Source organism: Streptomyces sp. So13.3 (assembly GCF_005860785.2).
GTDB classification, from domain to species: Bacteria; Actinomycetota; Actinomycetes; order Streptomycetales; family Streptomycetaceae; genus Actinacidiphila; species Actinacidiphila fildesensis.
The window spans coordinates 286665-399256 of the sequence record NZ_CP048835.1; the positions used below are offsets into that span (position 1 = coordinate 286665).

102 protein-coding genes and 11 pseudogenes are annotated in these 112592 nt (G+C 69.4%); 56 read left to right on the forward strand and 57 right to left on the reverse strand.

What is annotated here, in order from left to right; all coding sequences use genetic code 11:
• Positions 1 to 359: 359 nt before the first annotated feature.
• Entirely contained in the window at positions 360 to 746 is a 387-nt protein-coding gene (locus C8250_RS01350) for an IclR family transcriptional regulator C-terminal domain-containing protein (protein WP_138351704.1), read from the forward strand.
• 96 nt (positions 747 to 842) lie between these two features.
• Positions 843 to 1391, forward strand: coding sequence for a GNAT family N-acetyltransferase (locus C8250_RS01355; RefSeq protein WP_138351705.1), 549 nt, complete (start codon positions 843 to 845; stop codon positions 1389 to 1391).
• Between the two features lie 108 nt (positions 1392 to 1499).
• Here C8250_RS01355 and C8250_RS01360 read toward each other — a convergent pair.
• The 3 genes and pseudogenes from C8250_RS01360 to C8250_RS01370 all read right to left on the reverse strand — a co-directional run.
• Positions 1500 to 1721: pseudogene (locus C8250_RS01360) on the reverse strand (maleylpyruvate isomerase N-terminal domain-containing protein); the annotation flags it as partial.
• 126 nt (positions 1722 to 1847) lie between these two features.
• Entirely contained in the window at positions 1848 to 2768 is a 921-nt protein-coding gene (locus C8250_RS01365; RefSeq protein WP_138351707.1) for a PhzF family phenazine biosynthesis isomerase, read from the reverse strand.
• Between the two features lie 44 nt (positions 2769 to 2812).
• Positions 2813 to 3385, reverse strand: coding sequence for a carboxymuconolactone decarboxylase family protein (locus tag C8250_RS01370; RefSeq protein ID WP_138351708.1), 573 nt, complete (start codon positions 3383 to 3385; stop codon positions 2813 to 2815).
• A gap of 140 nt (positions 3386 to 3525) precedes the next feature.
• Here C8250_RS01370 and C8250_RS01375 point away from each other — a divergent pair, with 140 nt between their 5' ends.
• Both C8250_RS01375 and C8250_RS01380 read left to right on the forward strand, forming a co-directional pair.
• Positions 3526 to 3870 carry a helix-turn-helix domain-containing protein gene (locus tag C8250_RS01375; protein ID WP_138351867.1) on the forward strand — a complete coding sequence of 115 codons (345 nt, stop codon included), beginning with the start codon at positions 3526 to 3528 and terminating at the stop codon, positions 3868 to 3870.
• Between the two features lie 130 nt (positions 3871 to 4000).
• Positions 4001 to 4483 carry a hypothetical protein gene (locus C8250_RS01380; protein WP_138351709.1) on the forward strand — a complete coding sequence of 161 codons (483 nt, stop codon included), beginning with the start codon at positions 4001 to 4003 and terminating at the stop codon, positions 4481 to 4483.
• A 75-nt stretch (positions 4484 to 4558) separates the two neighbouring features.
• Here C8250_RS01380 and C8250_RS01385 read toward each other — a convergent pair whose 3' ends face one another.
• On the reverse strand, positions 4559 to 5299 hold the full coding sequence (locus C8250_RS01385) for a DUF5701 family protein (protein WP_138351710.1): 741 nt from the start codon (positions 5297 to 5299) through the stop codon (positions 4559 to 4561).
• 126 nt (positions 5300 to 5425) lie between these two features.
• The gene (locus tag C8250_RS01390; RefSeq protein WP_244808936.1) at positions 5426 to 6643 is read right to left on the reverse strand and encodes an RICIN domain-containing protein; all 1218 of its coding nucleotides are present in this window, start codon (positions 6641 to 6643) and stop codon (positions 5426 to 5428) included.
• A 1036-nt stretch (positions 6644 to 7679) separates the two neighbouring features.
• Between C8250_RS01390 and C8250_RS01395 the strand changes: the two genes are divergently transcribed.
• Positions 7680 to 7937 carry a hypothetical protein gene (locus tag C8250_RS01395; RefSeq protein ID WP_138351711.1) on the forward strand — a complete coding sequence of 86 codons (258 nt, stop codon included), beginning with the start codon at positions 7680 to 7682 and terminating at the stop codon, positions 7935 to 7937.
• Between the two features lie 69 nt (positions 7938 to 8006).
• Here the strand turns inward: C8250_RS01395 and C8250_RS01400 are convergent, their stop codons facing one another.
• Entirely contained in the window at positions 8007 to 8945 is a 939-nt protein-coding gene (locus C8250_RS01400; RefSeq protein WP_138351712.1) for a chlorophyllase, read from the reverse strand.
• 179 nt (positions 8946 to 9124) lie between these two features.
• On the opposite strand from C8250_RS01400, the gene C8250_RS01405 reads away from it, so the two are divergent.
• From C8250_RS01405 to C8250_RS01415, 4 genes are all read left to right on the forward strand, one after another.
• Positions 9125 to 9571 (forward strand): MerR family transcriptional regulator, encoded by a 447-nt coding sequence (locus C8250_RS01405; protein WP_138351713.1) that lies wholly within the window; start codon positions 9125 to 9127, stop codon positions 9569 to 9571.
• On the forward strand, positions 9568 to 9780 hold the full coding sequence (locus C8250_RS43210) for a hypothetical protein (RefSeq protein WP_244808937.1): 213 nt from the start codon (positions 9568 to 9570) through the stop codon (positions 9778 to 9780). Before C8250_RS01405 ends, C8250_RS43210 begins: the two co-directional genes overlap by 4 nt.
• An 83-nt stretch (positions 9781 to 9863) precedes the next feature.
• Entirely contained in the window at positions 9864 to 10223 is a 360-nt protein-coding gene (locus C8250_RS43215) for a transposase (protein ID WP_331284061.1), read from the forward strand.
• A gap of 264 nt (positions 10224 to 10487) precedes the next feature.
• Complete coding sequence (locus C8250_RS01415; RefSeq protein WP_138351715.1) at positions 10488 to 10715, forward strand: hypothetical protein; 228 nt, start codon at positions 10488 to 10490, stop codon at positions 10713 to 10715.
• 185 nt (positions 10716 to 10900) lie between these two features.
• Here C8250_RS01415 and C8250_RS01420 read toward each other — a convergent pair whose 3' ends face one another.
• The 5 genes and pseudogenes from C8250_RS01420 to C8250_RS43225 all read right to left on the reverse strand — a co-directional run.
• Complete coding sequence (locus tag C8250_RS01420) at positions 10901 to 11779, reverse strand: aldo/keto reductase (RefSeq protein ID WP_138351716.1); 879 nt, start codon at positions 11777 to 11779, stop codon at positions 10901 to 10903.
• Between the two features lie 46 nt (positions 11780 to 11825).
• Complete coding sequence (locus C8250_RS01425) at positions 11826 to 11966, reverse strand: hypothetical protein (RefSeq protein ID WP_187144686.1); 141 nt, start codon at positions 11964 to 11966, stop codon at positions 11826 to 11828.
• A gap of 48 nt (positions 11967 to 12014) precedes the next feature.
• Positions 12015 to 12986 carry an aldo/keto reductase gene (locus C8250_RS01430; RefSeq protein WP_138351717.1) on the reverse strand — a complete coding sequence of 324 codons (972 nt, stop codon included), beginning with the start codon at positions 12984 to 12986 and terminating at the stop codon, positions 12015 to 12017.
• A 241-nt stretch (positions 12987 to 13227) separates the two neighbouring features.
• Positions 13228 to 13395, reverse strand: a pseudogene (locus tag C8250_RS43220) (IMP dehydrogenase); the annotation flags it as partial.
• Positions 13396 to 13398: 3 nt separating this feature from the next.
• Positions 13399 to 13632: pseudogene (locus tag C8250_RS43225) on the reverse strand (DUF2255 family protein); the annotation flags it as partial.
• Between the two features lie 270 nt (positions 13633 to 13902).
• On the opposite strand from C8250_RS43225, the gene C8250_RS01440 reads away from it, so the two are divergent.
• The 3 genes from C8250_RS01440 (at position 13903) to C8250_RS01450 (ending at position 18247) form a co-directional block, all read left to right on the forward strand.
• Complete coding sequence (locus C8250_RS01440) at positions 13903 to 14802, forward strand: helix-turn-helix transcriptional regulator (protein ID WP_138351719.1); 900 nt, start codon at positions 13903 to 13905, stop codon at positions 14800 to 14802.
• Positions 14803 to 15244: 442 nt separating this feature from the next.
• Positions 15245 to 16291 carry a glucose 1-dehydrogenase gene (locus tag C8250_RS01445; RefSeq protein WP_138351720.1) on the forward strand — a complete coding sequence of 349 codons (1047 nt, stop codon included), beginning with the start codon at positions 15245 to 15247 and terminating at the stop codon, positions 16289 to 16291.
• A 72-nt stretch (positions 16292 to 16363) separates the two neighbouring features.
• Complete coding sequence (locus tag C8250_RS01450; RefSeq protein WP_138351721.1) at positions 16364 to 18247, forward strand: glycoside hydrolase family 15 protein; 1884 nt, start codon at positions 16364 to 16366, stop codon at positions 18245 to 18247.
• A gap of 26 nt (positions 18248 to 18273) precedes the next feature.
• Here the strand turns inward: C8250_RS01450 and C8250_RS01455 are convergent, their stop codons facing one another.
• Positions 18274 to 18945: a GAP family protein gene (locus C8250_RS01455; protein WP_138351722.1), complete on the reverse strand. Its 672-nt coding sequence runs from the start codon at positions 18943 to 18945 to the stop codon at positions 18274 to 18276.
• Positions 18946 to 19112: 167 nt separating this feature from the next.
• Here C8250_RS01455 and C8250_RS01460 point away from each other — a divergent pair, with 167 nt between their 5' ends.
• Complete coding sequence (locus C8250_RS01460) at positions 19113 to 20159, forward strand: DUF2254 family protein (protein WP_274599421.1); 1047 nt, start codon at positions 19113 to 19115, stop codon at positions 20157 to 20159.
• Between the two features lie 30 nt (positions 20160 to 20189).
• Here C8250_RS01460 and C8250_RS01465 read toward each other — a convergent pair whose 3' ends face one another.
• Entirely contained in the window at positions 20190 to 21530 is a 1341-nt protein-coding gene (locus C8250_RS01465; RefSeq protein ID WP_138351869.1) for a diacylglycerol kinase family protein, read from the reverse strand.
• A gap of 329 nt (positions 21531 to 21859) precedes the next feature.
• On the opposite strand from C8250_RS01465, the gene C8250_RS01470 reads away from it, so the two are divergent.
• A complete protein-coding gene (locus C8250_RS01470) occupies positions 21860 to 22528 on the forward strand; it encodes a carbonic anhydrase (RefSeq protein ID WP_138351724.1) in 669 nt (222 codons plus the stop codon).
• Positions 22529 to 22592: 64 nt separating this feature from the next.
• Here the strand turns inward: C8250_RS01470 and C8250_RS01475 are convergent, their stop codons facing one another.
• From C8250_RS01475 to C8250_RS01485, 3 genes are all read right to left on the reverse strand, one after another.
• Positions 22593 to 23465 (reverse strand): hypothetical protein, encoded by an 873-nt coding sequence (locus tag C8250_RS01475; protein ID WP_232485484.1) that lies wholly within the window; start codon positions 23463 to 23465, stop codon positions 22593 to 22595.
• Positions 23466 to 23659: 194 nt separating this feature from the next.
• Positions 23660 to 24226, reverse strand: coding sequence for a TetR/AcrR family transcriptional regulator (locus tag C8250_RS01480; RefSeq protein WP_138351725.1), 567 nt, complete (start codon positions 24224 to 24226; stop codon positions 23660 to 23662).
• Positions 24223 to 24585: a DUF1304 domain-containing protein gene (locus tag C8250_RS01485; protein ID WP_138351871.1), complete on the reverse strand. Its 363-nt coding sequence runs from the start codon at positions 24583 to 24585 to the stop codon at positions 24223 to 24225. The genes C8250_RS01480 and C8250_RS01485 overlap by 4 nt, the downstream gene beginning before the upstream one ends.
• Positions 24586 to 24927: 342 nt before the next feature.
• Here C8250_RS01485 and C8250_RS01490 point away from each other — a divergent pair, with 342 nt between their 5' ends.
• The gene (locus C8250_RS01490) at positions 24928 to 25662 is read left to right on the forward strand and encodes an alpha/beta hydrolase (RefSeq protein WP_138351726.1); all 735 of its coding nucleotides are present in this window, start codon (positions 24928 to 24930) and stop codon (positions 25660 to 25662) included.
• 414 nt (positions 25663 to 26076) lie between these two features.
• Here C8250_RS01490 and C8250_RS01495 read toward each other — a convergent pair whose 3' ends face one another.
• Positions 26077 to 28782, reverse strand: coding sequence for a hypothetical protein (locus tag C8250_RS01495; RefSeq protein ID WP_187144687.1), 2706 nt, complete (start codon positions 28780 to 28782; stop codon positions 26077 to 26079).
• Positions 28783 to 29146: 364 nt separating this feature from the next.
• Between C8250_RS01495 and C8250_RS01500 the strand changes: the two genes are divergently transcribed.
• Complete coding sequence (locus C8250_RS01500; protein ID WP_138351728.1) at positions 29147 to 30112, forward strand: GNAT family N-acetyltransferase; 966 nt, start codon at positions 29147 to 29149, stop codon at positions 30110 to 30112.
• Between the two features lie 55 nt (positions 30113 to 30167).
• Here the strand turns inward: C8250_RS01500 and C8250_RS01505 are convergent, their stop codons facing one another.
• From C8250_RS01505 to C8250_RS01515, 3 genes are all read right to left on the reverse strand, one after another.
• Complete coding sequence (locus C8250_RS01505; protein WP_138351729.1) at positions 30168 to 30521, reverse strand: UBP-type zinc finger domain-containing protein; 354 nt, start codon at positions 30519 to 30521, stop codon at positions 30168 to 30170.
• Between the two features lie 35 nt (positions 30522 to 30556).
• Positions 30557 to 31030, reverse strand: coding sequence for a VOC family protein (locus C8250_RS01510; protein WP_138351730.1), 474 nt, complete (start codon positions 31028 to 31030; stop codon positions 30557 to 30559).
• A gap of 226 nt (positions 31031 to 31256) precedes the next feature.
• Positions 31257 to 32447 carry an enoyl-[acyl-carrier-protein] reductase FabV gene (locus C8250_RS01515; RefSeq protein ID WP_138351731.1) on the reverse strand — a complete coding sequence of 397 codons (1191 nt, stop codon included), beginning with the start codon at positions 32445 to 32447 and terminating at the stop codon, positions 31257 to 31259.
• Positions 32448 to 32786: 339 nt separating this feature from the next.
• Between C8250_RS01515 and C8250_RS01520 the strand changes: the two are divergent.
• A pseudogene (locus C8250_RS01520) lies at positions 32787 to 33071 on the forward strand (DUF2000 domain-containing protein); the annotation flags it as partial.
• A gap of 34 nt (positions 33072 to 33105) precedes the next feature.
• Here the strand turns inward: C8250_RS01520 and C8250_RS01525 are convergent.
• The 7 genes from C8250_RS01525 to C8250_RS01555 all read right to left on the reverse strand — a co-directional run bounded on the left by C8250_RS01525 (position 33106) and on the right by C8250_RS01555 (position 37905).
• A complete protein-coding gene (locus C8250_RS01525) occupies positions 33106 to 33597 on the reverse strand; it encodes a hypothetical protein (protein WP_187144688.1) in 492 nt (163 codons plus the stop codon).
• Positions 33594 to 33953 carry an Ada metal-binding domain-containing protein gene (locus tag C8250_RS01530; RefSeq protein WP_138351733.1) on the reverse strand — a complete coding sequence of 120 codons (360 nt, stop codon included), beginning with the start codon at positions 33951 to 33953 and terminating at the stop codon, positions 33594 to 33596. Before C8250_RS01530 ends, C8250_RS01525 begins: the two co-directional genes overlap by 4 nt.
• A gap of 1 nt (position 33954) precedes the next feature.
• A complete protein-coding gene (locus C8250_RS01535) occupies positions 33955 to 34683 on the reverse strand; it encodes a 2OG-Fe(II) oxygenase (RefSeq protein ID WP_138351734.1) in 729 nt (242 codons plus the stop codon).
• 123 nt (positions 34684 to 34806) lie between these two features.
• On the reverse strand, positions 34807 to 35319 hold the full coding sequence (locus C8250_RS01540) for a methylated-DNA--[protein]-cysteine S-methyltransferase (protein WP_138351735.1): 513 nt from the start codon (positions 35317 to 35319) through the stop codon (positions 34807 to 34809).
• 383 nt (positions 35320 to 35702) lie between these two features.
• Positions 35703 to 36431: a hypothetical protein gene (locus C8250_RS01545; RefSeq protein WP_232485483.1), complete on the reverse strand. Its 729-nt coding sequence runs from the start codon at positions 36429 to 36431 to the stop codon at positions 35703 to 35705.
• Between the two features lie 276 nt (positions 36432 to 36707).
• Complete coding sequence (locus C8250_RS01550; RefSeq protein ID WP_244808938.1) at positions 36708 to 37277, reverse strand: hypothetical protein; 570 nt, start codon at positions 37275 to 37277, stop codon at positions 36708 to 36710.
• A gap of 106 nt (positions 37278 to 37383) precedes the next feature.
• The gene (locus C8250_RS01555) at positions 37384 to 37905 is read right to left on the reverse strand and encodes a hypothetical protein (protein WP_138351737.1); all 522 of its coding nucleotides are present in this window, start codon (positions 37903 to 37905) and stop codon (positions 37384 to 37386) included.
• Positions 37906 to 38337: 432 nt separating this feature from the next.
• Between C8250_RS01555 and C8250_RS01560 the strand changes: the two genes are divergently transcribed.
• Entirely contained in the window at positions 38338 to 38850 is a 513-nt protein-coding gene (locus C8250_RS01560) for a nuclear transport factor 2 family protein (RefSeq protein ID WP_138351738.1), read from the forward strand.
• A 215-nt stretch (positions 38851 to 39065) separates the two neighbouring features.
• Here C8250_RS01560 and C8250_RS01565 read toward each other — a convergent pair whose 3' ends face one another.
• Both C8250_RS01565 and C8250_RS01570 read right to left on the reverse strand, forming a co-directional pair.
• Positions 39066 to 40460 carry an aminotransferase class I/II-fold pyridoxal phosphate-dependent enzyme gene (locus C8250_RS01565; RefSeq protein ID WP_198358003.1) on the reverse strand — a complete coding sequence of 465 codons (1395 nt, stop codon included), beginning with the start codon at positions 40458 to 40460 and terminating at the stop codon, positions 39066 to 39068.
• Between the two features lie 194 nt (positions 40461 to 40654).
• Positions 40655 to 42607: an SMI1/KNR4 family protein gene (locus tag C8250_RS01570; protein ID WP_138351739.1), complete on the reverse strand. Its 1953-nt coding sequence runs from the start codon at positions 42605 to 42607 to the stop codon at positions 40655 to 40657.
• 99 nt (positions 42608 to 42706) lie between these two features.
• On the opposite strand from C8250_RS01570, the gene C8250_RS01575 reads away from it, so the two are divergent.
• Together C8250_RS01575 and C8250_RS01580 are read left to right on the forward strand one after the other, a co-directional pair.
• Positions 42707 to 43675, forward strand: coding sequence for an MFS transporter (locus C8250_RS01575; RefSeq protein ID WP_244808939.1), 969 nt, complete (start codon positions 42707 to 42709; stop codon positions 43673 to 43675).
• Between the two features lie 103 nt (positions 43676 to 43778).
• Positions 43779 to 44315, forward strand: a complete 537-nt coding sequence (locus C8250_RS01580) for a GNAT family N-acetyltransferase (protein ID WP_138351740.1) — start codon at positions 43779 to 43781, stop codon at positions 44313 to 44315.
• Between the two features lie 118 nt (positions 44316 to 44433).
• Here C8250_RS01580 and C8250_RS01585 read toward each other — a convergent pair whose 3' ends face one another.
• Complete coding sequence (locus C8250_RS01585) at positions 44434 to 44793, reverse strand: excisionase (RefSeq protein ID WP_138351741.1); 360 nt, start codon at positions 44791 to 44793, stop codon at positions 44434 to 44436.
• 68 nt (positions 44794 to 44861) lie between these two features.
• Between C8250_RS01585 and C8250_RS01590 the strand changes: the two genes are divergently transcribed.
• The 4 genes and pseudogenes from C8250_RS01590 to C8250_RS01605 all read left to right on the forward strand — a co-directional run bounded on the left by C8250_RS01590 (position 44862) and on the right by C8250_RS01605 (position 47732).
• Positions 44862 to 45830, forward strand: coding sequence for a Clp protease N-terminal domain-containing protein (locus C8250_RS01590; protein WP_138351742.1), 969 nt, complete (start codon positions 44862 to 44864; stop codon positions 45828 to 45830).
• Between the two features lie 77 nt (positions 45831 to 45907).
• Positions 45908 to 46201: pseudogene (locus C8250_RS01595) on the forward strand (FAD-dependent monooxygenase); the annotation flags it as partial.
• A gap of 193 nt (positions 46202 to 46394) precedes the next feature.
• A complete protein-coding gene (locus C8250_RS01600) occupies positions 46395 to 47138 on the forward strand; it encodes an SDR family NAD(P)-dependent oxidoreductase (protein ID WP_138351743.1) in 744 nt (247 codons plus the stop codon).
• A 327-nt stretch (positions 47139 to 47465) separates the two neighbouring features.
• Positions 47466 to 47732 carry a hypothetical protein gene (locus C8250_RS01605; protein WP_138351744.1) on the forward strand — a complete coding sequence of 89 codons (267 nt, stop codon included), beginning with the start codon at positions 47466 to 47468 and terminating at the stop codon, positions 47730 to 47732.
• Positions 47733 to 47884: 152 nt separating this feature from the next.
• On the opposite strand, the gene C8250_RS01610 is transcribed toward C8250_RS01605, so the two are convergent.
• The 3 genes from C8250_RS01610 to C8250_RS01620 all read right to left on the reverse strand — a co-directional run bounded on the left by C8250_RS01610 (position 47885) and on the right by C8250_RS01620 (position 51062).
• Positions 47885 to 48436, reverse strand: coding sequence for a GNAT family N-acetyltransferase (locus C8250_RS01610; protein WP_138351745.1), 552 nt, complete (start codon positions 48434 to 48436; stop codon positions 47885 to 47887).
• A 93-nt stretch (positions 48437 to 48529) separates the two neighbouring features.
• The gene (locus tag C8250_RS01615) at positions 48530 to 50332 is read right to left on the reverse strand and encodes a serine/threonine-protein kinase (RefSeq protein WP_138351746.1); all 1803 of its coding nucleotides are present in this window, start codon (positions 50330 to 50332) and stop codon (positions 48530 to 48532) included.
• Between the two features lie 262 nt (positions 50333 to 50594).
• Positions 50595 to 51062: a GNAT family N-acetyltransferase gene (locus C8250_RS01620; protein ID WP_138351747.1), complete on the reverse strand. Its 468-nt coding sequence runs from the start codon at positions 51060 to 51062 to the stop codon at positions 50595 to 50597.
• Between the two features lie 226 nt (positions 51063 to 51288).
• On the opposite strand from C8250_RS01620, the gene C8250_RS01625 reads away from it, so the two are divergent.
• The 5 genes from C8250_RS01625 to C8250_RS01645 all read left to right on the forward strand — a co-directional run bounded on the left by C8250_RS01625 (position 51289) and on the right by C8250_RS01645 (position 56962).
• Complete coding sequence (locus C8250_RS01625; protein WP_187144689.1) at positions 51289 to 52473, forward strand: low temperature requirement protein A; 1185 nt, start codon at positions 51289 to 51291, stop codon at positions 52471 to 52473.
• Positions 52474 to 52645: 172 nt separating this feature from the next.
• Positions 52646 to 52843 carry a hypothetical protein gene (locus C8250_RS01630; protein WP_138351749.1) on the forward strand — a complete coding sequence of 66 codons (198 nt, stop codon included), beginning with the start codon at positions 52646 to 52648 and terminating at the stop codon, positions 52841 to 52843.
• 129 nt (positions 52844 to 52972) lie between these two features.
• Positions 52973 to 53158: a hypothetical protein gene (locus tag C8250_RS01635; protein WP_138351750.1), complete on the forward strand. Its 186-nt coding sequence runs from the start codon at positions 52973 to 52975 to the stop codon at positions 53156 to 53158.
• A gap of 492 nt (positions 53159 to 53650) precedes the next feature.
• The gene (locus tag C8250_RS01640) at positions 53651 to 54877 is read left to right on the forward strand and encodes a hypothetical protein (protein WP_138351751.1); all 1227 of its coding nucleotides are present in this window, start codon (positions 53651 to 53653) and stop codon (positions 54875 to 54877) included.
• Between the two features lie 6 nt (positions 54878 to 54883).
• Complete coding sequence (locus tag C8250_RS01645) at positions 54884 to 56962, forward strand: tetratricopeptide repeat protein (RefSeq protein ID WP_138351752.1); 2079 nt, start codon at positions 54884 to 54886, stop codon at positions 56960 to 56962.
• Between the two features lie 641 nt (positions 56963 to 57603).
• Here C8250_RS01645 and C8250_RS01655 read toward each other — a convergent pair.
• On the reverse strand, positions 57604 to 58032 hold the full coding sequence (locus tag C8250_RS01655; RefSeq protein ID WP_138351753.1) for a VOC family protein: 429 nt from the start codon (positions 58030 to 58032) through the stop codon (positions 57604 to 57606).
• A gap of 334 nt (positions 58033 to 58366) precedes the next feature.
• Between C8250_RS01655 and C8250_RS01660 the strand changes: the two genes are divergently transcribed.
• Positions 58367 to 59491, forward strand: a complete 1125-nt coding sequence (locus C8250_RS01660; protein ID WP_244808940.1) for an NADH:flavin oxidoreductase — start codon at positions 58367 to 58369, stop codon at positions 59489 to 59491.
• Positions 59492 to 59620: 129 nt separating this feature from the next.
• Here the strand turns inward: C8250_RS01660 and C8250_RS01665 are convergent, their stop codons facing one another.
• Both C8250_RS01665 and C8250_RS01670 read right to left on the reverse strand, forming a co-directional pair.
• Positions 59621 to 60355: a hypothetical protein gene (locus C8250_RS01665; protein ID WP_138351755.1), complete on the reverse strand. Its 735-nt coding sequence runs from the start codon at positions 60353 to 60355 to the stop codon at positions 59621 to 59623.
• A gap of 261 nt (positions 60356 to 60616) precedes the next feature.
• Positions 60617 to 61621: a helix-turn-helix domain-containing protein gene (locus C8250_RS01670; protein WP_138351756.1), complete on the reverse strand. Its 1005-nt coding sequence runs from the start codon at positions 61619 to 61621 to the stop codon at positions 60617 to 60619.
• 97 nt (positions 61622 to 61718) lie between these two features.
• On the opposite strand from C8250_RS01670, the gene C8250_RS01675 reads away from it, so the two are divergent.
• The 3 genes from C8250_RS01675 (at position 61719) to C8250_RS44670 (ending at position 63448) form a co-directional block, all read left to right on the forward strand.
• Positions 61719 to 62552: a dienelactone hydrolase family protein gene (locus C8250_RS01675; RefSeq protein WP_244808941.1), complete on the forward strand. Its 834-nt coding sequence runs from the start codon at positions 61719 to 61721 to the stop codon at positions 62550 to 62552.
• 151 nt (positions 62553 to 62703) lie between these two features.
• On the forward strand, positions 62704 to 62982 hold the full coding sequence (locus tag C8250_RS01680; RefSeq protein WP_138351757.1) for an Atu4866 domain-containing protein: 279 nt from the start codon (positions 62704 to 62706) through the stop codon (positions 62980 to 62982).
• Positions 62983 to 63067: 85 nt separating this feature from the next.
• Complete coding sequence (locus C8250_RS44670; RefSeq protein ID WP_306665001.1) at positions 63068 to 63448, forward strand: hypothetical protein; 381 nt, start codon at positions 63068 to 63070, stop codon at positions 63446 to 63448.
• 72 nt (positions 63449 to 63520) lie between these two features.
• On the opposite strand, the gene C8250_RS44675 is transcribed toward C8250_RS44670, so the two are convergent.
• Entirely contained in the window at positions 63521 to 63883 is a 363-nt protein-coding gene (locus C8250_RS44675; protein ID WP_331284060.1) for a hypothetical protein, read from the reverse strand.
• Positions 63884 to 63933: 50 nt separating this feature from the next.
• Between C8250_RS44675 and C8250_RS44680 the strand changes: the two genes are divergently transcribed.
• The 4 genes from C8250_RS44680 (at position 63934) to C8250_RS01700 (ending at position 67012) form a co-directional block, all read left to right on the forward strand.
• Positions 63934 to 64497 carry an amidohydrolase family protein gene (locus C8250_RS44680; RefSeq protein ID WP_307811519.1) on the forward strand — a complete coding sequence of 188 codons (564 nt, stop codon included), beginning with the start codon at positions 63934 to 63936 and terminating at the stop codon, positions 64495 to 64497.
• A gap of 71 nt (positions 64498 to 64568) precedes the next feature.
• Positions 64569 to 64919 carry a hypothetical protein gene (locus C8250_RS01690; protein WP_187144690.1) on the forward strand — a complete coding sequence of 117 codons (351 nt, stop codon included), beginning with the start codon at positions 64569 to 64571 and terminating at the stop codon, positions 64917 to 64919.
• Between the two features lie 346 nt (positions 64920 to 65265).
• On the forward strand, positions 65266 to 66129 hold the full coding sequence (locus C8250_RS01695; RefSeq protein ID WP_187144691.1) for an SMP-30/gluconolactonase/LRE family protein: 864 nt from the start codon (positions 65266 to 65268) through the stop codon (positions 66127 to 66129).
• A gap of 262 nt (positions 66130 to 66391) precedes the next feature.
• Positions 66392 to 67012, forward strand: coding sequence for an L-threonylcarbamoyladenylate synthase (locus C8250_RS01700; RefSeq protein WP_138351759.1), 621 nt, complete (start codon positions 66392 to 66394; stop codon positions 67010 to 67012).
• Positions 67013 to 67034: 22 nt separating this feature from the next.
• Here the strand turns inward: C8250_RS01700 and C8250_RS01705 are convergent, their stop codons facing one another.
• The 4 genes and pseudogenes from C8250_RS01705 to C8250_RS01720 all read right to left on the reverse strand — a co-directional run bounded on the left by C8250_RS01705 (position 67035) and on the right by C8250_RS01720 (position 72003).
• Positions 67035 to 67958, reverse strand: a complete 924-nt coding sequence (locus C8250_RS01705) for an aldose 1-epimerase family protein (RefSeq protein ID WP_187144692.1) — start codon at positions 67956 to 67958, stop codon at positions 67035 to 67037.
• 37 nt (positions 67959 to 67995) lie between these two features.
• A pseudogene (locus C8250_RS01710) lies at positions 67996 to 69355 on the reverse strand (chloride channel protein).
• A gap of 189 nt (positions 69356 to 69544) precedes the next feature.
• Positions 69545 to 70981, reverse strand: a complete 1437-nt coding sequence (locus tag C8250_RS01715; protein WP_138351761.1) for a DUF2252 domain-containing protein — start codon at positions 70979 to 70981, stop codon at positions 69545 to 69547.
• Between the two features lie 68 nt (positions 70982 to 71049).
• Positions 71050 to 72003 carry a DUF389 domain-containing protein gene (locus C8250_RS01720; RefSeq protein ID WP_138351762.1) on the reverse strand — a complete coding sequence of 318 codons (954 nt, stop codon included), beginning with the start codon at positions 72001 to 72003 and terminating at the stop codon, positions 71050 to 71052.
• A 232-nt stretch (positions 72004 to 72235) separates the two neighbouring features.
• Between C8250_RS01720 and C8250_RS01725 the strand changes: the two are divergent.
• The 4 genes and pseudogenes from C8250_RS01725 (at position 72236) to C8250_RS01740 (ending at position 76259) form a co-directional block, all read left to right on the forward strand.
• A pseudogene (locus C8250_RS01725) lies at positions 72236 to 73770 on the forward strand (glycoside hydrolase family 15 protein).
• Positions 73771 to 73792: 22 nt separating this feature from the next.
• On the forward strand, positions 73793 to 74740 hold the full coding sequence (locus C8250_RS01730; RefSeq protein ID WP_138351763.1) for a cyclase family protein: 948 nt from the start codon (positions 73793 to 73795) through the stop codon (positions 74738 to 74740).
• Positions 74741 to 74798: 58 nt separating this feature from the next.
• Positions 74799 to 75437, forward strand: a pseudogene (locus tag C8250_RS01735) (dehydrogenase); the annotation flags it as partial.
• A gap of 321 nt (positions 75438 to 75758) precedes the next feature.
• Positions 75759 to 76259 (forward strand): gluconokinase, encoded by a 501-nt coding sequence (locus tag C8250_RS01740; RefSeq protein ID WP_138351764.1) that lies wholly within the window; start codon positions 75759 to 75761, stop codon positions 76257 to 76259.
• A gap of 85 nt (positions 76260 to 76344) precedes the next feature.
• On the opposite strand, the gene C8250_RS01745 is transcribed toward C8250_RS01740, so the two are convergent.
• Positions 76345 to 78090, reverse strand: a complete 1746-nt coding sequence (locus C8250_RS01745) for an ABC transporter ATP-binding protein (protein WP_138351765.1) — start codon at positions 78088 to 78090, stop codon at positions 76345 to 76347.
• Positions 78087 to 79808 (reverse strand): ABC transporter ATP-binding protein, encoded by a 1722-nt coding sequence (locus C8250_RS01750; protein WP_138351766.1) that lies wholly within the window; start codon positions 79806 to 79808, stop codon positions 78087 to 78089. The genes C8250_RS01745 and C8250_RS01750 overlap by 4 nt, the downstream gene beginning before the upstream one ends.
• Positions 79809 to 79962: 154 nt before the next feature.
• Here C8250_RS01750 and C8250_RS01755 point away from each other — a divergent pair, with 154 nt between their 5' ends.
• Positions 79963 to 80502: a hypothetical protein gene (locus tag C8250_RS01755; protein ID WP_138351767.1), complete on the forward strand. Its 540-nt coding sequence runs from the start codon at positions 79963 to 79965 to the stop codon at positions 80500 to 80502.
• 89 nt (positions 80503 to 80591) lie between these two features.
• On the opposite strand, the gene nadE is transcribed toward C8250_RS01755, so the two are convergent.
• Complete coding sequence (nadE, locus tag C8250_RS01760; protein ID WP_138351768.1) at positions 80592 to 81431, reverse strand: ammonia-dependent NAD(+) synthetase; 840 nt, start codon at positions 81429 to 81431, stop codon at positions 80592 to 80594.
• Positions 81432 to 81744: 313 nt separating this feature from the next.
• On the opposite strand from nadE, the gene C8250_RS01765 reads away from it, so the two are divergent.
• On the forward strand, positions 81745 to 82050 hold the full coding sequence (locus tag C8250_RS01765) for a hypothetical protein (RefSeq protein WP_138351769.1): 306 nt from the start codon (positions 81745 to 81747) through the stop codon (positions 82048 to 82050).
• Positions 82051 to 82180: 130 nt separating this feature from the next.
• On the opposite strand, the gene C8250_RS01770 is transcribed toward C8250_RS01765, so the two are convergent.
• Together C8250_RS01770 and C8250_RS01775 are read right to left on the reverse strand one after the other, a co-directional pair.
• The gene (locus C8250_RS01770) at positions 82181 to 82804 is read right to left on the reverse strand and encodes a hypothetical protein (protein WP_138351770.1); all 624 of its coding nucleotides are present in this window, start codon (positions 82802 to 82804) and stop codon (positions 82181 to 82183) included.
• A gap of 115 nt (positions 82805 to 82919) precedes the next feature.
• A complete protein-coding gene (locus C8250_RS01775; RefSeq protein ID WP_138351771.1) occupies positions 82920 to 83342 on the reverse strand; it encodes a MarR family transcriptional regulator in 423 nt (140 codons plus the stop codon).
• A 163-nt stretch (positions 83343 to 83505) separates the two neighbouring features.
• Here C8250_RS01775 and eno point away from each other — a divergent pair, with 163 nt between their 5' ends.
• Complete coding sequence (eno, locus tag C8250_RS01780; protein WP_138351772.1) at positions 83506 to 84813, forward strand: phosphopyruvate hydratase; 1308 nt, start codon at positions 83506 to 83508, stop codon at positions 84811 to 84813.
• Positions 84814 to 84951: 138 nt separating this feature from the next.
• Here eno and C8250_RS01785 read toward each other — a convergent pair whose 3' ends face one another.
• A complete protein-coding gene (locus C8250_RS01785) occupies positions 84952 to 85521 on the reverse strand; it encodes a TetR/AcrR family transcriptional regulator (RefSeq protein ID WP_138351773.1) in 570 nt (189 codons plus the stop codon).
• A 138-nt stretch (positions 85522 to 85659) separates the two neighbouring features.
• Positions 85660 to 85953: pseudogene (locus C8250_RS01790) on the reverse strand (amidase family protein); the annotation flags it as partial.
• Positions 85954 to 86016: 63 nt separating this feature from the next.
• Here C8250_RS01790 and C8250_RS01795 point away from each other — a divergent pair.
• Positions 86017 to 86808: an SDR family NAD(P)-dependent oxidoreductase gene (locus C8250_RS01795; RefSeq protein ID WP_138351775.1), complete on the forward strand. Its 792-nt coding sequence runs from the start codon at positions 86017 to 86019 to the stop codon at positions 86806 to 86808.
• A 105-nt stretch (positions 86809 to 86913) separates the two neighbouring features.
• On the forward strand, positions 86914 to 87369 hold the full coding sequence (locus tag C8250_RS01800; protein ID WP_138351776.1) for a DoxX family protein: 456 nt from the start codon (positions 86914 to 86916) through the stop codon (positions 87367 to 87369).
• Between the two features lie 102 nt (positions 87370 to 87471).
• Here the strand turns inward: C8250_RS01800 and C8250_RS01805 are convergent, their stop codons facing one another.
• A complete protein-coding gene (locus tag C8250_RS01805; protein ID WP_187144693.1) occupies positions 87472 to 90258 on the reverse strand; it encodes a protein kinase in 2787 nt (928 codons plus the stop codon).
• A gap of 126 nt (positions 90259 to 90384) precedes the next feature.
• Positions 90385 to 91185: a hypothetical protein gene (locus C8250_RS01810; protein ID WP_138351778.1), complete on the reverse strand. Its 801-nt coding sequence runs from the start codon at positions 91183 to 91185 to the stop codon at positions 90385 to 90387.
• Positions 91186 to 91608: 423 nt separating this feature from the next.
• Here C8250_RS01810 and C8250_RS01815 point away from each other — a divergent pair, with 423 nt between their 5' ends.
• The 3 genes from C8250_RS01815 (at position 91609) to C8250_RS01825 (ending at position 98920) form a co-directional block, all read left to right on the forward strand.
• Positions 91609 to 95298 carry a SpoIIE family protein phosphatase gene (locus C8250_RS01815; RefSeq protein ID WP_187144694.1) on the forward strand — a complete coding sequence of 1230 codons (3690 nt, stop codon included), beginning with the start codon at positions 91609 to 91611 and terminating at the stop codon, positions 95296 to 95298.
• 226 nt (positions 95299 to 95524) lie between these two features.
• Positions 95525 to 96472 (forward strand): FAD-dependent oxidoreductase, encoded by a 948-nt coding sequence (locus C8250_RS01820; protein WP_198358507.1) that lies wholly within the window; start codon positions 95525 to 95527, stop codon positions 96470 to 96472.
• A 273-nt stretch (positions 96473 to 96745) separates the two neighbouring features.
• Entirely contained in the window at positions 96746 to 98920 is a 2175-nt protein-coding gene (locus tag C8250_RS01825; protein ID WP_138351781.1) for a SpoIIE family protein phosphatase, read from the forward strand.
• A 22-nt stretch (positions 98921 to 98942) separates the two neighbouring features.
• Here the strand turns inward: C8250_RS01825 and C8250_RS01830 are convergent, their stop codons facing one another.
• Positions 98943 to 100127: a type III polyketide synthase gene (locus C8250_RS01830; protein WP_138351782.1), complete on the reverse strand. Its 1185-nt coding sequence runs from the start codon at positions 100125 to 100127 to the stop codon at positions 98943 to 98945.
• Between the two features lie 565 nt (positions 100128 to 100692).
• On the opposite strand from C8250_RS01830, the pseudogene C8250_RS01835 reads away from it, so the two are divergent.
• A pseudogene (locus C8250_RS01835) lies at positions 100693 to 101178 on the forward strand (membrane dipeptidase); the annotation flags it as partial.
• Positions 101179 to 101291: 113 nt separating this feature from the next.
• Here the strand turns inward: C8250_RS01835 and C8250_RS01840 are convergent.
• Entirely contained in the window at positions 101292 to 102581 is a 1290-nt protein-coding gene (locus tag C8250_RS01840) for a serine hydrolase domain-containing protein (RefSeq protein ID WP_138351783.1), read from the reverse strand.
• A gap of 241 nt (positions 102582 to 102822) precedes the next feature.
• Here C8250_RS01840 and tdh point away from each other — a divergent pair, with 241 nt between their 5' ends.
• From tdh to bla, 4 genes are all read left to right on the forward strand, one after another.
• Positions 102823 to 103851, forward strand: coding sequence for an L-threonine 3-dehydrogenase (gene tdh, locus C8250_RS01845; RefSeq protein WP_138351784.1), 1029 nt, complete (start codon positions 102823 to 102825; stop codon positions 103849 to 103851).
• Between the two features lie 76 nt (positions 103852 to 103927).
• Positions 103928 to 105136 carry a glycine C-acetyltransferase gene (locus C8250_RS01850; RefSeq protein WP_138351785.1) on the forward strand — a complete coding sequence of 403 codons (1209 nt, stop codon included), beginning with the start codon at positions 103928 to 103930 and terminating at the stop codon, positions 105134 to 105136.
• Between the two features lie 4 nt (positions 105137 to 105140).
• Entirely contained in the window at positions 105141 to 106088 is a 948-nt protein-coding gene (locus C8250_RS01855) for a LysR family transcriptional regulator (protein WP_138351786.1), read from the forward strand.
• A gap of 97 nt (positions 106089 to 106185) precedes the next feature.
• Positions 106186 to 107112, forward strand: coding sequence for a class A beta-lactamase (bla, locus tag C8250_RS01860; RefSeq protein ID WP_138351787.1), 927 nt, complete (start codon positions 106186 to 106188; stop codon positions 107110 to 107112).
• Between the two features lie 43 nt (positions 107113 to 107155).
• Here the strand turns inward: bla and vanX are convergent, their stop codons facing one another.
• The 3 genes from vanX to C8250_RS01875 are packed head-to-tail and all read right to left on the reverse strand — an operon-like array spanning position 107156 to position 109771.
• The gene (vanX, locus tag C8250_RS01865) at positions 107156 to 107764 is read right to left on the reverse strand and encodes a D-Ala-D-Ala dipeptidase VanX (protein ID WP_138351788.1); all 609 of its coding nucleotides are present in this window, start codon (positions 107762 to 107764) and stop codon (positions 107156 to 107158) included.
• Positions 107761 to 108801 (reverse strand): D-alanine--(R)-lactate ligase VanA-Sc, encoded by a 1041-nt coding sequence (vanA-Sc, locus tag C8250_RS01870; protein WP_138351789.1) that lies wholly within the window; start codon positions 108799 to 108801, stop codon positions 107761 to 107763. The genes vanX and vanA-Sc overlap by 4 nt, the downstream gene beginning before the upstream one ends.
• Positions 108794 to 109771, reverse strand: a complete 978-nt coding sequence (locus C8250_RS01875) for a D-isomer specific 2-hydroxyacid dehydrogenase family protein (RefSeq protein ID WP_138351790.1) — start codon at positions 109769 to 109771, stop codon at positions 108794 to 108796. Before C8250_RS01875 ends, vanA-Sc begins: the two co-directional genes overlap by 8 nt.
• 166 nt (positions 109772 to 109937) lie before the next feature.
• Here C8250_RS01875 and C8250_RS43230 point away from each other — a divergent pair.
• Positions 109938 to 110090 (forward strand): annotated as a pseudogene (locus C8250_RS43230) (UDP-N-acetylmuramoyl-tripeptide--D-alanyl-D-alanine ligase); the annotation flags it as partial.
• 11 nt (positions 110091 to 110101) lie between these two features.
• Positions 110102 to 110224, forward strand: coding sequence for a hypothetical protein (locus C8250_RS44410; RefSeq protein ID WP_269287348.1), 123 nt, complete (start codon positions 110102 to 110104; stop codon positions 110222 to 110224).
• A 9-nt stretch (positions 110225 to 110233) separates the two neighbouring features.
• Here C8250_RS44410 and C8250_RS01880 read toward each other — a convergent pair whose 3' ends face one another.
• Both C8250_RS01880 and C8250_RS01885 read right to left on the reverse strand, forming a co-directional pair.
• Positions 110234 to 111343 carry a peptidoglycan bridge formation glycyltransferase FemA/FemB family protein gene (locus tag C8250_RS01880; protein WP_187144696.1) on the reverse strand — a complete coding sequence of 370 codons (1110 nt, stop codon included), beginning with the start codon at positions 111341 to 111343 and terminating at the stop codon, positions 110234 to 110236.
• Positions 111340 to 112515 (reverse strand): endonuclease/exonuclease/phosphatase family protein, encoded by a 1176-nt coding sequence (locus C8250_RS01885; RefSeq protein ID WP_138351792.1) that lies wholly within the window; start codon positions 112513 to 112515, stop codon positions 111340 to 111342. Before C8250_RS01885 ends, C8250_RS01880 begins: the two co-directional genes overlap by 4 nt.
• Positions 112516 to 112592: the final 77 nt, after the last annotated feature.

Genomic DNA, 112592 nt, shown 5'->3' on the forward strand with positions numbered 1-112592 from the left:
CGTGCCGGTCAGCGTCCCCCTGGGCGTTGGCGGGGTACCCCACGAACAGATGTGCTTTCCCAACCATCCCGACGCGACCTCGGCCCTGTATACCGGCGGACTGGTGGAGACCCCGAGCAGCGACATGGAGCTTCAGCTCAACCTGCTGACTGCCTCCCTGCACCGCGCCTTCACCGTCACCGCCAACCTGGATGAGATTGCGGACCTCGTGGTCCGTGGGCTGTTGCCGGACACCGCCGCCTACGCCGACGACGTGACCCTGCTCCTGGTCAGCTTCCCCGCCGCCCCTTGGGCAACGTCGCACGGGAACTGGCGTCCGCCGCCTGGCGGCAGTCGCCGGCACGACAGTGGGGATCAGCGTGCTGTGGGAAGGACAGACCCTCGTCATGCACTGGGCCTCCGGCGGGGACCATGCCCTGGCTCCGCCCCGAAGGGGTACGCCCCTGCTGTGGTTCACCGCGGCGGGAAAGGTCCTTGTGTCCGGAGCACACCCCGCCCTCCCGATCGACCCGCTCCCTGCGGCCTGGCGCCGGGAGGCGGCGGAGATCCGGGACCACGGTGTCGCGTTCGACCAGGAGGAGGTGACCGCGGGGGTGTGCTGTGTGGCCGTGCCTCTGCACAGCGCGGGCGGTGTCCCGGTGGCCTCCTTGTGCGTCCTGACCGATCCCGCACAGAACCTGGAACACCTTGCCGACGCCGTCCGCCTGACCGGCAGGGCGATCAGCGCCGGTCTGCGCGGCCGGTGAGAGCCGACCGCGCAGCGACCCTAGGCGGTCCTGAGCCCGAACGACCTCGACTACATCGTCGATGAGCTCGCAGGCGTGAGGTCCTAACATTGGCCCATGTCCAATATGCCGTCACGGGTTGAACTGTGCCCGCTCACCCTCTCCGACGAGGATGAGTTCTGCTCGCTCGTGCGGGCCAGCACCGACCTCCATTCGCCGTGGATGCAACTGCCCGCGACCGCAGAGGAGTTCCAGGGCTGGATGCACCGCTTCAGCGACGGCACAGACCTGGGCTTGGTGATCCGCGTTCAGGAGACCGGTGCAGCTGCCGGCATGGTCAACATCAACTCGATCATCCGGGGCCGCTACCAGGGCGCGTCCCTCGGCTATGCGGCTTTCGCCCCGTCCGCGGGACGGGGTTACATGACCGAAGGGCTCACCCTGGCCCTGCAGCACGCCTTCAACGACCTGCGGCTCCACCGGCTGGAGGCGAGCATCCAGCCGGCGAACCAGGCGTCTTTGTCCTTGGTCCAGCGCCTGGGCTTTCGTTACGAAGGTCTGTCGCCCGCCTATCTCTACATCGACGGAGCCTGGCGCGACCACGAACGCTGGTCCGTCACCGCACCATCCCCCTGGACGCCCGATCCTTCCCTTCCCGAGGTCTAGGCATTCCTTCCGTGGTCACAGCCCTCAGCGCGGGCTGAGCGCACCCAGGTGCTGTGGTCCTCCGTCAGTGCGGGCCGAGATGTGAAACGGCCTTGGTGACGGTGTCACCGCGTCGAACGCGCCGGGCGTACGCAGGGCGACCAGCACGTTCGCATCCGCCGCGCGGAGGTGAGCGATCTGGTGCGCGATCGTCCGGCCCACGGCCGGCGTGGGCCGGGTCCAGTCGCCCTCGGCGGCCACCAGGGCGTCGAGCTGGTCCCCTTCGGCAGTCAGGTCCGACAGCACGAGGTCGTAGTCCACGTCGGAGACATCGATGTTGTAGTTCAGCATTCGCGGCTTCCCCCTCATCATGGCGTCGGTTCAGGGAAGTTGATCGTATTGCGTCGGAGAAGGCGACGGCTTCGACCCTACGTCGGGCCACGGTGCGGTGGTCGTCACGGGGACGGGCTTCGGGGTTCAGGGCCGGACTGTTCGCCCGCCGGGAGGAACCAACCGTTCCGGCAATCGGAGCACATGCCCGATCCTTGCGGTGCCCCTGACCTCGACCATCGGGCCCGACGAAGTGCGGCGTGCGGCGGCGGTGACGGTGGAGGGACGGCCCAGCGCATCGCCCATGTAGACGGTGATCCCGGTGGTGCCCTGACGGCCGAGCAGGTGGGCGGCCAGGCAGGCGGAGCTGTTCACGTTGGCGATGTCCTCCGGTACGCCGATCGATGGGGCGAACATGCGGGCCGCGACCCGCCCCGAGGGCGATATCGGGGCGTGGACGAAGGCGCCCAGCAGGCCCAGGCGATCACAAGCGGCGGCGAGCCGGTCGAGGTCCGGGCTCAGGACGGCGAGAGCGGAGCGGGTGGGAAGAGGCAGGAGGAGCCGCGGACGTCCCAGCGTGGCGATGCACGCTCCGGAGGCGACCGCCGTGCGGAGTCCCAGAGCGGGCAGGAGCAGCGCGAGTTCACCTGATGTGGGCTCACGCAGGCCGACCGGCCCCGCCTCGAAGGCGGCCTCGATGGACGACGCCCCGCACACTGCGCGACCCTCGACGACGCGCCCGGCCACGCACAGGGCTGCCTGGTACTCCCTGCCCCCCGCGCGCTGAGCGAGGAAGGCCAAGGCGGCCACGGTGCCGTGACCGCACGCGGGCAACTCCCCCTCAGCGGTGAAGAAACGCACGGTGACCACGGGCCGGTCGTCCCCGCTCCCGGCCGCCCGTTCGCCGTCCTGCGAGAGGAAAGCCGCGTGGGAGGTGCCGGCCAGGGCGGGTACCGCGCGGCGCTCGTCATCGGTCAACAGGTGGCCGGACAGAGATGATGATGCCTCGTCCACAACCGCGGTCGGGCTTCCGCCACCGCCCTCGCGCAGGCACGCGTGCACGGTCATGGCCGGCAGACCCGTGCAGGCCGCCGGTGGACGGGAAGGGCTGCTCATCGGGTGCGGGGGACGACGTCGGCGAAGCGTGGCGCGCCGGGTTCGTGCGGCAGGCGCGCCGCCCGCGCGGCGAAGCTGATGGCGTGGTACCAGCCGCACAGCAGGAGCAGGTCCATCAACTGGAGGTCGTCGAAGGCCGATGCGAGCCGAGCCCACAACGCGTCGTCGATGTCGGAGCGCTCGTGCAGGCTGTCGACGGCGAGGATGAGCAGCCGTTCCCGCTCGGACGCCCAGCACGCGTCGGTGGCTCCGCCGTGGACGAGGGACGCCGTCTGCTCACGGGTGAGGCCGACCCGATCGGCGTACGTCATCACGTGCACGCCCCACTCGTACTCGCAGCCGCACCGCGCGCACGTCCGGTCGATGACGATCTCCCGCTCCCGCAAGCTCAACGTCAGCTGCCTGCTCAGCTCGTAGCGGCCCCATCCATGCATGGCGCCGGTCATCGGCAGATTCCTGGCGAACATCCGGAACAGCCCGATCGGCGGAGCACCCGCAGGCATCATGCGCCCGAGCTGTGCGCCGACCTCATCGGTGTACGGCGGCTCCAGCGGCTCGATCCGTGCCATCGGTCCTCCCGTTGTGCTGATCCGGATGCAGAAGCAGGGGTGGACGATGCTAGTGTTTCGAATAACGAAACACAAGGAGCGTCATGCCGACACCACGCCCGGGCGGACCGGTCCGCGGTTCGTCGACCGGCCGGCCGATCATGGCCGCGATGGACCTGTTCGGGCGCCGCTGGGCGCTGCGCATCCTCTGGGAATTGCGCGCGGGCCCGATCGGCGCCCGCGCCCTGCTCGCGCAGTGCGAAGGCCTGTCCTCCAGCGTCCTGTACCAGCGACTGCGCGAGCTCACGTCCAGCGGGATCATCACCCCCTCGGCCGACGGCTACGAACTCACCCCCACCGGAGCAGACCTCGGCCGCGCCCTCGCCCCGCTCGACCAGTGGGCGAACACCTGGGCGCAGAAGCAGAAGCAGGAACACGACCAGGACCATGACCATGACCATGATGAGCGGGTCGACCACACGGGCCGGCCGCCGGAGAGAGACTGAGAGCCCGCCAACCCCGAAGGCATGGCCAAGGCAAAGCCTTTCGCGAGCTGTTGATCCCCGCGTCGCGAACCCGACACTGTGTTCCCTGCGCACCCACATCGGGGCGTGCGACGGAGGGGGCTGCAGGGACATGAACAGACCGATACCAGGCACCGTGGAAGTCGCGGTGCGCCACATCCTCAGCGACCGGACGACCGGCTTTCTCACCCGGACCCGCAGGATCACCTGGCAGGACAGCCTGAACCGGGTGCGCCGGCCGGCGTCGGGCAAGCAGAGCGTCGAGCTGACCTGCCCCGTGTGCGACGCCTCTCTGCTGGCCGAGGTCCGCACGGAGGCCCGTACCCGCCGAACCAGCGCTGTCCTGCTGGTCCTGGCCGCCCTGAGCGTCATCGTCTTCTTCGCGGCGTTCGGTTACGCCATTCACGAGGGCGGCCGCACCCTGCCCGAGGGCCAGTCGCTCCCGGTCCTGTTCCCCGTCAGCGTCGCCTCGATCTTCGTCACGTTCGTCGCCGCTCCCGTGCTCTTCGTCCAGGGCCGCCGCTACAACGGCGTCACCATGCTGGACGCCCCCAAACCCCGACGGCTCCACGGAATCATGCCGGTACGCGGCTGAGGGCTGAGTACCTGGGGGACCCCGACGAGGGCGCCCGGCGAGCACCGGGCGCCCCCACTCACGCCGCTTCGCGCGTCACTGTCGGGCACCTCCCGCGGAATCGTGATGGATCAGGACCCGATACGGGCCCTGGACCCGGGCTGTTGCGGAGGCGAAGCCCAGCCAGGTGTGCCGATTGCCCGCCCAACACCAGCCGACCTTGGGGGCGTTACGGCGCTCGCGGCCGTCCCGCCCGGTGCCGTTGCTGATCCAGACAGCCGGGGTACGGGCGTCCAGGGCGCCGTTGGATTTACGCAGCCGCGAGCCGATGGTCATGAAGCAGTGATTGCGCTCCAGGACGGCGGGCTGCTGCATCACCCAGTGGATGCCCTCAGTGAGCACCAGCGGGGTGCGGGCCTGTGCGGTGAGGGCGGGCAGCGCCTCGTTCGGGCTCCAGTTGGCCATCTGGTCACCGCGGTCGAGGCCCGTGAGGAGGTAGAGGGGGGCGTCGGGCAGCGCGACCGTCTCCAGCGGGGTGAAGAAGTCGACGTCGGGCATGTCGGTGACGACGAAACCCGGCTTGCCGTCGCGGCCGAGCAGCGGCGCCAGGGCGGAGGCAGGGGCTTGGTGCGGATGAACCGCGAGTAGGGCGCCATCGCCGGCCGCAGCACCCTCGGCGGCTTCGGCTGCCCCCGCTGCCTCCGCGAACATACGAAGCTCGGCGGCGGGCAGCCCAGCGATCTCATGCACCCCCAGCTCGATCAGACGCTCGGCCTGCACGCTCAAGGGCGGCAGTACCGGGAGAACGGTGGAGGTGACGGGGATGGTTTCGGGCACGATGCTCCCAGGGATAGCGACGTGGACGAGCCCAGGGTGAACGAGGCGGCCCGCCGGAACATTCCCCACCCCTGCCGGCCGATCGGGACGGTCAGGCACCGCGGCTCTCGATGCCTGACCGGGGCGCTACTTCAACGTCCACACCTGATTGGCCTGGGTGCCGCTGCCGTTGCAGTCCCAGATCTGCAGCAACGCGCCGTTGGCTGAACCACCGGCGTCCAGACACTTGCCGGATTGCGGGTTCGTGATCGTGCCGTTGCCGTTGGTCTGCCACTTCTGGGCGCCGGTGCCGTTGCACGACCAGAGTTGGACGCGGGTGCCGTTCGCCGTGGAACCTCCGGATACGTCGAGGCACTTGCCCGACTGCGGGTTGGTGAGGGCGCCGTTGGCCGGTGTCCACTTCTGGTTCCAGCCCGTGCCGCAGTCCCACAACTGGACGGCGGTGCCGTCAGCAGCACTCCAGTCCTTCAGGTCCAGGCAGCGGCCGCTGCCCTGTCCCACGATCGTGCCCGGTGTACCGCCGCCACCGCCTCCACCACCGCCACCCGAGCCGTTGGAGGTGTAGGAGAAGGAGTTGACGGCCAGTCCGGGGCCGCCGACCCACGGCTCGAAGCCGAACTGCACACTGGTCATGTACCACGCAGGCGACATGTAGCCGCGAGCGATCGAGTCAGTGGTGAAGTCCTTGATGCTCACCGAGATTGCGTTGGTGGGCTGCTGACGGACGTAGGACACGACGTTCCAGCCGATGCTGCCGTTGTCACCGAACCGGCCTGTCCACACGTCCCAGTTGGCGCCTTCCAGCCAGACGGTCCCCACCTTGGAGCCGGCCGGCGACGGAGGACCGGAGTGGTTGGCCCAGATCATGATTTCAGCGCCGTTGTTCTGGCCCGCCGGATAGGGATTGGTGTCGAACCACAGGTCGTAGGCGGCGTCCCACTGCCCGTCGGCGGTGGAGAAGTCGACGCTGGACTGCGGGTTGGCGAAGGACGACACCTGCAGCGGCAGGCCGTTGCCCGAGGAGCAATTGCCGTAGTGACAGCCGGCGTAGATCGATGGATAGGCCGCCGGTGCGCCGCTGGTGCCCACGTTGTGCCACCCCGTGGTGACCTTGAAACCGTCGTCCGAAACGTCGATGCACTGGGGGATGGAGTCACCCCACTCGTTGTTCTGGACGATGTACTTGCCGCCCGAAACCGCCATGCTGCCGGTCTTGTCGCAGATGGTGGTGTTGGCGGACGCGGACGGCGCGAAGGTCAGCGACAGTGCGCACATCAGCAGGGTGGCCAGGAGGCTCGCCACCGCCCCGGCCGCTTGGCGTGGCCCCGCGAATGATCTGGACACGGAGTTCCTTTCGGTCACCGGGTACGGTCTGCTGCCGCACCCGGACGGTGGGCGGTCCGCACACCAGTTGCGGGAGCGCTCCCACACTTACGAACGGCGCTCCCCTCACGAGGAACGGCTGAGGGGTGCGACGCGCCGCCACTCGACGCGACGGCCGAGAACAGCAACCGGAATGCTCGGCACTCGGAATTGTTCAGTCCGCCAAGTGCCGCAACACATGAAGCCAGTGTTCTTTCAGGGGTGTCAAGACGCCCTACTGAGTTCACTTCTCGAAGGCGGAAAGCAAGGGCTTTCCTCCCGAGAACCCCGCGAGCGCATTTCGGCCAACGACGTCACACGTCCAGCGGCACGCGCATCTGCTCCGCTCTCGGATTGGTGAGGGCAGGTCAGGGCGCAGTAGCGCACCCACATGTAGGCGGCGCTGACCGCGAGGGTGGTCGCGGTGGCCGGGGCGCCGTAGCGGGTGAACGTCCAGAACCTGATGGGAATCCTGTTGCGTTCCGCGATGCCCAGGCGGGTCACCGGCAGTGCCCTGAGTTCCTGGACGATGCTGTCGTTGTGTATTCGAGGTCCTGTTCCGGGACGGCGAGACGCAGGGGCAGGCGCCGCAGGAGCGTCTCCCCTTTCGGGCTCCGACAAGCTGGCCATCACCCCTACCTCCTGACGTACATGGAGCGTTGGTCACGATTCAACCGAAACCCGCCAGAGCCGGACGGCCGTTCATATGATGTTCCTTCTCTGGCGGCTTCTGGTGGGGGTACCGATGCGCAACGCCGATCCAAACAGCGACACCAACAGCCACAGCGACATGAATGATGGCGGTATCAAGAGCCGACGGCGCAGGGGAGCTGTCGGACGGGCGCTGGTTGCCGTGGTGGTGGCGGGGATCGCCGTGGCCTGCGGTCCGGTCCCCAACGACGCACCCGCCACTGCCCCGTCCTCGGCCACTGCTTCGGCGGTCCCGACAACCGCCTCCCCGTCGCCGACACCGTCTCTCTCGACCACCGCCGCGCCATCCCCTTCGCTCACCCCCGTCGTGAGCACCAGCCAGAAGACGCCGACCACCGCCCCGACGACCCGGCACACGGTCAAGGCCACACCGAGGCCCACAACCAAGGCCCCGCAGACAACAGAGCCCGCGCCCGCCGAGTGCGAGATCGTTTCCAACGCGGGGAATTGCTACAACGCGGGCCAGTTCTGCCGCAACGCCGACATCGGCAGCTCCACGCATGCGGGGAACGGGCGCATGATCCACTGCCGCCAGGACGGCAGCCGGGGACGCTGGGGTTACTAGTGCCCGCCCCGCGTTGATCCAACGGGGGGTCGCTGGGCGGGCGAAGGCGTGTATTTCAACCGCCGAGGGTCACTTGTTGTCCAGCCGCCCCAGCGCACGGGCGTCGGCGAGGACGGACCGGGCCATCTGCCAGTCGGTGTGGTCGATGCCGGTGATGTGGCGTAGGTAGGCGAGGGTGACCTGCTGGACGAGGGCAACGCGGCTGGAGTCCTCGTCGGTGGTCTCTGCTGCCCGGTAGCCGGAGATGCCGCCGAGGAAGTGCTCGCCGCCGAAGACGGTGAGCAGGCTCTTGTTGCCGCGGCTGAGCGTGTAGGGATCGCTTGTCCAGGCGGGTCCTCGGGTGGTGAGCGGGAGATCGTCCTTGTCGCCGGCGACCACCAGTCCGGGGGCGGTGATGTGGGAGAAGTCCTGGTCGCGGAGCCAGGGAAGGTTCTCGTGGGCGAAGGGGGTCAGTTCGTCGCCGCCCTTGCCGGCCGTGGCCAGCTGGATGCTGGCCATGACCCGGTAGTCGGACAGGTCGTCGGCGGTGCCGGTCTGGGGGTCGGTGACGCGCAGACCTACCAGAATGCCCGCGGTCTGGCCTCCGAAGGAGTGACCCGCTGCGACGATGCGGCTGTGGTCGACCCGGCCGGGGAGGCCGGGCACGGATGCCTCCAGCAGCTTGAGCTCATCCAGGATGCGCTTCATGTCCTGCACGCGGTAGCGCCACAGGTGCGGCCTGCGGGAGTCGTCTGCGGCGATGGCGACCCGCTTGGAGTCGAGATGCGTGGCTTGGATCACCACGAAGCCATGAGAGGCCCAGTGGTCGACCAGCGGTGCGTAGCCGTCCAGGTCGGAGCCGAATCCGTGTGCGAAGAGCACGATCGGCAGGCGTGTGCCAGTGAGCGGTGCGGAAACGCGTACGTGCAGGTCCTGGCCGCGCTGGGGGGCGGGCAGCACGATCGGCTTGACCGTCACGGTCGGGGTCGGAGCGGGGCCGGTGAGGCCGGTCGTCTGGTGGGGGGTCATGTGCGTGCTTCTTTCCAGTGTGGTGCGGGTGGCGGGTCAGGTGGTCTTGACGTTGAGGATGCGTGCGGCGTTGATCCGTGACGTATCCAGCGAAAACCCCGGGGTCATGTCAGCTACGCTAAAACTTGACGTTGACGTCAAAGGCAAGTTGTTATGGCGTAGATCACATGGAGCTCGGAATGCGTATTGGGGAACTCGCACGCCGCACAGGCGTCAGCACCCGGGCCCTGCGGTACTACGAGGAGCAGAACCTGCTCACCGCCGAGCGAAGCAATTCCGGCCAGCGCCACTACCCGGAAACCGCGGTCGCCCGGATCCTCCTGGTCCGGGAGCTGTTCACCGCCGGTCTGTCGAGCAAGATCATCGCCGAGCTCACGCCCTGCGTCATCGACGGCAAGGCCACACCCGAACTCCTCGACCGCCTGGCTGTGGAGCGCGGTCACATCGACCAGCACATCGTCGATCTCACGCACACCCGAGGCAGGCTCGATTCGGTCATCGCCAGCGCCTCCGCATCCATGGACACCGGGACTTCCTGCCAACCCGGCCCGGCATCGACCGCTCCAGCGCAGGTCAGCAGCGTTACCCTTCGTGGCGATCAAGAAGCTCGGGAAGGTGAGGGATGACGTCGTCCAGTCCGTTCGCGGTGCTCTGGAACAGTGACCAGCTCGCGTTATTACGAGAACTGGCGAGCCCGCGAACGGCGCCGCTGCGGCGGGTGCAGCGAGCGCATGTCGACCTGGCCGGCGCACATGGCACCGCGAACGCCGTCATCGCCCGCACGCTCCGGCTGTACCTGGACACCGTGCGCCGCTGGCGGGCTCACCCGCCCTGAGGACTCGGCTTCTACGCGAAAGCCGCCGAGGTCTGCGCTCTCTACCTCCATCGCCCACCGGGCTCGGTAGTCCGGTCGAGGACATCACGCGCAACGACTCGGTCACCTTCATCGCCTTCCTGCGATGGCTGGAGCACGCTGTCCCAGCGGATTCGACGATCCACCTGATCCTGGACAACGGCTCCTCGCACACCTCGAACGCGACCCGGTCCTGGCTGGCCAAGCACCCGCGCCTCGTCGTCCACCACACCCCCAAGCGCGCCTCCTGGCTGAACCAGGTGGAGATGTTCTTCTCGATCCTGGCCCGCCGACTCCTGCGCCGAGGCGAGTTCAACTCCCGCCAGGACCTCGTCGAGCAGATCCGCGAATTCACCCTCGCCTACGACGACCAGGCGCGACCATTCCGCTGGTACTACGACAGCACCCCGCTCAAGGCAGCCTGACCCCCGCAGGATCAGCGCGGCGAAGCACGAGCACGTCGCCAGTGCCGCCCCGGGTGTACGCGCGATCAGCGGCCCCGGCCCGAGCAGGGCCAGGACCTCGGGCAGGGCCACGACCCCGGGCAGGCGGCCCGAGCGCTCTGACCTGCGGTGACAGTGAGGACGCCAGCACAGCCGCTGCCGAGCTGAGGCACGGCGCCACCCAGTGGATTCGGCCGACTGTGAACTGTGCCGTGACCGGCACACGTGGTTGCCGGTTGAGTAGGCATGAAGAAACGAATGATGCTTGCGGTTGCTTCCCTTGCCACGGGAGTGGTGGCTGCCCTGATCACCCCCAGTGCACATGCCGGTGTTGCCGATGGCACCCTGAACAACTTGCATCCGTTGACGGGCGTCGATCTGCTGAACGCATCGGTCAACAGCGAACCTCACAGCGTGGAGAACCACAACGCCAACACCCGGGCCGAGAGTCACCAGAACAGCCGCGAAGGGTAGCGGCGCTGACACCAGGAGCCACCCGACCATGAGGTGAGCGCGCACGGCTCGTTCACTCTCCGCAGACTTAAGTTCTCGCTGGTCAGCCGGCTCGATTGCGGACCCCGTCCGACAGTTGAGCCGGTGGAGCGATCGCATTCCAGAGGGGCGTGTTCCAGGGTGATGTCCGGAGATGCTGCTGCTGTTCAGGCTTCGGGGATGTTCCGGCCGAAGGTCTCCAGGGTGATGTCCTTGGGTTCGGGTCCGCCGCGTACGCCGGTGTCGAGCGCGTCGAGGGTCGCAAGCTCGTCGGCCGTGAGTTCGAAGTCGAAGACGCCGAAGTTCTCGGCGATTCGCTCGGGCCGTACGGACTTCGGAATGGCGGAGCGCCCTTCCTGGAGGTGCCAGCGGATCATGACCTGGGCAGGGGTCCTGCCGTGGGTGGTGGCGACGGCGGCGATGGTGGGGTCGTCGAAGGTGCTGGTGCTGGTTGCGCTGCCGCGGTAGCTGGTGATGCCACCGATCGGCGACCATGCCTGTGTCAGGATGCCGTGAGCAGCGTTCGCGGCCTGGACATCGGGCTGGGTGAAGTAGGGGTGGGCCTCGATCTGGTTCACCGCGGGGACCACGGTGGCGTGCTGCAGCAGGGCGTCGAGGTGGTCGGGCATGAAGTTGCTGACCCCGATCGCGCGGACCCGTCCATCGGCCAGGAGGGTCTCCAGTGCCCGATAGGCGTCCTTGGTGAGGTCGAACCGGCCAGGCAGGGCCTGGTGGAGGATGAGGAGGTCGATCCGGTCGACACCGAGCTTGCCGGCGCTCTTGTCAAAGGCGTGCAGTGTCTGGTCGTAGCCGAAGTCGCTGATCCACACCTTGGTCTCGATGAACACCTCGTCGCGGTCCAGGCCGGAGCGGCGGATGGCTTCGCCGACTTCGCGTTCGTTGCCGTAGGCGGCGGCGGTGTCGATGAGCCGGTACCCGGTCTTGAGCGCCGCGTCCACGGAGTCCGTGGTGACGTCCTGGGGCGTCTGGAACACCCCGAAGCCGAGGGCCGGCATCCGGATGCCATTGTTCAGGGTCAGGTCCATGGTGCTGTGCCTCCTGGCATCAGTGATGGTCGGGTGCGTTCGGCGGTCAGTGGCTGCGGGTGCGTTCGGCCTTGTACCGCTGGTCGGTGATGTGCTCCAGCCAGGTGGTCCCGGGGCCGTCGGCGTCGGGCGCGGTGCCGTCGCGGGTGCCGATCAGCGCGGTCGGCTGCGCCTTGACGAACGCCACGGGGTGCTCCTCGCTCTCAGACGGAGGGCACGTGTGACTGCGGCAGGCTCAGCGCTCCATCATGCGCATCTGGGCCGCGTTGTGGGTGTCGCCGGCCGCTGGGGGCAGGCTGGTCAGCCTGGCGAGCTGCTCCTCGGTCAGCCGGACTGCGTCGGCTGCGGCGTTCTCCTCCAGCCGGGCCACGCGCCGGGTTCCGGGGATGGGGGCGATGTTCTCGCCCTGGGCCAGCAGCCAGGCCAGGGCGACCTGGGCAGGGGTTGCCCCTGTCTGGGCGGCGACGGCGGCGACCTCGTCGGCCAGGCGCAGGTTGTGCTGGAAGTTCTCGCCGCTGAACCGCGGGTTGTCGGCGCGGAAGTCGGTGGGATCGAACTGCTCGGTGGAGCGGATCGTGCCGGTCAGGAACCCGCGTCCCAGGGGCGAGAACGGGACGAAGCCGATGCCCAGTTCGCGCAGCACCGGCAGCACCCGGGCCTCGGGATCACGGGTGAACAGCGAGTACTCGGATTGGACCGCGGTCACCGGATGCACCGCATGCGCGCGGCGGATGGTGTCGGGCCCGGCCTCGGACAGGCCGATGTGCCCGATCTTGCCCTCCGCGACCAGCTCGGCCAGCGCGCCGACGGTCTCCTTGATCGACGTGCCGGGGTCCACCCGGTGTTGGTAGTACAGGTCGATGTGGTCGGTGCCCAGGCGCTTGAGCGAGCCCTCCACCGCGGTGCGAATGCTGTCCGGGCTGCTGTCCGCGCCCTGCCGACCTGTGTAAGAGATCAGTCCGAACTTCGTGGCCAGCACCACCTGGTCCCGGCGCCCCTTGAGAGCGCGGCCGATCAGTTCCTCGTTGGTGTAGGGACCGTACACCTCGGCAGTGTCGATGAAGGTGACACCCAGCTCCAGGGCACGGTGGATGGTACGGATCGACTGCTCATCGTCGGTTCCGGCACCGGTGTAACCGTGGGACATCCCCATCGCACCGAGTCCGATCCGGGCGACGTCCAGGTCTCCGAGGCTGACGTGCTGCATCGTTGCTCTCCTGTTCAGGTGGCGGGCTGCTGTAGTGCGGATGGTCATTCCCCGACAGGGAAGTCGGTGGCAGCAGCAAGGTCGCGTCCACGGCCTGGCCGCCGACGATCTGCTTCTGCACCGCCAGGCCCTGCGCCATCCGGGTGACGGGAGTGGTGGTGGACCGGCCTTCCAGTGGATACGTGGCCGGGCAATAGCCGCTCGTGGGTGGCGGCGGCCTGGTCGTTGGATCCGGGGGCGGTCACGGGCGGATCGCCACCTTGAGGCTGGTGCGATCGTTCATCGCCTGGTAGCCCTCGGCGATGTCTTCCAGGGGCAGGGTGCGGTCGAAGACGCGTCCGGGGCGGATCGAGCCGTCCAGGATGTGCGGCATCAGTTCGTCGATGTAGGCGCGGGCGGGGGCGACGCCGAAGGCGACGTCTCGCTCCACCCCGCCGACCTGGATGCGGCCCTGGCGGCGGGACTGCACACCCCGGTACCAGGGCCCCGCGGTGCCCTTGACCGAGCGCACATACAGGTGATCGCCCGCGCGGACCACCCACATCGTCACCGGTGCCCGCAGCGAGCCGTCCGCCCGCCGCGACGACAGGTCCAGTTCCTCGGCCGCACCGACCCTCTTCAGGTCAGAACCGTCCCAGTCCGCCATGCTCGCTCCTCTCGGGTCCGTCAGCGAGACCGTGCCCAGAGGGGCGGCCCCGGTTCACCGTCACCTGAGCGCGGCTGGTCCGCCAGCCGTGCGCGATGCGCTGCCGGGAGCGGGCCGCCGTGTGGCGACGGTCATCGCTGCGCACCTTCGAGCCTGCCCCAGCGCCGCCCTGCCAGGCAGACCGGGATCTGCCAGGGAACGGCGAGCGGGGGCATGACAGGGCCCCCCTGGACCCGCGTGTCGCGGTGGCGGCCGAGGGAAAATGGGGCCATGGCACCCGAGCAGCACAGCAGCGGCGAGGAACTGGGACGCTTCCTGCGCGCCCGCCGCACCCAGACCAGCCCCCAGTCCGCCGGCCTGACCCCCGGACCCGGCGTACGCCGCACCCCCGGGCTGCGACGCGAGGAACTGGCCACGCTCGCCGGAGTCAGCATCGACTACTACACCCGCCTGGAACGCGGCAAGGAAACCCGCCCCAGCCCCGCCGTCGTCGACGCCCTCGCCCGCGCACTCCAACTCGACGACGCCGAACACCAGCACCTACGCGACCTGGCCGTGCGCGCCGCACGCTACGGCGGACAGCCCGCCGCCGCACCCAGCCGCACCGTGCGCCCCCACCTGAGACTGCTGCTCGAAGCCGTCCGCCCGAATCCCGCCTACGTCGTCAGCCGCAGCATGGACCTCCTCGCCCACAACCCCGGCGGCCTTGCCCTGTACGCCGGGATGGAGGACTGGCCCGCCACCCAGCGCAACCTCGCCCGCTACCTGTTCCTGCACCCCGCCGCCCACCAGGTCTTCCCCAACTGGGACAACCAGATCCGCGGCTGCGTCGCCCGCCTACGCGCCCTCGCCGGCACCGACCCCGATGCCCCCGACCTCACCCACCTCGTCGGCGAACTACTCCTCAAGAGCCCCGACTTCGCCGGACTATGGGAACGCTACGAGGTCACCGGCCGCAAGAACACCACCAAGACGTTCCGACACCCCACCGTAGGCACCCTCACCCTCGCCTTCCAGGGCATGGCCCTCGAAGGCACCCCCGGCCACCGCCTCGGCGTTTACACCGCCGAACCCGGAACCCCCGACCACGACGCCGTCCTCCTGCTCGACATGACCGCCCCACAAGGCGCCGCCCAGCACCAAGCCCACACAGGAGACCAAACCAGCTGAGCATGTCGCCCGCAGACAACTCGGGGCGCGCGTGCGGGGCGCCGTTCCTCCTCGCGCACCACAAAGGTCGGTGACCGTGGGTGCCCGCCTGGCGACCAGGGGTACGGGCCCGATAGCGCGACGACGGACGTGTTGAGGCGTAGCGTGAATCGTGGAGGCGTGGGAACGGCGATCCAGGTGATGCCGCAGTCACACCTCGTTGTCTGTCGTGCCCGCCAGGCCGGGCCACGTCCAGAAATCCTCACTCCGGAGATTTCACGGACCCTGCGACTACGGCGCACCCGGCCAAGCGAACGCGAAGCTCCGTCGGAAGCGTGGGGCCAGCGGGCCGCTGTCATCTGCGGCCACCAGCTGCGGAGTCGGCCGGTTCCGCGAAGCGGTTGAGTCAGGTTCCTGAGGAATTCGGCGAGTCGGCGAATTGGTAGGCGAATCGAGGCGGCCCATGCACGCGGTGACGGTGATACCCGGAAAGAGCGGATCGGTGGAGCTGTCGGACATCGCGGAGCCGGGGGCCGAGCTGGGGTCGGTCGTGGTGGAGTCGCTCGCGGTCGGGGTGTGCGGCACGGACGCCGAGATCGCGCGGGGCGAGTACGGGTTCGCCCCGCCGGGCAAGGACCGGCTGATCCTGGGGCACGAGTCACTGGGCCGCGTGGCCCACGCCGCAGCGGGTGGCCCGACCGTGGGTGACCTCGTGGTGGGCATCGTGCGACGGCCGGATCCGCTGCCGTGCCCGAACTGCGCGGTCGGTGAGTGGGACATGTGCTCCAACGGCCTGTACACCGAGCATGGAATCAAGGAGCGTGACGGTTTCATGGCCGAACGCTGGCGCAGCGATCCCGACTACCTGGTCAAGGTGGACCCGGAGCTGGGCGTGCTGGGGGTTCTGCTGGAGCCGGCCTCGGTGGTGGCCAAGGCGTGGGAGCACATCTACGCCATCGGCCACCGGACGTTCTGGGACCCGCGCACCGTGCTGGTGGTGGGGGCCGGCCCGATCGGGCTGCTGGCTGCCCTGCTGGCTCGGCAGCGGGGGCTCGAGGTTCACGTGATGGACCGGGTCACGGGTGGCCCCAAACCCGTGCTCGTCGAGGCACTCGGGGCTCGCTATCACAACGGGGCGGTGGCGGACCTGGGGCTGAGTCCGGACATCGTCGTGGAGTGCACCGGGGTGCCCGCGCTGATCCGGCAGTCCGCCGAGGCGGCGGCGCCCGGCGGCATCGTGTGCCTGACCGGCGTCGGGTCGCTGACCGACCGCTCCGCCGGCGGCATCGAGAGCGGGCTCGCCACCACCGCCGTCCTGCGCAACCTCGCGCTCTTCGGCTCCGTCAACGCCAACCGCCGCCACTACTACCTGGCCGCCAGAGCACTCAGCCGGGCGGACCGGGGCTGGCTTGAGGGACTGGTGACACGGCGCTTCGCTCCCCACGACATCGTCCGAGCACTGCAACGGGACCCGGACGACATCAAGGTGATCCTCGACTTCACCGCTTGACCATCGCTCGCCCCGTGAATCCACTCCCCCGAGAAATGTCCTTCCGCCGGACCATCGCGCAAAGGAATCGACATGACCGAGACAGGCTTCCCCCCGATCTCCGACTACGCGTTCCTCAGCGACTGCCACTCGGTGGCTCTGGTCGGCCGCGACGCGTCCGTGGAGTGGGCGTGCTTCCACCGCTTCGACCAGCGCTCGGTCTTCGCCCGGATCCTGGACCGCGAACGAGGCGGTTACTTTCGCATCGCCCCGGTCGCGGAGTACACCACCACGCGGCGCTACCTGCCGGACACCAACGTCCTGGAAACCCGCTTCGAGACCGCCACCGGCGCTGTGACGGTCACCGACTGTCTGCCAGTACGCGAGGACCTCACCCGCCCGGGCCGCGTCGAGCGCCGACCGCCGGACGGGCTGCTCCTGCGCACCGTGCGCGGCGAGACAGGCACCGTGGAACTGCTGCTGGAGTTCGCCCCCAGATTCGAGTACGGGCTCACCACTCCCTTCATCGAACTCCCGGGCGAGGACCTGGCCGTGGTCACCGGTGGCCCCGACTCCCTGCTCCTGCAGAGCGAACTGGGGGCGCTGTCCACCGACGGGACCGGCATGTGCACGTCCCGTGCGAACGTGGCCCAGGGGCAGGTGGCCTACGTCGCCCTCACCTACGCGGCGGCCGGGGCGCTGACCGTTCGCAGGCTCTCCCCCACGGACCTGAGCGGCCGATTGGCGGAGACCGTCGCCTTCTGGACCAACTGGGCCGCCCGGTGCACCTACCAAGGCCCGCACCGCGACGCCTTGGTGCGCAGCGCCCTGGTCCTCAAGGGGCTCATCTACGACGAGACCGGTGCCCTCGCCGCGGCGCCCACCACCTCGCTGCCCGAGGAGATCGGCGGCGAGCGCAACTGGGACTACCGCTACACCTGGCTGCGTGACTCGGCAGCGATGCTCGCGGCTCTTGGCGCCATCGGTTACTTGGAAGAGGCCCAGCACTTCGCGGACTGGCTGCTGCGCACCACCGCCGGCCGGGCCGAGGACCTGCAGATCATGTACGGCATCGGCGGGGAGCGGCTGCTCCATGAGGTCGACCTCGGCCATCTGAACGGCTACCGCGGGTCGCGCCCGGTACGGGTGGGGAACGGCGCCTGGGACCAGTTCCAGCTCGACACCTACGGCGAACTGCTGGCTGCGGCCTTCCTCGTCCTGAAGCTGCGCGGTGCTCACACACTGACGCCGCGCAGTGCCGCCTTCCTGTGCGACGTGGTGGAACTGAACATCAAGCGTTGGCAGGAGGTCGACGACGGGATCTGGGAGATCCGCGGAGGACGGCGGCACTTCGTCTTCTCCAAGTTGATGGCCTGGCTCGCCGTGGACTGCGGTCTCCACATCCTGGACCTGAACCCTGCACTGACCCAGGACCCTGGGGTGCGCGAGCGCTGGGAGGACGCGCGCCAGGAGATGCGCACCGCCCTGGAGACCCGAGGGGTGGACCCGAAGACCGGTGCCTTCCTGCAGGCATTCGAACACGATGAGCTCGACGCCTCTGCCCTGCAGGTGGGCCTGCGGGGCTTCCTACCGCCCGACGACCCCCGGATCCTGGCGACGATCGACCGCATCGAAGCCGAACTGACGCGCAACGGCCACGTCTACCGCTACCTCGGCGAGGACGGCCTGGAGGGCGAGGAGGGCACCTTCGTCTTCTGCACACTGTGGATGGCCTCCGCCCTTGCCCGTGCCGGCCGCACCGACGCCGCCGAGACGTATCTGACCCGTGTCCTGGACTGCGCCAACGACCTGGGACTGCTGGCCGAGGAAATCGACCCCGGCACGGGAGAACAACTCGGCAACTTCCCCCAGGGCTTCAGCCATCTCGGCGTCATCGGAGCAGCGCTGAACCTGGCTTACGCCCAACCCGGCGCCGACGCCCCCTGGGTCGACCGGTGGAAAGACCTGCAGGAGTGATGACCCGCACTTCGTGTGGACTCGGGTCAGCGTGTCAGGTCGAAGATGGCCTTGCCTGCCAGCGAGACACCGAGGAACAAGCAGATCGCGACAATGGCCGGGTCCTGGTGTGCTGCCAGCCAGGAGCGCAGACCGGTCAGCGTTTGCTGGGCCCTCGTTGGTGTGAAGACCATCAGGAGTTCCATCGTCAGAAGACTGGCGGTGGCGAGGACGCAGAAGGCCAGCAGGACGAGGGAGGACGCGCCGTGGGTGAGGTCCGCCTCCACGACCGTGGAGGCCGCGGCGGCGACCATCCCCCAGGGCTGCAGCAGTACAGCGAGCCCGGCGGCCGACCACACGGACGTCTGGTGCGCTCGGGATGCCGGCGCGGCCTCGTCCGAGGCGGATCGAGCCGTCTCCTGGGAAGTGGCGGAGCGGCGGCTGCGGCGTCGGCGCTCGCCGTACAGGACCAGGGAGACGCCGATGGCCAGCTTGGCGGCCAGTGCGGCTGTGGAGGGCGGGCTCCTGGGCGCGGGCGGCTCCCCGCCGGTCAGGAGCAGCACCGCAGCGATCACGGCCACCAGGCACGCCAACCAGGCCAGGATGAACGCCAGCCCCTTCCAGACGCCGCCGGGTGAGGAGAGCACCAGCACGAAGGCCATGATCGGCAGGGGGTAGAGCGTGATGGCCAGACCGATCAGGATCAGGTCGAGCACCATCGGCACACCCTTCTCACTACCCTTGTGCCCATATTTACGCCTCGTCCGGCCGCGCACCACTCCTGCGGCGGTCCCGCCTGTCGCTCGACCGGCTGGGGGCCGAGAATGCAGATTGTGGCCAACCTCAGCGCAGTCCGCGGCAGTCTCCGGCCCGCCTGGTCAGCATCATCTTCTCGCTGCTGTTCCTGGTCGTTCAGTGGGCCGCGACGACCTTCACCCCGCGGCTGGGCCTGTTCCGCGACGACCCACTCGTGTGGCGCACGTTCGCCTTCTCCCTCGGGGTCTTCGTCTTCTGCATCGCCGCAGCGCTGACCATCGTCAGCCGAACGGAAGTCTCCATGGCGGTCCCGGTGATCGCGATGATCCTGGCACTGGTCACGCTGGCATTCATGTACACGCTGCAGAGCCGTGCCTTCTCGTCGATCCAGCTCGGCCCCTGCCTGCATGCGATCAGCAGCCGGACACGCCACGTCGTCGACACCGTCTACGACCGGCCTCTGGGTGACACGGACGCGGCCAGGTCCAGCCGGCCGGCCGAGGCCGACGGGGTTCCTGTCCCCTGGCCCGGCCATGGGGCAGTGCTGTGCGGCATCGACGTTCCCACGTTGGTGGAGGTGGCTCGCGCGCACGACTGTCTGATCGTGCTGTGCCAGGCTCCTGGGCAACTCCTGGTCAGGAATCGTCCCGTGGCGCGTGTCCACGCAGGCAATGCAGGCAACGCAGGCACGCTTCCATCCGATGTACTTCTGGCAGCCCTGGCACCAGGAGTGGAACGCACCTTCGACCAGGACCCCGAAATCGGCATTCGGCTGCTGGCGAACATCGCCCTGCGTGGTCTGTCCCCGGCGATCAACGACCCGGCAACCGCCGTGCAGGCCCTGGACCACATCGAAGACCTCTTGCTTCTGCTGGCCGACCGGGAGCTCGACGTCGGCCACATCCGCGACGCCGAGGGTACGTTGCGGCTCATCGTGCCGGTCCCGAACTGGGACCGATACGTCCGCACCGCTCTCGACGACGTGATCAACAGTGCGCAGACCGTCCCCCTGGCCCTCCACCGGATCCGGCTGCTGCCGCAGCACGTCCTGGACGCCGGCCCCGAAACACGCCGCCCGCAGCTCCGGGAACGACTCACCCTGGCGGAGCAACTGCTGGCGCGCAGCTCCCCTGCCACTTCGGCACCGGCCCCGGCAGTCGACACCGACAAGAAGTGACGAATCTTGAGCATCAGCCTGTTCCTGGGCTCACTTGCCGGCTGCCTCCCCGGTGCGATTGCCGCTGCCAGGAGTCGACCGCGACCGGGGGGCGGCCAGGGCGACGAGGTGCCGCCAGTTCAGACGCGGGTTGGCCGTCGGCGCCCCGGGACGGCCCCTGGGCACCCGCACCCGGAGTACGCCCGCGTTGATGCTGCAGGTGACCGGGGTCGACAGGTTCAGGGCTTCGCCGTCGACCGCAACGGGAATGGTCTCCGCAGCCGCGTGGACCGTGACCTGGTGTGCCGTCAGTACGTGCAGCCCGGTTGCCTGGCCTCCGCGCACAGCCAGCTCGGCCGCTTGGACCGGCCCGTCCACCCGGATGCCGAGCACGCCCAGGGTGCCCCTGTCGAGCCGTGGTCTGCGGCCGGCGGTGAGCGGGTCGACTGCGGCGTACGGGTTGTTGCTCACGAGCAGCGCCTGCTGGGATTCCAGCCGGGTGCCGTCCACGTCGACGTCGAGCCGTTCGCCCTGATCACCGAGCAGCAGATCGGGCAGGGCGTTCAGGGCGGTGCCGGCTTTGGCGGCGCGGTAATCCGGGCTCTGGACGATCTGCGCGTAGGCCCCGAACGAGACGGTGTTGACGAAGGTGCGGTCCGCCACGATGCCGAGGTCGACCCTCAGCTCCTCGCCGTCGGTGAGCGCGTCCAGACAGCGAGTGGGATCGGCACGGTCCAGACCCAGGTCCATGGCGAAGTGGTTGCGGGTCCCGGCGCTGATCACCAGGAAGGGGAGATCGTGTGCCGCCGCGACGGCCGCGACCAGGGATTGGGTGCCGTCACCACCCGCAACGCCGAGCAGATCAGCCCCTTCGGCCACCGCCCGGCGCGCCAAGGCGGCGACATCGGTGCTCACGGCGGTGTCCAGCAGGAGCACCCGCGCGCCCAACCGCTGAGCTTCCTCCACCAACCCGAAACGCCCCACCTTGCCGCCCCCGGACATCGGATTCATGATCAGCACCGGCCGCACCGGCGCCGGACGGGCGATCGCCGCCATGCCCCGCTCAGGCCGCGCCCGGCGCAGAGCCGCCCGCCCGCAGGTCAACGCGGCGCCACCGAGCAACAGCGACTCCAGCGCCACCACCCAGAGTCCCGTCCGGGCATAGAACACCAGCACCGCCGCCGGAGCCGCGACAGCGAGAAGTGCACCCGCCCAGCGCACCACCCCCCGATGCGCCAGCGCCCACCACACCCCCGCCGCCGCCACCACCAGGCCCGCCAACCCGATCACGAGGATCAGCGGACCGCCCTCCCCTGTGAACGCGAGCAGGATCGCCACCGCTGCCAGGGCACACAGGAGCGAAAGCCGAGCCAGCGGCCGGGCACCTGCCATCTCCATGAAGGTGCCCTTTCACCCGAACAGCCGAACTGCACTTCGCTGCCACCTTCCCGCATCCGAACACAACGACAACCGCTCCGCATCCGGAGGCCCCGTCCCGGCGCCGACGACCGTTCGGCTTGGTACCCGTCCCGGTCGGCTCCCCCAAGGGTGCCCGGAGGGGTCTGTCCGGGTCGCGGGCGTCGAACCGACGGATTTTACTGAACGTCGGCAGTTCGCGCGGGTCGCGATGCTGCCCTCGGCCCGCCGACCCAGCCATGCGGTTCGAGTCACTGCTGAGACGTCGCACGCCACGGCACCGCCTTCCTTGAGGAGACGCCCACATGACGGAGCCTGCCGTCCCTTCCCGGAACGGTGCACCGTCCACGGCGTCCGCCGCGGATCGCGGCCGGAAGCGCGGCCCACTCACGCCCGAGGGCGTCCTGCAGTGGCTGCTGGAGGGGAACAGGCGCTGGGTCAGCGGGCAGCTCGCCCATCCGCACGGGACCGTCGCGCGTCGTGAGGCCCTGGCGGCTGGGCAGGACCCCATGGCGACCGTCTTCTCGTGCATCGATTCGCGCGTGCCCCCGGAGATCGTCTTCGACTGCGGTATCGGAGATCTCTTCGTGGTGCGTACCGCGGCCCACACCAACGACGGCCTGGTGCAGGGAGCGGTGGAGTACGGAGTGGACGAGGCGTTGACGCCGCTGCTCGTCGTGATGGGACACCAACTCTGCGGCGCGGTCGGCTTCGCGGTGGAAACACTCAACGCCGGCCGGGAGGCACCCGCGCACCTCGAGGATGTCGTCGAGGCCCTGCGACCGGCCTACGAGGCGGCCAAGCCTCTTCCGGGCGACCAAGTGGACAACACCGTCCGGGCGCAGATCCGCCTGACCGTGGAGCAGTTGCACCATGACTCGATGCTCGAACCCCTCGAAGCCCAGGGACGGGCCCGCGTCATCGGCGCCTACTATTCCCTGGATTCGGGAGCTGTGGAATTCCGCCAAGGGTGAGCCCTGGGTGGACTTCCACCAAGGGTGAGCCCTGCAGGGTGTGCGTTGCCATGAACGACGTGACTCAGCGGTCCGCACCCTTGGTCCGACGATGAGAGACCTGTTCCCGTGCCGTGCGCCAACGCGACCGTGTCTGCTCGACCAGGCTGTCCCACTGCTGGCGGACCTCATGGTCCGAGGGGCGATGGCCCTGACGGATCCGGCCGAGTTCGTCCCGCACTTCTCGTCCCAGGGCAGCCGATGCGACGAGGACGAGCATCGCTGCGAAGAGAGCCGAGATCATCGCGAAGACGGCACCGACCGCCCCGTAGCGTGAGGCGGAGGAGTTGAAGAGACGCGGCAGGTAGAGGGTTGCGCCCACCGAGTAGGCCGCGGTCAGCGCGGCTGCAGTGACACCGAAAGGGATCAGCTCGGGCCAGGGGATCCGCTTGGCCGACAGGATCCACCCGCTCCAGACCAGGAACACGCCGGTGACCGCTGCCTCACAGGCCGCGGTCACCAAACCCAGCTGGCCCCCGCCAAGAGCTGCGGCGAGCCACCCGGTGACCACTGCGTAGACGCCAAGAGTGAGGATCCACCACAGGCCGTTTCGGGTGTTGCGCACGCTGAGCGGCTTGAGTTCCCATGTCTGTTCGAAGAGCCGCTGCGAGGCCCGCGCGAAGCTCAGCACCGAGATCGTCAGGAACACCACCCCGAAGACGCCCACACTCGCGGTTGTGCTCTCGGCAGGGGAAAGCAGGGAGTTGACTGCCTCGGCGCCCGCCCCGGAGAGGCTGTAGCGCTTGATGATCCGGTCCGCGGAGTCGTAGTGGACGACGTCGCTCAGGGCGGCGCTGCCGAGGATCGCGAGCGGAACCAGTGCGGTGAGAGCGCTGGACGCCAGGGCCATCGAGCGGTCGAACCCGACGATCCTCTGGAATCGGTTGATGACTCGCAACGCGAAGACGGGACGCAGCCAGAATGTCAGCGTTCTGACCAGCCGTTCGCGATTGATCCTTGACGTCCTGCCCTCCGTGAAGATCGAAACCGGTACGGCGGCCGAGCCTAACGGACCGTCATGAGGTCGACGACGGGCGACACGGATGCTTCCCCGAGCTGTGCCTGTTCGGCTCGGCCCTTGTTCTCATCGCCTCAGGGCAGTCGGGCGCGGTGCAGAGTGACGAGCAGGCGCCAGACCTGGTGGGTGATCTGGTCGGGAGTAGCTTCGATGAGCCCGTGCAGCCAGTCGGCGAGCACGCCGGCGAAGGTCGCGGCCACGGCCGAGGCGATCAGGTCGGGCTGTGGTGCTCCGGCCAGGGTGCGCTCGGTGTGGCTGCGGGCGCGCAGATCCTCGTGGAGTACGTGACCGAGGGGACCGCCGCCGCCGGGGCGCAGCAGGCTCCGGTAGAGGCCGGCGTGCGGGACGAGACCGGTGAAGAAGACGGCCAGCGCGGGTGGCGGGCTTGCGGGATCGGGGGCGCCGCGCCAGGCGTGGAGGGCGTCCACCGCGTCGCGGACCACGTCGGCGCAGGCGTCGACGGCCAGCGCCTCCAGGTCGCCGTAATGGAGGTAGAACGTGGCGCGGCCGACCCCGGCCCGGCGCACCAGCGCGGCGACGCTGACGTCCGCCAGCGGGCGCTGCGCGCACTCGTCGAGCAGGGCCTGGCGCAGCCTGGCCCGGGTACGCGCGGCCCGGGGGTCTGCCTGGGGAGCTGTCACCGGGCCGCCAGGACGGCGGCGAGGGCCAGCGCGCCGGGCAGCGCCTGGGCGATCAGGATGCGCCGGTTCGCGGTGATGCCGCCGTACACGCCGGCGACCAGCACGCAGACCAGGAAGAAGACCTGGACCCTGAATCCGGTCGGGTCACCGGCGATCAGGCCCCAGATCAGCCCGGCTGCCAGAAACCCGTTGTAGAGGCCCTGGTTCGCGGCCAGCGGCGCGGTGGCACGGGCCATGTCGGCATCGAAACCGGAGAGCTTGCGGCCCGGCCCCTTCTCCCACAGGAACATCTCCAGAACCAGGATGTACGCGTGCAAGACGGCTACCAGGCCGACCAGGACATTCGCCGTCGTTTCCATCGTCATTCCCGTCTACTGCAAGCTTCATGGACAGGTGTCCATGATACATGGACAGCCGTCCAGAAAATCCGCTCACTGTACCCGGGCCCAGAACGGCCTTCGAGCGCGGACCACTGAGACCGTGTCCCATGCGGTGAGGCGGCATCCGGCCACGGAACCTCCGCAAAAAAACCTGTTGGCGGACCACAGCGACCACTGCTACTTTTCCGGAGGCCGTGCGAGAGAACGAGGAGGTGGTACCCGTGAACGCAATATCGACATGGGTGCTCCCCTCCGGGGTCACAGTCGGGCGATAGGTCGTCCGGGAGCGCCGTTTTCTGAGCCCTCCCGAAAGGCACGACCATGCACTTCACTTCTGAACAGCGTCTCGACGACGGTGTCCTCGAGCGCGAATTCACTCTCGGCGAGATCCCCGGCATCCTCTGGACGCCCGCATCCACATCCGCACCGGCGCCGCTGATCCTGCTCGGCCACCCCACACTCGGACTGCGCAGGATGTACCCCCGACTGGTGGCGCGGGCCCAGCAGGCCGCGGCGGACGGCTTCGCCACGGCCACCATCGAGCTCCCCGGAAGCGGCGACCGGCCCCGTTGGCCCGCCGCCGAGCAGGCCCGCGCCGACCTGCGCCGGGCCATGGAGGCCGGCGAGCCGGTCAGCGACGAGATCATCGACGCCCTCGTCCTCCCGCTGGTCGACCAGGCGGTCCCGGAATGGCAGGCCGCCCTGGACGCCCTCCTGTCGCTGCCGGAGATCGGCGGCCCGGTCGGGTATTCGGGGGGAGTGATCTCCATCGGAGTCCGGCTGGCGGTGGTCGAGCCGCGCATCTCGGCCGCCGTTCTGTTCGCGGGGAGTTTCGTGCCTCGCGCCATTCTCGAGGAGGCCCGACAGGTCACCATTCCGCTGCACGTTCTGCTGCAGTGGGACGACGAAGGTAACGACCGGCAGGCGACCCTGGACCTGTTCGACGCCTTCGGTTCCAAGGAGAAGACGCTGCACGCCAATATGGGCGGGCACACCGGAGTCCCCCAGTTCGCGGGGGACGCCGCAGCCCAGTTCTTCACCCGGCACCTGCGCTAGCCGCCGACCACCCCCGCCGCCAGGCCAGCAGCAGACGTAGGGGGCGTCGGCCTGGCCACCGCTCATCGAGGACAGCCCCCGGCCCTCCTCGATGAGCGGTGGCCGGCAGATGCACAACCGCCCCGATCGCGGCGGTACCGGCCATCGGCGGTACCGGCCGGTCGGGGCGGCGCTCGGCACCCCGCGGAAATCGCCGCCGGTGGAGGCGCGGTTGACGGCGACGGTGTGCTCGAATCTGAGGTATGACGCAGGACCTCCACCACCACGGTCTTGCTGCCGCCCCTGATCCGCTCGTCGGACAACCCGTCACCCGGCTCCGGGATGGCTCCCCGCATTCCACGCGGCTCCTCGGTCGCATCCCCCGTCGGCAGGCGCCGTCATGCGCTGGACCCGTGGTGACTCGGCGCGGCTGGCTCAGCGCAACAGCCGGGCGCTCTTTCGGCGGTGGCGGCGTCTGACCGTGGGGTCATCGGCCAGGTCGGCGACGACAGCGGCGGCACGTTCGGCGTCGTGGCCGGCCAGTTCCCGGACCGCCGCCAGGCGCCAGGCGCTCTTGAGAGTTCTGTCGTGAGCGAGAAAAGCCAGCGTTTCCACGGCGCGTGATGGTTCGTGGCGTGCCAGGCACAGGGCCGACCACAGGCGTGTCCTGCTGGGCAGGTCGATGTCCCTGGCCAGGCACGCGAGCAGGTCGGGGCCGCGTTCGTCGTCGACCATGGCGAGCATCATGGCCGAGCGCACCCGGACGCTGGGCGACGTGCTCGCGCTTTCGGCCAGACTGCCGAGCATGTCCGCACTCCGTTCGTGGCCGATCCCGGCCAGCACGGAGACCGCCAGGGCACGATCCGGCGCCAGGAGCTTTTTGTCGCAGGCGAGGTTGTGGAGCAACTCCACGCCTTGCTCGTCTCCGTGCTCGACCAGGAAGCCGGCGGCCTCCACTCGCGCGTCGTCACGGACCCGGGCGTCGGTGGCCAGGCGGTGCAGCAGGAGCAGACCGCGTCGGTCTCCGGCGCCCGCCAGCCTCACCGCGGCCTGCACTCTCCAGGTGCCGGTGGCCAGGTAGGGAACCTCGGCCAGCTCGGCCAGGATGTCCGCCGCGTGCTCGGCACCGAGCCATGCAAGTGCCTCGGCGGCGATAACCCGGTGATTCCTCTGGGCCTTGGAGAGATAGGCCTCCGCCAAACCAGGGTCCGTTTCCGGGTGCATGCGGTCAGGATTCGCCCTGAGATCCGCACAGCGTCTGTCGTCGTCCGTGATGCGGGCGAGGAAGGTGAGTGACGTCATCGTGGCCCGGGTGACGGCCTTGGGCAGGCCTGTTCCCAGATGTTTCAGTTCGGCCAGGAAGCGGCAGCCGTCCAGGTTGCGCTTACCGGAGAGCCGCATCAGCTTCTGCTCCACCTGGGAGGTCAGGGCCGGGCCTCTCGCCTCGTCCAAGAGCCTGTCCAGCAGGAAGCCGGTGTACGACGCCTCTTGCTTGCGCGGAGGAGTCCAAAAGCGTTGCCCGTAGCCGAAGAAGGTGACGTCCGGCACCGGCTTCCAGGGCCAGTGCCGAGCCCACCGGTCGTCCAAGAGGCGGGCGGTCGTCACCGCACACGCCTCCGGCGTCCGGGTGGCGTGGCGGGCAGCGCAATATTCGAGGAAGGTCTGCTGGAGGAACTCGAGCTCTCCGGCGCGCTGGGTGAGCATGCCGCTGCGGAGCACCGTCTCCTTGCGCGTCATTCCTTCCGGCCATGGACCGGGCCAGGAGGACAGCAATTCGATCAGGGATGCGTCTGTGTCCTCTTCGTTCGTGTCCTCTTCGTTCGTGCCCTCTTCGTCCACGTCCTGATCGTCCTTGGGGGCCAGACGACGGGCCGCGATGTGTCCTGCGATGTCGAGGGCGAGTTTTCCAACGTCCGGGGAGCCGGAGGCGTCCTGCGCTCGTCGCTCCTGCTGCAGGACAAGAAGGCGTGCGTACTCGTCGTAGATCCGGCCCCGGGTGTCGGGCATGATGCGGTTGTGGGCGTAGAGCTGGCACAGCAGTCCGGCGATGAGCGGGGTACGGGCCAGCTCGGTCAACTGCTCCCTGGCGGAGAGTTCGGTGATGAAGCGCTGTGCGAGCTCGGCGGGATCGGCAACTCGCTCGGGCAGGGCCGTGAACCAGCGGTGGGCCACCTGCGGCAGCTCCTCGCGGCGGAACGGCAGCAGGTCGTACCGCAAGGCCTGGGGCCCGAGCCGCTCCAGTTCACCCGGTGGCAGCGGACGTGTGGCCACGATGAACCGGTAGACATCCGCGTCGGGCCCCTGGGCGTGAACGGCGAGGTGGCGCAGCAGCTTTTGGCGGGTTTCGGCACGGGGGATCTCGTCGAGGCCGTCGACCAGCACCAGCCAGGGAACACCGTCCTCGGGCGGCGAGGCGAAGAGTCCGCGAAGCTCCCGCCCGTACTCGCAGGACACCGCCCAGGTCAGGGCGTCCGGCAGACTGCCGCCGCGCAGGGCTTTCTCCCTGGTGATCAGCGCCTGTGCCGGGACGAGCACCGGCACAGATCCAGCAGGACCCTCCCCCCGCAGACAGCGTTCGACGCCCTCGGCAAGCCAGGTCCGCAGCAGGCTGGACTTGCCCGCGCCGGGTCCTGCCATGACGACACAGGTCCGTGCGCCGGCGAGGATCTCGTCCGCCGGCACGGCCGCAGCACTGGACACCAGTGGCGGGCGGTCAGCGTTGTTCCCGTCCGATTCCTCGTCCAGGCAGCGGATCTGCTGGCGCAGATACACCGCACTGAGGGCCGGTAAGCCGTCATCGATGACGCCGGCATAGGGCTGGGCGTCGAGGGTCGGCTCAACCGACCTGAGATACGCGTCCAGTTGCCCGCGACGCCGTTCCCCACTCTGGGGGTCCGGGCCCTCGACCTGCGCGTCCGTTCTCAGCCTGCCACCTGGGGCGTCTGCCTCCACGGCCGGCGAAGAACTCTGCGCTGTCTCGGCCTGCTTCCGTAGCTTCAACAACGGCTCCACAGCGGTCCCGAGCGCTACCGCGAGCGCCGCCACAGTGTCCTCCGTGGGCAACTTCGGCCCGTTCAGCGCCTCGTAGACGGTGGTGCGCGACAACTCCGCTGCGCGCGGTAACCCGGTGCTCTTCGACAACGGAGGTCGCTTTGCCCGTCGCAAGTTCCGCAGCTGTTCCTTCAACTCGGCCAGGGCATCTGCCGGGCCTTCCTGCTCTCCCACGTCGCGGTCCCCCTCCAGGACGGCGTCGTCCCGTTGGTTCAGATGCGTTCATCTTGGTTGAGCCGAACATCGCCGTTCAGCGCTTCAGCCAATTTCCTTCCGTCACCCGCCACCTCGGAAGAGAAGAACCCATGGCCGCTTCGTCAACGCATCCCATGCTTCTGACCCTCGGTCCACTGATCGGCGGACTGACATAAGCATCGGTCGAGCACGTGTACGCAGATCACAGCCCCGGAAAACGGTTCGACGGTTTCGCGGAGTCCTGGCACAGTGGCGCACCATGACGGACGTCGAGCTCTTGACCGCCGCGGACATTCCACTCATGCAGGGTCTGGCACAGCGCGTCACCGCCATCCGCCCGGACCTGATCAGTGCCGACGCTTCGTACGGGGAGCTGGCCTGGGTCTGGGGCAAGGGGTGCGCCCCCTACGGGGCGAACTGGCCGCGTCGGCTGTGGTTCTCCGGTACCGAACTGGTGGCGTGGGGCTGGGCCTTCCTTCCGCACCAGGTGAGGCGCAATGACGGGTCGGTCACGGATGTCACCGGCGCCTTTCTGAGTTATCAGGTCCATCCTGACCACATCGAACTGGTCGACGAAGTGATCGAGTGGTACGACGGTGTGGCGGCCGGCCTCGAACGTACGGTGTTGCCGACGGCCGCCGAGGAGTTCGCCCTGAAGCGATGGGCGGCGCACGGCTATGAGACCGACGTGGAGGCGCTCGGTGACACCGGCGACTGGACCCAGCTCAATGAGCGGGACCTCACCGGTGTGGAGCGGCCGGTGCTCCCGGCCGGATTCCGGTTCCGCACCGCCGACGAGGCGGGACCGGAGGCCGCGGTCCGGGCCCATGTGGACGCCTGGGCTCCCTCGGCGTACTCGGCCAGAAGCTACGAGGATGTCCGGCAGACGGCGGCCTATCGCGGTGACCTTCACGTTCTGGTGGAGGCGCCGGACGGAACCATGGTGTCTTCGACGATCATGTGGCTCGACACGGCGAACAAGACCGTCGAGTTCGAGCCGGTCGGAACACATCCGGACTACCGGCGGCTCGGGCTGGCAAGGGCGATGATGCTGCACGGGATGCATCTGGCGCGGGCGGCCGGGGCCACTCATGCGACGGTCGTCTGCCTGGGGGCGCCGGGACATCCCCGGGCGCGCGGGCTGTACTACGGCCTCGGGTTCCGGGAGCTCTCGCGGGACGCGCCGCTCATCAAGACCAAGACCAAGACCACGACCGCGGGCTGAGGACCGGCCGTTCGGGCAGTCGCGGGTCCAGCCGGCGCACTCGCCGTCTACGTGATCAGTGGAGATGCTGCTCCCAGTCCGCCGGGACCTTGTCCTGGGGGCCCGGAGTGGACTGCGAAGCCGGGTGCGCGGTGGGCGGGGCCAGCTCCGGCCCTTCGTAGTACTGATCGGTCTCGATGTTCCAGAACCAGTCCTCCCCCGGTTCGAAGCTGGTCAGCAGAGGGTGTCCGGCCTCACGCGCGTGTTTCGTGCCGTGCTGCCCGGGCGAGGAGTCGCAGCATCCGATGTGCCCGCAGGCGGCGCAGCGCCGCAGGTGGAACCACCACCCGTCCACCGCCAAGCACTCCACGCACCCGGTTCCGCTGGGCATTGCGGTCGGATCGAGGCCTGGGATCTGCTGGTCTGCCATGAGGGGTACCTCTCTCGTGAGGCGCCGTGCAGGGGTCAGGCGCCGGTGTCGATGCGTGCCAGGATGCCCTTCAGCAGACCCGTTGCCTGCCCGACCTCGATGAGGTAGCCGTCCGGGTCGCGCATGTAGCAGCGCAGCTCGGCGCGCCGGTCGATGGGCGGGGTGAGGAACTCGGCTCCCTTGGCGCGAGCCGTCGCGTAGAACCCGTGGATGTCCGCCACTCGTACGTTCAGGAAGCTGGAGACCGTGTGGGGGTCCTGCGGTGTACGCAGGACTACGTCGGGTTTGTCCTCGGTGGGTCCGCCGCCGGGGTTCATGATGATCCAGCTGTTGGCGACCTTGATGATGCAGGGGTTCTCATCCAGCACCACCCTTCCCCCCAGTACGCCGGCGTAGAACGCCCGCGAGCGAGGGACGTCGCCGACCGTGAGGAAGTGCGTGAGCAGCAGGCCCTCGGCCGGTGCGGGAAGGTCCTCGGCCGGTGCGCCTTCGGAGCTGAAATCGGACATGTGCCGAGCGTATGGCGCGGGCGGCCGCCCGGCATTCCCACCCGGCAGAACCGGTCAACCGTCGCGGCCCGCGGCCAGGCCCTTGCCGCCGCCGTGCACTGGGCGGCGTTCCGCGACGGTGTCCCCCACATGGCCGTTCCTTCACCTCGCGCGTGCCGCCCGTGGACCACGGTAAGCACACGGGTGGCTGCACGGCAGGCGGTATCTCGTGATCACTCTGCCGGCTCTACGGCGCCGGCCAAGCGACGGCGGTCTCGACGGGCTGGTCGTAGTCGATGCCTTCGAGACCCCATCCGTACAGCTCGCGCAGTTGGCTCATGAACCAGTCGGCGCCGGCCGTTGAGCGGTGGATCCCGGCTTGCGGGTCGGCCCACAGTTCCCGGATACGGTCCTGCACCTGCGGATCGAGCTCCCAGCCGTCGAGGCGGATGCGGCCCTGGTAGTCCGCGGTCAGTGGGGTGGTGCCGGTGAGCTGGTCCCAGAGGTCTTCTGCCTGCTGGGCGGTGGTACGGAAGCCGTCGCCGAGAACGGCGCGGAGGAAGGAGGTGTACAGGGCGATGGAGGGGATGGCGCTGGAGGCCTGGGTGACGGCGGCGCCCGCAACGACGGTGACCGCGTGCTGCGTGCCCGCAAGGACGGTGTCGTTCAGTTGCCCGGCGGTGCGCTCCAGGTGCTCCTTCGCGGCGCCGATGGTGCCCTGACGGTAGATCGGGGCGGTCAGTTCGGAGCCGATGTAGGTGAGCGCGGCAGTGGTGAAGTCGTCGGCGAGCAGGGAGCGGTCGGCGAGGGCTTCCACCCACAGCTGCCAGTCGGCCCCGCCCATGACCTGCTCGGTGGCCTGCTTCTCGTCGTCAGTGGCGGGCTCCAGACGGATGCTGGTGACCTGGGGGGTGTGCTCGGAGAAGTCCAACGCGGGGGCCTGGTAGGGCTCTCCGAGCGGTTTGATGACCGAGTGGTGGACGGTGCCCGTGACCGGGTCGGTGCGGCGGGGCGCGGCGAGGCTGTAGATCAGGTAGTCGACCTTCCCGAACCGCTTCGCCACCAGGTCCAGTACCTGATCCTTGCCCTCCTGGGAGAAAGCGTCCGCGTTGACGAAGACGAAGTCGCTGCCCGCCTCGTCGGCGAGGCGGGCCGCGGCCGCGGTGCGGTACCAGCCCGCGGTGGCGGTACGCCGCTCCGTCTCGGCTCCTTCGTAGGCGACTCCAACGCCCCGGATGCCGTGCTGCCGCAGCCCGGTGAGCAAGGTGGCCAGACCGTAGCCCGCGCTGTGGCCCAGGAGCAGCACCACCGGGCTGCCGGTGTTGCCGCGCGCCGGGATCTGCTCCCACATTCGGGTGACCGTCTCGGCGGAGCCGGCCGGGTGGGAATTGACGATCAGAAAGCCGCGCTGCTTCAGGTCGATGTGCCGGAGGCTCAAGGGTGGGTATCCGTTCCGCTGGTCGGGTGAGGCGATCATGGAAGTGGACGATCAGCTCAGCCAGGGCTGGGCTGAGCTGATCTGGGCTGTCGATTCCAGGATTCCGCTCCAAATGTCCGTCTTCGGGCAGGGTATCGGCGTCCTGCGTGGTGATCCCTGCGAGCGCGGTACGGAGAATCCGCTCGCGGGTTGTCGATTCCGGCCTTGACGGCGCTCCTCGTTCGGCAGCCGTAAGGCCGCCGTCTCCCTGCCGCATCCCCGGCAGACGTCCCGTGCGACCACGGCGGGGAACGGCAGGCGGGCTTCCAACTCGCGCCCCGCGCCTGGCGCGACGGCGAAGACGCCTCCGGCCTCCCACAGCCGGGTCTGCCCTGGGCAGGCTGCACCGTCCTGGCCACCGACGCCGACACCCTCCACGCCTTGCGGGCCGAAGCCGTCGCCAAGGGAGACGAGTTGCTGATCATCGACATGCCGGAACTCGCGCAGACCTCACGCGTCTACAACGAATACCTCGACCAGCTCACCGGCATCAAGACCGAGGACCTGACCTACTGCGCCATCAGCCTCGTCGGCCCTCGCAACAAGATCGACGGACTGGTCCGGAAGCTTCGTCTGCTCCCCTGACCGACACCGCGCGCGGCGGGCCGGACGTCGAAGATCAGCGGGTTCGACGCACTTCCGGGTGCAGGTCCAGGTCCACGTCCGGTTCCACGTCCGGCTCCAGGGAGGCGAAGAGGAAGGTGCGGTGCGGATCCCAGTCCGTGCCGAGCCTGAGCCTGCTCCTCAGTTGGGCCCAGCCGAGCGGGGCGGCGGCGATGACCCACGCGTCCGGACTCGGCGCCGTCAGCCGTACGGCCGACCGCAACCAGGAGGCCGCCTGCTCCGGCCAGTCCACGACCGCGACGACCGTTCCCCCGCCGGCCTGCCACGCGGCGGTGAAGGCTTCGGCCGCCGCCCGTGAAGCCGCGTCGCGGCTGTGCCCGACCGCGACGGTCGAGGCGCCGACGGCAGGCGCCGTCAGCAGAGCCAGCAGCGAACGGAGTTCAGCCTCGGCGTGCGGAGCGGGCGGTGGCATCCCGGCGTACTGGGCGGCCTGCGCCGCCGGCATCAGCGGGGAGCGGGAGAGATCCCGCGACTGCCGTCCGGTCATGTCGTGCCCTCCTTATCCCATCGTGCTCGGCACGCTGGGCTCTCCTGCTGGGATTTCCAGCGCCGGTACTCCCTCGGCAGGCAGACGGCGCACGGACGGTAGCCCGCGGCCACCGCCGTAGCCTCGTCGCGGAAGAAGACCCGGTCACGTACGTAACCGCCCTGGGCAATGACCCGCAGAGCCGACCGGCAGTCGAGCCGCCCGTACAACCGGCCGCGCCGGTGTCCGCCGAGGGTGCCCGGCACCGTATCGCGGAACGTCCGTCCGCACGGGCCGACGAGGGTGTAGCGGGCGACACCGGCGCCCACCGCCGGTTCCGGGTCCGGGTCAGGCAACTCCGAGGCGGGCTGGTGCATGTCAGGCGGCATCGTGGAAGACCAGGCCCAGGGCGTGGCGGCGGCCGGACCGTACGGTGCTGACGCCGTGCCGCATACCGCCGGCCGACCACCCCCGGGTGGAACGGATGGGCCGGTCCCGGGTGGTGAAGATCAGGCCGTGCCCCTGCGGCAGGACGGTGGTGATGCCGCGCGACTGCGCCCGGGGCCGCTGTTCGACCAACAGGAACTCCCCACCGGTGTAATCCGTCCCGTAGGCGTCGAGACCGACGACCACCTGGAGCGGGAAGAGCATGTCGCCGAAGACATCGCGGTGCAGGGCGTTCCAGTCGTCCGGCCCGTAACGGAGCAGGATCTGCGCGGACCTGTCCTGGCCGGCCGCGTGACACATCTCGATCCACTCCTCCAGGTCGTCGGGCCACGGAGCCGGCCGCCCCAGCCGCTGCGCCCAGTCACGGGCGACGGTGAGCAGCCGCGGGTACAGCGCTCGCCGCAACTGCCGTACCGGCTCCGGAAGATCATGGGTGAAGTAGCGGTACTGACCCGAGCCGAAGCGGTGACGGGCCATGTCGACGGTGGAACGGAAGCGGTCGGCGTCGTCGTACAGCGCGGTCAGGGCACGGCACTCGTCAGGGGTGAGCAGCGGCGGGGTCACGGCACAACCCTGGGCGTCGAGCTCGGCGGCCACGGCGGTCCAGTCGGCGGCGGCCACCCTGCGGCGAGCCTCGGTGACGGTGAAAGCGGTAGGCATACGGTTCTCCGGAGTGGGTGAGGCCGGATCGATCCGCGATCCGGCCGGCGGCCGGCCGACTGGACCGCGGTCTGCGCGGCTCGGGGTCCTACGGCGGTGGCGGCGCGGTCGGCTGGACGCGCGTCAGATGAGAACGGGCTGCAGGGCCCCTTCGTGGATCAGGAGGTCCTGCTTGCGCTCGACACCGCCCGCGTAACCGCGCAGCGAGCCGTCCGCCCCGATGACCCGGTGGCAGGGGCGCACCAGGAGCAGTGGGTTGGCCCCGATCGCCGCACCCACGGCGCGGACCTCCGCGCGCTCGACACCGAGTTGATCCGCAAGGTGCCCGTAGGTGGTCGTCGTGCCGTACGGGATGTCGTCCAAAGCCCGCCAGACACGCTGCTGGAACTCCGTGCCCGTGGGCGCGAACTTCAAAGCGAAGGTCCTCGCGCTCCCGTCGAAGTAGGCGCGGAGCTGACGTGCCACGTCGGCGAAAACCTCGTCGTCGCGCCGCCAGTCCTCCTGAACCACCCCCGCCCCCTTCTGCCCCGGCATCGACAGCGACGCGAGCGCAACGCCGCTCCTTGCCGTGGCGGACGCCTCGCCCACCAGGAGAAGGTCACCGAGCGGACTTCCGGCAATGCTGTAGAGCGTCATGATCGTGGTCCCTTCGTAGCTGTTCTCACCTCCTACTATCCGTGGGACGGAACGCCGGAGCTGGCGGAAATCGGACACGGCGTTCATCGCCCGCTGCCGAGGTCGTGGATCTAATGCAGGCGCTGGAGGCCAGCGGAGGACGTCATGACCAGAGCCGGTTCATGACATCCCTGATCGGAGATCCTGGCGTCAGAGCGACCCGTGTAGCTGTCGACGAACCTCGGAGGCGCGCACATGCCGTCGACATCACCATCACCATCACGGCCGGGTAAGGACGAACCTCCCCAGAGGCGCTCGCGCTCCCCACTTGGTTTCCTACTCAACCGAGGGCTGGAGGAGGTGGCGGACCCGGGCCGCGGAGAGCCGTGCTTCAACCCCGGCGGTTAGGTTGCGGCGAGGATGTGTCGCGTTGCCGCGAGGTTGGCCAGTGTTCGAAGCCGCCCGAAGTAGGAGGCGCAGTACTTCTCGTTGATCACGGGCACGATCTTGACGAGGTCGTCCATGCACCTCCAAAGGTCGGCAACGCCATTGTCGTCGAGTCCTCCGTTCAGCTCTCCCTGGACGAGGCCGGCGACGTCGGCATCCAGGAGGATCAGCTCCACTCCCCCAATGTCCGCGCCCCGGAAGCCGGCGGGGAACACTGCGTGCCGGTGTTCCTCCCACAGCCGGGCAAGACGGTCTTCAGGCTGCGTTCCGTTCAGGTCAGCGGCTTTCGCCTCTGCCGCAGATGGTGGGCGAAGGAGCAGGGAAACAGCGTCGAAGACGGCACGCACCATGTCCATGGCGCCGGCTGGACCGAGGGCGGCACTTGTCGCGGCACCCTGCGTGAGCTTGTCGCGCAGAAGCCGGCTGCGGTCGAGTTCCGCGGCGAGTTCGGCCGGGTTGAGCCCTGCGTCGGTGGCCCGCTCGATCAGATCCTGAAGCGGGCGATTGACGGCCAGCCGCTCGGCAAGGACATGCTCCAGAGCGAACAGGGAATGCGTGACGGCGACGGTGGCGAACTCATACCGGTAGTAGGAGTGCCGGATGAGCTCCCGGGAGGTTTCCATCACGCTCATGACGTACATCGACGCATCGCCGGGCAGGACCAGATCGGCGACCAGGGCGTGCATGTCCGCATAGTCGAGAACGACGTCGCGGGCGCGCGGGTCCGGTACTGGTACGGGGAGTGGGCCAGGCAACGGCGGCAGGGTACTCACCCGCGCAGTCTTGTCGTCCGGGAGCCACCGGAGCCACCGGATTTGCTCGAGGCGGTCGGCGACGACCCCTTACCGCCTGTCGCCCCTGGCCTGTCCTCCGACCTCAAGGACGTCGAGCATGTGACGTTCAGTGTCTCTGAGTCCGCGTTCGAGATCTGCCCGGGTGGCTGAACAGGGTTGCAGGTCTCCTCAGGAGAATGCCGTCTCCGCCAAGGAGAGCCCCTCGCGGGCCTCGTGCGAGAGCACCAGCCGGGGCGAATGCCGCGGCGCCTGACGAAGGTACTGGTGGTATCCGGTGGCATGGAACTTGAGGTCGAAGCCGTCACCTTCGATATGCCAATGCGGGTGGGCAAGGCTGCCGTCCGAGACCGATCTGCGGAGGTGGTCAATGTCCAGACTCATGCCCATCCCCTTGAAATCGAGATCACCTTCCATATCCCAGATGTCCTCGAACACGAGCGTGGAGGGTGCGATCCAGAAGCTGAAGTGTGTCTCCGGCGGGACCGGATGCACCCACCGGACGATGTAATCGATGTCGAGCAGCAGACGTGGCAGCGAGTTCTCGGAAGGTCCTGGCTGCACGCACAGGGCGTGGATGGTGACATCGTGCCATCCCATCTCATCGAAGTCAGCGTCGCTCCAGATGCTCTTCGTCAGACCCGACTCCGCGTGTGTCCCTGTGCTCATAGCGGCATCCAAGCAGAACAGGGGGGTGACGTCACCGTCGCGGTCCTGAACGTTCGCGGCGACCGCGTGCACGGCGAGCAGCGGGCCGAGCGTATCGGCGGCGGGGACGGTGTCGGCGGTGCGGGCGGACTGGGAGTCGATCAGCCCCGAGCCCGGCCCATGACGTGCTGAACCGCGATCAGGGCTCGGGCGGTGACTGCGGAAGGCGCGTCAGGAGATCGTGTGCGGCTGTGAGAATGTTGCTCCTGATCTCGTCGATGGTGATGTCCCATTCCTCGTTCCAGTCGCCCAAGATGATGGCCCATTCGACGATGGGCTGCAGCACTTCGGGGTAACCGAGTTCCATCGCTGCTTCGACCCAAATCATGTCGGCACCGGTGGCCGGATCGACATCCCCGTCGGCGATGAGCAGGGCCCACCAGCGGGCGAGTGCCCACCGGGCGTCGTCCAGATCGACAGGCAGCCGGTAAGTGAGTCCGAGTTCATCCACCACGCGGTCGAACAGCTCGGGTGCTTCGGGCTCCTCTTTCTTTCCCAGGCCGGCGAGGAGTGGAATCGAGGGAGAGTCGACGTTGGCAAGGAGAGCATCGAGCCCGGTCTGGATGAGCCGGTCGGATCCCACCTGACGTCCCATCTGGCAGCCGAACGCGCGCTCCTTGGCGAGCATCCGCAGCCTTCGGATCGCCTCGGTCCTGGTCATGTTCGCCTCTTCTGCCGACTGCGGGAAAAGGCATATCCTGTCATCCCGGCGATGCCACTCGGTAAGGGATAAACGCCTTCGACGCGCGGCGAGGCCCGGTCGGTGATGTTCCTGTAGTGGCGGCTACCGGGTGGACGAGTGCGGACAGCGATGGACACTCCTCGCTCCGGTCGGGCCTGGAAAGTGGACACCGCCTGACACGAGTCTGTGTGCATGAGCGTTGCAAGCGCGCAGACGAACAGGGAGCAGCCCACCGATCCACTCGGCAGGGAGCGGCTCCACCGCTCGTCCCGGCCGCCGTAGCTCTGCGCCCATCACCGCCAGCACCCTCCCACCTCCCAGACACACCCCTCCCCCGGGATGCCGACCGTCGGCGGCCCACCGCGGGCCACCACCGGTCGCGCCCGTACCCACACCCCAAGGAGCATCACCATGATCTCGACCTCCCGCCCGTCCCGTGCCATCACCGTGCTGATCGCCGCCGCGGCCCTGTGCGCAACCACCGCCACCACCGCCCACGCCGCAAACTCCGAACACCGGCAGCCGAGGATCGTCGCGGACTGGGCCCGCGCATGGAACGGCACCGACCCGCAGGCGCTCGGCGCCCTGTTCACCACCGGCGGCACCTACGCCGACCTGGGCGTGGGCATCACTTTCCACGGCCCCCAGGAGATCGCCGGGTGGAAGGCCCGCGCCGACAGTCTCATCGACAACGTCCACGTCACCGTGCGCACGGCCCACCGCGACGGCAACCGCATCACCGTCAAGGCCGTCTACTCCGGCCACCTCAAGGGCGCGCCCAAGCCTTTCGCCGTGCCGATGACCACGCTCCTCGACCTCGACCGGAACCACTGCCGGATCACCTCCGATGAGGACCACTACAGCCTCACCACGGTCCTGGCCCAGTCCGGCCTTCCCACCGACTGGACCCCGCCCACCAATTGACGTTCGACCAGACCACGGCCCGGATCACAGGCCCGTATCGGTGCGTCGAGCCCCGGGCAACCGCCCGCGCGCCGGCTGGAGCTCCGGATGCTGTCCGACGTCGAACACAAGGACTGCCGGGGGCTGACGAGCATGCCGGCCTGGCCCGCCCGCCATGAGGCAACACATCCTGCGCGGCACGCACCGGGAAGTGGATGCGGCCCGCAAGGCGGATTTCAGGGGGTGGCCAGGCGGTCGAGGGTTTGGATGATGTCGTCCTCGGTCGTGGTCGGGTTGATGGTGCACAGGCGCAGGACGCTGCGGCCGTGCACCGTGGTGGAGGTGACGGCCGCGTAGCCGCTCGCGGCGAGGGAGGCCGCGCGCGTGGCGTGCGCGCCGTCCCCGCCGTGGGTGAGTGCGAAGGTGACCACTCCCAGCTGGGCCGGGGTGACGACCTCCCACCGCGGGTCGGCGCGCAGCCGGCTCTCGGTGAACTCGGCGAGCGCGATGCCCTGCGAGATCGCTGCCCTGATGCCCGCCGCGCCGTACACCCTGAAGGTCAGCCACAGCTTGAGGGCACGGGAGCGGCGGCTGAGTTCCAGCGACCGGTCACGGAGGTTGACCTCGCCGCCGGCCGCGGAGGTGTTGAGGTATTCGGCGTTGATGGTGAACGCTCGCTCCAGCGCCCCCGGGCGCCTGACGAGAACGCAGCCCACGTCGTACGGCTGGAACAGCCACTTGTGGGGGTCGATGACGAGGGAGTCGGCGCGTTCCATGCCCGCCAGGGCGGCTGCGCCGGTGGCACTCAGGGCGGCGGGAGCACCGTAGGCGCCGTCGATGTGGAACCACAGGCCCTCGGCCCGGCAGAGGTCGGCGATCTCCGGCAGCGGGTCGACGGTCCCGGTGTTGGTCGTGCCGGCGGTCGCGACCACCATCAGGGGCCGGCGGCCGGCGGCACGGTCGGCGGCCACCGCCGCCGCCAGTTCCCCGACCGGCATCCGCAGCTGCTCGTCGCTGCGCAGAACCCGTACGTGGTCGGGCGGGAACCCGAGGGCCCGCAGGTCCCGCGCGATGGAGGAGTGGGTCTGGTCGGTGAGATAGGCGACTCCGTCGCCGAGTTCCGCCCGGGCCGTCGCGAAGGCGGTGAGGTTGGCGAGCGATCCGCCGCTGACGAGGATGCCGTCGGTACCCTCGGGCATGCCCAGCAGCTCCCGGAGCCAGTCGACGACGACCAGTTCCACGGTCGTGGGGCCCGACCCGCCGCCCCAGGACGTCGCGATCGCGTTGTGGCCGGTGCCCAGCCACTCCCCGAGCACGGCCGCGAAGGACGAGGGCCCGGGCACCCGGGCGAAGTACCGCGGATGGTCACCGTGCTGCATGTTGGCGAGCGCCGTGTCCACGAGGGTCCTGATCGCCCGGTCGGCGTCGCCCGGCACCTCAGGCACCGGACCGCCCAACACCGCCCGCAGTTCCTCCGGCGTGCCCTGCTGGATCGCCGGCCCGTCCGCCCGGGACTCGCAGTGGTCGACGACCAGGTCCACGACGAGATGACCGAGCCGTCGCATCTCCTTCGGCGTCATCCCCAGCGCGTCGGCCGGCCGACGCGGGCCCGATCCATGATCCTTCTCCACGCGAACCTCCGGGCAGCCGGGCGACGGGGCACCCGCACGGTACCGCGTGGCTCTACCCTGCCCATCCGCTCCACGGGCATCCCCCAGCAGAGTCAGGCAGTGGAGCGGCACGTCCGGGGCCAGCACCGGTCCACGCCCAGACCGGTCTGTGGAACCAGGCCGGCACTTCGCTGGGATCGGAATCAGCGGGTTCTCTACCTGCTCCCCGGCGCGTCCTCTCCCGCCCGCCGACCGTCCGCCAGGCCCTCGGCTGCGCGGCCTATGCGGATCACCGCGTACCGCTCGCCCTCCCCCGGCGGCCGCGTCCATGAACGGGTGGTCAAGGTGTGCAGCCGTCCATTCACGATGGCATGACGTGGCAGAGACGCACGGAACTCACCGGCCACCGCTTCCAGTAGCGACCGTTCCACCTCGGCCCCGTCCTCCAGGGTGCCGAAGAACCGGCTCGGATCCAGTGCCCTCGGTATTTCCCCGCTCTGTTGGATCTCTCCGTCCGCGTACGTGAATGCGTACTCCTCCGCACCGTCTCGCGCCACCGAAAGGTGGAAGAACGGGTCACCATGCCAGGGCCTCAGGCCGCTCCACACCACCACCGCACGGGTGCCCGCGCCGGCGGCCGCGGCCGGGGAGACGAACCGTCGCTGGTCGAACGGGGCAGGATCGCCGTCGAAGGCGAAGCTCCAATCGGTGCCGGCCCGACCGACCGCCATCAGAGCCCTGTCGTCGTAGGACGAGAACTCAGTCCGGCCGTGCAATGACCTTTGGCGCGCCTCCCCGAGGGTCATGGGTTCGTTCAGCTCCATGCCGTCCCCGTCCGTGAGGCATCCGGGCAACTCCTCCGGCTCCACGCCCTCCACCAGGACGAACCGGTAGGACGTACGGTTGTTGCCCGGGTCCGGTTCCGCGAGCCACGCCAGGTCGGTGGGGTCGAGTGCGGCCGTCGGCGTCGGTGCCTGGCCCGCCTGCCCGCCCCGAGGCGTGGACAGCAGCTCCCGGCCCCGCTCCGGAGTCAGTAGCGGCCCGAGCACGGGGTCGGCCACCCACCCCAGCGGCGCCAGATGATACGGTCCCAGCGGTTCCCACAGGGGCAGAGCGTTCATCAGTGTCCGCCAAGCCTCGTCGGTGTCTCCCCACCGTGCCAGCTCCCACGCCCGCTCGACCGCTTCCCCGAACGGTCCGGCCGCCGTGTACCGGTAGGTGTGGTTCCTCACCTGGTTCAGCGTCGCGTAGGCCGAGGACACCAGGTCGTCGTCGGCGCCCCGCAGAGGGAACGTCAGTGTCGAGTCGGCCCGGTACGAGTGCGCCGCGTGCTCGGCGACCAGCGGGGGCAGCAGCTCGGGAGCGTACTGCGGGTCCGTCACCAGGCCGTCGTAGTCCACCATGTACCTCTCTCCGAGCAGGCGGCGTATCTGGTCGCCGAGCCCGGCGGCCCGCGGTCTGCTGTACGCCTTGGCCTCGTCCAGCATCTTCACGGCCGCTTCCCAGCCACCGCGCAGCGCCTCCAGCCGGGCCTCCTCCACCAAGGCGTCCAACGTGCGCGTCGTGTCGCTGGCGAACAGCGGCTCCCCGTCCCGGCGGTGCACCAGCAGGCTGTGGAACTCCCGGTACATGTCCCGCAGGAACTCGAGGAAGTTCGCGTGCCGCGCGGGCGGCTCGGCCCGCCAGCTCGCCCACGTGTACACGGCCCACTCACCGTTCTCGTCCACGTCCTCGGGATCCATGAGGACGTAGGCGATGTCGGACTCGACATCGAGCTGCAGTCCGCGCCGCCAGATGTCCGCCTCCTGCCGTTCCTCGGGGCCGGCGTCCTCGTCCAGATACTCCTCGAACAGGACCGCGAGTCCCGACTCATCGTTGTGCCAGCGCGCGGCCTCGGTGCCCGCCAGCAACGACACGGACCCGCCCGCATGCCGCAACCCGTCGCTGACCTTGAGGAACTCCCGGTACGACGGGGGCATCCGCCGGCCAAGGCACTCCTCCATGGCTGCGATCCGCTCCTCGGACGCGGCCGGGAACCCCAGCCAGCGCGCTTGCCGCGCGCTTTCGTCGCCTTCGTCCTGCGTCTCGCCGTCGGGCAGGGAATCCGCCCACTCCCCGCTCCACCTGAGCAGGAAGGCCCGCCAGTCGAATGCCGTGGTGTCCGTCATGCGCCCGATGCTGCCACCCGCCACTGACAGTGCTCCGCTGCTTGTTGTGGACAACCGGCCGGGACGTCAGCAGGCGGCGGCCAACGCTGATCGCACGCCGTGGCGCTACTGACCGGCGCAGCAGGGGTGCTGTTCAACACCGCCTATCCGCCGTTCTTCGCCCACCTGGTGCCCCGCTCGTCCTACCTCGACGCGAACAGCAAGCTCAGTGCGAGCCGTTCCGCGTCATACGTCGCCGGCCCGGCGATCGGTGGCGCTCTGGTCCAGGCGCTCACCGCTCCCGTCGCCGTCGTCGTCGACGCCCTGACGTTCCTGGCGTCCGCGATTCTGGTCGGTCGGGGTTCCACCGACGAACCGGCGGCCGCCCCTGACCGAGCGACACCCCCGCTGCTACGGCGTGCCAGGGAGGGGCTGGTATTCGTTGTCCGTCACCCAGTACTCCGGGCAAGCCTCGGGTGCGCGGCGACCGTCAACTTCTTCACCTTTGTCGCGGGCAGCGGACTGATCGTGCTGTTCGCCAACCGGAACCTCGGACTGACCGCGGGAGTCATCGGCATGGCGTTCGGGATCGGCGCCACCGGCTCGCTCCTGGGCGCGGTGATCGCCCCGAAGGTCGCGCGAAGGCTCGGCGTGGGGCGCAGCATCGTCGTGGGCGCTGTGTTGTTCCCGGCGCCGATCGCCATCGCCGCTGCCGCGGGCGGCCCCCTCTGGTCCCGCGCCGGAGCCTTGGCCCTGACCGAGTTCCTCTCCGGCGTCGGCGTCATGCTCTTCGACGTCAACCTCAACTCGCTTCAGGCGACCGTGATCCCCGATGGCATGCGCAGTCGCGTGGCCGGCGCGTACAGCACGATCAATTACGGGTTGCGTCCTGTGGGCGCCGTCCTCGGTGGCCTCCTCGCTACGCTCATCGGCCTCCGGGCGACCCTCCTCATCGGTGCCGTCGGCGGAGCGCTGTCGCTGTTGTGGCTGCTGCCCTCGCCGATACCCCGCATCCGCTCCCTGGCTGCCGACAATCCGGTACCTCCGGACAGCGACACGGATGCGGACGCGCGACCCTTGCCTGCCTGACCCGCCGCGGATCGCCTGTGCTACCGGGAATCCATGGCCCCTTCTCGATGATCGGCTGAGCAATCGCTTGGCCAGTCCCCGGAGGAGAGATCATCATGTGGGGATGTCTGAGAACCAATTCTCTGGAGAACCGGCTGTAGTGCGGCTCCCTCGGTACACGAGGACCGAGCAGGACGAGATCCTCGGCGCCGGCGATGATCCCTTCGGTGTTGCCGCGACCGGTTTGACCTGGCTGCCCAAGGAAGAACACTTCGGCATCAGACACCGCGACCGGCTGGTGGCACACGCCGGCTTGCTACGGCTGCCGGTTGCGATCGGCGACACGAAGACAGAGGTGGTGGGCGTCGGCGGGGTGGCCGTAGCACCCCACATGCAAGGCCAGGGGCTCGCCCGGCTCGTGCTCGCAGCGGCACTCGACCACGCACGCACGATGGGTCCACAGCACGCTCTCCTGTTCTGCCGGCCCCCTCTCATGCCGCTGTACCAGCGCCTGGGATGGCACCCGCTCGACAGGGACGTCCTTGTCGAACAACCCGACACCCGCTTGGTGACCATGCCACTGCGGACCATGGTGATCGCCCTGCGCGACAACGCGTACTGGCCTCCGGAGCCAGTGCGGCTGTTCTCCCTCCCGATGTGACGGGCCCCGGCCGCACCGGTTGTCGGCTACGCGGCGGCACCCAGCGAAGGGAACAGGGTCTGCGCCCTTGACCTGGGTCGACCGCTCCGCGCCGATGGCACGGTACTGCTCGCGTCGGTCACTTCCGCTCCAGCGCGGCCAGCCGCAGCTCAAGTTGGTCAACCCGGTGTCGTAGCAGGGCGACCTGTGCTTCCAGGCTGACCTCCCGTTCCGCCCTGCGCTGAATGCGCGGTGACGCGGCGGCGCGCTCGATCACCGCGTCCAACTGGACCAGGCGCTGTGGCCCGTTCGGGCCGTCCGCCAACCGGGACTGGATCTCGCCGTTGCGGTACCAGGACCGCAGGGCCGAGCGGGAAACGCCGGTCTCAGCCTCCGCCTTGCCCAGCGTGACCCAGGGTGTCTCATCCAGATGCTCGAACAGCTCGAGCTCGTTCTGCCAGCGCGCGAGCCGGTCCTCCCAGTCCGACGGTGACTCCATCACACCCTCCCTTCAACACAGTTACCCTGTCAATAGCAGTGTATTGACAGGGTTGAGACCATGGAACCATGCCATTTGAAAGGTTCACTCCGGAAGCCCGCAAGGTGGTCGTCACGGCTCAGGAGGAGGCGAGGCTGCTCAGGCACAACCACATCGGCACGGAGCACATCCTGTTGGGGCTGCTCGACGCGCCCGACAGCACGGCGGCGAAAGTCCTGCACCGGCTCGGATACAACAAGCAGACGGCGCAGGCCGATATCGCCGCGGTGGTCAAGCCCGGCACGCAGGAGCTGAGCGGCCATATCCCCTTCGCTCCGCAAGCGAAGAAGACACTCGAACTCGCCCTCCGCGAGGCGCAGCAGCTGCACCACACCAACATCGGGACGGAACACATCCTCCTTGCCCTGGTCAGCGAAGGTGAGGGCGTCGGCGCGAAAATCCTTGCCGAGCGGATCAATCCGATCAGCAAGATCCGTGCCGCCGTGCTGGCGTCGTCGGAGGGATCGCAGGACGTCACGGCCGGCCCCTGGCCTGCCGGCACATCTGCCACCGAGGACACCCTGTCCGCCGCCGGCGCGCTGGCCGGTGGCGCACCGGTCGGCAGCCATCACCTGTTGGAGGCGATGCTGCGCGCGGAGAACAGCATGGCGGCCAAGGTGCTGCGCGAACTCGGAGTCGACCCGAAGGCGGTCGCCGCCAAGATCGACGCACTGGATCCGGAGACGACCACGGACGCGAACCCGGAGGAAGCCGCCGCGCGCACGATGGAGATCCGGCTGGTCGACGATGAGGTGCACGTGATCCTGCGGGACCCGACAACCGTCACGCTCGCCAAGAAGGTCACCGAGCTGGCCAACGGCCCGATCCAGGGCGTCGGGCCGGTGGCCGGCATGTTCGTCCCGCTCTGGCGGTCGGCCAACCAACTGCTGCTGCAGGTCCAACGTGTGCTGGAACCGGAACCCGAAGAGGACGGATCCGCCGCGGGCAACGTGGCCAAGGTCGTACGCGCGGTCCTCGCACCCCGGCTCCGCCGGTGAGCCGGCCGATCAGCGGGCGAGAACCTGTCGTCGGGACGAGCAAGGACAGCCCGGGGTGCGGTGATTCGGAGGCCCCCATGACCATCAGCAGCGTTGGCGCCGGCTTGGGCGGCCTGGCCCTTGCTCGTGTGCTGCACATGAACGGCATCGACGCCGTGGTGTACGAACGGGAATCGTCGCGTGGCGCGCGCGGTCAGGGTGGCATGCTTGATCTGCACTCCGGGACCGGGCAGCGGGCGTTGCGCGAGGCCGGCCTGCTCGACCGGTTCCACGCGATTGCCCGTCGTGAAGGCCAGGACCTGCAACTTCTCGAGCCGGACGGCACCCTGCTGCTGCAGGAGCACACGCCCGACGACGCCCCGCTCGAACGCACCAGCGCCGCCGGCCGGCAGTCCGCGCACATCCAGGAAGTCCTGGAGTCGCCGGACGCCGGCCAGAAAATGCTCGCATTCTTCCAACCTGGCTGAAGACAGCCGATCCGACCAGGCAACCGGCCGCCCAGCAAGCCAGCGCAATCACCTGGGGCCACACGGCCGGCGACCACCGACGCAGAAAGCGCACGACATGACCACAGTTCTGATCACCGGCGGCACCTACGGCATCGGGGCGGGATTCGCCCGGCGATTTGCCGCTGACGGGCACGACCTCGTACTGGTCGCCCGCGGCAAGGAGCGCCTGGACGCCGTCGCCGCCGACCTCCACACCCGCTACGGCGTGTGCGTCGACACCATCGAGGCCGACCTGACCACCGTGGAAGGTTGCGCCCGGGTCGAGGACCGACTGCGGAACAGCACCATCGACATCCTGGTGAACAACGCCGGCCACGCACTCCCGGCACCGTACCCGCGCAGCCCGCTCGCGGACGAAGAGCGGATGATCGACCTCCTGATCCGAGTCCCGCTTCGGCTCACCCAGGCTGCGATCCCCGGGATGGCCGAACGCCGCCACGGCGTGATCCTCAACATCGCATCCGTTGCTGGTCTCCTGCCCACCGGCACTTACGGAGCGGCCAAAGCCTGGTTGATCCGTTTCAGTGAATCCCTCCGCTTCGACTTCAAGGACCAAGGCATACGCGTCCTCGCAGTCGTTCCCGGGTTCACCCGGACCCCGGGCGCGGCGGGCATTCCGGTCGCCGACTGGCTCTGGCTCGAGGTGGACCAAGTAGTGGAAGAAGCGATGAAGGACCTGCGGCGGGGCGCGCCCGTCAGCATCGCCGGTTGGCACTTCAAGTTGTACGACCAGGCAGTCCGGCATCTGCCGCGCCGGATTGTCGCGGCCATGGCCCGCTCGCGTAAACCGCGTACATAGCCGCCGGCTCTGCATGGCAGGAGGAGATTCTCTGACGGATCAGCAGGACGAGGAGGAGGCGCTGTGACCGTCGATGCCTGGCGCGGAGGGGTCTACCGCTGGAAGACTCCGGAGGCCGCCTGACGGCAGAGCTCAACATGTCCACCGACGAGCTCGCCGGGATCGGAAAGGAGACCGACCAGCACCCCGTCGCCCCCGAATGCCGCAAAGGCCACCGTCAGCTGAATCACCTCAGGGCCCTGCCTGCGGGACCCTGAGACAAACCCGGAAGCTTCCTGGACGTGCGCAGCAGTAGTCGATGGAGCACCGTTGAGGTGGAGGTACGCCATGAAGCACTACGAGACGCGGATCTTGCTGTACTGGACCGAGGGCCAGTTGGCCCGAGGCTGGACCGACAGCGATCACGACTCGGACGATCCGATGGGGCTCGCCGAAGAGGCCAAGGCACGCATGCTGAGGATGCGGGCGGCCGGCCAGATGCCCACGCAGGCCGAGGGCTTGACGTGGACAGAGGTGGAGCACGGCGCCGTGCAGGTGTACGGATACGGAATGGGACATCACGAGACCCCCGTGGCCGAGGTGGGCCTGTTCTGAACTACATGGCCTCTCCTTAGGCGGTAGCGCGCGCTCTGCGAGGTTCTGTCCGCTCTTCCGTAGTGGCTACGGCAGTCTGCGCGACGAAGCACGGCTGTTGGCGCCGGTCGACACCCAGGTGGCCACGTGGATCCGCGCTGTCGCGCCCGGACTCAACCGGACGGTGTGACCGGTGACCACACGCCGAACAACTGCTCGGCACCCCATTCCTCGAACCGTTCCACCGCGGTGAACCCCAGCTTCGCCGCGAGGCGCATCGAGCGCGCGTTGGCGGTCTGGGTGGTGAGCACCACCGGCTCGCCGGGAAGCGCGTCGGCGAACCAGCCGAGTGCCGCTGCGCATGCCTCGGCGGCATACCCATACCCCCACGCCTCGGGCAGGAACATGTAGCCCAGCTCGGCCTCGCCGCCCTCCGGACGGACGTGACCCGGACGCTCCGCGTCACGCCGATCGAGCAGCTGGATGTAGCCGATCATCGCCCCGCCGAGCTCGACCACGAAGAAGCCGGGGCGCCGCCCGGGCACTTCGGGCACGGTGCGCTCGAGCTCATCACGCGGCCGAGCGCCGCCGACATACGTGCCGACCTCCGGCGAGGCGGACAGCTCGATGCACGCCGCACGGTCCCGCGCCTCGGACGCACGGAGCACGAGGCGCTCGGTCTCGATCGGGGCAGGTGGCCAAGCGACGTGTCCGGGCTCAGTCATGGCGGCAATCTATCGCGCGCCCGCATGCGGGAGCCCCAGTACCGGCCCACGAGGCGGCCGACCTACCGTCTTCGACAAGCAGACCCGCACGCTTTAGTAGGGCACCGTGCCGCACCAGGTCTGCGCCCAGGCGGAGGCGCCGTACTGGTTGGCCGCGCGTACCGCGACGCAGATCTCGTCACCGGAGAACGGGCCGTTGATCACATACTTGGTGCCGCTGGTGGACAAGACGCTGTCGACGTTCTTCGTGGTGAAGTTGCTGCCCTTGTTGGTGTAGTGGATGTCGTACCGGGTCGCTCGGGAGATCGCCGACCAGGACACCGTGAGCGGCATGTTGCACGCGCCGACGCAGGAATTGTTGTACGCGACGTTGTAGCCCGTCATGGCGGGCGGCCGGGAACCGGCGGGCGTGGTGGCGGGCTTGGTGGCCGGCGAGGTCGCGGGCGGCCTGGGGGGCGAGCCGACGGTACTGGACGGACCTCCGCCGCCCGGGCCCGAAGGGCCGGACCCACCTCCGGACCCGCTGCCGCCGGCGGTTGGACTGCTGTTGCCGCCACCCCCCGGCGGCGCCGAACTCCCAGCGCCCCCCTGGGCGTTCTGCCCACCCGTGACGCCCTGTGCTGTGGCGGGCGAACCGCCTCCTGTGCCGGGTGCGTTACTGCCCGCAGGAGCAGCACTCACGCTGCCGGACGGCGGCTTGGCCTCCGCTCCGGCCCCGCGGCCGCTGTCGTAGGTATGGAGCAGCGCGGCCGTGCCGCCACCGACGGTGATAACGGCGACGATGGGCAGCACGATGAGCGTGCTCCGCCGACGGGGCCGCCGTTCGCGCTCCCCCGTTGTGGCGCCCCCTGGGGCCGGCATGACGTCGGGGGTCCCGCTCTGCGGCCGCAGCCCGACGGTCGCCCGGTCCACCGGCTCCTCCCGAAGCGGCGCCGCCTCGGCGTCGAGCAGCCGTGCCGACTGCTGCGCGAGATGCGCGACCACCGCGGCAGGCAACCACGTGCCGAGCGTGATGAGGGGACGCGTCCGCTCGGGAGCGTCCAGCAGCTCGTCGACGCTGGGCCGTTGGGCGGGGTCCTTGATCAGACACAGGGCGATGAACGCCCGCAGCGAGGCGTCCTCGACGCCCGTCAGATCGGGCTCGCCCTCGACTATCTGGAACATCACGGCGTGCTGGTTGCTGGCCCCCTGACCGAACGGCAGCTTCCCCGTGGCCGCATACATCAGCACACACCCGAGGGTGAACACATCGCTCTTCACCCCGGCGCGCTGCCCGCGCACCTGCTCCGGCGACATGAACCCGGGAGAGCCGACGACCATCCCCGTACTGGTCAGCAAGGAGTCGACGGACGTTTCGAGCGCCCGGGCGATTCCGAAGTCGATCACCTTCGCGCCGTCCACGGTGAGCATCACGTTGGACGGCTTCAGGTCGCGGTGCACGATCCCGGCTTCGTGAATGTCCTTGAGTGCCTTCAGCAGCCCGAAGGTGAGGGCGTGCAGGGACGCGGCCGGCAACGGCCCGTGCCGCCGTACGACTTGTTCGAGCGAGAGCCCGGGAACGTACCCGGTGGCGACCCACGGCGGATTGTCGTCCGGATCCGCGTCGAGCACCGGCGCCGTGTACTGCTCCCCGACCCGCCGCGCCGCGTCGATCTCCCGCCGGAACCGCGCCCTGAACTGCTCGTCGGACACGTGCTCTTCGTGCACGACCTTCACCGCGACGGTCCGCCCGCTGTCCGACCGTGCGAGGAACACCCGCCCCATGCCACCGGCACCGAGCCGCCCGAGCAGCAGATACGGACCGATCCGCGCGGGGTCGCTCACCGCGAGCGGTTTGATGCCCCCGTCGAGGTAATCGTCCCGCTCGTCGTGTCCGTCCCCGTTCGCACTGCTCATGATGGCGTGACTCCCCCGGATCTTCTCGCCTGGTCATCGGCGTAACTCACCTGAGAATAGACACTGTTGATGTACCCGGTGAAGAAGGGGACGCGCGGGACGGCCGGGACGGTTCTCCGCACGGCTCCCGGACGGTCGGCCGGAGGGCCAAGAACATCAGCAGCAGGCGCAGCGGTGGGGCATTAGCTCTCCTCAGCGGTGTTCCCCGCGAGCGCGGTGACCGGAAGAGTTCATCGGGATGCTGCTCGCAGTTGAGTGAGTCCTATGCGTGGTCATCACGCTCGAGAAGTCGCTCGAAGCACAGAGAACTCTCCGTTCCTGCATAGGCACCGAAGTTCGGGATCCGTTCGTAGCCGGCGCGCGTGTAGAAGCGGACCGCATCGGGCTGGGCATCGCCGGTCTCCAGCCGAAGGCTCGTCCAGCCTCGCTCACGCGCCCAGTCCTCCAGCGCGCGGAGGATCCGCAACGCGATACCTGAGCCGCGCCAGGCCGGGGCAACATACATGCGCTTCACCTCACCTACCCCGTCCCCGAGATGGCGAAGTCCCCCGCACCCGACAGCGGTGCCGTCGTCGTCGCGAGCCACGAAGAACGACGCGATGTCCGCTTCCGACGGCGCCGCACCAGGTTCGCTGTCCGGGGTTCCGTAGCGCACGGCGATCTCCGCTCGCTGCCGGACGCGAAGGGAGGTGGCGTCCGGGTCCGCCCACGGGACCTGTTCGATCTTCATGTCACGGATTCTGACAAACATCGATTTCCGGCAGGTAAACCCATCCGCTCTTGTCGCAGGCCATGAACGGCACCCACCGCGCACTCGCCCAATCCAGCGATAGCACCGCACCTGTTGCGCACGCTACGGTCATTCCGCAGCCGCCGAGCTGAACCGTCCCGTTCACAACACGCGGCTGTGATCTGGCCTGCCGGTGCTGCGGCGCCGTGCTGGGACAATCGCGAACGTGACCGATGAGAGAGCCGTCCCGGACGCCGCGGACGCCGTTCGACCGCTGGAACTCTTCTTCGACCTGGTCTTCGTCTTCACCATCACCCAGGTCGCCTCCATCCTCGCCGCCGAACCCACGCTCCTCAGTCTGAGACGCGTGGCCGTGCTCCTGGTGATCATCTGGTGGATGTACTCCGGCTACGCCTGGCTGACCAACGCGCTCGATCTGGACCGCACCGGCCCCCGCCTGCTCCTCCTGACCGGGACGGCGGGGTTCTTCCTGATGTCGATGGTCGTACCGAAAGCCGCCGGAACGGGGCCCTGGGCGCTGATCTTCGGCGCAAGCTACCTCGTGGTCGTCACCGTCCACCTGGTCGGATTCATCGGCACCTCAGGGCACCGCGGCATCCTCCGCGTCGGACCATTGAACCTGGCCAGCGCCCTGGTGGTGCTGGCCGCCGGGTTCGTGCCGCCGCACGCACGGTTGTGGCTCTGGACGCTGGCAGCCGCGATGGAGGTGATGACACCCCTGGTCACCGGGGTCGGCAAGTTCGCAGTCGGTGCCGGGCACTTCGTGGAGCGCCATGGACTCGCGGTGATCATCGTCCTCGGCGAGTCGATCGCCGAGGTCGGCGCGGCGACATCGCGAGAGACCAACGTGACCACCTCCATCGTCGGTGCCCTCCTGGCGCTGGTACTGAGCGCGGAGATGTGGTGGCTCTACTTCGACCGCGAGGAACGAGAGAGCGAAGCACGGCTGGAACGCGTCCCGGCGGATCGCCGGCCGCGCGTCGCCGTCTACTCCTTCGGGTACGCCTACTACCTGATCATCCTCGGCATCGCGGTCGCGGCGGTCGGAATGGAGAAGGCCATCGACGAGTTCCGCCACTCCTCCCACCACCTCGCGGCCTTGCTCCTACCGCTCGGGATCTGCCTCTACCTGGTCGGACTCGCCTGCTTCCACCGCACGCTGGCGGCCAACTGGTCCCGACCCCGACTCACAGCAGCGCTCGCCGTCGCGGCACTCGTCGCCCCCGCCGCACGCTGGAACAGCGGCGCCGTCGCGCTCGCGACAGCCGCCCTGGTGCTGCTCGCACTCATCGTCTGGGAGAGCGGGCAGTTCCGGCAGAACTGGGGTGGAAGGGGAGCCGGCATGGGGGCGCTGAGCGTCAAACCACGGACGCCCAAACGGCAGGATTGACGAGCGAAGCGTAGAGATCTTGTCGGGTGGGAAGGGAACCGCCGGGAGTGGAGTATCCCTTGCACTGCATCGTCGTCAACACGGCAGCGTTCAGAGGCTGCCCGGCGGTGCAGGTCGGCCCTCCGTCGGCGGGAGAGAGCCCCATGGCTCTGTCATGGCCTCGGAGGCTCTCATGCTTCGCTTCCTGCTCGCCGCCGCCTTGGGCGGCTGGCTCCTGATCGTCCTTCTGCTGTTCGGGGTCGTCATCGCTCCGGCGGTGTGGTCGAAGTTTCCCGCCCGTCGCCGGCAAGCGCTGCGGGTCATGCAGGAACTGCGGCACTGGCTTCCCTGCCTGCTCCCCAACCTGCCCGGCTGGCTTCGGCGCCGATGAATACCCAGCTCGTCACGCTTGGCAACCATCCGAACCGCGCGGGCAGCGCCCGAGCGCGCGCCCTGCCGCAGTCGGGACGGACCTCGCGACCGGCGCTCCCAGCCTCGGCGCCGTGTGGACGGGGCCGTGATGTCTGACGCGACCGAGGCGCCGCTGCGGGCGTACCGGCTGCCCGTGTTCCCGACCGCCGTCTACTGGAACGGCTGGGCGGTGGACCGCCTCAAGGAGCTCCTCGGCGACGACCTCGAAGCCCGGCTGATCTGGTCCGAGGACCCCACCCTCACTTCGCACCCCAACCCCTGGGGAGTTCTCTGAGGGCGTTTCCGGCCCGGGGCGTTGCGGTCGCCGCGCATGCAGAGCCAGCGAATTACCGGCTCCCGGCCCAACGCTGGAGCACCCGTAGGGTCTGAGCCATATTCTCGGCCACCGCGTGCTCCCGCCATGGAATCCGGAAGCAGAATGCGGCAGCTCAGATGGATGGACGGGGGATATTGGGCACTTGCTGATCTATCTGAGCTGACGGCGGATGTCTTGACGCACCTGAACCGACCGGGGATGTTGAGTCCCGCCCGGCCGCCGGCCGGGGCAGCCATCAAGCCGGGAGGTTCACCATGAAGTCGACCACCGCTCTCAAGGCCACCAAGAAGATCACCGTCCGCCGCACCGGCGACATCCGCCTGACGTCGGCCGCTTGTCAGTGCCCGTACAGCGCCAACGCGTAACGGTAGCGCGGTACATCCAGCCCGGGCGCGCCGGATCACCGGTGCGCCCGGGTACGCCGGGTGCCGGCCGATACTGGGGAGCGATGTGAGCGGATCCACCCTTGCGGTCTACGAGTTGAGCTATGTCCCGGAGGGTGACGGGGTCGTCGTCGGTCGGCTGGACACCGGCACCTACGCGGTCTTCCCCGCCGACGGCGCCGAGTTGCTCCGGCAGCTCTCCGAGGGCCTGCCACTGGACGAGGCCGCCGAGTGGTACGAGCGGACGTTCGACGAGCCGGTCGACGTCGAGGACTTCGTGGCCACGCTCAACGACCTGGGCTTCGTCCGCGACGACGCCGCAGAACCGGAAGAGCCCGCCACCGAAGTCCGCTTCCGCCGGCTGGGCCGCGCCGCCTTCTCGCCGGTGGCCTGGCTCTGCTACCTGGCCGTCGTGGCCGGCTGGCTGGTGGCCGTCGCTCAGCACGGCGAACTGCGGCCCGCCCCCTCGCAGATCTTCTTCGTCAAATCGCTGCTGACCGTCCAACTCGTCATCACCTTCGGGCAGATCCCGCTGCTGCTCGCCCACGAGGGCTTCCACATTCTCGCCGGACGGCGCCTGGGCCTGCCGACCAAACTGCGACTGAGCAACCGGCTCACCTACATCGTGGCCGAGACGCAGACCAACGGTCTGATGAGCGTGCAACGCCGCAAGCGCTACCTGCCGTTCCTGGCCGGGATGGTCTGCGACGCCGTGGTGCTGGGAGTGCTCGGGCTGATCGCGGCGGCGGGCCGGCACGCCGACGGCAGCTTCCCGCTGACCGGCCGGGTCTGCCTGGCGCTGGCGTTCACCGTGGTGATGCGGATCGGCTGGCAGTTCCAGCTCTATCTGCGCACCGACCTCTACTATGTCTTCGCCACCGCGCTGCGCTGCTACGACCTGCACGATGCGGCCAAGGCGCTGCTGAAGAACCGGATCTGGCGCCTGCTGCGCCGCCCGGAGCGGCAGGCCGACGAGGAGCAGTGGACCGAACAGGACCGCCGGGTCGGCACCTTCTACGGACCGTTCATCCTGCTCGGCTTCTGCGTGCTGGCCACCATCACCGTCTTCGCCAGTATCCCGGTCACCGTCAGCTACTTCCGCATCGCCGCCCAAGGCATCGGCTCCGGGCACGTCGATCCGCACTTCTGGGACTCCCTGCTGTCGCTGGGCATGAACGTGGCCCAGGTCGTCGCGCTGATCGTGCTCTCCCGGCGCAAGCGCCGCGCCTCGTACGGGGCCGCCTCGGCGCCGTCGTCCCGCTCCTTGTCCACGACCTCCCCGAGCGAAGGGTGAACTGACATGGCCGGTCATCGCAGGATCATGGGCGGCAGCCCGGCGGCGCGGCCCGGGTACCCCGGCACCGGGGAGCACGCCGTCGTGGCCCGCTGCCACCGGCGGCTGCGCGGCCCCTACACCGGAGTGGACACCGTACTGCAGGCTGTGCTGCCCGAGGCGGTCCGCCGGTGGCCCGAACTGGTCGAGCACCACCGGGTGGAACTGCTCTACGGCATACCCGAATTGGCAGAGCTGATCGGGCCGGCCCCGCGCACTCTGGCGAACGAGTCCTCCATCAAGGAGCGCACCCGGTTCTTCGGCGCCGGGATGATCCGCTGCATGAGCCAGGGCATCGTCACCTTCCTGCTCGAGTACGCCCGCCGGATGCAGTCCTGCGGCGAGCCGGCCCCCTGCCTGGTCTTCGACGAGGTGGCGGAGGCGGAGCCGACCACGCAGGAGTTCATCGCCCTGCTGGTACGCCGCGCCGACCCGCAGCATCTACAGGTGGTGGTCCGCGGAGCCGAGGGCGAGCTGCCGGACGAGCTGGCGCGGGTGCTGGACCGCTGCACCGAGCGGACCGACGCCGGGGCGCCGCCGCCCGAAACCGCAACCCCGCGTGGCGAAGCCGGGTCGGCCGCATGGGCCGAGGCTTACGTGTCCGGCGACGGCACGAGCGGCGACCCCGACGAGCTGCTCGCTTACCAGCAGACGGAGCCTGACCTGCGCGCGCGGCTGCACGACCGGCGCGCGCAGGAGCTGGAGGACGCGTCCCCGGGTTGGGGCGTCCGGGTCGGCGCCCTCGCCTACCACCGCGAGCACGGCAGCGATCCGTCGGGCGCCGGTCGGCTCGCCCTGCTGGCGGCCCAGCGCTACTGCGTCGAGGTCGGCTTCTCGGCGATGGTGGTGGACCTCGGCCTGCGCGGCCGGGCCGTCACGGACCCGGACGCCGAGCAGCACGACTTCTGGGACTTCACCCAGCAGGCGGCGCACGCCTGCGTCCCGCTCGACCGGCTGGACCAGTCGATGGAGCTCTACCTGGACCTGCTCCAGCGCTACCCGGACCCCAAGGTCCACATGATGACCAGCTACTCGATCGCGATGCTGCACACCCGCTTCCTCCGGCCGCGTGACCACGACCAGGCGCTGCGCTGGCAGAACAACGCCGCCGCCATCGCCGGCATCCTGCCCGACCCGGCCGAGCGGCTCACCTTCAGCGTCTTCCACGACAACGGCCTGGCGCTGGTGGAGATGCACCGGGGCAACCTGGGGCGCGCACTGGAACTCGTCGAGTCCTGCCTGGCCAGACTGGACGCGCAATTGACCGACGACGAGTGGCAGTTGCACCGCTCGCAGTTGCTGTACAACCGGGCCCGACTGCTGACGGCCACCGGCCGGCTGGACGAGGCGTTCGCCGACTACTCGACGCTGGTCGACCTCGACCCCTATTACACCGACTACCTCTCCGAGCGGGCCCGGATCCACCGCTCGCGCGGCGACTTCGCCGCCGCCCTGGCCGATTACGACCGCGCGGTACAGCTGGCTCCGCCGTTCCCCGAGCTCTTCTACAACCGCGGAACGGCGCGCGTCGAGAACGGCGACACCGACGGTGCGCTGGCGGACTTCGGCTACGTCCTGGAAATGGAGCCGGATGACGTCGACACCCGGCTCGCCCGGGCCGAACTGCTCCTGGACCTGGAGGAGTTCGACGCGGCGGAGACCGACATGGCAGCCGGCCTCCAACTGCGGCCCGCAGAACCGCGACTGCTGTGCATGCGCGGCACGATACTGCTGCAACGCGGTGCGCTCACCGAGGCGTTCGAAGCGCTCAACTCGGCCGTCGACCTCGACCCGGACTATCCCGCGGCCCTGCTCAACCGCGCCGTCGTCCACTACCAGCAGGACCGCTACCAAGCTGCCGTCCAGGACCTCACCGCCACGCTGGACCTGGTCGGCGACGACCCGGACGTGCTGCTCAACCGCGGCATCGCCTACCAGGCCGAGGGCCAACGGGACCTCGCACTGGCCGACTTCGACCGCGCGCTGACCCTGCCGGGCGCGGACGTCACGGAATTGAAGGAGCAGCGCGAGCACTGCCTGGCGTGAGGGTCGGTGGGCCTGAGCCGCGGAGGGACAGCGGGCGAACGGATGGTCGACGGCGACCGCATCCCAGACCCTGGGGCGCGAGGGCCAGCCGCCCTGACCGGCGCTGCCGACCGCGCCGACCTTTACCGGGGAGCCGCTGCCGTCCGTGACAGGCAGCGTGGCGGCTCCCGGCCACTGGAGCGTGACCGTCTTCGTCTCGTCCGGCGGGGTCACCAGCAGCCGCGTGATGCGGACGCCGGAGCCGCCCGACTTGTTGATCGGGTAGTCGATGCCGAAGTACGTCGACTGCCCGTCCTTGAGGATGGTCGAGTTGGACTGCTGCCCCGTGGACTGCGGATGCGGTGCCACCCACCTTGTGGTGATCTCGCTGGAGGGCGCCGAAGTCGTCGCTTCGGGAGGCAGCTACCTGCGTGCCAGATTCGAGCTGGTCAACTGGGCGGCCACGACCGTGTTCGACGGTGTCGGCGCCTTCCGCTTCCACCTGGTGCCGGACGCCGACCGTTCACTGCTGGATGGCTTCCTCGAACTACCGGCCCCCGCACCTTCGGCGCCTGAGCCGTCATGCCCCGTGGGCCCGGCGCAGCCTGCGTCGGCAGATCTGGCGATCGCTGGCCCGCCGTCGGCCTCCACCCTGCGGCCGGTTAGTCGATACAGAACTCGTTGCCCTCGATGTCCTGCATCGGAATGCACGAATCATTGCCGTCATACAGCGTTTGCACGTGTACCGCGCCGAGCGGGACCAGCCGTGCGCACTCGGCCTCAAGTGCGGCGAGGCGCTCGTCACCCACGAGACCGGTGCCGACCCGCACATCAAGATGCACCCGATTCTTGGCAGCCTTCCCTTCGGGGACACGCTGGAAGTAGAGTCGCGGGCCCACACCTGAGGGATCACTGCAGGCGAACCATGAATCCCGCTGCTCAGGCGGCTGCGAGCGCTTGAAGTCATCCCAAGTGGCAAACCCCTCCGGGGGCGACGGTACGACGTACCCCAACACCTCACACCAGAAGCGAGCGAGGCGCTCAGGTTCTGCGCAGTCAAAGGTGACTTGGAACTTCTTGATCGCTGACATCGGCGCACCATATCAAGAGGACTCTGCGGCTCATTTCCCAGGTGAGTCCCCGTGCCGGCGAACAGTTGCGGGGCAATCCTCAGGTCGCCGATCAGCATGAAGCAACCGCTCGCCCGCGCCGGGGACAGCAGGGCTGAGGGCAGTCCGGGGACTCCGCCGCCTGCATCTCCTCACCTGGCTGTATCGAGGATCACAACGACGTATGGGCGGCTGGCGGAATCCCGAGACGAGCGGATCGGTTGCCATGGGGGGAGCTCGATGCATATGCACATACCGACCGTTATGCACCTTCTTCTCATTGTTCTTACCGTTCCTCCTCCCACAAGGAGCCCTCGTGTCCCCCACCGCCCCTGCCGACCGCGCGGCCCGGATCCTGTCCCGGCCGGTCTCGCTCAACGGCCTGACCGTCCGGAACCGGATCGCGATGGCACCCATGACCAGGATGTTCTCCCCCGGCGGTGTTCCCGGTGAGGACGTGGCCTCGTACTACGCCCGTCGCGCCGCCGCGGGTGTCGGCCTCATCATCACTGAGGGCACGTATGTCGGTCATGAGTCGGCCGGGCAGAGCGACCGCGTTCCGCGCTTCCACGGTGAGGCGGAACTGGCGGGCTGGGCCAAGGTCGCCGACGCCGTGCACGCTGCGGGCGGCGCGATCGTGCCGCAGTTGTGGCACATCGGCATGGTGCGCAACGCGGGGGATCCTCCCTACGCGGACGCCCCGGTGGTGGGCCCCTCCGGGATCGGCACGGAGGGCGCCGAGGTCACCGGCAAGGCGATGACGCAGCAGGACCTGGACGACGTCGTCGAGGCGTTCGCGACGGCGGCTGCCGACGCCGAGCGTCTCGGTTTCGACGGGGTCGAGCTGCACGGCGCGCACGGTTATCTGATCGACCAGTTCCTGTGGGCAGGCACCAACCGCCGCACCGACGCGTACGGCGGCGACCCGGTGGCCCGTACGAAGTTCGCGGCGGAGATCGCGGCCGCGGTCCGCGCCGCCGTCTCCCCCTCCTTCCCCATCCTCTTCCGTTACTCGCAGTGGAAGCAGCAGGACTACCGCGCGCGCCTCGCCGCGACCCCGCAGGAGCTGGAGGCGATTCTGACCCCGCTGGCGGAAGCCGGGGTGGACGCCTTCCACGCCTCCACACGGCGCTACTGGGTTCCGGAGTTCGACGGCGCCGACCTGAACCTGGCCGGCTGGACGAAGAAGCTCACCGGCAAGCCCACCATCTCCGTCGGGTCGGTCGGCCTGGACGGCGACTTCCACAAGGCTTTCCAGGGCGAGGGCGCCGCCGTCAAGGGCATCGACGACCTCCTCGACCGTATGGAGTCCGAGGAGTTCGACATGGTCGCCATCGGCCGCGCGCTCCTCAACGACCCGCAATGGGCCACGAAGGTGCTGGACGGTCGGTTCGGAGAGCTGGCGGCCTACGACCCGGCGTCGATGAAGTCCCTCACCTGACGTCGGTCAGGTGAAGCCGCACAGCTGAGCCGACGTCCCGCTCGCTCACGACAACGTCTCCTGACCGGCATGAGCCGACCCCGTTCATCGCCCCCGTGGCCTTGGACGGGGCCGCGCCGCAGTATGCGCTCACGCCTGACCGGTCAGGTCCGCGTGTGTGCGGAAGCTGTAGTAGCCGACCAGCGAGAACTGATTGCGGCCGGCCGGCGACGGCAGCGCGAACCCGCGGTCCAACAGCCGGTCGACGATCGGGCCGCAGCCATTCACACCAGGTACCGCGAACGTGCTGTCGTACATCTCCCCCTTGATGATCGGCGGTTGCTGGGACACCCACTGCGTGGGCCCGTAAGCGGTGGAGTTGATGGTCAGCGGTGCACGGTCGGAGCCGATGGCGCAGGTCCGCCGTGAGCCCGGGTACTGGAGGCGGAGCGTGATATCGATGGAGCCACGGATGGTGCCGTTTCCGATGAAGTCGGCGTGACCGGCGTACTCGGGCTGGATCCTCAGGCCGGGGATGCCGGGAACGGCGACCGACCGGGCGTGCATCGCGCCGAAGACCTGGCCGGTGGTGCCGTCGGGCAGCGGGCCCTCCGAGTGGGTGACGGTCAACGGCACGTCGACGGCGGGGATCCTGCCGGTTGCCAGGCGGATGTTGGCGACCATCACCTCGCAGCGCCAGGCGGCGGGATCGGCGCCCGACGGGAGCTGGGGACAGTCGCGGTAGTCGAAAGATGTGGGTATACCGGGGTCGGACGGTTTGGGCGGCAGTGCGGCGGCGTTCGACGCGGTGGCCGTGGCCAGTGTCAGTACGCCGGCGGCCACAGTGGCGGCAAGAGCGATGGTGAGACTCTTCGTTCGGGTCATGAGGCACAGCTTGGCTTCGGGCGCCGTCACACGACGTCCGGGGCGCCCCCCGCACAACCCTGACCGCACCCTGACACACGGTCAGGGGTGACGATTTCAGCGCCGTGTGCACGGGGCCGCCGGACCCAGCTCGATCCAGGCACCAACCCGCAGACAATGGGAGGCGTGAAGGCCACTGCGAGGGTACGAGCGCGGACGACCCACCGATGGGGCGAACGCCCGGTCCGCCGCCCAGGAACGCACGCCTGTCTGCGCGGCCTCTCAGTTCGTCGGGGTCGGCTCGTGCTGGTCGCCGCGGCGGTGGAACATCACGCGGTACTCCCTCGGCCGCCGGCCCGTGTGCCGGGCGAAGATGTCGCCGAACGCACCGGGATCGCGGTACCCGACGTCGGCGGCGATGCTCGCGACTGCCCTGTCGGTCGTCTCCAGCAGCTGTCTGGCTCGACGCACCCGGACCGTGTGCAGGTACGCGAGTGGAGTCTGGCCGGTTTCGTCGCCGAAGCGACGGAGCATGGTTCTCGTGCTGACGTGGAACTCCCGGGCGAGGACGGGCAGGTCGTAGCGGGTACTCAGGTTCTGGTCGAGCCACCGCTTGACGCTGAGCGAGAACTCCCTGCCCACCGTGGGTATGAGCCCTGGATCGACGTAGGGGGCCTGCGTGGAACGTGCATCGTCGACCAGGGCGATCCGCGCGGTGCTGCGGGCGATGCGGGGACCGTCGTGCTCGCGGATGAAGTGCAGCGCGAAGTCGTACATGGCGCTGAAAGCGGCTGTGGTCGTCACGCCCCGGTCCGTCACGACCAGACGCTCCGGGCGCAGGCGCACGTCGGCGTATCTGCGGGCGAACCGGTCCGCGAACAACCAGGACGTGGTCGCTTCGCGCCCGCCGAGCAGGCCGGCTTCAGCGACCAGGAAGGCACCCACGCAGATCGATACGACAGCGGTCCCCGAGGCCGCCTGTGATCGGATCGCAGCTACTTCCGGTCCCAGGCCGGCGAGTGTGGCGTCGAGATCGAGGGTGGGCGACAGCTCGAAACCCGGCACGATCAGGACGTCGACGGGGCGAACCGCCGAGACGTCGATGGCCGAGCCGCCGGACGCGATCACCCGTCGCCGGGGCGAGACGACCGACGTCTCATAGGCCGGCTCGAGCGATCCTTGCGCCGCGGCGACATGGGTGGCCATCGTCAGGAGGTCCGGGACTCCGAAGACTTCCGACGCGAAGCACCCGGGGTAGGCCAGCACCCCGACTCGCAGCGGACTCATGCAGTGCCTCCGACCATGTGACGGGTGGCGATATTACCGGGATACATGGCGATGCCGCCACTACTCCGGACGGCGGTCACGCCTCACCATCTGGGTCATGACCATCATGCGAGGACAGAGCGACCCCTTGGACGACTTCGCACGCAGGGCCGTCAGCGTCGATGGCGTCGATGGCGTCGATGGCGTCGACAAGACCGTGTACGTCGCCGGGTCAGGACCGGCCGTCATCCTCATGCCCGAGATGCCGGGTATCAGCCCCGACGTCGCACGGTTCGCGCGCTGGGTGCGCGATGCCGGATTCTCCGTGTACATGCCCTCACTCTTCGGCGTCGACGGCGCTTATCCACTCGCGGAGGCACGCGAGACCGTCGTCCGACGCGCGTGCGTCAGCGCCGAGTTCCGAGCCTTCGCCGGTGGCGGCACCAGCCCCGTCGTCACCTGGCTGCGCGGCCTCGCCCGCCTGGCGCACGCCGAGTGCGGCGGACCCGGCGTCGGCGCCGTCGGTCTCTGCTTCACCGGCAACTTCGCCTTGACCATGGCACTCGAACCCGCGGTCATCGCACCCGTGGTCAACCATCCGTCGCTTCCGCTCGACGACCCCGGCGCTCTGGAGATCAGCGACGAGGACGCGGCCGCCGTGGCTGAACGCATAACGAGAGACGGACTGAAGGTTCTCGCCTACCGCTTCGACAACGACACGTGGTGCACCGGCCGGCGGTTCGCGGCCTACCAGGCGCTGCTCGGCGACGCATTCGACGGCCGCGTACTCCAGGCGGAGACGGCGAACACCGACCCTCCGCCCTTCTTCCGTGACGTCGTCGGATGCGCCCACAGCGTCGTCACAGCACACCTTGTCGACCAGGACGGTCACCCCACCATGCAGGCCAGGAACGAGATCATCGAGTTCCTCGTCGAGCGACTCGGCACCTGAAGGTTGCGCTTACCGCTGTCCGTGCTTCGACACCGAAGTCGCCGCGCGATCCTCCCACTTCCCGAGGCAGGGTGCGCCGCACCTAGGAACCGCGCTCCCAGGATTGCCTCAGCCCTGGTTGTCACAGCTCACGACGGCGACAGTCGAGGCCATGACCTCCTCATACGCACCGGATTCGGGCCCACATCCCTACCTCGGGATGTGGGTGACCGCCGACGGGCACATCCGCCAGGAGTTGCTGCCCAACGGCCGCTACGACGAGGCTCGTGGCACCCGCACCAGCGCCTACACGGGCAGCTACCAGGTCACGGGCGCACGCATCGAGTACGCCGACGACTCAGGTTTCACCGCCTCCGGTGACTTCCGTGGCGACGTCCTGCACCACGCCGGCTATGTGTTCCACCGCGAAGGCGGGAAGCCGACTCCGTGATCACCACCCGGTCCACCCGGACGACCACCCCACGAGGGCGACTGCTGTCCCCCCGCCCCACCGCACGACAGGCAAGGACCAACCCATGAACCTCCGACGCGATGCGAGCGCACTGATCGACGCGTTGAACAACCAGTCCGGAGACCCCGACCGCCGGGTTCTGATCACCGGAGCCACCGTCGTCACCATGGATCCCGCCCACGGTGTCCTGACGTGTGCGGACGTCCTGATCGAAGGGGACATCATCCGTGCGGTGGCAACCGATCTGATCTCCCAGGGGGCGGCAGAGAACGCCGTGGTCATCGACGCGAAGGGCTTCATCCTCTCCCCCGGTTTCGTCGACACGCACCGGCACGCCTGGGAGGCGCAGTTGCGCCGGCTCATGCCGGACGTGAACGACCTCGGTGACTACGTGATGACCACCCTCGCCGGACTGGCCCCGGTCTACCGTCCCCAGGACATGTAGGTCGGCACCCGGCTCGCCGCCCTCACCGCGATCGACAACGGCATCACCTGCATGCTCGACTTCTCGCACAACTCACGCACCCCCGCCCACTCCGACCAGGCCGTCCAGGCCCTGATCGACACGGGCATCCGAGGTGTGCACGCCTCCATGGGCCCGCACTTCGGCGACTGGGACCGGCAGTGGCCCGGCGATCTCACCCGCCTGCACGACCGGTACTTCACCGGCGATCACCCGCTGCTCACCCTGCGCCTGGCGGCGCTGGCGACGGATGAGATCGCCGGACCCGACCTCGCCTACGGGCCGCAGCTCGCCCGCTCCGCAGCGGAGTTGGGCATCGGGGTCAGTATCGATGCGGTCCTCGGTGCCACCTCCTCCGCGGCCGTTCTCCGCTGGGCGAAGGAGGGCCTGCTGACGCCGCAGGTGACGCTCATCCACTGCACCGGTCTGACGCCGCAGGCCTGGCAGGCCAGGACACCGGAAGCACCGTGTCCCTGGCGCCCACCTCCGATGCCCAGATCGGCCTGGACTCCGCGATCCCCGCCATCGACGAGGCACTGGCGTCCGGCATCCGGCCGGGCCTCGGTATCGACGTCGAGGTCGCCCTGGCCAGCGACATGTTCACCCAGATGCGGGCTCTGCACACCATCCAGCGAATGCGGGCGGTCAACGCCGCCCACGGAACCACGGACCAGCCGCACCGGATCAGCACCCACGACGTTCTCGACTTCGCGACCCTCCAGGGCGCCAGGACCAACGGTCTCGGGGAGACGACCGGTTCCCTCACTCCCGGCAAGCAAGCCGACCTTCTGCTCATCGACGCCGAGGATCTCAACACCATGCCCCTCAACGATGCGGTCGGCACCGTCGTCCTGGGCTCGGACCCCCGCAACATCGCCGCCGTGTTCATCGCCGGACAGGTCCGCAAGTGGAACGGCCAGGTCCTGGGTGTCGACCTGCCGGCCCTGCGCCACGCGGTCACCGAGTCACGCGACCACGTCCTCAGCGCTGCGGCGGCCCAGGCCCAGAACCAGGGAGCGTCACCGAAGTAGCTCCTCCAACCACCGCCGGGAGGTGCCCCCGATCCGCCGCGGGACTCGGATTCTTTCTCCTGATCGGACTCATGTACCCGTGGGGGCAGGTGTTTCCCCGCTGGACCCTCGTTCTGTCCAGGCGCCGTGTACCGCGTCTGCTGCCCTTGATCCCGGCCTGGCTGACCGCGTTCGGCCTGTCGGTGTACGGGGTCTTCCTGGTGATCTACGCTCCGCTCGCCGCCCTCGGAGTATTGCCGGCCCCCGAACTCGACGCCGATCTCGGCGCCACCCTCTGCGGGACTCTCTGGCTGGCCGCCTTCGGTGGAATGGCCTCCGGCGGCCTGGGCTTCGCCCTCCTCGCGGCCGCACGCTCCTACTGCGCCCGGACCCGCCCCGCCTGCGCCACCGCGGCGACCCCGGAGGCCGGGAGGTTCGGATGAGTGGCCGTATTCCCCGCCGTCGGGCACGGAGCATTGGAGTGGCCGCCGGGCCGGTCGATGGCGTGGCTCCCGCACTCCCCCGGCACTGCTTCCTAGGGTCGGCGGTTGACGGACCGAGCGGGCGTCCGGCGGTCCTGTCGGCCGTGGGTGACCGCCCGTCACAGCAGCGGCGCCGTTCCATGCAATCGCGCGGTGCCGACCCTTTCCGCAGGCCAGTACGGCGACGGGCCGACCGTCCAGAACAGATGGGTGAGTCGTGAAACTCAGGACAGCGGGAGCACGAACGCGCGAACCTTCGGCAGCTGCCGGCCGCACGAACAGGGGGTGGACCCGGCGGCTGGCGGCTGTGTCAGGGCTGCTGTTGCTCTGTGCGCTGCCGATCGGATCGGCGGACGCGACGCAGGCCGGTGACGCGGGCCGGCCCGCCGGCCCGCCGCTGTACGTGTCCGACTACGGCAACAACCGGGTGGTGACACTGCCCGCAGGCGGAGGTGGTCAGACGACGGTTCCCTTCGACGGCCTGGTGCGTCCGACCGGTATGGCGTGGGACGCCGCCAGAAATCTCTATGTCTCCGACACCGGCAACAACCGGGTGGTGAAGCTGGCCCCGAACGGCGGGGAGCAGTCCGTAGTGGCCACCGTCGACCTGTCGCGCCCGCTGGGGCTGGCCGTCGACGCCGCCGGCAACCTCTACATCGCCGACAGTTTCAACGACCGGGTCGTCAAGGTGTCCGCCGACGGCAGCGGTCAGACGACCGTCCCCACCACGGGGTTGCTGCATCCCTGGGGGCTGGCGCTGAAGGCCGATGGGGAGCTGTACATCTCCGACTTCGTCAACGACCGGGTCGTCAAGGTCTCCGCGGACGGGAGCAGTCAGACCACCGTGCCCACCGTCGGCCTGTCCCAGCCCACCGGGCTGGCCCTGAACGCCAAGGGTGACCTCTACATCTCCGACAGCGGCAACAACCGCGTGGTGAAAGTGGCCGCGGACAGTGGTGAGCAGAGCACGGTGCCCATCGCCGGTCTGAGCGATCCGCTGGGACTCGCGCTCGACACCCACGGCGGCCTCTATGTGGCCGACGCCTTCAACAACCGGGTGGTGCGAGTCCGGGAGACGGGCGGCGGGCAGGTCACGCTTGCCTCCACCGGCCTCAACACGCCGACCGGCCTCGCGTTCCCGCCGATGAGCACACGGCCTGGGTGGAACTGAGCTCCCTCCGGGCAGCCGGGCGGCCGGGAGCACAGGTGTCCCGGCCGCCGCGGTGCATTGACCTGGCGTCTCAAGATGAAACCCGCGTTGCGGTGCCCCCGTGATGGCAGCGACCGTACCTGCCCTCAACTGTGCGGATCCCCTGCCTGATCGTAGTGGAGGTCGGCTGCTGCCGGCTGTCGTGGAGACTCACATGATCTTGGATCACCGTGTCCCCCTTCGGTTGGCATACCGATCCGAAGAAGCGCCTTAGTCTTGCCCGATGGCACGATACTTCGACGTACATCCCGAGAATCCCCAGCCGCGCAGCATCAGCGCTGTGGCCGACAGCATTCGGTCGGGCGCGCTGGTCGCGTACCCCACGGACTCCTGCTACGCGCTGGGCTGCAAGCTGGGCAACCGCGAGGGCATCGACCGCATCCGGTCCATCCGGAACCTCGATGACCGGCACCACTTCACTCTGATCTGCCAGAATTTCGCCCAACTGGGGCAGTTCGTACAGATCGACAACGACGTGTTCCGCGCGGTCAAGGCGGCGACACCGGGCAGCTACACCTTCATCCTGCCGGCGACGAAGGAAGTGCCGCGCCAGCTGCAGCACCCCAAGAAGCGGACCGTCGGCGTGCGCATCCCGGATCATGTCGTGACGCAGGCGCTGCTGGCCGAACTCGGAGAGCCACTCGTCTCCAGCACCCTGCTGCTGCCCGGCGAGGCGGAGCCGATGACGCAAGGCTGGGAGATCAAGGAACTGCTCGACCACGTGGTGGACGCCGTGGTCGACTCGGGCGACTGCGGCACCGAGCCCACCACCGTCATCGACTTCTCGAGCGGCGAGACCGAGATCCTCCGCCGCGGGGCGGGCGACCCCACACGGTTCGAGTAACCGCGCGTCCTGCCACGTGCCGTCAGTCCTGTTGGCGCCACACGTGCAGACCCCACCGGAACGTGTGCAGGTCGCCGGGTGCGAGTGCCACCAGACCGTCTCGGCTCCGGAAGGCGTTCGGCGGGCAGGACATCGGCTCGACCGCGATACCCCGGCGTCGCCGCTCCGGCAGGGTGTCTCCGGTATACACCTGCACGAACCCGGTGCCCTCCCCGAGCCACAGGTCGGTGCCGTGCGAACCCGAGGGGTGTGCGAGGCGCACGACGGCCCGGCCGGAGGAGTCCCGTTCCAGTTCGGCGAAGGCCGTGTCCAGGCGCTGCCCGCCGACGGCCTTGGCCGTGCGGAAGTCGAAGGGTGATCCCGTCACATCCTCGGCCGCGACGGGCATACCCGTATCGTCGAGTGGAAGCCATTTCCGGGCCGGGACAAGGAGCACCGCGTCGTCCACCATCTCGGTGCCCACGGTCAGGTAGGGGTGCTGGCCAACGCCGTAGGGTGCCGTGTCCTCACCGAGGTTACGTGCGACCACTGTCACCATCAGTCCGTCCGCCCCGAGCACGTACCCCACGCGGACGTCGAGGTGGAACGGGTAGCCGGGCTGCGGCCACAGGGTGGCGCCCAGAAGTACCCGGTGCTCCTCACGTTCCACCACCTGCCAGGACATCCAGCGCAGCAGCCCGTGAATGGCGTTGCCGCTCTCCGGCTCGGTCAAAGGCAGTTGGAGGTCCTGGTCGTTCCAGCGGTACCGGCCCTGGCCGATCCGGTTCGGCCAGGGCACGAGGAGTTGACCGCGGCCTCCCGTGATCCGCTCGTCGGCCGAGAAGCCGTCGAGCACCGGGCGACCCTCGACCGTGTAGTCGCGCAACGCACCGCCCAGTTCCACAATGACGGCGGTCTGCTCACCATGGCGCAGCAGAATCTGCTGCCCGGTAGGGCTCTCGGACACGTACGGCCTCCAGGTCGAAGTTGGTATCGGGCGAGGGCTACGGGTGACCGCCGGAAACGTCCGCGGGAAGGTCGGCGGGAACGTCGGCTGGAACCGGGGTGAGTCGGAGCGAGATGACGTAGGACACCACGACCGCGACGATCACCAGCGGCATCACGGTGAGACCCTCCGCTCCCAGCAGCAGCGTGGCCAGCAGCACCGAGGTCATCGGCAGTTTCAGCATCGCCACACACATCGCGCCGATGCCCATCGCGAAGCCGGACGTCACGTCCAGTCCGGGCAGATGGGCGAGGGCGAGCCCGCCCGCCGCTCCCACGAACATCGCGGGAAAGATTGGGGCCTCCCCGGAAGCTGCTCAGGGACACGCTGTACGCGAGCGCCTTGCAGACCACGAGTACCACGAGGGTGCCCACCGAGTACCCGGCATACCCTTCGAGCAGGGGGTCGAGCGCGCTCTGCCCGGAGTACAGCACCCCGGACGCCTCCTTGCCCGTCCCTTCGGCGTAGACCAGCGCGATCACGCCGACCACCGTGCCGGCCAACACGGTGGCCACCACCCGCCTCCGCTCAACCCGTGCTTGCAGGAAGAGGGCGAGCCGGCGGATCCCCGTGCCGACGAGGGCCGCTGCCACCCCGACCACGATGGCCCAGCCGAACGCGGCGATGTCGGGCCGGTCGGTGTGCGGCACCTGCTGCAGGCCCAGAGAGTAGGTGCCCAGGCCGGTCCACGAGCCCAGGCCGGTGAAGATGAGCGAGCCGACTCCGGCCGCGAGCAGCCCCGGAACCAGGACCATCCCGAGCATTGCCCCGCCGAGTCCGGACGCTTCCATCAGGAGGAACGCTCCGAGCAGCGGGGACCCCAGCAGCGCGCTGATGGCGGCGAAGCTCCCGGCGACCCCCACCACGGCGGTCGCGTCCGGCGGAAAGTCCTTCTTGACCAGGCGTACGGCGCCGACGGCCAGCCCGCTGCCGAGCGCGATCAGCGGCGCCTCGGGGCCGAGGACGGCGCCCAGGACGAGCGAGGCGACGCTTGCGAGCGCGATGCCGGGCAGATCGATCGCCGGTGTCGGACCCGTGGCCGCGAGCCCCTCGGCCGGTTTGTGGCCGCCCCCGCCCGGCAGGTACCGGATGGTCAGGCCGACCAGGAGTCCCGCCAGGGCGAGGAGCGGCACCGGCCACCAGGACGGCGTTCCGTGGAAGCCCAGTGCCATGGGCAGATCCTTGTAGGTCAGCGACTGGAGTTCGGAGACGAGGGCGAGATAGCCGAACGCCGCCGCCGAGACCGGGACACCGAGCACCGCGGCCACCACCAGCAGGACCGGATACCCGCGGGCGCGGACCAGGGCGAAAGGGTCCTTGGGGATCGCCCCCGGCTGTCCGACACCGTCGGCCGACATGATCACCGTCTCTCAGCACTGGCGGGCGGGCACGCGAGGTCTTCCCTGCCGTGATATCACGCGACGACGATGCTCCCGGGTGTGCCGGTGCCTACCGGACGACGACGGCCGGGTTGCCATTCCGATGGCCCAGCGTCCTGACCGGAACGCTCCGGACGGGGCGCCGTCCGTATCCCCCTCCCGGCCCGCTCAGGAGGAGTCGGGTTCGGTCTGCGCGGCGGTGACCCGGCCGTCCTTGACCGCCTTCACCAGCGCCTGGTGGTCTCGCTCGTTCTGGTCGGCGTAGCTCTCGGCGAAGGTCGTCAGTGCACGGTCGAAGACGTCGCCGCGCCCCAGGTATCCGGCGATCGCGATCCGGTCACCGGACCTCGCGTGGGCGCGGGCCAGGGTGGTGCCACAGACCTCGCCGAACGCCCTCATGCCCCTCGGCACCATCAGTTCCGGCTGGGCGATGCCCTTCCAGTCACGCAGCTGACGGATGTAGAAGTCACGGCGCCGCCCGTCGATCCCGTCCACCCGCTGCCAGCCGAGGAAGATGTCGCTCGCGGCCTGCATCAACCGCTGCCCCGCAACCACCCGCTCGCCCTGGTTCTCGTATTCGCTCGCGCCCACATAGGGGGCGAGCGCCGAGGTGTCGGCCTCTTTGGCCTGGAGGAAGAGCGGGTCGTCGCCGTCCCTGCCGCTCAGCAGGAAGATCCAGCATCGGGTGCCGACGCTGCCGACGCCGACCACCTTGCGGGCCACGTCCACCAGGCGGAAGCCTGCGAGCAGGGAGCGCCGGTCCGACGCGAGGCTACGGCCGTAGCTCTCGATCAGCCGGCGGAACTCCTCCTCCAGGGCGCTGCGTTCGATGTCGGGGAGCAGATCGTCGAGCGACACGAGCAGCGGCGGGTCCGCGACGATCCGGGTCTGCCCGTCCACCACCTCGGTGAGTTTGTCGAACGCCTGCAGACTGTCCCGGGTCCTGGCCTTCGCCAGCGCTCGCGCCACGCCCTTGCGGCCGCGCTTGGCCAGCTGTTCGGCCGCCACTTCCTGGAGACGATCCGCGTCGATCTTCGTGTACCACACGGCGAGATGGCCCATGCCCGCGAACCGGGTCATCGACTCCCGGTAGGACCGTACGGTCGCCCGCACGATGTCGGCCCGCTCCGCGTCCGCGAAGCCGTTGGCCCGGCCCGCGATGACGAGGCTGGCAGCCAGTCGCTTGACATCCCATTCCCAGGGACCGGGCAGCGTCTCGTCGAAGTCGTTGATGTCGAAGAGCAGGCGGCGTTCCGGCGAGGCGAGCAGGCGGAAGTTCAGCAGATGTGCGTCTCCGCACAGTTGGGTCCTGATTCCCGAGTCCGGGGTGGTGGCGAGGTCGGCGGCCATGATCGCGGCGGCGCCGCGGTAGAAGCGGAATGGCGACTCGATCATCCGCCCGTAGCGGATCGGCACGAGTTCGGGCACCCGTGTGGCCGACTGGCTCTCGAGGATGCCCAGCGGATCGGGCCGGCTCGCCTGCGGCGAGAACTCGGCATGACTCGAACGGGGCACGTCACGACGGGCCGCCCTGCCGCGAGCCGCTCGTTCCGCAGGCGTCGCCTCAGGTAGGGGGCGGATCATCGCGGCGGGGCGCTTGGTCATCGAATACCTCCTGTATGCACTCACATCGGATCATCGCGGACATGACCGCTTCCGGCATCATCTGAGCGCTACCGCTGCTCCGCGCGGGCGTGCCGGGCGCCGACCTTCCGCCAGATCGCCCGCTGGCAGCGGAGCGTGGCGGTGCCCACCACGATCAGCACCACGATGTTGACCAGTAGTTGGACGAGCGATCCCCAGGCGTTGCTCCAGCTGGTGAACGCCACCGAAACGCTGATGTCCGCGGCGGCCGGGATCGTCGTGACCGAGATGAACACGCCGAGCAGGGCACTCGTCCTCGCCTCGGTCAGCGAGACGATGCCGACGATCCCGGCAAGGGCCGCCACGGCGAACGAGAAGAAGTTGGGCGTGTTGATCAGGTTGGAGACGGGCCGCAGCCCCGCGGTGAAGGCCTGCGACTGCAGGTCGAAGGCACGGATGAGGAGGCTGAAGAGGAAGGTGATGAGGACAGTCAGCAGGAAGCCCACGAACAGGGCGAGCAGGCCCTTCCGGACCCTCCCCCGGTCGCCCCGGTCGATGCCCAGCGCGATACTCACGATGGCGCCGTACTCGGGACCCACGACCATGGCCGCGACGATCAGGATCTGGGAGTTGGTGACGATCCCGACCGAACCGATGAGTCCCGCGATGACCAGATAGAGATAAAAGCTCGGCGCATACCTCCCCTCGGCCCAGATCCGTGCCTCGACCTGCTCCCAGACCGGCGAGCGGGTCAGTGGCCCGAGCTTTTGCGCTCCGGCGTCGGTCGCCCGTCCCGAGAAGGCGATGTCCACCGGTTCGATGACGATCGAGCCCCGGCGGTCCACCTGCAGCGCACGCAGACCGTGCAGAACCTCGTTCGCCCCTCCCGTGAGCACGTCACAGGCGATCGCGTCACCGTCCGGGTTTCGCGCGGCGCCGGTCTGCACGATCAGGTTGAGGACGCAAGGGTCGCCGGCGAGCAGGTCGACCACCTCGCTCGTGAGGTCCGGCGGGCTCACCGCGCGCACATGGATCATGTCCATCCTGAACCTCCACGCGCTCCGGCACCCGTCCGTGTCCGCTCGGCCGGGAGCCGGGCCGTCGAAAATCATGGGTCGGACGGTCCTTCCAGTAACACCGCAGGCACGGCGTTCCGCAATCCGGAGCACGTGGCGCCAGGAGCGCGTCGGAGCACGTCAGAGCAGGTCGGAAGCGGTGGTGGAATCCCCAGAGGCGCGCCTGCGGCGCCTGTCGGACAGTGGATCAGGTAGTGATATGTCGGAGATTGGATTCTCATGGACCGCTACCCCCCCCATAGCCGAGCACGGACTGGTGGGCGATCTGCAGACCGCCGCTCTGGTTTCCTCGCAGGGCGTCGTCGACTGGTTCGCCGCCCCACGCTTCGACTCCCCCAGCGTCTTCGCCGCGCTGCTCGACCACGACCGCGGCGGATACTTCCGGGTGACGGCCAGCAACCCGGATGCATCGTGCAAGCAGTTGTACTACCCCGAGACCGCCATCCTGGTGACCCGTTTCATGTCCCCCGACGGCGTCGGTGAGGTGATCGACTGGATGCCGCCCAACCGCAGCCGCACCCCGAGCGACCGCCACACGCTGATACGGGCCGTACGCACGGTTCGGGGGACGGTCCGGTTCGACATGGAGTGCCGGCCACGGTTCGACTACGCCCGGGCCGCCCACCAACTGGACCTGGTTCCCGACGGCGCCACCTTCCGGGCACCGGGCGTCACCGCATACCTCCAGAGCACCGTCCCGCTCGAGCGGGACGGCGAGGACGTGCGCGGCTCGATCACCCTGAACGTCGGCCAGCAGGCGGTGGCCGTGTTCACCGTCTGTGACGGCGACGGCGACGGGCAGCTCCCGCCGCCGCCCACCGTCGACGGGATCACCCAACAGCTGTGGGATGCCGCCGACTTCTGGCAGAGGTGGGTGCGGGGCTCCAACTACCGGGGACGCTGGCCCGACATGGTCAACCGCTCCGCCATCACCCTCAAGCTGCTCACCTACGCCCCCACCGGCGCACCCGTCGCCGCAGCCACCATGGGCCTGCCCGAACAGGTCGGCGGCGAACGGAACTGGGACTACCGCTACACCTGGGTCCGTGATGGCTCACTCTCCATCCGGGCCTGAACTGGCTGGCCGACTCCTGGGACCGGCCCGACGAGGGCATCTGGGAGACCCGCGGCGGGCGCCAGGACTTCACGTACAGCCGGGTGATGTGCTGGGCCGCCTTCGACCGCGGCCTGCGCCTGGCGGCCGAGTTCAGCCGGCCTGCCGACACCGACCGCTGGACCAACGCCCGCGACGCCATCCTCGAGCAGGTCATGGCCCGCGGCTGGAGCGAGAAGGAACAGGCCTACGTGCAGCACTACGGCGGGGACGATGTCCTGGACGCCTCGCTGCTGCTGATGCCCCGGGTCGGATTCATCGCCCCCCGGGACCCGTCCTGGCTCTCCACCCTGGACGCCATGGACCGCACGCTGGTCTCCGACAGCCTGGTCTACCGCTACGACCCGGCCGCCTCCCCCGACGGCCTGCGCGGCTCCGAAGGCACCTTCAGCCTCTGCACCTTCCTCTACGTGGACGCACTTGCCCGGGCGGGACGGCTGCGGCCCGCGCGGTACACGTTCGAGAAGATGCACACCTACGCCAACCACGTCGGCCTCTTCGCCGAGGAGGTGGGACCGAGCGGCGAACAACTGGGCAACTTCCCGCAGGCGTTCACCCATCTGTCGCTCATCACGGCGGCCTGCACCCTGGACGAGGCACTCGACAAGCAGCGCGGCTGAGATGGCACGGGGAGCGATGCGGATGGCCGGAAAGGACACGTCCGAGCGTCAACCACGCCAGAGCCTCGATGAGTTCGGGGCCCTGTACGAACAGCTGCGCAGGCGGGCCGCCGGCGCGGGCGGCGGGCGGGGTGCCCTGGCCACCCTGACACCGGACACGGTGCGCGCGGCCGCGGCGGAGGTCCGCTCGGGCCGCACCGTCACGCTCGCCTCTCCTGTGGAGACGGAGCCCACGCCGGACAACCCGCGCCCGGCCGGTCACCGGCTGACCAGCCCGCCCGAGGCGGCGGCCGACGGCACCGGACTCCACTTCGCCACCGACCACTTCAGCATGGATGTGCACGGCGACGCCGACAGTCATCTCGACGCCCTGTGCCACGTCGTCTACAACGGCACCCTGCACGGCGGCGTCCCCGCGGCCACCGTCACCGCCGACGGCGCCACGGCCCTCTCGGTCGAACTGGCCAGAAACGGAATCGTCGGCCGGGGCGTGCTGCTCGACATCCCGCGGCTGCGCGAGGTCCCCTGGCTCGAACCGGGCGACCATGTCAGCGCCGACGACCTCGTCGCCGCCGAGCGCTCCCAACGGGTACGGGTCGGGGAAGGGGACCTGCTCCTCGTGCGGGTCGGCCACCGCCGGCGGCGCAACGAGGCCGGGCCGTGGGACGCAGCGCACACCCGGGCCGGACTGCATCCGACCGCCATGCAGTTCCTCGCCGAACGCCAGGTGGCGGCCCTGGGCAGCGACAGCAACAACGACACCGCCCCGAGCCCTACGGACGGCGTGGCGTTCCCGGTGCACGTGCTGGGCATCCACGCCCTCGGCCTCCACCTCCTCGACTACCTCCAGTTCGAGGACCTGGTGCCGCTCTGCGAACAGGAGGGCCGATGGTCGTTCCTCTGCGTGGTTGCGCCACTGCGGCTACCGGCGGCCACCGGCTCCCCCGTCAACCCCATCGCCATTCTCTGACCAGCAGACGGTTGGGCACGCGCCCGCTCGAACGATCCACGACCCCGAGGTGGTCGACATGGCTGACAACGAACACTATGACGTCATCATCATCGGCACCGGAGCGGGCGGCGGAACCCTCGCTCACCGGCTCGCCCCCACCGGCAAGCGCATCCTGATCCTGGAACGCGGCGGCTACCTTCCCCGGGAACGGGACAACTGGGAGTCGACGGCGGTCTTCGTCAAGGGCAAGTACCGGGCCCCGGAGTTCTGGTACGACAAGCACGGTGACACGTTCCCACCCGAGGTCAACTACTACGTCGGAGGCAACACCAAGTTCTACGGCGCCGCGTTGTTCCGTCTGCGCCCCGAGGACTTCGGCGAGCTGCGCCATCACGGCGGAATCTCCCCCGCGTGGCCCATCCGCTACGAGGACCTGGAGCCCTATTACACGCAGGCCGAGCACCTCTACCTCGTGCACGGCCGGCACGGCGAGGACCCCGGTGAGGGCGAGGTCAGCGCCCAGTACACCTACCCGGCGGTGCGGCACGAGCCGCGGATCCAACAACTCAGCGACGACCTGGAGGAGCACGGGCTGCACCCGTTCCATCTGCCCATCGGCGTGAACCTCACTCAGGACGAGCACGGCCGCGCGACCCACGAGAGTGTGTGCATCCGCTGCAACCGGGTGGACGGCTTCCCCTGTCTGGTGCGTGGCCTGCCTGTCTCCCGTCGTCGGCCGTGCATCCGGTACCAAGAATGGAGACTCCCCGGCGACGTCCTGTCCTGAGCGCGCGGCGCGCGCGGCCCGCCCGATGGGCGCAGTGATATCGCTCCGACGGGCCAACGCGGGGCGCGTCCGGACCGCAGGCACCTGGATCACCCCTTCGGGAGCCATCCGGGTGCGTCTCTCCGGCCCCATGGCGCCCATGACATCCCACCGCGCCACCGCCGTGCATGATCTCCGCAGTGGGGTTTGTCCAGACCCGGGAGGGGCACTGTGGTCGGATCAGGACCAGCACCGGCGATCGTCGTGGTCATGGGTGTCGCCGCGTCGGGCAAGACCACCGTCGGGCGGTTGCTCGCCCAGCGTCTCGATGTGCCCTTCGTGGAAGGTGACGACTTCCACCCCGCGGCGAACATCGCCAAGATGACCGCGGGGCAAGCACTCGACGATGAGGACCGCGAACCGTGGCTGCGGAGCCTGACCCGCTGCATCCGGGAAACCTCCGGTGCCCACCAGGGTGGGGTCATCTCCTGCTCGGCCCTCAAGCGGGAGTACCGGGACCTGCTCCGTGCGGCCGGGCCGGGCGTCTGGTTCCTCTACCTGGCCCTTGACGAGGAGACGGCCCACACCCGGATCGCACACCGGACCGGGCATTTCATGACCGCCCGACTCCTGGACTCCCAATACGACGCGCTGGAACCACTGCGGGCCGACGAGCCCGGACTCACCGTCGATGCGACCGCCGGGATCGACATGATCATCGGCCCGGTCCAGGCCGCCGTCGCCCGCTTCGAGGCCGGCGAACCGGGATGACCGCCCCCGGTCCCCGGACTCGGCCCGAAGGGAAGCGAAGCGATGGACTCGTTGCCGTCCTTCACCGTGACGGCCCCCGCAACGGTCAGTCGCCGTGCCAGGATCGCCACAGCGCCGCGTAGCCGCCGTCCGCCGCGACGAGTGCGTCATGGGTGCCGAGTTCGGTCAGGACGCCGGACTCGATGACGGCGATGCGGTCCGCGTCGTGGGCCGTCTGGAGACGGTGGGCGATGGCGATGACCGTGCGGCCCTGGAGGGCGGCGGCAAGGGCACGCTCGGTCAGGCGTGCCGCGGCCGGATCCAGCAGGGCGGTCGCCTCGTCGAGGATCACGGTGTGCGGGTCGGCGAGGATCACCCGGGCCAGGGAGAGCTGCTGTGCTTGTGCCTCGTCCAGCCGGTGGGCGCCACCACTGAGATCGGTGTCCAGACCGGACGGCAGATCGTCGATCCAGTCGGCATGCACCGCCTCCAGCGCGGCTCGCAACTGGAGGTCCGTAGCGGACGGGCGCGCGATGACCAGGTTGTTCCGCAGGGTGTCACGGAAGACGTGGTGTTCCTGGGTGATCAGGGCGATCTGGCGGCGCATCCGGTCCGGTGGGAGGTCGGCGACAGGGACGCCGCCGACCGAGACACGGCCGCTGCCGGGCCGGTCGACGCCTGCCAGGAGCCGGCCGAGGGTGGACTTTCCCGCACCGGAGGGTCCGACGATGGCGAGCCGTTCGCCGGGCTGGACGTCGAGATCGATGCCGTGCAGGACGTCGCCCAGGTTCGGGTACGCGTAGGTGACGGCGACGGTCTCGATGCGGTCGCCGGCCGGCTCGGCCGTCGTCGGGGTCGGGCCCGCCGGGACGGCGGCCAGGCCCTCCACCCGCGCGTACGACGCCATGCTGCTCTGCAGCTGTTCGACCGAGAGCAGGACGGTGTCCAGCGGTCCCATGAGCTGGCGCAGGTAGACGGCCGCCGCGACCACCTCGCCGAGGTCGGCCGCGCCGTGGTTGTAGAGCGTGCCACCGACCAGGAGCACGCCGACGACCGGCAGCGTGTAGGAGATGTCCACGGAAGGGAAGAACACCGAACGCAGCCACAGCGTATGCAGCCTGGCGCCTCTGGCCTTCGTGATGGCCGCCTCGGCGACGTGCAGCCGCTGCTGCTGCAGCCGCAGCGCCTCGACCGTGCGGGCGCCGCCGGCGGTCGTGGCCAGCATTTCCGCGAGTTCGGAATTGGCCGTGCCCTCTGCGAGATAGCCGGTGCGCGCCCTGCGGAGGTACCAGCGCGTGACGACGACGATGACGGCCAGGCAGGACAGTCCGCAGACGCCCAGCAGCGGGTCGAGGACGAGTACCGCGCCGATGATGAACAGCGCCTGTGTCGTGGCGATGAGCACCTCGGGTGCGGTGGTGCGCAGCGCGGTGGCGACGGCGTCGACGTCCGTGGTGCCGCGTACGGCCAGGTCGCCGGTGGGTGTGTGCTCGACGACGGTCGGGGGCAGCGCGAGAGCGCGGGCCAGGAACCGCTCGCGGATACGGGCCGCGGCTCGCTCGCCGAACCGGGCGGCGAGCAGCAGTGCGGAGCGCGACAGCAGGATCTGGACCAGCACGGCGGCGACGATGACGAGGGCGGTCCGGTCCACGGTGCCGACGCTGTCCGGGCCGGTCGATGCCTTGACCGTGTTGACGATGGTGCCCAGCAGCCAGGGACCGACCAGTCCGGCAGCCGCGGCGAGAGCGTTGAGGGCGAGGATTCCCGCGAACGCCGCCTTTTCCACGGCTATGTCGCTGCCTGCGGTGCGACGGACGTGCCTGGTGTCGGCGACGGGGAGCGGACCGGTCATCGGGACACTTCCTCTTCCTCTTCGGCGCCCCGGGAGACCAACGCGCGATAGTCGGCCCGGGCGTGCAGGAGGTGCTGATGGGTGCCGGTCGCCTCGACCTGGCCCCCCACGAGATAGACGACCGTGTCCGCCAGCTCCAGGACCAGCGGCGAGGTGCTGGTCACCACGGTGGTCAGGCCGGTACGGGCCGCGCGCAGCCCGGCGGCCATCGCGGCCTCGGTGTGCGCGTCGACGGCGGAGGTCGGCTCGACGGCGAGCAGGACCTCGGGCCGCGCGTACAGGGCCCGGGCCAGCCGCAGCCGCTGGCGCTGGCCACCGGAGAGGTTGGCGCCCTGCGCGGTGATCACGGAGTCCAGTCCTTCGGGCATCGCTTGGACGATGTCGGTGGCGGCGGCGCTGCCGATCGCGGCCAGGATCGCCTCGTGGTCGATCGCCTGCCCGCCGGCGACCACCTCGCGAACGGTCCCGCTGAAGAGATGGGCATCGTTGTCGGCGACCAGGACGCGCTCCCGGAACTGGTCCGGAGCCATCGCATCGACACGGTGGCCGTCCCATGCGGCGTCCGAGGGGGTGAACCGGCCGAGCCGTTCCACCACGGCGGGCGCGTCGGCCGGCCGGTCACCGATCAACGCGATCAGCGCGCCGGGAGGCACCTGGACGCCGGAGGCGGGATCGTGCAGGACAGCGGGCCCCGGCGGGGCATCGAGCCGGCCCGTGTCGTGGAGGTGACCGGGCCGCAGGCCCAGGAAGTCGATCACCCGCCGGGCGGCCACCAGGCCCCGGGCGACGTCGGAGCCGCCTTCGATGAAGGCGTAGACCGGCGTGACGAGCATGGCGGTGTATCCGTACACCGCCACGAGGTCGCCGACGGCGAGCGAACCCTCGGCCGCCATCCGCGCGGTCAGCCACGTGACCAGCGCGAGGAACAGTGCCGGCAGACCGATGGCCAGCGCGCCGATCCAGCTGGTCACGGCGCCCACCCGGTAGCCCTGTTCGCGCAGCTCCCGGGACCGGTGCCCGTAGCGGGACGCGTAGACGTCCTTGCCACCGAGACCGTTCAGGACCCGCAACCCCGTCACCACGTCGACGAGCAGTTCGGTCAGCGCACCCTGCCGCTGCCGGTATTCGGATCCGACACCCAGCAGCCGCCGCTGCAACGGTCCGACGGTGACGGCGAGCAGCGGCACTCCCGCCAGCACCACCACGGCCAGCAGCGGTGAGATCGACAGCAGCAGGGCCGCGACGACGAGATAGGCGAGAACGGCCCCCACCCCCGGCCCCATCACGGTCAGGGACATGGCGATCACCTGCACGTCTCCCATCCCGATGGCGACGACCTCACCGGCACCGGCCTGACTCCGCAAGCCGGCGCCGAGCGATGTGGCCTGCCGTACGGTCGCTCGGACGGTGCGGAACGACGCGTCCATGCGGACCTTCGTCATCGTCCGGTGGCGGAGGATGCCCACGACCGCGTTGACCACTCCCATGACGAACAACGCCGCGGTCCAGCCGAGCAGCGCGGAGCTGTCCTGTGCCCGCAGCCCGTCGTCGATCGCGCGGGACAGCAGGTAGGGCGGAACGGCCAGCCCGACCATCCACAGGCTGCCCAGCAACGCCCCGGTGGCGACCCGCCGCCGCTGGCTGGTCACCAGCCACAGCAGGAACCGCAGAGGGCTCCGGATGTCCTTCGGAGCAGGCGGGTGAAAGGTGTCGGCCATGCCCGCACCCTAGCCACCAGCAGGTCGGCGCCCGGCAGCCAGGGGGACGTTACCGCCGCGACGGCACACGATCTCCCATCGCCGGTGCATCCCGGATGACGCAGCCACCGATCCACACTATTGAACACGTTCAAATTAGCTGTAGGCTGCGGCCATGAGCGAACGAAGCACCGCCCTACGGCAGATACGCGCCTGGCTCGTCCTGTTCATCGTTTGTCTCGCGCTCAGCGGATTGACGGCCTTTCCACTGGTCCACGAACTGCGCTGGGCCGACAGCCTGCTGGGGTCCACCGCTCTCGGGGACTGGTTCCCCGGGCTCACCCGCTGGATCACCCGCGTCCGCACCGGACTCGACACGGCCGACGCCGACTACCCGTTCCTGCTGTACGGAACCGACTGGCTGGCCTTCGCCCACCTGGTCATCGCCGTGGCGTTCTACGGGCCCTACCGCGACCCCGTACGGAACATCTGGGTCGTCGAGTTCGGAATGATCGCCTGCGCCGGGATCATCCCGCTGGCCCTGATCTGCGGACCCGTGCGCGGCATTCCCCTCTGGTGGTCGGTCATCGACATGTCGTTCGGCGCCTTCGGAGTCATCCCGCTGTACGTCGTGCGCAGAAAGATCCAACGCCTCGCGGCACTGGACGACGCGGCCGGCCCCCGGCCTGCGGCGGTGGCGCAGCCCGCACAGTAGAGGCCAGCGCCCTGGCCTGATCTCCCGCCCCAAGGCCAGGGCTTCGTGCCCGGGGGCAATACCTGCGGCGATGACGCCGACCGCGATGGTCAGCCCTGGGGCGGAGTCACCGGCAACTGCCTTTTGTGTTCGGTCCCTTGGTACCTGCCCACGATCGAAGCGAAGGCACGCTCGCTCACCGGCTTGCCCTCCAGGAAGTCGTCGATCTCGTCGTACGTCACCCCGAGCGCGTCCTCATCCGCCTTGCCCTCGTCGAGCGTCTCCAGGTCCGCCGTCGGCACCTTCCACACCAGCGAGGCGGGCGCCCCGAGCGCCTCCCCGACGGCCCGCACCCGGCGCTTGATGAGCCCGGCAAGGGGCAGTACGTCCGCCGCGCCGTCCCCGAACTTGGTGAAGAACCCGGAGACCGCCTCGGCCGCGTGATCGGTCCCCACGACCAGCCCTTCATGCGCCCCCGCAACCGCGTACTGGGCGATCATCCGCTGCCGGGCCTTGATGTTGCCGTGCACGAAGTCCTGGTGCCGCTCGTCGCGGAAGGCGACCCCACCGGCCAGACAGGCCTCCAGCGCGGCATCGCTCGCTGCCTTGACGTTGACGGTCAGGACCTGGTCGGCCCGGATGAAGTCGAGGGCGAGCTGAGCGTCCTGCTCATCGGCCTGGACGCCGTACGGCAGCCGCATGGCGTAGAAGGTCGCGTCGTGCCCGGCCCGACGGGCCCGCTCCACGGCCAGCTGGCACAACCGCCCCGCCGTGGTGGAATCCACCCCGCCGCTGATGCCGAGCACCAAGGACCGCAGTCCGGTGGTCGTCAGCCGCTCGGCCAGGAACGCCACCCGGCGCTCGATCTCCACCTCCGCATCGAAGATCGCGGCGACGTGAAGATCCCGGGCGATCTCCTGCTGCAGGCCTATGGGCGCGGGAACGGTCACGACTACTCCTCGGGGTCGGTTCGGGGTGCAGATTCTATGCTGGCTGCCTGCTGCCACCTCCCGCGGACTGCGGCTGGCAGCAGGTAGCAAGGCCGACGGCCTCGTCGCGGCGCGGCCCGGCAGCTTCGCCCCACGCCGCCGTAGACCGGCAACGAGAGCTGGTGGCTGCGGTCCTGACGGTCCATACGCTCGGGCCCCGACGCCGCTGAGCGGCGGACCTGTAAGATCATTTACTCAGCGGTGCCGGACGCCTCACCCGCTCCGTCCCGCGCCGTGCACGTCTGAGCGGGTGGTAACACAGAGGGATCAGAACATGAAGCGCGTCATACGCGGCCTCGGAGCCGCTGCCGTCACCGCCGTCTTCGCCGGGGGTCTGCTCGTCGCCCTGCCGGGCGCGGCGAGCGCCAACGACTACGGGTACACCTGTAAGAACTGGAAGGACACCAGCCACAGCTGGAGCGCCGACTGCCACGTGACGCGCGGCAAGGCCCGTACGGTGACCGAGTGCGCCAACGGCAAGACCTACTACGGCAAGTGGGTCGGCAGCGGGTACTGGAAGTTCGATGGCGAGTGCGGCAAGTACGCACTGATGGCCACCGACATCCAGTGGAAGAAGTAGTTCCCCGATGTCCTGCCCCGTCGCAGCCCTCCAGGGCCGCGGCGGGGCGTTCTCACCCTCTTTTCCGCACGCCCGGGAAGCAGCCACCGGAAAGCGGCCCAAGAGGCTGCGATCACGATCGGGATGCCCGTCAGGAATCCGTGCGGCGCTTGCCTTCCTCGAAGAACCCCTGGATCGCGTCGGCGTTGCCGAGTTCCCGCAGCGCGCGTGCGGCGCCGAAAGGGGCGTTCCAGAACTTGCCTTCGCGCGGCCGGTGCGGCCCGACGTAGGCGTAGGGCTCCGGCAGGTGGTCGTCACCGGGTGAGACCCCGTAGTTCACCTCGTCGAGAGTGATGGCGAGGTCGAAGTGTTCGGGCCAGAGCACCGGTTCGGTCTCGGGTGCGAAACCGCGCAACGCCTCGTCCCCGGCGGCGAACGCGCGGAGGATCTCGGCTCCGGCTTCCGGATCGACCGTGATCACCTCGTCCGGCTTCACCCCGGACCCGTCCGGATAGAGCCCCTCCGGAGCGCCGGCCTCGATCCCCGCCGCTTCCGCGAGCGCCGCGTAGGTCTGGCCCGACAGCGCGATGCGGGCCGTTCCGCTGACGAGGTCGCCGCCCTCGACACGCAACGCCGGTTCGCCGATCGTGCCGAAACCGCCGCCGACGATCCGCAGCCGGATGCGGCCGATCTCCCGGTGCTGCGGCCCGGCCAGTACCAGCTCGGCGATGCCGTGCAGGGATCGCCTGGTCAGAGCCACTGCGTCAGCAGTCATGCCGCCTCCTCGGGTTCATCGCTACCCGCGAGTGTCGCAGGCGGCCCGGGTCGCGGCACTGCGCGACACCCGGCATGGCCGGGCTACGACCGCTGACGGCATCGGAATGACTCCGCTAGCGGGTGGCGAGCCGCTCCAGGAGGGTGGCGCTCCGTGCCAGCAACGTCTGCTCCTCATCCGTGAGTTCGGCCTCGATGGCCTGCGCGAGCCAACCGACCCTGCGGCCGCGCTCCGCTTCGAGCGCGGCCCGGCCCGCGTCCGACAGCTCGACCAGCGACTTGCGGCCGTCCGTGGGGTGCGCCCGGCGGGTGATCAGATCCTGCTCCATGAGCAGCCCCACCGAACGGGCCATCGACTGGGGACGTACACGCTGATCGGCGGCGAGGTCGCTGGTGGTCATGGCGCCGTCGCGGTCGAGTGCGCCGAGCACGGCGACCTGACCCAGCGGGATGCGGTCCTCGTGCTTGACGCGTCGGGTGAGCTTCCCCATCGCGGTGCGCAGTTCTGCGGCGATGGCGGCGGCTTCCGAGGTGGGCATAGGGCACTTTACCCCGTTGGGCAGCATTGCTGTGCACCTGACCTGCACAGCAATGCTGTACAGCAAAACTGGGCAGCATTGCTGTATGGTTTGGCGTTGTCGGGCTCAGCGCCAGCGCTGTCGCAGCCGGGGCCACGGCACACGACAACGGGAAGGACCTCCCATGTCCGCACAGGCATCCGGGACCGTCAACGCCGCCATCGAGACCGTCACCGCCCGCCGGATCATCGACAGCCGGGGCAACCCCACGGTCGAGGTCGACGTCGTCCTGGCGGACGGGTCCCTGGGGCGCGCGGCGGTCCCCTCCGGCGCCTCCACCGGTGCCCGGGAGGCCGTGGAACTGCGCGACGGAGACCCCGCGCGCTGGCACGGCAAGGGCGTCGACCGCGCGGTGGCCCACGTCAACGGGGAGATCGCGGCGACCGTGCGCGGCCGGGACGCGGCGGACCAGGCGGGTCTCGACGCCGCGCTGGTCGCCCTCGACGGCACCGCCACGAAGTCCCGGCTCGGCGCCAACGCGATCCTCGGCGTCTCCCTCGCCGCCGCCAAGGCCGCCGCGGCGGCTCACCGCCGGCCCCTGTACCGCTACCTCGGCGGTGCCGGCGCTCACCTCCTGCCGCTGCCGATGATGAACATCGTCAACGGCGGCGCCCACGCCGACAATCCGCTGGATTTCCAGGAGTTCATGATCGCGCCCGTGGGCGCGGAAACCTTCGCCGAAGCGGTCCGCATGGGCAGCGAGATCTTCCACACCCTGCGCCGTGATCTGCTGGCCGCCGGGCACTCCACGGGCGTCGGCGACGAGGGTGGCTTCGCACCCGCGCTGCGTACCGCTGAGGAGGCGCTCGACTTCGTGATGACCGCCATCGAGCGCACCGGCTACCGCCCCGGCACGGACATCGGCCTGATCATGGACCCGGCGTCGTCGGAGTTCTTCCGCGACGGGGTGTACGACTACGCGGGCGAGGGAGTGCGCCGAACCCCCTCCGAGAACGCCGACTACCTGGCCAAGCTCATCGACGCCTACCCGATCGTCTCCGTCGAGGACCCGATGGCGGAGAACGACCTGGACGGCTGGCGGGAGCTGACCGCCCGCGTCGGCGACCGCTGCCAGCTCACCGGTGACGACGTGTTCTGCACCAACGAGACACTGCTGCGCGAGGGCATCCGCACCGGCGTGGGCAACTCGGTCCTGGTCAAGGTCAATCAGATCGGGACCCTGACCGAAGCGCTGGCCACGGTGGCCACGGCCCACCAGGCGGGCTGGACGGTCGTCATGTCGCACCGCTCGGGCGAGACGGAGGACACCACCATCGCGGACCTGGCGGTGGCGACCGGCTGCGGTCAGATCAAGACCGGCTCGCTCTCCCGCTCCGACCGCACGGCGAAGTACAACCAACTGATCCGGATCGAAGAGGAGTTGGGCGACTCGGCGCGCTTCGCGGGCCGCTCCGCACTGCGTCGGGCATGAACAGCAGGCAGCGGTAGGGACCACGCGGGCCCCCGAGCAGGATCGGGGGCCCGCTCGCGAGACCGGACAGACACGTCTTCCTGACTGCTGGTTCGCCGCCGCTCCCATCCGCTCGGTGAGGTGATCGGCGGGGAGCGCTCAGGGGCCGGGCGTGGAACCACCGGTGAGCAGCAGCAGCGCGGTGACAAGGTCGTCGGAGGCCGAGCCGGTGGCCAGACGGCGCAGTTGGAGGCCGACGACGAGTGCGACGACGGGGCCGGCCAGGCGTTCGGGGTCCGGTACGCCGAGGCCGCCGAGGATGGAGGCGGCCAGCTGGTCGTAGGCGGTGAAGCATTCTGCGGCCGCCGGGCGCAGCTGGGGGTCACGGCCGGCGTGGATGTAGAGCTCGAAGGGGGCGATGTGCTCGCTGTCGAAGGCGGTGTCCGCGGACACCTGGCCGACGATGGTGGCGGCCTGTTCGGCGGTGACGCAGTCGGTGATGTGACGTGCGGCGAGGTCGGTGAAGCGGCGGGTCTCCTGGTCGACGAAGGAGCGCAGGCTCTCGCGCAGCAGGTCGTGCTGGGTGGCGAAGTGGTACGTGATCGAGCCGAGGGAGACGCCCGCCTCCTTGGCGATGCGGCGGTTGGTGACCGCGGCGACGCCGTCCTGACCGATGATCCGCAGCGTGGCCTCGACGATGCGTTCACGCGTCGGGGTGGGATTCGGCATGTGCTCATCGTCCCATGGCCGGCCCGTTGGTCAGGCCATCCGCCGCGGTGTCGCCGCTGGAGGGAAGGTGCGGGGGGTTCGGCCGGGCGCCGGGAGGAGCGGGCCAGCGCTCGTACCATCGCTGGTCGTCCTCTTGACAGGGAAATCACCGGCGCAGCCGAAAGCGGTGGGCTCGCCCGCCACGTCGGTGTCGTCCTTGACGGCGATCGGGACACCGAGCAGGGGCAGACGGTGCCCGGCGGCGAGGCGGCGGTCGGCCGCGTCGGCTTCCGCCAGAGCAGCGGTGGCGCGTACCCGGCGGAACGCGTTCACGGTCGGCTGGGTCGCCTCGATGCGTGCGAGAGACTCTTCGACGAGGACCCGGGACGAGATGTGCCCGCCGTGCAGGGCCGCGCTCTGCGCCGCCAGGCCCGTGCGTGCGGAATCGGCCATCGTTGGGCCCCTTCATCCTCTCCTACTGTTCGTTCGAACGAACAGTAGGAGAGGATGGCCCCCATGGACATCAACGGATCGACTGTTCTCCTCACCGGCGCCGGCGGCGGCATCGGCCATGCCCTGGCGAAGGCTCTGGCCGCCAAGGGCGCCCATCTGGTGATCACCGGCCGGCGCGCCGAATCGCTCAAGGGCCTCGAAGCGTCCCTGGGCGCACGGGTGCTGGTCGCGGATCTCAGCGACCGCGACGCGGTCGTGCGGCTGGCCGAGGAGGCAGGTCCCGTGGACATCCTGGTCGCCAACGCCGCGCTGCCCGCCAGTGGCGCCCTGCTCGACTTCACCCCAGCGGAGATCGACCGGTCCTTGGAGGTGAACCTGCGCGCACCCCTGATGCTCTCCCGGCTGCTGGCGCCGCACATGGTGGCAGCCGGCCGCGGTCACCTCCTGATGATCGGCTCGATCTCGGGACGGACCTCGTCCCCCGCCACCTCGCTCTACAGCGCCGCGAAGTTCGGACTGCGCGGATTCGCCCATGCCCTGCGGCAGGACCTGCACGCCACGGGCGTCGGCGTGTCCATCGTGCAGCCGGGATTCGTCCGCGGCGCGGGGATGTTCGCCGACACCGGTGCCACACCGCCCGCCGGGGTTCGTACCGTCACGCCCGAACGCGTGGCGGCGGGTGCTGTCAGTGCGCTCGAACGTGACAGGGCCGAGGTGAACGTCGCGCCGGTCGAACTGCGGCTGGGCAGCGCCATCGGCAGCCTCTTCCCCTCACTCGGCGCCGCCGTCCAGCGCAGGGCGGCGCTCGAGTCCTTCATCGGGCAGATCACCCAGGCCCAGCGCCACAAACGCTGAGACGCGCCGCCCACACGAAAGTTCACCGCGGCCGATGAGTTCGGTGGGGCGGTGCCGTCTACCTCCGTGAAAGCACAACGGGTGCTTCCCGCAAAGGAGATCACGATGTCCCAGGCAGCCCTGCCCACCACGACCGCCACCGCCGCCACTGACACGTCCCGCACCGCCGCCGCTCCGGGCCGCAAGGCCCGCATCGCGCTTCGTACGCTGCAGGTCGTGCTCGCGTTGTTCTTCATCGTCGCGAGCGGGCTGCCCAAGCTGTTCGCGGCGAGCGCCGCCGCGGAGAGCTTCGACAAAATCGGCTTCGGCGACTGGTACATGTACTTCGTCGGCAGCCTTGAGGTGGCCGGCGGGATCGCCCTGCTGATCCCGGTTCTGTCCGGCATTGCCGCGACCGCCTTCATCGGCCTGATGATCGGTGCGTTCATCACCAACGTGACGGCGCTGGACGGCCACTACGCGGCCACACCACTGATCCTGATCATCCCCTTCGCCCTCATCGCCTGGGCCCGCCGCCACCACAACGCGGAACTGCTCCAGTTGGTCCGCCACCGGGCGTGAACACCCCGGCACGCAACCGCTCCAGCAGCCGGCGCCCGCCGGGGCCACGCCCCCGGCGGGCGTCCGGCCATGCCCGGATTCCCAGGATGCCGCAGGGAGAACTCAGCCCGGCGGTGCGGACCTCAGCGCCGCCAGCAGCGTACGGGCGTCCCGGACCGTGGGATGGCCGTCGCCGAGACGTACGGCGGCCTCGTCCACGACGCGTTCGGCGTACGCAGTCCCGTCCGTCCCGTCCGTCCCGTCGTAGCCGAGCATGGCGTGGGAGACCTTGAGGCGCAGGGCCAGGGGGTGATCCTCGCCCAGCCGGGAGCGCGCCTCCGCGGCGAAGGCGCCGCATTCCCGGCGTACTTGCCCGGTCGGCTTCGAGCCGCCTTCGCGTTCCCAGGCGAGGACCTGGGCTTCGAGGTCCTGAGCCGCGGTGTCGGGAGTGCGGTCCTCGCGCGGCGTGTCACTGGTGTCGCCGCCCATCGTCGGCCGTGCCGCGACCGTGGTGTCGTCCGGCCTCGCGACCCGGGTGTGGACGAGCGTCTCGAAGTGGCGGGTGGCCGGGAGGGTCGCGTGCTCCCGGATGATGGTGGTCGCCTCGGCGGGCAGGGGCGGCGGGGCGAACCGTTCCACCTCCGGTCCGAGAGGTGCCCCCGCCGAGCCTGCCGCGAGGGCCGCAGCGACCGCGGCGGGGGTCGGCCGCCGGGCCGGATCGGTCTGGAGGCACGACCGCACCACTTCCTCCAGTTCGGCCGGCAGACCCGCCAGGTCGGGCGTGCCGTCGCAGATGTTGGTCATCACGGCGAGGACCTTCCTGCCCCAGGGAAGGCGCCCCAGGGCGAGGCGGGCGAGGAGCGTGCCGAGGGAGAACACGTCGCTGGCCGGGGTGAACTGCTCGTGCTCCCGTATCTGTTCCGGCGAGGCGTAGGCGTACGTCCCGGCGAAGCCGCTCCGGGGCTCGGTCAGCCGCTCGATCTGCGCGATGCCGAAGTCGATGACGCGGGGGCCGTCCTCGGTCAGCAGCACGTTCGCGGGCTTGAGGTCGAGATGCACGATGCCCTCGGCGTGGATGGCAGTGAGCGCGGTGGCAATGCCCGCACCGATACCCCGGACGGTGGCGGCATCCAGGGCGCCGCACCGCTCGGCCACCTCCTGCAGCGAAGGTGCGGCCACGAACGGCACCGCCATCCAGGGGGTCCCGCCGCTCGTGTCGGCTGCGATCACCGGCACGGTGAACCGGCCACTGACTCGACGGGCCGCTTGCACCTCGTGCGTGAACCCCTCCCGGATCGAGGAGTCGGCCGCGTACTCCGCGTGCAGGGTCTTGACCGCCACCATGACGCCGTCGGGATCCTGGCAGAGGTAGACGCGGCCGAACCCGCCCTCCCCGACGCGCTCCAGGACCTCGTAGGAACCGAAGGCCGCCGGATCCTCCGCTGTCCGCGCGGACGTGGCCCGCCCCACCTGCCGCCACTCCCCCAGTGCCTCGGCTTCGGCATGGACGGCCGTGGCACCGCCCGGGCCGCGGGCCGGCGCGGGTTCCGGCGCCGCCTGCTCCTCGTCCACCACGACGATCGACACCACTTGGGGTGTGCCCCCACGGAAGGAGTACGCCTCCACGTTCACATTGCCGGCACCCTCGTTGGAGACGTAGACGCCGAGCAGCCCCAGCCGCGCGCACAGGGCGATCTCCTCGGGAGTCGGTCGACGGTCCGCGCGGGCGAAGTAGAAGGATCGGGCCTCGCACCCCTGGTCGGCCAGGCGCTGGATCACGCCGAGCCACTGCTCGATGCTCACCTTGTGCGGTTGCGGATCATCGGTTCCGTCGCTGACCGGGAAGACCCGAGTGAGGTGCCGGGCGCGGTTCTCCCGGGCCAGCAGCCCGAAGGCCGTGGCGGGTGCCGCTTCCACCTGCCTGGCCAGCAGGGTTCCCGCCGTGTCACCGATGTGGAGCGTTGTCTCCCGGGTGGACCGGGCGAGTCCGTCCCGTTGCTCGGACAGCACGTCGTACTCGGGTGAGCCCGGGCCCTCTCCTCGCAGCTCCATGCACGCGAGCACGCGCCCGAAACAGACGACGGCTTCGTCCAGGTCCTCCGTCCGCATGGCCGCCTTCGCCTGCGAGACCAGAGCTCCGAGTCTCCGGTCGCTGCCCGCGCCGTACAACTGCGCGCATTTATCGGCGATTTGGCCGTACATGCGGCTCGCCCGCGAAAGGTCGCCGCTCCGCTCGACCTCCGCGGCCGCCGCGACCAGGTCCTGCAGACTGTCGTGCCCTCGCTCGTGGCCGAAGGGCAGCCCGCCGGCGAGTTCCGCATAGCGCTGGCGGGCGATACCGGTGAGTGCGTGCCGACCGCCGAGCTCGTTCTCGGCAGTCTTCAGCATCCGGGTGTAGGTGCGCAGCGCGGCGGCGTTGTCGCCGGCCTGCTGCTGCCAGTGGCCCATGTCGCAGAGCAGGTTGAGCGCGGCCTCGGTACGGCCCTCCTGCTCGGCCGAACGTTGCAACTCCTCGTAACGGCGTACGGCTTCGTCGGCTCGCCCTGCCCGGCCGTGCCAGTGGGCGAGCTGGTGGCGGGCCAGTCCGGTGTCCTGATGCCTGGATCCCTGCAGCCGCTCGCGGTCGGAGAGGAGCTGCGCGAACAGCCGCACCGCGCCCTCCGCGTCGCCCGACTCACCTGTCCAGTGGGCGAGTTGGTGCCGCATGGCCAGAGTGGCGGGGTCGTCGGGCCCGGGCGCGGCCGTCGCACGAACGACCAGTTCGCGATACCGCTTCACCGCCTTGCCCGGCCTGCCCTCCCGGCCGTCCTGCTCGGCCGAGGCACTGCCCTCCCGCAGCCGCGCGAGCACCTCGGCCGCCGGATCACCGGACTCCGGTGTGCCGTTCCGCCGCTTGCCGATCCACCGCATACAGACCCCCCGGAGCTGTCGGTCGGCCGACATCCCGGCCTGCCGGCAGGCCGGATGAAGAGCCGGTACACGGCAAAGTACCGTTCCTCAAGAGTGAGCGGGGGTGGGTCGCCGATCCGTTCCTGTTCACTGCGCCTGCCTCGACAGGTGTTGGGCGGGCCGGCTTGCCGCGTTCGCGCGTCCGAGCCGCAGGTCTCGGTGGAGGAGCCATGCCGTACCGGCGACGACCACCCCGCAGACCGTGGGCACGAGCAGCCACGGCAGGCCCGTCCACACGGTGCCCAGACCCACGACGACGCAGGTCGCCCCGGTGACGATGAGCAGCCACTTGCCGTACGGGCGCCAGGTGAACAGTCCGGGATCACGCGGGCGGACCAGATGCATCGCACCGAACATGAATGCCAACGCCGCCAGCAGCCCCGCGAACGTGCCGACGGCGGCTGTCATCTGCGGCTCGTCGCGAGGCGCGTCGGCGGAATGCTGCCGGGCGTCCCCCTCGGCGACCATGACCACCACGCCGCGCCAGACAGTTGCCGTGACCCGGTCCCCCTTCTGAAGCCCACTCAGCGTCGGCCCCGAGTCACTGAACGACACCACCACCCTCCCGAAGGGCCGTGGGCCGAGGAGGGTCGCCCGCATGTTCTTGGCGGTCTTGTGGGTGCCCTCGACGGTGAAGCTCAGCTCCCGCAGACAGTCCTCCGACGCCGGTATCACCGTGCGCACGGAACACACCTCGGCCGCCCGGTACTCCCGATACAGGGCACCGTCGGTGGGCAGCCAGCTGGTGAAGACGAAAGCGCAGGTCAGTGCCGATACCAGGGACAACACGATCAGCGCCGCACCCACCAGCCGGTTCCGGCCGGCCCCCCGTCGGGACGACGGCGATCCGCCCGCCGCCCGCTCAGCGCCGATCCTCATCGTGGTCATCGCTCGACTCCCCCACCGTTGCCCGCCGAAATCCGCTGGACCTCACTCTCTTCCCGCCGTGATCAAGGAGGTAAGGACAGCGACCGGCAATGAGACGTCACCCGTCGTTGCTGAATCCGGGCAACGTGAACCTCAGCCACGCCAGGGCGCCCGACACGACACCCCCAGGACCCACCGCGTCGGTCGGCCCGGACGGCACCCGCGCCGCCTCGCCCCCCACTCGCAGAATCACCTGGCTGACCAGCGGCGATCCGGACACGCATGACCCACCGGGGTGAAAGGCACAGCCAGGAGCAGTCTTCGCTCTTCCGCGAGCGAGCGGCGGCGGACGTGGGAAGATGGCAGAGCGGAAAAATGACCTCCGGGCGGTCTCCTGACCATGCAATCGAGAGGCAAATGGACGGGCCGACGACTGGTGCGGACGTGGGACGCGACGCGGCGGGCGGCGAGGCGCTGTCACGCGGCCTGCTGTTCATTCCCATCGCCACAGCGCTGATCCAGGACGACGGACGCATCATTCACTGGAGCGCCGACGCCGAGGTGCTGCTCGGCTACACAGCCGAGGAGGCCGTCGGCGCCTTCGCCTCCCACCTGCTCGTGGACGTGGAACAGCAGCCGCGCGTCATGGACCTCTTCGCCGGCATTCTGGGCGGCGAGGCGTGGTCCGGGGTCTTCCCCGTGAAGCACCGTGACGGCCACTCGGTGAACCTGGAGTTCCGTACCCATCCCATCCCGACCGAGTCCGGCCGTCCCCTCGTCCTCGCCGTGGCATCGGACGTCAGGGAGATCCGCCGCATCGAGTCCGACCTGGCCGTCCTCGACAGTTTCTTCACGCAGTCACCCGTCGGCATGGCCGTCTACGACACCGACCTGCGCTTCGTACGGCTCAACGACGCCCTCGCCCGGATCAACGGCCTGCCCGCGGATCAGCATCTGGGCCGGCGCCTGACCGAGGTGCTGCCGGGGCTCAACGGGGAGGAGATCGAGGCGGTGATGCGGCAGGTGCTGGAGACCGGCGAACCGGTCGTGGACGCCCGGTCCCACGGCATCACGCCCGCGGACCCCTCGAAGGAACGTGCCTGGTCGGCCTCCTACTTCCGGCTGGAGGAACGGACCGGTCGGATCCTCGGGGTGAGCTCCACGATCATCGAGGTCACCGAGCGCTTCCAGGCCGAGTCGCGGGCCGCCACAGCGCGTGAACGGCTCGAAGTGCTCGTCGACGCCACGTCTCGGATCGGCACCACACTCGATCTGGGACGGACCGCGCAGGAACTCGCCGACACCATGGTCCCCCGGCTGGCCGATGTGAGCGGCGTCTTCGTCCTCGAGCGCCTGATCACCGGGCAGAACGCGGATTCCTCGGCACCCGACGGGGCGGAGCAGGTCCGCCGCCTCGCGATCGCCAGCTCCGACCCCGGCTATCCGGTACGGGACCTGCCGGTCGACGCGGTCCACCGGGTGCCGCGGGATTCGCCGTACGCCGAGGCGATGGCGACGCACCGGACGGTCATCGTGCCCTCGGTGGATCTCCCCCCGCTCGCCCCGGTTGAGGCCGCCGAACGGGTCCACGCCTACCAGACCCGGGTGTCCCGGACGGTGCGGGTGACTCCGCTGGTCGTGCGCGGGGCCGTACTGGGCATGGTCGTGTACTCGCGGCGCGGCGGCATGGAGGCGTTCGGCGAGGACGATGTCACGCTGGGTGACGAGCTGACCTCCCGGGCCGCGGTGGCCGTCGACAACGCCCTGCTCTACCGGCGGGAGCACGAGACCGGGGAGTCCCGGCAACAGGCGCTGCGCCAGGCCAACGCGGCCCGTGAGCGGCTCGCGCTGATCAATGCGGCGTCCGCCCGCATCGGCACCACGCTGGACCTGACGCAGACAGCGCGCGAACTGGCCGAGGTCGCCACTCCGACGCTCGCCGACACGGTCGTGGTCGAGGTCGTGGACGCTCTGCTGCGCGGCGAGGAGGTCCCCGGCCCGCCCGACCGGTCGGCGCTCCTGCGCCGCCTGGCCTTCCACACCACCGACGGTGCGGGGATGGTGCCGGTGGCCCCGGTCGGCGACGTCCACCGGTTCCATCCCACCACGCCGTACGCCTGGAGCCTGGCGCACCGTCGGCCCGTGCTGGTACCCCGGATGGACGAAGAGGGGCTGAGCTGGTTCGCCGAGGATCCGATCAGGAACGCCGCGTCGCGCGAGCAGGGTCTCCGCAGTTTCATGGTGGTTCCGCTGATCGCACGCGACGCGGTGGTCGGAGTGGTCTCGTTCTACCGGACCATCACCGACCGGCCCTACGACGAGGAAGATCTGGCACTCGCCGGAGAGCTGGCGGCCCGTGCCGCGGTTTCGATCGACAACGCCCTGCTCTACACCCGTGAGCGGGACGCGTCCAAGGCCCGCCAGCAGGCGCTGGAGGAGGCCCACGCCGCGCAGGAGCGGCTGGCACTGCTCAACGACGCCAGCTCCCGGATCGGGACCACACTCGACCTGCAGCGGACCGCGGAAGAACTGGTGGAGCTGGTGATCCCGCGGTTCGCGGACTTCGCCACGGTCGACCTGCTGGAATCGGTCGTCCAGGGCGGGGACGAGGAGGGCGACCAGACGACGTCACCGACCGACGGAAGGGTTCTGCTGCGTGCTGTCGCGGTCGGCGAGGTCAACGAGTCGGGCATGATCGGGGCGGCCGACGAGGTCGGCGGGACCTCCCGGTCGGCCAAGCTCTACGCCGAGAGCCTGCGCACCGGCCGGTCCATCCTGGTGGCGCAGGTGGACGAGGCCGCCCTGCGCCGGATCGTGGCGCACCCCGACCGCGTCCAGCCGGGCCTCGACGCGGGCGTCCACTCGTATCTGATGGTGCCGCTGCCCGCCCGCGGTGTGGTGCTCGGCGGGGCCGAGTTCATCCGGATGCGCAATCCGGAGCCCTTCACGGTGGCCGATGTCGCGCTCGCCGAAGAGCTGGCGGCCCGCGCCGCGGTCTGCATCGACAACGCGCGCCTCTACCGGCGTGAACGCGACACCGTGCTCACCCTCCAGCGCAGCCTGCTGCCGCAGGAGGTCCACCTCACACCGGGCCTGGAGATCGCCTACCGCTACCTGCCGAGCAGCGTCGTCAGCGAGGTCGGCGGCGACTGGTTCGACGTCGTGCCGCTGTCGTGTGGACGGGTCGCCCTGATCGTCGGCGACGTGATGGGCCACGGCATCCGCGCCGCCGCCACCATGGGCCAGCTGCGCACCGCGGCCCGCACGCTGATCACCTTGGACATGTCCCCGGACCGGGTGCTCCGGCGCCTGGACGAGACGGCGTCGGCGATCGGGGACGGGCAGTTCACGACCTGTGTGTGCGCGGTGTTCGATCCCGTCGACCGCAGCTGCATCATCGCCTGCGCCGGACATCCGCCACCCGTGGTGCAGGACCCGAACGGGTCCACGCGGCTGATCGACCTGCCCCCCGGCGTCCCGCTCGGTGTCGGCGGCGTTGCCTTCGAGAACGTGGAGATCACCCTCCCCGAGGACGGTGTTCTGGTGCTCTACACCGACGGACTGATCGAACGGCGCGACCGGGACCTCGACGAGGGGATGCTGCTGCTCTCGCAGGCCGTGGCCAACCGCGGACCGTCCCTGGAGGCCAGCTGCGACGCCGTGCTCGACGCGCTGTCGGCCAAGGACAGCGAGGATGACATCGCCATCATCATGGCGCGGGCAATGCCGGTACGTGACGACTGGATCGCCATGCTGCCGCTGTCCGGCGACATGGCCGTGGTGGGCGAGGCCCGGAGGTTCACCCGGGCGAGGCTGTGCTCCTGGGGGCTGCAGTCGCTCAGCGAGGTCGCCGAACTGCTGGTCAGTGAGCTCGTCAGCAACGCCCTGCTGCACACCGGAATGCCCACCGAGCTACGGCTCTTCCGCGACCGGGTCCTCACGCTCGAAGTGGCCGACACCGACAACCAGGTACCCCGGGTGCGCCGCGTCTCCGAGGAGGACGAGGGCGGCCGCGGTATGCACCTGGTCAATGAACTCGCCCACCGCTGGGGCAGCCGCGCCACCCGCCACGGCAAGGTGGTCTGGATCGAGTTGGAACTGCCCCTCGGCACCTTCACCCCAGGCGGACCCTGACCTCGGCCGCCGCGGAACGCTGTGGTGAAAGGCTGCGGACCCCGAGATCGACGACCTGTTGGCGAGCGTGGCCGACAAGATCTGGAAGAACAAGCGTGTCCCCGGCCCGGAAGATATCGTGATCACGCGGCCGGCTGCGGCGAGCGGCAGTGACTTGAGCGCGACGACGAGGAACATCGCGCAGTGAAGTCCGTATCGGATTCGAGGCATTGGGGGTGCCGCGGTGGTGTCGAAACGTGTCAACGTCGTGGGAGCGGGGATCGTCGGTCTGAGCATCGCCCACGATCTGGCCCTGCGCGGCCATGCCGTCACGGTGATCGCTGATCAGCGGGCGGAGGAGAGCGTGTCCAGCGTCGCGGCGGCCGTGTGGTTTCCCTACCGGAGCGGGACATCGCCGTCGCTGATGGGCTGGTTGCTCGCGGCCCGCGCGCGGTTCGAGCAGCTTTCCACCGACCGTGCCGCCGGTGTCGATCTCCGGGAAGGCCTCGTGGTCGAGCGACACGTCGGGGAGGACCGCTCATGGACCGATGCGGTCCCCCTCCACCACGAGGCCGCCGCGGACGAGCTGCCCTCCGGCGCGGTGGCGGGGGTGCGGGCGACCGTGCCCGTCATATCCATGCCGCACTACCTTCCGTGGCTGGAGAAGCGCTGCACGGGCCTCGGGGTGACGTTCGTCGAGCGCAAGGTCACGGCCGTCGACGACCTCGCCGGCGATGCCGACCTGGTGGTCGTCGCCGCCGGGATGGGTTCCGGAGCCCTCCTCGACGACGATTCGATGTATCCCGTCCAAGGGCAGATCGTCCGCCTGGCCAACCCGGGAATCACCGAGTGGATCACTGACACCGAGAACCCCGGGGGCCTGACCTACATCGTTCCCCGCCGTGAAGACATCGTCTGCGGCGGCGTGGCGCAGGTCGGCTCATGGGCCACGGAACCCGTGGCCGAGATCGAGCAGGCGATCCTTCGCCGGGTGGTCTCCCTCATGCCCGCGCTGGCCGGGCTGCCCGTTCTCTCGCGCGCCACGGGGCTCCGCCCGGCCCGCGACACCATTCGCCTGGAACACGTCGACGGTTTTCCCGTCCCCGTGATCGCCTGTTACGGCCATGGCGGTGCGGGTGTCACTCTGTCGTGGGGCTGCGCCGAGGCCGTGGCAGACCTCGCCGACCAGATCTGACGTCACCCTGCTCGTGCACCCGCGCTCTGCCGCCGGGGCGGCAGAGCGCGGCCGTCGTCGACCGCCGGGCGGGTGACCGCCAGCCCACGGCGGACGTGTGCGGATACGCTCTGTGACCGTCCGCTCTCATCGCGCGATCTGCCCTTGCAGGCGAAGAGGGCGCGAGTGTTATTCAATGGGTGTGCGTAGGGGATCTCGGGGCTTCACCGCACGAGAGACTCGGGTACGCCTCCGGTCATGTGCCGGGGTCGGCGAGCGAGCTGAGAGAGCCGCATGGACTCCACATCATCCCCCTTGCCCTCGTCGCCGTTCGAGCAGGTCAGCCGTGCCCTGGGGGACTACATTCCGCGGGACGGACCGGCAGCCGCAGCCGATCCCGCCGCCCCGCAGGGCGACCACTCCGATCCTCGGTCACCGAACGGCGACCGCGCGACCACCGGCCAGGAGCAGATCCTCGGCGCCGTCAATCTGGACCGGGAACTGAGAATCACTCGCTGCAACCTGGACGCCCCCGCCTTCGATGGGCTGGGGGTCACCGTCGGAGCGGCGTTCGCCGATCTGCTGCCTCCCGGCGACATCCCGACGGTCATCCGGCGGTTGCGGCAGGTCATCGAGACAGGGGAGGCGCACGTCGCCCGGGTCCAGCGTCTGCGGCGGGACGACGGGTCGGAGCTGGTGGTATCCATGAGCATCCTGCCCGCCGCGGCGCCCCAGGAGGGCCTGACCGTCTCCCTGATCGCCATGGCCAAGAGGTTGCATCTGTACGCTTCCGAGACCGCCATCGGGACGTCGCTGGACATCGGTGAGACGGCGCAGTCCCTGGCCCAGTCGTTGCTGGTCTGGGGAGACGTGGCCGCCGTCGACCTCGATTACGCCGTGTGGACGGGCGAGGCCGTCACCGAGCAGGCTCAGGGGCGCATCCGGCTGCGGCGGGCTGCTCTTATGCCGGACAGGGCCTGGCCCGAGGGCTATCTGACGCCCGGCGACAACCTTCCCAACGAGGCGAGCCGTCTGCTGTCCCTCGCGGTCACGCGTGACGACGTCGCGCAGGCCCTCGTCATTCCCGATCGGGAGGCGATCGAGCGGGTGCTCGGCGATCCGCGACTGGTGCGTGCTCTGGTCCCCGTCGACCGGCCGGCGAGTGTGGCCTGCATACCGCTGGTCCTGGAAGGCTCCGATGGCGCACCGCCCATCGTGCTGGGCGTGGCGGAGGTCTGGCGGCGGCCGGACCGCCCCTTCCACGACAGCGAGTTGCTGGATCTGCAGGAGCTGGTGGCCAGGACCGCCCACCATGTCGATCTGGCCCGCCAGCACCAGCGCGAGCACGCTCAGGTACTGGCGCTGCAGCGCCGGCTGCTGCCGCGCGCCGGCAGCGACACCATCGAGGTCGCCAGCGTCTACCAGCCCACCACCCCCGACAGCGCGGGCGTCGGCGGTGACTGGGTGAACAGCTTTCCCCTGCCGGACGGCCGTACCGCACTCGTGGTCGGCGATGTCGTCGGGCACGGTCTGGGGGCCGCGGCAGCCATGGGCCAGTTGAGCATGGAGGCCCGGGCGCTGCTGTCGGCGGGGCTGGCGCCCGATGAGGTGCTGGCGCATCTGGACGAGACCGTCACGCTCCTGGACGACGCGGACGCCGGCCTGGCGGCCGGCTACAGCGCGCTCGGGTCGACCTGCTGCATCGCGGTCTACGATCCGGTCGGCCATCAGGTGGTCACGTCCAGCGCGGGCCATCTCCCGCCGATCCTCGTCCTCCCCGACGGGTCCGCCAGGACTCTCGCGACGCACCCCCATCCTGGCCTGGGTACCGCCTTCGCCTTGCGGGAGCCGTTCGATGTGCACACCTTCGCCGCTCCCCCCGGGTCCTTGCTCGCGCTCTACACCGACGGTCTGGTGGAGGATCCGGCGGTCTCGATCGACGAGGGCATCGACCGGCTGACGGACGCGGTGAGCAAGGTGCATCCCTGGGACGACCTGCAGCAGGTCGCGAGGAGCCTGGTCGTCGAGTTCGCCTCGCGAAGCCGCCTGCGCGACGACGTGACCTTGTTGCTCGCCCGCATGGCCGGGCGTCGTAAACGGGACACCGCGGCCTGGCGTCTGCCGGCGCGCGACGACGCCGCCGCCCGGGCCCGCACGCTGGCCTCTGCCGTCCTACGGCAATGGCACGCCAAGAGCGCCCCGCGCGACAGCGCGCTGCTGGTGATCAGCGAGCTGGTCACCAACGCCGTCCGCTTCGCCACCGGTCCCATCACGGTGCGGCTGATCAAGACCGGTCACAGCCTGCTGTGTGAGGTCGGTGACACCAGCAACGGCCGGCCGCGGCTGGGCCGCGGTGGCCTGCTCGACGACAGCGGGCGCGGCCTGCGCGTCGTCCACAAGCTCACCACCCGCTGGGGGGTGCGGTGGACCGACACCGGCAAGGTCGTCTGGGCGGAACTCGCGAGGTAGCACCACCGGGGGGTCAGTACACCTAGAGCCACTCCGCCTCGACGGCCGTGGCCGTGAGTCCGGGCGCCGCCGCGAAGAGCACGGTACGGCTTCCCGCGCTCTGGCCGGCGTCGTGCGCGCGTCGCAGGATGTCGAACACGGCCGCACCGCCGCGGTTGCCGCTGGTGTAGCTGTCGCGGCTGTAGGCCAGGACGTCGGTCGGCCACCCGTCGGGCATCGTCTGTTCCATGTACTCCAGCACGCGGGTCCCGCCGGGGTGCGCGAGCAGGAGATCGGGATGCCAGGGGTTGGCGTCGTCCTGGTGACGGAGGCGCAGCCACTCCCACATCGCGACGACCGTGTCCTGTACGGCGCGCGGCCCGCGCCGGTCCATGACGAAGTGCGTGCCGTCGGCACGGGTGTCCAGCCGGTGCAGGTCCCGGGTGCCGGGCAGGGTGTGGTGCCAGGCCGCGTCCAGCCGCAGCACCGACTGCGGCCTGGGGCGGCCGGTGACCACCGCGGCGACGGCGGTGTCCGCGAACAGCAGCCGGACGATCAAGGACTCCAGGGTGTCGTCCGCGGGCTGGTAGGTGGTGCTCAGCGCCTCCGATATCACGACCAGAACCACCCGGTCGGGGTCCGCGGCCACCAGGTCGGCCGCCAGCGCGAGGGAGCGGGTCCCCGCGATGCACGCCCACTGCGTGGCCGGGAGGAGAAGCGCGTCATCGCGTAGCGACAGCCGGTCGGCCACCGCTATGTCCAGTCCCGGCAGAGCCGGGGTGGTCGAGTGGCTGGTGATCAGGCAGTCGACGTCGGCGGCGTCCAGCCCTGCGATCTGCAGTGCCCCGCGCGCTGCCCGCTCCCCGTACGCCTGCACGGCTTCCCAGGCGGGCGCGGTGCGCTCCTGCACGGTCTGCGGCGCCGGTATCGCCTCGAGCGCGCTGATCGCGCGGTCCACTTCCTGCTCGCTGAATCCGTCGCGGATCAGTGCCTGCCGGGCCGGTGCGACGCCCGGGGTCCGCAGGCCGCTCCCGGCGCTGGACGCGACGGCGGTGGCCAACGGCACCATCCACCCGCGGGAAGCGATGCCGGTACTGGCCGCGATGCCGTCGATCCGCGGCAGCCACGGCGCGTGCTGATGCCGGTCACGTACTTCCGCCAGGATCTGGCTGGTCTCCACGGCATGCTCGCCGTGTATCACCGCGGGAGGGCACAGATAAGCGGTCACAGTACGCACCTTTCTACGCAGGATGATCGAATGCCACGGAGCATATGAAATGAGTCACTTCATCACTTCATGTCCAAGTGAGTACTTTTGCACTCCACTTCAGGAGTTATCTACCTTTTTCGGGCAGATCGGCCTGTGAGAAACGTCTCTGTGGTCCACGCCACTCCGAGAACTCCAAGATCGCCCGAGTGCACAGGCCGACGACGCCGTCTCTCGCCGGCCACCTCGGCAGGGGCAGGTTCACGGACGTCGGCGGCGTCCCGGTGGGCCCATTCGGCAGCCGCAGCAGCCTTGTTGCCGCAGGAGAGCGACGATCCCGCCGCGCCGCACTGCGATGCGCCGCCTGACATCCGTATACCCCTCAAGGGGTGACGAAGCGTCAGCACTCCCCGGCCGTGCGGGCGGACGCATGAAGTCCTTGCCCTCGGGTCCGGACCGCTGCCACGGAGTGGTGCCGCGCTTCAAGAACCGGAGTTCCGTTTCATCCGTCGACACCAATCGTGCAGCTCGAAGGGGGCCTACTCTCCGGATCCGACCCTCATCCCCTTGCCCGGAAAGGCCGCTGATGTTCGAGGAGCTGCACCGTCGCGCTGTCGTCGCCGACGCCCACAACGATCTGTTGACGGCAGTCGCCGCCCGGCCCCCGAAGCGCTGGGGATCCTTCTTCAGGGAGCGCTGGCTGCCGCAGCTGCAAGCGGGAGGAATCGACCTGCAGGTACTGCCCGTGTTCATCGACGCGCCGTACCAACCTGAGGGTGCGCTGCGGCAGACGCTGCGGATGATCGAGTGTGTCCACGTCCGGGCCGAGGAGAACGCCGATCAGGTCGCGCTGTGCCTCACCGGCGCGGACATCGACGCCGCCCTTGTCCAGGACAAGCTCGCTCTGGTGCTCGCGCTCGAGAGCGCCCCCGGCGTCGGCGCCTCCACCGAGCTCTTTTCGACCTTGCACCGCCTCGGCGTGCGCATCGCCTCCATCGCCCACTGGGGCCGCACCCCGCTCGCCGACGGCAGCCGCGAGGACGCCACGGGCAGCCGCCTCACCGCTCCCGGGTCGCCACGCCGGATCTCGACCGACAGGTCCCGGAGCGTCAAACTCTTGCGCACATCCATTCGCCGATATTGAGGGCCGCGGCGCGTGCGCTGTTCGTCCGGGACGGCGAGTGTTCAGCCCCGCGTTCGTCCGGACGAACGAACGTCGGCGCGACCCGTGTGCAGGTAGCGTGCCCGCCCCTCGCCGTCGTCGCCCAGGAACGCCACCGGTCCATGGCCGGGCTCGACGGGGAGGAGGGAATCGCCGCGCCAGGCGACCAATTCCGTGCGGTAACTCTCGTCACCGAGCTCCGCCGTGATGCCGAGGGGCACATGCTCGAGCCAGAGCCTGCCCTGCTCGTCCTCACCCACCCTGGTCTCGCCCGTGCTCGACAGATAGGTGCCGACGCAGCGCCGCGCGTTCAGGCGGACTGCCGGGTCCGGGACCGGGTCCCCGGGCAGCTCCAGGATGCGGCCGAGGATCTCCTTCCGCAGCGGCTTGGGGTCACCGCCGTTGGTGAAGATCGCCACTGCCAGGTCGCGGCCGGGCACGACGCGCAGGACCGCCGACTGGCCGATGGTGTTGCCGTCATGACCGAAGACCAGGCCGCCCGGTAGGCCGTAGAGCTCCCAGCCCAGGCCCCAGGCCGTGCCCCAGCCGATGTCCGGCAGCGCGACCTGCGGCTGCCGCATGGCCTGTAGGTCGTCCTCCGCGAGGTGCGTCCGGGCGAAGGCCAGCAGATCGCGGGGAGTCATCGCGAGCATCGACCCCGCCGGCGCGTTCGAGCGGGCCATCGCCCAGACCGCGGACGGCTTCCCGTCGAGATGGCCCACCACCGCGCGGTGGACGATCGCTTCGTACGGGTCGTTCGCCGCGTGCGTCATGCCCAGCGGCGTGAACAGGTGATCACGCATGCACGCGTCGAAGGGCTTGCCCCGCACGACCTCGACGATGCGTCCCAGCACGCAGTAGCCCGCGTTGTTGCAGGAGAACATCATGCCGGGCTCGAAGTTCTGCGGCACCTCGTCCAGCAGGTCCACGTACGTGGCCAGGCAGTCGTCGCCCTTGCCGGTGTCGGTGAAGACATCCCCTTCGAAACCGGAGGTGTGGCACAGCAGTTGCCGCACGGTTGCCTCCCGGAACCCGGGAAGGTAGGTCCGCACCGGAGCGTCGAGAGCTACTCTGCCTTCGCCGACCAGCTGCATCACCAACGTCGCGGTGAGCACTTTGGTGATCGACCCGATCTGGAACACCGAGTCGACCGTCGCCTCCACCCCCGTCGCGGTACTCAGTACCCCGGCGGCCACTTCGACCGTCTTCGCGCCCGCGCCGATGGCCACGGCAGCCCCTGGCACACCGTGCTCGGCCAACAGCTGCGGCAGCCGCTCCCGCAGCCAACTCCCGATGTCGTGCAATTCGTCCATTCGCCCAAAGTAGACCCCGGGAATCAGCCCCGGTTCGTCCACGGCGACCATCGTTCTCGCCTGGTTTCGTGGAAACGACCAGGCCCGGCACCCTCAGTGATCATGCCGTGATTGTGAAGCTGAGCTGTGGACCCGCATAAGAAACCATCGATGGACCGATGGGCAGGGCGGACGGCAAGGTTTGGGGTCTCCGCCGTGCTCGCGGCGGATGCGCGTCGTACCGATTCCGAGGGGCTCCGCCGTGAAGGCACTGGTCAAGGCGAAGGCAGAACCGGGTCTGTGGCTGATGGACGTGCCGGAGCCCGAAGTCGGACCCGGCGAAGTGCTCATCAAGGTGCTCCGCACCGGTATCTGCGGCACCGACCTGCACATCCGCGACTACGACGGCTGGGCGCAGCAGGCCGTGCGGACCCCGCTGGTGCTGGGCCACGAGTTCGTCGGCGAGATCGTGGAAGTCGCCGCCGGCGTCGCCGACTTGGCCCCGGGCGACCTGGTCAGCGGTGAAGGCCACCTCATCTGCGGAAAGTGCCGCAACTGCCTGGCCGGACGGCGGCACCTGTGTCGCAGCACGGTGGGCCTGGGCATCGGGCGCGACGGGGCGTTCGCCGAGTACGTGACGCTGCCGGCAACCAATGTGTGGGTGCACCGGGTACCGGTGGACCTGGACGTCGCGGCGATCTTCGACCCCTTCGGCAACGCCGTTCACACCGCGCTGTCGTTCCCGCTCGTGGGCGAGGACGTACTCATCACCGGGGCCGGGCCCATCGGCATCATGGCCGCAGCGGTCGCCCGGCACGCCGGAGCCCGACAGGTGATGATCACCGACGTCAGCCCGTTCCGGCTGGAGCTGGCCGAGAAGGTCGGCGTGAGCCTGGCTCTGGACGTCAGCAGCTCCACCATCGCGGACGGGCAGCGCAGGCTCGGTTTGCGCGAGGGCTTCGACGTCGGGCTGGAGATGTCGGGACGGCCCGAGGCGCTGCGCGACATGATCGCCAACATGACCCACGGCGGACGGATCGCCATGCTGGGCCTGCCGGCCGAGGAGTTCCCGGTCGACTTCGCCCGGATCGTCACCTCGATGATCACCCTCAAGGGCATCTACGGCCGGGAGATGTTCGAGACCTGGTACGCCATGTCGGTGCTGCTGGAAGGCGGGCTCGACCTGAGCCCGGTGATCACCGGCCGCTACTCGTACAAGGACTTCGACGCCGCTTTCGACGACGCCGCCGGGGGCCGCTGCGGCAAGGTCATCCTCGACTGGACCGCCTAGCTCCCGCTCCAGCGGCCTCCGCCGGAACCAGCCCGCGCACCATCAGACCTCCGCAGGAACAAGGAGAGACCCCATCATGCTCGACGCCGTCCGCGAGGACCTCCGTGCCACCCTCGATGAGATCCGCTCGGCCGGGCTGCACAAGCCCGAGCGGGTCATCGGCACCCCGCAGAGCGCCTCGGTCGACGTCACCGCGGGCGGACGCCCCGGGGAGGTGCTGAACTTCTGCGCCAACAACTACCTGGGCCTCGCCGACAACCCCGAGGTCGTGGCCGCCGCCAAGTCGGCACTCGACCGCTGGGGCTACGGCATGGCCTCGGTGCGCTTCATCTGCGGAACGCAGGAGGTGCACAAGGAGCTGGAGGCCCGCCTGTCGCGCTTCCTCGGCATGGAGGACACCATCCTCTACAGCTCCTGCTTCGACGCCAACGGAGGCGTGTTCGAAACGCTGCTGGACGAACGCGACGCGGTGATCTCGGACGCGCTGAACCACGCCAGCATCATCGACGGCATCCGGCTGTCCAAGGCACGCCGCTTCCGCTACGCCAACCGCGACATGGCTGACCTGGAGCAGCGGCTGAAGGAGGCCGCCGGAGCACGGCGCACGCTCGTCGTCACCGACGGCGTGTTCTCGATGGACGGCTATGTGGCCCCGCTGGAGGAGATCTGCGATCTGGCGGAGCGCTACGGCGCGATGGTCATGGTCGACGACTCGCACGCGGTGGGCTTCGTCGGCCCTGGCGGGCGCGGCACCCCGGAGCTGCATGGCGTGATGGACCGGGTCGACATCGTCACCGGGACGCTGGGCAAGGCGCTCGGCGGCGCGTCCGGCGGCTACGTGGCGGCCCGGGCGGAGATCGTGGAGCTGCTGCGGCAGCGCTCCCGCCCCTACCTGTTCTCCAACTCGCTGGCCCCGGTGATCGCGGCCGCCTCCATCAAGGTCCTGGACCTGCTGGAGGACGACACCACCGGCGAGGGCGCCGCGCTGCGGGCCCGCCTCTACGCCAACACGGAACTGTTCCGGCGACGGATGACCGAGGAGGGCTTCGAGATCCTGCCGGGCGACCACCCGATCGCCCCGGTGATGATCGGCGACGCCGAGCAGGCCGGACGCATCGCCGACCAGCTCCTGGAGCACGGCATCTACGCGGTGGGGTTCTCCTACCCGGTGGTCCCGCACGGCAAGGCCCGGATCCGGGTCCAGCTGTCCGCGGCCCACTCGGCGCCGGACGTGGAGCGCGCGGTGGCCGCCTTCTCGGCCGCGCGAGCGGCACTGGCAGAATGACCGGGTGATCGACACCCGCAGACTGCGCACGTTGCGGGCCGTGGCGGACCACAGGACGCTGACCGCCGCGGCTGCCGCGCTGTATCTGACTCCCTCCGCTGTCTCGCAGCAGCTGGCCGCCCTCGAACAGGAGGTCGGTCACCAGCTGCTGGTCCGCGACGGCCGCGGGGTCCGGCTGACGGCGGCGGGGGAGATCCTGGCCGCGCACGGCAACACCGTGCTGGCCCAGCTGGAGCGGGCCGAGGCCGAGCTCGCCGCCTACGCGGCAGGGCACGCCGGCGAGGTGACGGTGGCGTCCTTCGCCACCGGGATCGCCACCGTGGTCGCCCCGGCGATGACGGAGTTGGGCACCAGCCATCCCGGCATCAGGCTCCGGGTGCGCGACGCCGAGGGCGACGCCAGCCTGACCATGGTGCTGGACGGGCACGCCGACCTGGCCGTGGCGGTCGAGTACCGGGGCGCGCCACGCGAGGACGACGAGCGGCTGTCGAGGGTCCCGCTCTACGCGGAGCCCTTCGACGCGGTCCTGCCGCGAAGCCACCGGCTCGCCGACAGTGCCAGTGTCAGGGTCGCCGATCTCGCGGAGGAACCGTGGATCGGCCCCTACCCCGGCAACCCCTGCCATGAGGTGGTCATGCTGGCCTGCGAATTCGCCGGCTTCCAGCCCCGCGTGACGCACTCCTCGGACGATTTCAGGGCCGTTGCCGCCCTTGCCGGGGCCGGAGCGGGGGTGGCTCTGGTGCCGCGCTCCGCGCTGCGCGGAGTGGATCTGCCGGAGGTTGTGGTGCTACCGGTCGCCGGGGATCCACCCACCCGCCGGGTGTTCGCGGCGGTCCGGCGCGGAGCGGAGCAGCACCCGCTCGTCCGACCCGTGCTGGATGCCCTGGCCATGGCTGCCGACCGCGCCCGGCCACGGGAGGACCCGGCTGAACTACTCGGCCTCAACGGGTGATGTCCGCCGCGGCAACCGCCTCGACGACCGGTCGTCACAGCACTGGGCATTCACCTGTTCCCTTGGAAATCGCAGCACGCTTGTCGGAGGTTTGACCATGCCGTACACCCGTGCGCGACGTGCCGTTCTCGGCGGACTCGCCGTGCTCACCGTCCTCCCGCTGGCAGCTTGCGGCTCTGGCGATACCCCGGCTTCACCGGCTCCGTCCACCACGGCTTCCCGGCCGGATCCGGCCGGGAAGCCGTCCGCCGGCGATTTCCAGCGGCTCGAGCGCACATACGATGCACGACTGGGGATCTACGCGGTGAACACCGGCAACGGGAGGGAAGTGGCCTACCGGGATACGGAACGGTTCGCCTATGCCTCCACGTTCAAGGCGTTCGCCGCCGCTGCCGTCCTGCGCAAGTACTCCCTGAACGGCATGGGCAAGGTGGTCAAGTACTCCCGGGCCGACCTGCTGAGCAACTCTCCGGTCACCGCGAAGCACGTCGAGACCGGGATGACTCTGCGTGAGCTGTGTGACGCCGCCGTCCGCTACAGCGACAACACCGCGGCCAACCTTCTGTTCGCTGCGCTCGGTGGGCCGAAGGGCCTGGCGGCCGCTCTCGCCGAGGCAGGCGACACTGCAACCCGGGTGGAGCGCCGCGAGCCGGAACTCAACGAATGGACCCCCGGCGCCACACGGGACACCACCACACCCCGCGCATGGGCCGCCAACCTGCGGGCCTTCGTCCTCGGAGACGCGCTCGGCAAGGACGAGCGCGCACAGCTCGCGCAGTGGCTGCGGACCAACACCACCGGCGACGAGCTCATCAGGGCCGGCGTCCCCAAAGGCTGGACAGTCGGTGACAAGACCGGCGGAGGCGGTGTCTACGCCGTCCGCAACGACATCGCCGTGGTGTGGCCCCCCAACGCCGCGCCCATCGTCATGGCGATCATGACCAATCGCGGCACAGCAGACGCCCCCTATGACAACAAGCTCATCGCGGAAGCGGCGTCCGTGGTCGTCCGGACCCTGTCCTAGTGCGCTGCGTCCGAAATCCGTCGGCCCTGTCGGCCCGGACGAACTACGCGATGGGGAAATCAAAATAGGTGTCGGGATAAGGTTCGTCCTGGAGAGTGTAATGCCACCACTCGTAATCGTAGGCGCTGAAACCGCTGGCCTCCATGATGGAGAGAAGGTTCTGACGGTTTCTCGCTTCGACGTGTCCGATCTCTTTTGCTCCATGATGTGAGATGTCGTCCATCAAGTCATGGTCGCCGCCCATGGGAGCGAGTTCACCGGTGGACAAGTCGTAGAGGGTGAGGTCAACGGTGCTGCCCCGGCTGTGGCCCGACTTCGCGGCCACATATCCCCTCTCGAACATCTCGGCCCTGCCGATGTTCGGATAGTGTCGTGACTTCGTCCGGCCGTCCTCCGGAAGCTTCGACCAGCGCAGAAAGCAGTCGACGGCGCGCTGGGGGCGATAACCGTCCCAGAGAAGCAGACCGAACCCAAGGGATTGGGCCTTCTCCCGCGCTCGTTCCAGGGCTGCGCACAAATCCCTCGTACCGACAACTCGATTTGCCATATACCCGTCCACCGGTTTACCGGTGAAGTTCTCCCACGTGGCGTACTTGGCGTCCCAGCGTATTCCGGACGCAAGCTCGTCCACAAAGACGAAGTCAGCCTTCATCGCCTTTTTCCCGCCAATGCCAGAGACACCGTCCGGTCGATCACCTCGGAAAGTGGCAACCCTGCGGCCGCCATCATTCTCGGATAGCGACTGTACGAGGTCAGGCCTGGCAAGGTGTTGACCTCGTTGAGGACCACTTCTCCATCGTCCTTGAGGAACATGTCCACCCGCGACAGTCCCCTGCATCCCAAGGCGCGGTATACGGCCTTTGCCGTCTCCTGAACGAGCAATCGTGACTCTTCCGGGATGGCGGCGGGAACGATGACCGCTGAGTTGTCGGAACCGGTCTCCGGCTGGTCCTCCTGATGGATCCTGAAGAAGCCGTGGGAGAGAGCGATTTGATCCACCTCGCCCGCGACCAGATCCTGATCGTTCCCCAGGATGGCGCATCCGATCTCGCTGCCGACGACAGCCTCTTCGATCAAGACCTTCGAGTCGTACTGCCGTGCGACGTCCACCGCACTCAGGAGTTCTCCTTCCCGGGATACCTTGGTGACGCCGAAGGACGACCCCGAACGGGCCGGCTTCACGAAGACCGGATAGGTGAGCCGGCCGGGATCGATCTTTTCGTCCGCCGTGATGGTCCAGAAGTTCGGCGTGGCGATTCCCGCGCTTCCGGCGACGATGTAGGCAAGGGATTTGTCCATGCACAGAACAGAACTCTGGACGTCGCAGCCGACGTAGGGGATGCCGGAGAGCTCCAGCAGACCCTGCATCGCGCCATCTTCGCCGAGTGTGCCATGCAGAACGGGCAACACGACGTCCAGGCGGATCGTCTCGTATCGCCCCTGCTCCTGGACCAGCAGTCCGTGCACGCTGCTGTCCGGTGACAGCACAGCAGGGCGGCAGTTGCCGTTCTCCCAATCCGCGTCGGGCCCGTCACCGAGCTTCCAGGCACCGCTCTTCGTGATCCCGATGTAGAAGGGCTCATACTTTTCGATATCGAGGTGTCGTGCCACCTCTCGCGCGGACTTGACGGAGATGGGGTGCTCTTCGGACCGTCCCCCGAAGATGATTCCGACCTTCAACCTAGCCATGCTGATTCCTTCTTTCGAATGCCAGACAGTTGGTGAGGGAGTTTTCCACCGTGTCGCTCAGGGCGTGGTCCGTGTAGTAGGCGGTGTGCGGACTGATGACCACATTCGGCAGCTCTTGCAGCCGCAATAGCGGTTTGCTCTCCATGGGTCTGTCCCGGCGGTCGGCGTAGAATATTCCTTCCTCTCCTTCGAGGACATCCAACGCCGCACCGCCCAACCTGCCGCTTTCCAATGCCTGCACAAGGGCCTCGGTATCGATCAGCGCACCACGCCCGGTGTTGACAATCAGCGCACCGTGCTTCATCAGCTCCATACGCTGCCGATTCAGCAGATGGTGCGTATCCGCGTTGAGCGGTGCATGGAGTGTGACCACATCGCTCCGCCGCAGCAATTCATCGAGCGGAACGTAGTCGGCAACGGCCGTGGGACGATTGTCATGGGCAAGGATTCGGCCGCCGAAACCCCGTAGTCTGTCCATGACCGCTGCGCCGATGCGGCCGGTGCCGATCACCCCGACGGTCAGATCACGTAGCTCTTTCCCGCGCACGTCACTCAATCGGTAGTCGTGCAGGTCCGAGCGGCGGATGATGGATTTCATGTCCCGAAGTGCCATCAGCATCAACATCAACGTGTAGTCGGCCACACTGTCTGCCGAGTAGCTGACGTTTTCCACTGAAATGCCGATGCTGTCCGCGTACTCCACATCGATATGGTTGCAGCCGATGCTCCGCGTGGAGAGGTACGTCACGCCGGCTTGGCCAAGCGCGAGAAGAGTGGCGTTGGTGACCTGAGTCTTGTGGCCGACGCTGATGCATCGGCATCCGGATGCCAGTTCACTATTGGCTTCGGACACCGGTGCGTCCGTGATGGTCAGCGTTACGCCGAAGCGCGGCGCCAGCTCTCGGAACAGAACGGCCTCATCCGGGCCACACCCGTAAATGGTGATGTGGGCCGGTTCGCTGTGGGTCATGCCTCCAGTCAAGGCAGTGTGACGTTGCCGGAACGTATGGGGTTTTCGATATGCCGGCGATACACCACCCGGCCTTCAATGAAGGAATGCCCTTCGACGAAACAGCCTCCCGCAGCCTCTGCCCTGCCGGCCTGCTCCCGCTCGGCGGCCCCCGCGCCGCGCGGTCATGATCCCGCTCAGCCTCGGCGAGATCGCCGAGGTCGTCGGCGGGAGGGTCCAGGGCGACAGCTCCGTGACGGTGACCGCGCCGGCCGTGCTCGACGGCCGGCAGGTCGAGCCGGGCGGCCTCTTCGTCGCCTTCACCGGCGAGCACGTCGAGCGCGGGCGGCGGTGCCGGCCGACAACGACGCGGCCGTCCACTGGCTGCGCGGCCACGTCGTCGCCGGCGATGTGGTGCTCATCAAGGCCTCCCGCGGGGCGCACCTCGACATGGTCGCCGCCGCGCTCGCCTGAGATGCGGACTCATCGCCCGCGCCTCATATAGAGATCGAAAGCCCGGTAGACCATCGGCCGTAGCGGCAGGTCCCACTCGCCGACGTATCTCACCGCCTGACCGCCGGTGCCGACCTTGAACTGGATCAGTCCGACGTGCGGGTCGTCGGCGTCGAGGGTGGGGGTGACGCCGCGCAGGTCGTAGACGTCGCATCCGGCCGCCAGCGCGTCGCGGATCATCGCCCACTGGCAGGCGTTGGAGCCGCGGACCTCGCGCTTCCCGGTGGAGGAGGCGCCGTAGGAGTACCAGGCGCGGGCGCCTACGCGGACCAGGATGGCGGCGGCGACCGGATCGCCCTGGTGGTGCGCCAGATAGAGCTTGATCCGCTCGGGGTCCTCGGCGCTCAGCGCCGCGAACATGGTCTCGAAGTAGCGCAGCGGCCGGGGCCTGAAGCGGTCGCGCTCAGCGGTGTGGATGTAGAGGTCGTGAAATGCTTTCAGGTCCTCACCGACCGTGACCTCGACTCCCTCCTTGGCCGCTTTCTTGATGTTGCGGCGCCACTGCTGGTTCATGCCCCTGAGCACGTCGCCCTCGGTCCTGCCGGCCAGCGGAACCTCGTACTTGAACTGCGGATGCCCGACCCCGAACCCGTCCTCCGGGCTCTGCGGCAGCCAGCCGGCATCCCTGAGCCGGCTGGTCACGTGGGCGCCGACCTGGCCATCCCCCTGACTCCGCAGCTCGGTCAGCCGCTGGACGCCCGGGTCGGCGATACCCTCCTTGATCTGGGCCGCGCTCCAGGAGTCCGTGCACACCGGCGGGCCGAGCCGGATCGCGAACGCGCCGTGCGCCTTGAGGTACGCCGCCAGCGGGTCGAGCCACGCGTCGATGTCGCCGGCCCAGTCGATGACCGGGCCCTCGGGCAGATAGGCCAGCGTGAAGCGCTCGAACCGCGGCACCGGTCGGTGCAGGACGAGCCCGGCACCGACCAGCCGCCGACCGTCGAACCAGCCGAGGGACTCGCTGCGCCACTCGGTCTTGACGCGGCCCCATGCCGGGGTCTGCAGGAAGCTGACCGACCGCTGGGCCCGCACGAACTCCAGGTGCTCGGCCGCGCTGATCGGCCCGACGGTCGGCCTCACGCCCGCCCCCTGCCGGTCGACCAGCTGATGCCGGCCGCCACCGGCAGGTGGTCACTGCCGGTGGCCGGCAGTGACCACGAACTTCTCGGCTGGACACCGCGGACCAGGATCTGGTCGATCCGCGCCACCGGGAAGTTCGCCGGCCAGCTGAAGCCGAAGCCGTCCCCGGCCGCGTCCTGGACCGAGCGCAGCTGCGAGGTGATGCCGGCGAACGCTCGGTCGTCGATGGTGCCGTTCAAGTCGCCGAGCAGCACCACCCGCTCGTTCCGCTCGGCGGCGATGGCCTTGCCGAGTGCCTGCGCGCCTCTGTCCCGCGAGCCTGTCCAAAAGCCCGCCCTGGGATTCACCCGCACGGACCCCAGGTGGGCCACGTACACCGCCAACGGCCCGTGGTCGGTGCTCACCGTGGTGCGCAGCGCCCGGTTGTAGGCCATCTTGACCTCCATCGGCTTGGTGTCCCCCAGCGGACCGTAGTCCGTCTCGATGTCGACCGGCCGGGTGTCGGACAGTGGCAGCTTGCTCCACAGTCCGACCGTTCCCCGCACCGTGTGGTGGGGGTACGGCTTCGCCAGTTCCTTCTCGTACGTGTTCAGGGCCTGCGGTGTGAACTCCTCCAGTGCCAGCAGGTCCGCACCGGAGGCGGCCAGGTCGCGGGCGGTGCCGGCCGGGTCGGGGTTGTCGGCGCCGACGTTGTGGCTCACCACGGTGAGGTCACTGCCGTCGTGGGACTTGTCGACCAGCATCCCGCCGAAGAGGGTCAGCCACACCGTCACCGGCAGCAGCAGCGCGACCACCGCAGAGGCGGAGCGGCGCCACAGCGCACCGGCCAGCAGCAGCGGGATGAACCCGCCGAACCATGGCAGGAAGGTCTCCACCAGGCTGCCGAGTCCCACGGTCCGATTCGGGATCTTCGCGTGCAGCAGCATGAGCAGGCCGAGGAGCAGCGCCAGTGCCGCGAGCACCAGGCCGCGCTTCCAGAACCCCGCCCGGAAGCCGAATGGGGCATCCCCTGCTCGAGCCCAACGGAGAACTCGGGGAAGGATCGCCCGGCGAACGCCCGCGCGCCAGGTCCCGCCCGTGCCGGCCGCCGGAACACCCGTTCCGGTACCTGTCGCGCGGGTATCCCCCGGGCTGTCCTGCGCTGTCTCCGCTGTTGGTGGGGTTCGGCTCATACCGCCAGTCAAGGCGGCGCGGTGTTGCCCGCACGTATGCGGATTTCGATACGCCGACGATATGCGCCGACCCGTAG

Bases quoted from the DNA above. Each gene is read 5' to 3' on its own strand.
- C8250_RS01355 (WP_138351705.1), top strand. From the start codon at position 843: ATGTCCAATATGCCGTCACGGGTTGAACTGTGCCCGCTCACCCTCTCC.
- C8250_RS01365 (WP_138351707.1), bottom strand. From the start codon at position 2,768: ATGACCGTGCACGCGTGCCTGCGCGAGGGCGGTGGCGGAAGCCCGACC.
- C8250_RS01370 (WP_138351708.1), bottom strand. From the start codon at position 3,385: ATGGCACGGATCGAGCCGCTGGAGCCGCCGTACACCGATGAGGTCGGC.
- C8250_RS01375 (WP_138351867.1), top strand. From the start codon at position 3,526: ATGGCCGCGATGGACCTGTTCGGGCGCCGCTGGGCGCTGCGCATCCTC.
- C8250_RS01380 (WP_138351709.1), top strand. From the start codon at position 4,001: ATGAACAGACCGATACCAGGCACCGTGGAAGTCGCGGTGCGCCACATC.
- C8250_RS01400 (WP_138351712.1), bottom strand. From the start codon at position 8,945: ATGACCCCCCACCAGACGACCGGCCTCACCGGCCCCGCTCCGACCCCG.
- C8250_RS01405 (WP_138351713.1), top strand. From the start codon at position 9,125: ATGCGTATTGGGGAACTCGCACGCCGCACAGGCGTCAGCACCCGGGCC.
- C8250_RS43210 (WP_244808937.1), top strand. From the start codon at position 9,568: ATGACGTCGTCCAGTCCGTTCGCGGTGCTCTGGAACAGTGACCAGCTC.
- C8250_RS01415 (WP_138351715.1), top strand. From the start codon at position 10,488: ATGAAGAAACGAATGATGCTTGCGGTTGCTTCCCTTGCCACGGGAGTG.
- C8250_RS01420 (WP_138351716.1), bottom strand. From the start codon at position 11,779: ATGGACCTGACCCTGAACAATGGCATCCGGATGCCGGCCCTCGGCTTC.
- C8250_RS01430 (WP_138351717.1), bottom strand. From the start codon at position 12,986: ATGCAGCACGTCAGCCTCGGAGACCTGGACGTCGCCCGGATCGGACTC.
- C8250_RS01440 (WP_138351719.1), top strand. From the start codon at position 13,903: ATGGCACCCGAGCAGCACAGCAGCGGCGAGGAACTGGGACGCTTCCTG.
- C8250_RS01445 (WP_138351720.1), top strand. From the start codon at position 15,245: ATGCACGCGGTGACGGTGATACCCGGAAAGAGCGGATCGGTGGAGCTG.
- C8250_RS01450 (WP_138351721.1), top strand. From the start codon at position 16,364: ATGACCGAGACAGGCTTCCCCCCGATCTCCGACTACGCGTTCCTCAGC.
- C8250_RS01455 (WP_138351722.1), bottom strand. From the start codon at position 18,945: ATGGTGCTCGACCTGATCCTGATCGGTCTGGCCATCACGCTCTACCCC.
- C8250_RS01465 (WP_138351869.1), bottom strand. From the start codon at position 21,530: ATGGCAGGTGCCCGGCCGCTGGCTCGGCTTTCGCTCCTGTGTGCCCTG.
- C8250_RS01470 (WP_138351724.1), top strand. From the start codon at position 21,860: ATGACGGAGCCTGCCGTCCCTTCCCGGAACGGTGCACCGTCCACGGCG.
- C8250_RS01485 (WP_138351871.1), bottom strand. From the start codon at position 24,585: ATGGAAACGACGGCGAATGTCCTGGTCGGCCTGGTAGCCGTCTTGCAC.
- C8250_RS01490 (WP_138351726.1), top strand. From the start codon at position 24,928: ATGCACTTCACTTCTGAACAGCGTCTCGACGACGGTGTCCTCGAGCGC.
- C8250_RS01500 (WP_138351728.1), top strand. From the start codon at position 29,147: ATGACGGACGTCGAGCTCTTGACCGCCGCGGACATTCCACTCATGCAG.
- C8250_RS01505 (WP_138351729.1), bottom strand. From the start codon at position 30,521: ATGGCAGACCAGCAGATCCCAGGCCTCGATCCGACCGCAATGCCCAGC.
- C8250_RS01510 (WP_138351730.1), bottom strand. From the start codon at position 31,030: ATGTCCGATTTCAGCTCCGAAGGCGCACCGGCCGAGGACCTTCCCGCA.
- C8250_RS01525 (WP_187144688.1), bottom strand. From the start codon at position 33,597: ATGACCGGACGGCAGTCGCGGGATCTCTCCCGCTCCCCGCTGATGCCG.
- C8250_RS01530 (WP_138351733.1), bottom strand. From the start codon at position 33,953: ATGCACCAGCCCGCCTCGGAGTTGCCTGACCCGGACCCGGAACCGGCG.
- C8250_RS01535 (WP_138351734.1), bottom strand. From the start codon at position 34,683: ATGCCTACCGCTTTCACCGTCACCGAGGCTCGCCGCAGGGTGGCCGCC.
- C8250_RS01540 (WP_138351735.1), bottom strand. From the start codon at position 35,319: ATGACGCTCTACAGCATTGCCGGAAGTCCGCTCGGTGACCTTCTCCTG.
- C8250_RS01545 (WP_232485483.1), bottom strand. From the start codon at position 36,431: ATGCACGCCCTGGTCGCCGATCTGGTCCTGCCCGGCGATGCGTCGATG.
- C8250_RS01555 (WP_138351737.1), bottom strand. From the start codon at position 37,905: ATGACCAGGACCGAGGCGATCCGAAGGCTGCGGATGCTCGCCAAGGAG.
- C8250_RS01560 (WP_138351738.1), top strand. From the start codon at position 38,338: ATGATCTCGACCTCCCGCCCGTCCCGTGCCATCACCGTGCTGATCGCC.
- C8250_RS01570 (WP_138351739.1), bottom strand. From the start codon at position 42,607: ATGACGGACACCACGGCATTCGACTGGCGGGCCTTCCTGCTCAGGTGG.
- C8250_RS01580 (WP_138351740.1), top strand. From the start codon at position 43,779: ATGTCTGAGAACCAATTCTCTGGAGAACCGGCTGTAGTGCGGCTCCCT.
- C8250_RS01585 (WP_138351741.1), bottom strand. From the start codon at position 44,793: ATGGAGTCACCGTCGGACTGGGAGGACCGGCTCGCGCGCTGGCAGAAC.
- C8250_RS01590 (WP_138351742.1), top strand. From the start codon at position 44,862: ATGCCATTTGAAAGGTTCACTCCGGAAGCCCGCAAGGTGGTCGTCACG.
- C8250_RS01600 (WP_138351743.1), top strand. From the start codon at position 46,395: ATGACCACAGTTCTGATCACCGGCGGCACCTACGGCATCGGGGCGGGA.
- C8250_RS01605 (WP_138351744.1), top strand. From the start codon at position 47,466: ATGAAGCACTACGAGACGCGGATCTTGCTGTACTGGACCGAGGGCCAG.
- C8250_RS01610 (WP_138351745.1), bottom strand. From the start codon at position 48,436: ATGACTGAGCCCGGACACGTCGCTTGGCCACCTGCCCCGATCGAGACC.
- C8250_RS01615 (WP_138351746.1), bottom strand. From the start codon at position 50,332: ATGAGCAGTGCGAACGGGGACGGACACGACGAGCGGGACGATTACCTC.
- C8250_RS01620 (WP_138351747.1), bottom strand. From the start codon at position 51,062: ATGAAGATCGAACAGGTCCCGTGGGCGGACCCGGACGCCACCTCCCTT.
- C8250_RS01630 (WP_138351749.1), top strand. From the start codon at position 52,646: ATGCTTCGCTTCCTGCTCGCCGCCGCCTTGGGCGGCTGGCTCCTGATC.
- C8250_RS01635 (WP_138351750.1), top strand. From the start codon at position 52,973: ATGTCTGACGCGACCGAGGCGCCGCTGCGGGCGTACCGGCTGCCCGTG.
- C8250_RS01645 (WP_138351752.1), top strand. From the start codon at position 54,884: ATGGCCGGTCATCGCAGGATCATGGGCGGCAGCCCGGCGGCGCGGCCC.
- C8250_RS01655 (WP_138351753.1), bottom strand. From the start codon at position 58,032: ATGTCAGCGATCAAGAAGTTCCAAGTCACCTTTGACTGCGCAGAACCT.
- C8250_RS01665 (WP_138351755.1), bottom strand. From the start codon at position 60,355: ATGACCCGAACGAAGAGTCTCACCATCGCTCTTGCCGCCACTGTGGCC.
- C8250_RS01670 (WP_138351756.1), bottom strand. From the start codon at position 61,621: ATGAGTCCGCTGCGAGTCGGGGTGCTGGCCTACCCCGGGTGCTTCGCG.
- C8250_RS01675 (WP_244808941.1), top strand. From the start codon at position 61,719: ATGACCATCATGCGAGGACAGAGCGACCCCTTGGACGACTTCGCACGC.
- C8250_RS01680 (WP_138351757.1), top strand. From the start codon at position 62,704: ATGACCTCCTCATACGCACCGGATTCGGGCCCACATCCCTACCTCGGG.
- C8250_RS44670 (WP_306665001.1), top strand. From the start codon at position 63,068: ATGAACCTCCGACGCGATGCGAGCGCACTGATCGACGCGTTGAACAAC.
- C8250_RS01690 (WP_187144690.1), top strand. From the start codon at position 64,569: ATGTACCCGTGGGGGCAGGTGTTTCCCCGCTGGACCCTCGTTCTGTCC.
- C8250_RS01700 (WP_138351759.1), top strand. From the start codon at position 66,392: ATGGCACGATACTTCGACGTACATCCCGAGAATCCCCAGCCGCGCAGC.
- C8250_RS01715 (WP_138351761.1), bottom strand. From the start codon at position 70,981: ATGACCAAGCGCCCCGCCGCGATGATCCGCCCCCTACCTGAGGCGACG.
- C8250_RS01720 (WP_138351762.1), bottom strand. From the start codon at position 72,003: ATGGACATGATCCATGTGCGCGCGGTGAGCCCGCCGGACCTCACGAGC.
- C8250_RS01730 (WP_138351763.1), top strand. From the start codon at position 73,793: ATGGCCGGAAAGGACACGTCCGAGCGTCAACCACGCCAGAGCCTCGAT.
- C8250_RS01740 (WP_138351764.1), top strand. From the start codon at position 75,759: ATGGGTGTCGCCGCGTCGGGCAAGACCACCGTCGGGCGGTTGCTCGCC.
- C8250_RS01745 (WP_138351765.1), bottom strand. From the start codon at position 78,090: ATGACCGGTCCGCTCCCCGTCGCCGACACCAGGCACGTCCGTCGCACC.
- C8250_RS01750 (WP_138351766.1), bottom strand. From the start codon at position 79,808: ATGGCCGACACCTTTCACCCGCCTGCTCCGAAGGACATCCGGAGCCCT.
- C8250_RS01755 (WP_138351767.1), top strand. From the start codon at position 79,963: ATGAGCGAACGAAGCACCGCCCTACGGCAGATACGCGCCTGGCTCGTC.
- C8250_RS01765 (WP_138351769.1), top strand. From the start codon at position 81,745: ATGAAGCGCGTCATACGCGGCCTCGGAGCCGCTGCCGTCACCGCCGTC.
- C8250_RS01770 (WP_138351770.1), bottom strand. From the start codon at position 82,804: ATGACTGCTGACGCAGTGGCTCTGACCAGGCGATCCCTGCACGGCATC.
- C8250_RS01775 (WP_138351771.1), bottom strand. From the start codon at position 83,342: ATGCCCACCTCGGAAGCCGCCGCCATCGCCGCAGAACTGCGCACCGCG.
- eno (WP_138351772.1), top strand. From the start codon at position 83,506: ATGTCCGCACAGGCATCCGGGACCGTCAACGCCGCCATCGAGACCGTC.
- C8250_RS01785 (WP_138351773.1), bottom strand. From the start codon at position 85,521: ATGCCGAATCCCACCCCGACGCGTGAACGCATCGTCGAGGCCACGCTG.
- C8250_RS01795 (WP_138351775.1), top strand. From the start codon at position 86,017: ATGGACATCAACGGATCGACTGTTCTCCTCACCGGCGCCGGCGGCGGC.
- C8250_RS01800 (WP_138351776.1), top strand. From the start codon at position 86,914: ATGTCCCAGGCAGCCCTGCCCACCACGACCGCCACCGCCGCCACTGAC.
- C8250_RS01805 (WP_187144693.1), bottom strand. From the start codon at position 90,258: ATGCGGTGGATCGGCAAGCGGCGGAACGGCACACCGGAGTCCGGTGAT.
- C8250_RS01810 (WP_138351778.1), bottom strand. From the start codon at position 91,185: ATGACCACGATGAGGATCGGCGCTGAGCGGGCGGCGGGCGGATCGCCG.
- C8250_RS01825 (WP_138351781.1), top strand. From the start codon at position 96,746: ATGGACTCCACATCATCCCCCTTGCCCTCGTCGCCGTTCGAGCAGGTC.
- C8250_RS01840 (WP_138351783.1), bottom strand. From the start codon at position 102,581: ATGGACGAATTGCACGACATCGGGAGTTGGCTGCGGGAGCGGCTGCCG.
- C8250_RS01850 (WP_138351785.1), top strand. From the start codon at position 103,928: ATGCTCGACGCCGTCCGCGAGGACCTCCGTGCCACCCTCGATGAGATC.
- bla (WP_138351787.1), top strand. From the start codon at position 106,186: ATGCCGTACACCCGTGCGCGACGTGCCGTTCTCGGCGGACTCGCCGTG.
- vanX (WP_138351788.1), bottom strand. From the start codon at position 107,764: ATGAAGGCTGACTTCGTCTTTGTGGACGAGCTTGCGTCCGGAATACGC.
- vanA-Sc (WP_138351789.1), bottom strand. From the start codon at position 108,801: ATGGCTAGGTTGAAGGTCGGAATCATCTTCGGGGGACGGTCCGAAGAG.
- C8250_RS01875 (WP_138351790.1), bottom strand. From the start codon at position 109,771: ATGACCCACAGCGAACCGGCCCACATCACCATTTACGGGTGTGGCCCG.
- C8250_RS01885 (WP_138351792.1), bottom strand. From the start codon at position 112,515: ATGAGCCGAACCCCACCAACAGCGGAGACAGCGCAGGACAGCCCGGGG.